Annotated in this window: 105 protein-coding genes, 1 pseudogene and 1 riboswitch (2 of these 107 running past the window's edge); of the genes and pseudogenes, 70 read left to right on the forward strand and 36 right to left on the reverse strand. The window is 42.1% G+C overall.

Annotation, left to right across the window (positions count from 1 at the left end; genetic code table 11):
* The 4 genes from SM122_RS08985 to SM122_RS09000 form a co-directional block, all read left to right on the forward strand.
* Window positions 1-53, forward strand: the 3' portion of a protein-coding gene (locus SM122_RS08985; RefSeq protein ID WP_003008843.1) for an LrgB family protein. Its footprint begins 643 nt before the window's first position; 53 of the gene's 696 nt are visible here — the last part of the coding sequence; the start codon falls outside the window, past its left edge; the stop codon is at window positions 51-53.
* A 505-nt stretch (window positions 54-558) separates the two neighbouring features.
* Window positions 559-1,497 (forward strand): cell wall-binding protein, encoded by a 939-nt coding sequence (locus SM122_RS08990; protein WP_324738264.1) that lies wholly within the window; start codon window positions 559-561, stop codon window positions 1,495-1,497.
* A 391-nt stretch (window positions 1,498-1,888) separates the two neighbouring features.
* Window positions 1,889-2,842 carry an N-acetylmuramoyl-L-alanine amidase family protein gene (locus tag SM122_RS08995; protein WP_195326994.1) on the forward strand — a complete coding sequence of 318 codons (954 nt, stop codon included), beginning with the start codon at window positions 1,889-1,891 and terminating at the stop codon, window positions 2,840-2,842.
* Window positions 2,843-3,292: 450 nt separating this feature from the next.
* Window positions 3,293-3,655 (forward strand): hypothetical protein, encoded by a 363-nt coding sequence (locus tag SM122_RS09000; RefSeq protein WP_324738265.1) that lies wholly within the window; start codon window positions 3,293-3,295, stop codon window positions 3,653-3,655.
* A gap of 445 nt (window positions 3,656-4,100) precedes the next feature.
* Here the strand turns inward: SM122_RS09000 and SM122_RS09005 are convergent, their stop codons facing one another.
* The 8 genes from SM122_RS09005 to SM122_RS09040 all read right to left on the reverse strand — a co-directional run bounded on the left by SM122_RS09005 (window position 4,101) and on the right by SM122_RS09040 (window position 10,812).
* Window positions 4,101-5,477, reverse strand: coding sequence for a DNA methyltransferase (locus SM122_RS09005; protein ID WP_324738266.1), 1,377 nt, complete (start codon window positions 5,475-5,477; stop codon window positions 4,101-4,103).
* A gap of 55 nt (window positions 5,478-5,532) precedes the next feature.
* Entirely contained in the window at window positions 5,533-6,369 is an 837-nt protein-coding gene (locus SM122_RS09010; protein ID WP_324738267.1) for a hypothetical protein, read from the reverse strand.
* Window positions 6,370-6,371: 2 nt separating this feature from the next.
* Window positions 6,372-6,545 carry a YlcI/YnfO family protein gene (locus SM122_RS09015; protein ID WP_324738268.1) on the reverse strand — a complete coding sequence of 58 codons (174 nt, stop codon included), beginning with the start codon at window positions 6,543-6,545 and terminating at the stop codon, window positions 6,372-6,374.
* Between the two features lie 245 nt (window positions 6,546-6,790).
* A complete protein-coding gene (locus tag SM122_RS09020; RefSeq protein WP_324738269.1) occupies window positions 6,791-7,477 on the reverse strand; it encodes a LexA family transcriptional regulator in 687 nt (228 codons plus the stop codon).
* An 8-nt stretch (window positions 7,478-7,485) separates the two neighbouring features.
* Window positions 7,486-8,346, reverse strand: a complete 861-nt coding sequence (locus SM122_RS09025) for an ImmA/IrrE family metallo-endopeptidase (protein ID WP_324738270.1) — start codon at window positions 8,344-8,346, stop codon at window positions 7,486-7,488.
* A gap of 98 nt (window positions 8,347-8,444) precedes the next feature.
* Window positions 8,445-9,881 carry an AbiH family protein gene (locus tag SM122_RS09030; protein ID WP_324738271.1) on the reverse strand — a complete coding sequence of 479 codons (1,437 nt, stop codon included), beginning with the start codon at window positions 9,879-9,881 and terminating at the stop codon, window positions 8,445-8,447.
* Between the two features lie 114 nt (window positions 9,882-9,995).
* Window positions 9,996-10,412, reverse strand: coding sequence for a pyridoxamine 5'-phosphate oxidase family protein (locus SM122_RS09035; protein WP_045759903.1), 417 nt, complete (start codon window positions 10,410-10,412; stop codon window positions 9,996-9,998).
* A gap of 58 nt (window positions 10,413-10,470) precedes the next feature.
* Window positions 10,471-10,812 carry a helix-turn-helix domain-containing protein gene (locus SM122_RS09040; RefSeq protein WP_045759902.1) on the reverse strand — a complete coding sequence of 114 codons (342 nt, stop codon included), beginning with the start codon at window positions 10,810-10,812 and terminating at the stop codon, window positions 10,471-10,473.
* 648 nt (window positions 10,813-11,460) lie between these two features.
* Between SM122_RS09040 and SM122_RS09045 the strand changes: the two genes are divergently transcribed.
* From SM122_RS09045 to SM122_RS09125, 17 genes are all read left to right on the forward strand, one after another.
* The gene (locus SM122_RS09045; RefSeq protein WP_247913749.1) at window positions 11,461-11,643 is read left to right on the forward strand and encodes a hypothetical protein; all 183 of its coding nucleotides are present in this window, start codon (window positions 11,461-11,463) and stop codon (window positions 11,641-11,643) included.
* 34 nt (window positions 11,644-11,677) lie between these two features.
* A complete protein-coding gene (locus SM122_RS09050; RefSeq protein ID WP_006149313.1) occupies window positions 11,678-11,974 on the forward strand; it encodes a hypothetical protein in 297 nt (98 codons plus the stop codon).
* A 21-nt stretch (window positions 11,975-11,995) separates the two neighbouring features.
* On the forward strand, window positions 11,996-12,457 hold the full coding sequence (locus tag SM122_RS09055; protein WP_324738272.1) for a conjugal transfer protein: 462 nt from the start codon (window positions 11,996-11,998) through the stop codon (window positions 12,455-12,457).
* 13 nt (window positions 12,458-12,470) lie between these two features.
* On the forward strand, window positions 12,471-14,159 hold the full coding sequence (locus tag SM122_RS09060) for an FtsK/SpoIIIE domain-containing protein (protein ID WP_324738273.1): 1,689 nt from the start codon (window positions 12,471-12,473) through the stop codon (window positions 14,157-14,159).
* A gap of 207 nt (window positions 14,160-14,366) precedes the next feature.
* Window positions 14,367-15,599: a replication initiation factor domain-containing protein gene (locus SM122_RS09065; RefSeq protein WP_195327458.1), complete on the forward strand. Its 1,233-nt coding sequence runs from the start codon at window positions 14,367-14,369 to the stop codon at window positions 15,597-15,599.
* Between the two features lie 14 nt (window positions 15,600-15,613).
* Window positions 15,614-15,847: a hypothetical protein gene (locus tag SM122_RS09070; protein ID WP_045759896.1), complete on the forward strand. Its 234-nt coding sequence runs from the start codon at window positions 15,614-15,616 to the stop codon at window positions 15,845-15,847.
* A gap of 1 nt (window position 15,848) precedes the next feature.
* A complete protein-coding gene (locus SM122_RS09075) occupies window positions 15,849-16,406 on the forward strand; it encodes a conjugal transfer protein (RefSeq protein ID WP_195327460.1) in 558 nt (185 codons plus the stop codon).
* A gap of 11 nt (window positions 16,407-16,417) precedes the next feature.
* The gene (locus SM122_RS09080) at window positions 16,418-17,413 is read left to right on the forward strand and encodes a conjugal transfer protein (RefSeq protein ID WP_324738274.1); all 996 of its coding nucleotides are present in this window, start codon (window positions 16,418-16,420) and stop codon (window positions 17,411-17,413) included.
* Between the two features lie 9 nt (window positions 17,414-17,422).
* Window positions 17,423-17,647 carry a TcpD family membrane protein gene (locus tag SM122_RS09085; protein WP_003005585.1) on the forward strand — a complete coding sequence of 75 codons (225 nt, stop codon included), beginning with the start codon at window positions 17,423-17,425 and terminating at the stop codon, window positions 17,645-17,647.
* A 2-nt stretch (window positions 17,648-17,649) separates the two neighbouring features.
* Entirely contained in the window at window positions 17,650-18,060 is a 411-nt protein-coding gene (locus SM122_RS09090; protein ID WP_195327462.1) for a conjugal transfer protein, read from the forward strand.
* 13 nt (window positions 18,061-18,073) lie between these two features.
* Window positions 18,074-20,578 (forward strand): ATP-binding protein, encoded by a 2,505-nt coding sequence (locus SM122_RS09095; protein WP_195327463.1) that lies wholly within the window; start codon window positions 18,074-18,076, stop codon window positions 20,576-20,578.
* 11 nt (window positions 20,579-20,589) lie between these two features.
* On the forward strand, window positions 20,590-22,473 hold the full coding sequence (locus tag SM122_RS09100) for a conjugal transfer protein (RefSeq protein WP_324738275.1): 1,884 nt from the start codon (window positions 20,590-20,592) through the stop codon (window positions 22,471-22,473).
* Window position 22,474: 1 nt separating this feature from the next.
* Complete coding sequence (locus SM122_RS09105; RefSeq protein WP_021153907.1) at window positions 22,475-22,699, forward strand: hypothetical protein; 225 nt, start codon at window positions 22,475-22,477, stop codon at window positions 22,697-22,699.
* A gap of 16 nt (window positions 22,700-22,715) precedes the next feature.
* Window positions 22,716-23,828: a CHAP domain-containing protein gene (locus SM122_RS09110; protein WP_324738276.1), complete on the forward strand. Its 1,113-nt coding sequence runs from the start codon at window positions 22,716-22,718 to the stop codon at window positions 23,826-23,828.
* Window positions 23,829-23,840: 12 nt separating this feature from the next.
* Complete coding sequence (locus tag SM122_RS09115) at window positions 23,841-24,089, forward strand: DUF3173 family protein (protein ID WP_003005186.1); 249 nt, start codon at window positions 23,841-23,843, stop codon at window positions 24,087-24,089.
* Between the two features lies 1 nt (window position 24,090).
* The gene (locus tag SM122_RS09120; protein WP_155200336.1) at window positions 24,091-25,242 is read left to right on the forward strand and encodes a site-specific integrase; all 1,152 of its coding nucleotides are present in this window, start codon (window positions 24,091-24,093) and stop codon (window positions 25,240-25,242) included.
* 78 nt (window positions 25,243-25,320) lie between these two features.
* On the forward strand, window positions 25,321-25,620 hold the full coding sequence (locus SM122_RS09125) for a YbaB/EbfC family nucleoid-associated protein (RefSeq protein WP_003005613.1): 300 nt from the start codon (window positions 25,321-25,323) through the stop codon (window positions 25,618-25,620).
* Between the two features lie 292 nt (window positions 25,621-25,912).
* On the opposite strand, the gene SM122_RS09130 is transcribed toward SM122_RS09125, so the two are convergent.
* The 4 genes from SM122_RS09130 to SM122_RS09145 all read right to left on the reverse strand — a co-directional run bounded on the left by SM122_RS09130 (window position 25,913) and on the right by SM122_RS09145 (window position 31,346).
* A complete protein-coding gene (locus SM122_RS09130) occupies window positions 25,913-27,487 on the reverse strand; it encodes an ATP-binding cassette domain-containing protein (protein WP_195326672.1) in 1,575 nt (524 codons plus the stop codon).
* 324 nt (window positions 27,488-27,811) lie between these two features.
* Window positions 27,812-28,405, reverse strand: coding sequence for a 3'-5' exonuclease (locus SM122_RS09135; RefSeq protein ID WP_013904187.1), 594 nt, complete (start codon window positions 28,403-28,405; stop codon window positions 27,812-27,814).
* Window positions 28,406-28,458: 53 nt separating this feature from the next.
* Window positions 28,459-28,953 carry a DUF536 domain-containing protein gene (locus SM122_RS09140; protein ID WP_003008835.1) on the reverse strand — a complete coding sequence of 165 codons (495 nt, stop codon included), beginning with the start codon at window positions 28,951-28,953 and terminating at the stop codon, window positions 28,459-28,461.
* A gap of 104 nt (window positions 28,954-29,057) precedes the next feature.
* The gene (locus SM122_RS09145; protein WP_155170257.1) at window positions 29,058-31,346 is read right to left on the reverse strand and encodes a Xaa-Pro dipeptidyl-peptidase; all 2,289 of its coding nucleotides are present in this window, start codon (window positions 31,344-31,346) and stop codon (window positions 29,058-29,060) included.
* 101 nt (window positions 31,347-31,447) lie between these two features.
* Between SM122_RS09145 and SM122_RS09150 the strand changes: the two genes are divergently transcribed.
* The 9 genes from SM122_RS09150 (at window position 31,448) to SM122_RS09190 (ending at window position 41,424) form a co-directional block, all read left to right on the forward strand.
* Complete coding sequence (locus tag SM122_RS09150) at window positions 31,448-32,725, forward strand: HdeD family acid-resistance protein (protein WP_023919173.1); 1,278 nt, start codon at window positions 31,448-31,450, stop codon at window positions 32,723-32,725.
* A 106-nt stretch (window positions 32,726-32,831) separates the two neighbouring features.
* Window positions 32,832-33,599 carry a CppA N-terminal domain-containing protein gene (locus SM122_RS09155; RefSeq protein ID WP_155170255.1) on the forward strand — a complete coding sequence of 256 codons (768 nt, stop codon included), beginning with the start codon at window positions 32,832-32,834 and terminating at the stop codon, window positions 33,597-33,599.
* A gap of 10 nt (window positions 33,600-33,609) precedes the next feature.
* Window positions 33,610-34,551, forward strand: coding sequence for a serine hydrolase domain-containing protein (locus tag SM122_RS09160; RefSeq protein ID WP_173018907.1), 942 nt, complete (start codon window positions 33,610-33,612; stop codon window positions 34,549-34,551).
* Between the two features lie 172 nt (window positions 34,552-34,723).
* On the forward strand, window positions 34,724-35,602 hold the full coding sequence (mvk, locus tag SM122_RS09165; RefSeq protein WP_173018906.1) for a mevalonate kinase: 879 nt from the start codon (window positions 34,724-34,726) through the stop codon (window positions 35,600-35,602).
* Window positions 35,584-36,534 (forward strand): diphosphomevalonate decarboxylase, encoded by a 951-nt coding sequence (gene mvaD / locus SM122_RS09170; protein ID WP_155170249.1) that lies wholly within the window; start codon window positions 35,584-35,586, stop codon window positions 36,532-36,534. The genes mvk and mvaD overlap by 19 nt, the downstream gene beginning before the upstream one ends.
* A complete protein-coding gene (locus SM122_RS09175; protein ID WP_155170247.1) occupies window positions 36,524-37,531 on the forward strand; it encodes a phosphomevalonate kinase in 1,008 nt (335 codons plus the stop codon). The genes mvaD and SM122_RS09175 overlap by 11 nt, the downstream gene beginning before the upstream one ends.
* Complete coding sequence (fni, locus tag SM122_RS09180) at window positions 37,528-38,532, forward strand: type 2 isopentenyl-diphosphate Delta-isomerase (protein WP_195326673.1); 1,005 nt, start codon at window positions 37,528-37,530, stop codon at window positions 38,530-38,532. Before SM122_RS09175 ends, fni begins: the two co-directional genes overlap by 4 nt.
* 410 nt (window positions 38,533-38,942) lie before the next feature.
* Entirely contained in the window at window positions 38,943-40,604 is a 1,662-nt protein-coding gene (locus SM122_RS09185; RefSeq protein ID WP_031576305.1) for a C69 family dipeptidase, read from the forward strand.
* The gene (locus tag SM122_RS09190) at window positions 40,597-41,424 is read left to right on the forward strand and encodes a PrsW family glutamic-type intramembrane protease (RefSeq protein WP_155170245.1); all 828 of its coding nucleotides are present in this window, start codon (window positions 40,597-40,599) and stop codon (window positions 41,422-41,424) included. The genes SM122_RS09185 and SM122_RS09190 overlap by 8 nt, the downstream gene beginning before the upstream one ends.
* A gap of 48 nt (window positions 41,425-41,472) precedes the next feature.
* Here the strand turns inward: SM122_RS09190 and SM122_RS09195 are convergent, their stop codons facing one another.
* The 6 genes from SM122_RS09195 to pflB form a co-directional block, all read right to left on the reverse strand.
* Window positions 41,473-42,735 carry a hydroxymethylglutaryl-CoA reductase, degradative gene (locus SM122_RS09195; protein WP_134974644.1) on the reverse strand — a complete coding sequence of 421 codons (1,263 nt, stop codon included), beginning with the start codon at window positions 42,733-42,735 and terminating at the stop codon, window positions 41,473-41,475.
* A complete protein-coding gene (locus SM122_RS09200) occupies window positions 42,735-43,907 on the reverse strand; it encodes a hydroxymethylglutaryl-CoA synthase (RefSeq protein WP_134974643.1) in 1,173 nt (390 codons plus the stop codon). Before SM122_RS09200 ends, SM122_RS09195 begins: the two co-directional genes overlap by 1 nt.
* A 187-nt stretch (window positions 43,908-44,094) precedes the next feature.
* Entirely contained in the window at window positions 44,095-44,325 is a 231-nt protein-coding gene (locus SM122_RS09205) for a hypothetical protein (RefSeq protein WP_155170243.1), read from the reverse strand.
* Between the two features lie 106 nt (window positions 44,326-44,431).
* Window positions 44,432-44,899: a threonine/serine exporter family protein gene (locus tag SM122_RS09210; protein WP_003005049.1), complete on the reverse strand. Its 468-nt coding sequence runs from the start codon at window positions 44,897-44,899 to the stop codon at window positions 44,432-44,434.
* 4 nt (window positions 44,900-44,903) lie between these two features.
* Entirely contained in the window at window positions 44,904-45,662 is a 759-nt protein-coding gene (locus SM122_RS09215; protein ID WP_070675391.1) for a threonine/serine exporter family protein, read from the reverse strand.
* A gap of 420 nt (window positions 45,663-46,082) precedes the next feature.
* Window positions 46,083-48,398, reverse strand: a complete 2,316-nt coding sequence (gene pflB / locus SM122_RS09220; RefSeq protein ID WP_031575567.1) for a formate C-acetyltransferase — start codon at window positions 48,396-48,398, stop codon at window positions 46,083-46,085.
* Window positions 48,399-48,658: 260 nt separating this feature from the next.
* Between pflB and dinB the strand changes: the two genes are divergently transcribed.
* Window positions 48,659-49,765: a DNA polymerase IV gene (dinB, locus tag SM122_RS09225; protein ID WP_031575564.1), complete on the forward strand. Its 1,107-nt coding sequence runs from the start codon at window positions 48,659-48,661 to the stop codon at window positions 49,763-49,765.
* An 8-nt stretch (window positions 49,766-49,773) separates the two neighbouring features.
* Here dinB and recD2 read toward each other — a convergent pair whose 3' ends face one another.
* From recD2 to rnhC, 3 genes are all read right to left on the reverse strand, one after another.
* Window positions 49,774-52,206, reverse strand: a complete 2,433-nt coding sequence (gene recD2 / locus SM122_RS09230; RefSeq protein WP_155170330.1) for an SF1B family DNA helicase RecD2 — start codon at window positions 52,204-52,206, stop codon at window positions 49,774-49,776.
* A gap of 67 nt (window positions 52,207-52,273) precedes the next feature.
* Entirely contained in the window at window positions 52,274-52,924 is a 651-nt protein-coding gene (lepB, locus tag SM122_RS09235; RefSeq protein ID WP_014713905.1) for a signal peptidase I, read from the reverse strand.
* 3 nt (window positions 52,925-52,927) lie between these two features.
* The gene (rnhC, locus tag SM122_RS09240; RefSeq protein ID WP_049506577.1) at window positions 52,928-53,824 is read right to left on the reverse strand and encodes a ribonuclease HIII; all 897 of its coding nucleotides are present in this window, start codon (window positions 53,822-53,824) and stop codon (window positions 52,928-52,930) included.
* A gap of 136 nt (window positions 53,825-53,960) precedes the next feature.
* On the opposite strand from rnhC, the gene SM122_RS09245 reads away from it, so the two are divergent.
* The 5 genes from SM122_RS09245 to SM122_RS09265 all read left to right on the forward strand — a co-directional run bounded on the left by SM122_RS09245 (window position 53,961) and on the right by SM122_RS09265 (window position 60,904).
* A complete protein-coding gene (locus SM122_RS09245) occupies window positions 53,961-54,251 on the forward strand; it encodes a hypothetical protein (RefSeq protein WP_049471900.1) in 291 nt (96 codons plus the stop codon).
* Between the two features lie 10 nt (window positions 54,252-54,261).
* Window positions 54,262-54,816, forward strand: a complete 555-nt coding sequence (locus SM122_RS09250; RefSeq protein WP_049506576.1) for a CvpA family protein — start codon at window positions 54,262-54,264, stop codon at window positions 54,814-54,816.
* A 73-nt stretch (window positions 54,817-54,889) separates the two neighbouring features.
* Complete coding sequence (locus SM122_RS09255) at window positions 54,890-57,229, forward strand: endonuclease MutS2 (protein ID WP_155170241.1); 2,340 nt, start codon at window positions 54,890-54,892, stop codon at window positions 57,227-57,229.
* A 598-nt stretch (window positions 57,230-57,827) separates the two neighbouring features.
* Window positions 57,828-59,246, forward strand: coding sequence for a C69 family dipeptidase (locus SM122_RS09260; RefSeq protein WP_155170239.1), 1,419 nt, complete (start codon window positions 57,828-57,830; stop codon window positions 59,244-59,246).
* 129 nt (window positions 59,247-59,375) lie between these two features.
* A riboswitch (glycine riboswitch) is annotated at window positions 59,376-59,470 on the forward strand.
* Between the two features lie 102 nt (window positions 59,471-59,572).
* The gene (locus SM122_RS09265) at window positions 59,573-60,904 is read left to right on the forward strand and encodes an alanine/glycine:cation symporter family protein (RefSeq protein WP_021153873.1); all 1,332 of its coding nucleotides are present in this window, start codon (window positions 59,573-59,575) and stop codon (window positions 60,902-60,904) included.
* A 53-nt stretch (window positions 60,905-60,957) separates the two neighbouring features.
* Here the strand turns inward: SM122_RS09265 and sstT are convergent, their stop codons facing one another.
* Entirely contained in the window at window positions 60,958-62,175 is a 1,218-nt protein-coding gene (sstT, locus tag SM122_RS09270; protein ID WP_049471896.1) for a serine/threonine transporter SstT, read from the reverse strand.
* A 137-nt stretch (window positions 62,176-62,312) separates the two neighbouring features.
* Here sstT and SM122_RS09275 point away from each other — a divergent pair, with 137 nt between their 5' ends.
* The gene (locus SM122_RS09275) at window positions 62,313-63,161 is read left to right on the forward strand and encodes a mechanosensitive ion channel family protein (protein ID WP_049471895.1); all 849 of its coding nucleotides are present in this window, start codon (window positions 62,313-62,315) and stop codon (window positions 63,159-63,161) included.
* 40 nt (window positions 63,162-63,201) lie between these two features.
* Here the strand turns inward: SM122_RS09275 and SM122_RS09280 are convergent, their stop codons facing one another.
* Both SM122_RS09280 and gdhA read right to left on the reverse strand, forming a co-directional pair.
* Window positions 63,202-63,522, reverse strand: coding sequence for a hypothetical protein (locus SM122_RS09280; protein ID WP_049471894.1), 321 nt, complete (start codon window positions 63,520-63,522; stop codon window positions 63,202-63,204).
* Between the two features lie 281 nt (window positions 63,523-63,803).
* Window positions 63,804-65,150 (reverse strand): NADP-specific glutamate dehydrogenase, encoded by a 1,347-nt coding sequence (gene gdhA / locus SM122_RS09285; protein WP_003004977.1) that lies wholly within the window; start codon window positions 65,148-65,150, stop codon window positions 63,804-63,806.
* Between the two features lie 299 nt (window positions 65,151-65,449).
* Between gdhA and SM122_RS09290 the strand changes: the two genes are divergently transcribed.
* From SM122_RS09290 to SM122_RS09370, 17 genes are all read left to right on the forward strand, one after another.
* Window positions 65,450-66,385: a dihydroorotate oxidase gene (locus SM122_RS09290; RefSeq protein WP_195326677.1), complete on the forward strand. Its 936-nt coding sequence runs from the start codon at window positions 65,450-65,452 to the stop codon at window positions 66,383-66,385.
* 276 nt (window positions 66,386-66,661) lie between these two features.
* Entirely contained in the window at window positions 66,662-67,018 is a 357-nt protein-coding gene (locus SM122_RS09295; protein WP_195326678.1) for a helicase BlpT, read from the forward strand.
* A 275-nt stretch (window positions 67,019-67,293) separates the two neighbouring features.
* A complete protein-coding gene (gene msrB / locus SM122_RS09300) occupies window positions 67,294-68,229 on the forward strand; it encodes a peptide-methionine (R)-S-oxide reductase MsrB (RefSeq protein WP_049497981.1) in 936 nt (311 codons plus the stop codon).
* 384 nt (window positions 68,230-68,613) lie between these two features.
* Window positions 68,614-69,501, forward strand: a complete 888-nt coding sequence (locus SM122_RS09305) for a helix-turn-helix domain-containing protein (protein ID WP_229042329.1) — start codon at window positions 68,614-68,616, stop codon at window positions 69,499-69,501.
* A gap of 196 nt (window positions 69,502-69,697) precedes the next feature.
* Window positions 69,698-69,901: a hypothetical protein gene (locus tag SM122_RS09310; protein WP_080976912.1), complete on the forward strand. Its 204-nt coding sequence runs from the start codon at window positions 69,698-69,700 to the stop codon at window positions 69,899-69,901.
* A 193-nt stretch (window positions 69,902-70,094) separates the two neighbouring features.
* Complete coding sequence (locus SM122_RS09315; RefSeq protein ID WP_195326679.1) at window positions 70,095-71,438, forward strand: CapA family protein; 1,344 nt, start codon at window positions 70,095-70,097, stop codon at window positions 71,436-71,438.
* Between the two features lie 3 nt (window positions 71,439-71,441).
* Window positions 71,442-73,106, forward strand: a complete 1,665-nt coding sequence (locus tag SM122_RS09320; RefSeq protein WP_195326680.1) for a MutS-related protein — start codon at window positions 71,442-71,444, stop codon at window positions 73,104-73,106.
* 23 nt (window positions 73,107-73,129) lie between these two features.
* Window positions 73,130-73,846, forward strand: a complete 717-nt coding sequence (locus tag SM122_RS09325; RefSeq protein WP_155170224.1) for a DUF554 domain-containing protein — start codon at window positions 73,130-73,132, stop codon at window positions 73,844-73,846.
* A 623-nt stretch (window positions 73,847-74,469) separates the two neighbouring features.
* Window positions 74,470-75,048 carry an HD domain-containing protein gene (locus SM122_RS09330; RefSeq protein ID WP_155170328.1) on the forward strand — a complete coding sequence of 193 codons (579 nt, stop codon included), beginning with the start codon at window positions 74,470-74,472 and terminating at the stop codon, window positions 75,046-75,048.
* A gap of 136 nt (window positions 75,049-75,184) precedes the next feature.
* Window positions 75,185-76,033, forward strand: a complete 849-nt coding sequence (locus SM122_RS09335; RefSeq protein ID WP_195326681.1) for a Cof-type HAD-IIB family hydrolase — start codon at window positions 75,185-75,187, stop codon at window positions 76,031-76,033.
* On the forward strand, window positions 76,034-76,666 hold the full coding sequence (locus SM122_RS09340; protein WP_195326682.1) for an SGNH/GDSL hydrolase family protein: 633 nt from the start codon (window positions 76,034-76,036) through the stop codon (window positions 76,664-76,666). It abuts the gene before it with no gap.
* A gap of 147 nt (window positions 76,667-76,813) precedes the next feature.
* The gene (locus SM122_RS09345) at window positions 76,814-77,209 is read left to right on the forward strand and encodes a CopY/TcrY family copper transport repressor (RefSeq protein ID WP_195326683.1); all 396 of its coding nucleotides are present in this window, start codon (window positions 76,814-76,816) and stop codon (window positions 77,207-77,209) included.
* Window positions 77,210-77,227: 18 nt separating this feature from the next.
* A complete protein-coding gene (locus SM122_RS09350) occupies window positions 77,228-77,599 on the forward strand; it encodes a cupredoxin domain-containing protein (protein ID WP_009731652.1) in 372 nt (123 codons plus the stop codon).
* 10 nt (window positions 77,600-77,609) lie between these two features.
* Complete coding sequence (locus SM122_RS09355; RefSeq protein WP_229042330.1) at window positions 77,610-79,832, forward strand: heavy metal translocating P-type ATPase; 2,223 nt, start codon at window positions 77,610-77,612, stop codon at window positions 79,830-79,832.
* Window positions 79,833-80,464: 632 nt separating this feature from the next.
* Window positions 80,465-82,240 carry a pyruvate oxidase gene (gene spxB, locus SM122_RS09360; RefSeq protein WP_129824934.1) on the forward strand — a complete coding sequence of 592 codons (1,776 nt, stop codon included), beginning with the start codon at window positions 80,465-80,467 and terminating at the stop codon, window positions 82,238-82,240.
* A gap of 154 nt (window positions 82,241-82,394) precedes the next feature.
* On the forward strand, window positions 82,395-82,742 hold the full coding sequence (locus SM122_RS09365; RefSeq protein WP_195326685.1) for a VOC family protein: 348 nt from the start codon (window positions 82,395-82,397) through the stop codon (window positions 82,740-82,742).
* Window positions 82,743-82,943: 201 nt separating this feature from the next.
* A complete protein-coding gene (locus tag SM122_RS09370; RefSeq protein ID WP_324738281.1) occupies window positions 82,944-84,383 on the forward strand; it encodes a 6-phospho-beta-glucosidase in 1,440 nt (479 codons plus the stop codon).
* 114 nt (window positions 84,384-84,497) lie between these two features.
* Here the strand turns inward: SM122_RS09370 and SM122_RS09375 are convergent, their stop codons facing one another.
* The gene (locus SM122_RS09375; protein ID WP_070586881.1) at window positions 84,498-85,031 is read right to left on the reverse strand and encodes a hypothetical protein; all 534 of its coding nucleotides are present in this window, start codon (window positions 85,029-85,031) and stop codon (window positions 84,498-84,500) included.
* Window positions 85,032-85,234: 203 nt separating this feature from the next.
* Between SM122_RS09375 and SM122_RS09380 the strand changes: the two genes are divergently transcribed.
* Window positions 85,235-85,924 (forward strand): response regulator transcription factor, encoded by a 690-nt coding sequence (locus SM122_RS09380; RefSeq protein WP_195326686.1) that lies wholly within the window; start codon window positions 85,235-85,237, stop codon window positions 85,922-85,924.
* Entirely contained in the window at window positions 85,924-86,811 is an 888-nt protein-coding gene (locus tag SM122_RS09385) for a sensor histidine kinase (protein ID WP_195326687.1), read from the forward strand. Before SM122_RS09380 ends, SM122_RS09385 begins: the two co-directional genes overlap by 1 nt.
* Window positions 86,812-87,103: 292 nt before the next feature.
* Here the strand turns inward: SM122_RS09385 and SM122_RS09390 are convergent, their stop codons facing one another.
* The 4 genes from SM122_RS09390 to pabB all read right to left on the reverse strand — a co-directional run bounded on the left by SM122_RS09390 (window position 87,104) and on the right by pabB (window position 91,556).
* On the reverse strand, window positions 87,104-87,856 hold the full coding sequence (locus SM122_RS09390) for an ABC transporter permease (RefSeq protein WP_125826594.1): 753 nt from the start codon (window positions 87,854-87,856) through the stop codon (window positions 87,104-87,106).
* A 54-nt stretch (window positions 87,857-87,910) separates the two neighbouring features.
* Entirely contained in the window at window positions 87,911-88,819 is a 909-nt protein-coding gene (locus tag SM122_RS09395) for an ABC transporter ATP-binding protein (RefSeq protein ID WP_049471876.1), read from the reverse strand.
* 395 nt (window positions 88,820-89,214) lie between these two features.
* On the reverse strand, window positions 89,215-89,829 hold the full coding sequence (locus tag SM122_RS09400; RefSeq protein ID WP_154358832.1) for an alpha/beta fold hydrolase: 615 nt from the start codon (window positions 89,827-89,829) through the stop codon (window positions 89,215-89,217).
* Complete coding sequence (gene pabB, locus SM122_RS09405; RefSeq protein ID WP_195326688.1) at window positions 89,829-91,556, reverse strand: aminodeoxychorismate synthase component I; 1,728 nt, start codon at window positions 91,554-91,556, stop codon at window positions 89,829-89,831. The genes SM122_RS09400 and pabB overlap by 1 nt, the downstream gene beginning before the upstream one ends.
* 118 nt (window positions 91,557-91,674) lie before the next feature.
* On the opposite strand from pabB, the gene SM122_RS09410 reads away from it, so the two are divergent.
* The 9 genes and pseudogenes from SM122_RS09410 to SM122_RS09450 all read left to right on the forward strand — a co-directional run bounded on the left by SM122_RS09410 (window position 91,675) and on the right by SM122_RS09450 (window position 103,629).
* A complete protein-coding gene (locus SM122_RS09410; protein WP_229042332.1) occupies window positions 91,675-92,331 on the forward strand; it encodes an acyltransferase family protein in 657 nt (218 codons plus the stop codon).
* 141 nt (window positions 92,332-92,472) lie between these two features.
* On the forward strand, window positions 92,473-92,730 hold the full coding sequence (locus tag SM122_RS09415; protein WP_324738284.1) for a hypothetical protein: 258 nt from the start codon (window positions 92,473-92,475) through the stop codon (window positions 92,728-92,730).
* A gap of 302 nt (window positions 92,731-93,032) precedes the next feature.
* A complete protein-coding gene (locus SM122_RS09420; protein ID WP_195326689.1) occupies window positions 93,033-98,432 on the forward strand; it encodes a Cna B-type domain-containing protein in 5,400 nt (1,799 codons plus the stop codon).
* Window positions 98,433-99,035: 603 nt separating this feature from the next.
* Window positions 99,036-99,638 (forward strand): hypothetical protein, encoded by a 603-nt coding sequence (locus SM122_RS09425; RefSeq protein ID WP_003008715.1) that lies wholly within the window; start codon window positions 99,036-99,038, stop codon window positions 99,636-99,638.
* Window positions 99,638-100,429: an energy-coupling factor transporter transmembrane component T gene (locus tag SM122_RS09430; RefSeq protein WP_171963570.1), complete on the forward strand. Its 792-nt coding sequence runs from the start codon at window positions 99,638-99,640 to the stop codon at window positions 100,427-100,429. The genes SM122_RS09425 and SM122_RS09430 overlap by 1 nt, the downstream gene beginning before the upstream one ends.
* Window positions 100,405-101,241: an ABC transporter ATP-binding protein gene (locus SM122_RS09435; protein WP_195326690.1), complete on the forward strand. Its 837-nt coding sequence runs from the start codon at window positions 100,405-100,407 to the stop codon at window positions 101,239-101,241. Before SM122_RS09430 ends, SM122_RS09435 begins: the two co-directional genes overlap by 25 nt.
* Window positions 101,228-102,028 (forward strand): energy-coupling factor ABC transporter ATP-binding protein, encoded by an 801-nt coding sequence (locus SM122_RS09440; protein WP_195326691.1) that lies wholly within the window; start codon window positions 101,228-101,230, stop codon window positions 102,026-102,028. The genes SM122_RS09435 and SM122_RS09440 overlap by 14 nt, the downstream gene beginning before the upstream one ends.
* A 167-nt stretch (window positions 102,029-102,195) precedes the next feature.
* A pseudogene (gene pnuC, locus SM122_RS09445) lies at window positions 102,196-102,561 on the forward strand (nicotinamide riboside transporter PnuC); the annotation flags it as partial.
* 129 nt (window positions 102,562-102,690) lie between these two features.
* The gene (locus tag SM122_RS09450; protein WP_195326692.1) at window positions 102,691-103,629 is read left to right on the forward strand and encodes an AEC family transporter; all 939 of its coding nucleotides are present in this window, start codon (window positions 102,691-102,693) and stop codon (window positions 103,627-103,629) included.
* A gap of 52 nt (window positions 103,630-103,681) precedes the next feature.
* On the opposite strand, the gene SM122_RS09455 is transcribed toward SM122_RS09450, so the two are convergent.
* From SM122_RS09455 to SM122_RS09465, 3 genes are all read right to left on the reverse strand, one after another.
* Entirely contained in the window at window positions 103,682-104,014 is a 333-nt protein-coding gene (locus tag SM122_RS09455) for a glucuronide permease (RefSeq protein WP_195326693.1), read from the reverse strand.
* A gap of 68 nt (window positions 104,015-104,082) precedes the next feature.
* The gene (locus SM122_RS09460; protein WP_195326694.1) at window positions 104,083-104,556 is read right to left on the reverse strand and encodes an HXXEE domain-containing protein; all 474 of its coding nucleotides are present in this window, start codon (window positions 104,554-104,556) and stop codon (window positions 104,083-104,085) included.
* Between the two features lie 15 nt (window positions 104,557-104,571).
* On the reverse strand, window positions 104,572-105,111 hold the full coding sequence (locus tag SM122_RS09465; protein ID WP_229042334.1) for a TetR/AcrR family transcriptional regulator: 540 nt from the start codon (window positions 105,109-105,111) through the stop codon (window positions 104,572-104,574).
* Window positions 105,112-105,243: 132 nt separating this feature from the next.
* On the opposite strand from SM122_RS09465, the gene SM122_RS09470 reads away from it, so the two are divergent.
* Window positions 105,244-106,149 carry a cation diffusion facilitator family transporter gene (locus SM122_RS09470; RefSeq protein WP_195326696.1) on the forward strand — a complete coding sequence of 302 codons (906 nt, stop codon included), beginning with the start codon at window positions 105,244-105,246 and terminating at the stop codon, window positions 106,147-106,149.
* Between the two features lie 78 nt (window positions 106,150-106,227).
* Window positions 106,228-107,265 carry a zinc-binding dehydrogenase gene (locus tag SM122_RS09475; protein WP_195326697.1) on the forward strand — a complete coding sequence of 346 codons (1,038 nt, stop codon included), beginning with the start codon at window positions 106,228-106,230 and terminating at the stop codon, window positions 107,263-107,265.
* Window positions 107,266-107,323: 58 nt separating this feature from the next.
* Here SM122_RS09475 and SM122_RS09480 read toward each other — a convergent pair whose 3' ends face one another.
* The 4 genes from SM122_RS09480 to SM122_RS09495 form a co-directional block, all read right to left on the reverse strand.
* Entirely contained in the window at window positions 107,324-110,038 is a 2,715-nt protein-coding gene (locus SM122_RS09480; protein ID WP_195326698.1) for a DEAD/DEAH box helicase family protein, read from the reverse strand.
* Between the two features lie 155 nt (window positions 110,039-110,193).
* Complete coding sequence (locus SM122_RS09485; RefSeq protein WP_229042335.1) at window positions 110,194-111,612, reverse strand: VWA domain-containing protein; 1,419 nt, start codon at window positions 111,610-111,612, stop codon at window positions 110,194-110,196.
* 271 nt (window positions 111,613-111,883) lie between these two features.
* Window positions 111,884-112,693: a Cof-type HAD-IIB family hydrolase gene (locus SM122_RS09490; RefSeq protein ID WP_195326700.1), complete on the reverse strand. Its 810-nt coding sequence runs from the start codon at window positions 112,691-112,693 to the stop codon at window positions 111,884-111,886.
* Between the two features lie 11 nt (window positions 112,694-112,704).
* Window positions 112,705-113,448, reverse strand: a complete 744-nt coding sequence (locus SM122_RS09495) for a DeoR/GlpR family DNA-binding transcription regulator (RefSeq protein WP_049490390.1) — start codon at window positions 113,446-113,448, stop codon at window positions 112,705-112,707.
* Between the two features lie 176 nt (window positions 113,449-113,624).
* On the opposite strand from SM122_RS09495, the gene SM122_RS09500 reads away from it, so the two are divergent.
* The 3 genes in view from SM122_RS09500 to SM122_RS09510 are tightly spaced (at most 31 nt apart) and all read left to right on the forward strand, a layout consistent with a single transcriptional unit that may run on beyond the window.
* The gene (locus SM122_RS09500) at window positions 113,625-114,194 is read left to right on the forward strand and encodes a sugar O-acetyltransferase (RefSeq protein WP_195326701.1); all 570 of its coding nucleotides are present in this window, start codon (window positions 113,625-113,627) and stop codon (window positions 114,192-114,194) included.
* Entirely contained in the window at window positions 114,191-114,955 is a 765-nt protein-coding gene (locus tag SM122_RS09505) for a nucleoside phosphorylase (protein WP_195326702.1), read from the forward strand. Before SM122_RS09500 ends, SM122_RS09505 begins: the two co-directional genes overlap by 4 nt.
* Window positions 114,956-114,986: 31 nt before the next feature.
* Window positions 114,987-115,343: the 5' end (the start) of a TrkH family potassium uptake protein gene (locus SM122_RS09510; protein ID WP_195326703.1), read on the forward strand. It continues 1,026 nt past the right edge of the window; 357 of the gene's 1,383 nt are visible here — the first part of the coding sequence; it begins with the start codon at window positions 114,987-114,989; its stop codon lies off the right edge, out of view.

Raw genomic sequence — 115,343 nt, forward strand, 5'->3', positions numbered from 1 at the left:
GAATTTTGTATGTATTCATTAGTCCAATTGTGGCTTCGATGATTTTATCCTAAAACAATTTATTATTTTTCTGAGAGAGGCTCAAAAAGGCTCTCTTTCATTTTGTAGTGAAAGCTTAAAAATCAATCCGGAGTGAAAGAAGCTTTTCATGATTACTATCCAAAGCTTTTCCAAGCGTCTAAAAAATGGTATAATGAACTGTAAATTTCAGAAGTTGGAAGGAATGTCATTACTATGATGAATATGCAAGACTTAATTTAAGATTCTTTAAGTCTTGTTATACATAGAAATATTGATTTTAAAGGATTTAGTCTTCGACATAATTAACAATTTTTAGATGTATTACACTATATTGGACAGTAAATGGACATTGACAGTGTTTTTGAAGAAAATAAATAGAGGCCTAAGCGTCTCTTTTATTATAAGCAAATTGTGCAAATTTTTTTGTTTCCCCTTGAATACATTGATAAAGTCCTCCTTATATTCACACATCATTTGATTTAGAGTAATAAACATGCTACAATGAAAGCGTATACAAAACGTAAGGAGGAAATGAAAATGAAAAAAACAACTAAGTTTTTGCTAGGTGGTGCATTAGTAATATTGTTTTTAACTCCAGTATCTCAAGTTAAGGCTGATTGGCATCAAGATAATGTTGGTTGGTGGTATTCACTAAATGATGGTTCTTATTATAAAAACACGGAAGCTAAGATTAACGAGAAGTGGTATAAATTTGATGAAAGAGGTTATATGATGACCGGCTGGCAGCTAATATGGGAGCGTAATGATAGTAATTATGGGATTATCAAAAACTGGTCTTATTTTGATCCAGTAAATGGTGATAAAAAACTGGGCTGGCAAAATATAGATGGAAAGTGGTATTACCTTACTAAAGACGGGGCACTTATGGGTAATCAAGACATAGATGGGAAATATTATTATTTTGATCCTGTTAATGGTGATATGAAAACGGGTTGGCTATCCGAACAACAAAATTCAAATACAATTTGGAATTATTTCGACCCTGAAAGTGGAGCCAAAGTAGAAGGTTGGCAAAACATAGATGGTAAATGGTATTACTTTCCTAAATATTATCATGCAGTAACTGGTTTCTGGAGTATAGATGGAAAAGATTATTATTTCGACCCGATTAATTGTGATATGCAAACAGGATGGGTATCTAAACAATACAATTATGGGACAGAAAAGTTGTATTTCGACCCTGTAAGTGGAGCCAAAGTAGAAGGTTGGCAAGAAATAGATGGGAAAAGGTATTACTTTGGTTGGAATGGGGCATTGAAACGGCATAAAAAAATAGATGGAAAAATGTATTATTTTGATCCAGATACTTATGAATTGAAGATAGGCTGGATTGAGGCGTTGGGAAACAAATATTATGCAGATCCTAACGATGGTGGGGCACTTGCAACAAATAAAACTTTAGTTATAGATGGTATTTCATACACATTCGATTACAATAGCATTCTTATCAAATAATGCGCCTTAACTGGTCAACACCTCAAAAGTCAATTTTTTCTAACTTTTGAGGTGTTTTTAACTATGAAAAAGAATTACATTATACAATCAGAGTGAGTTATTTGGTAGTTAAGAAGCTTCATTTAGATCCTTACTTATAGCTAGTCTTTGATAAAACTAGTTGCTAAACTTTTGATAATTTCTAAGTACGTAGGGAACGTTATTTTTAAAACTAGCTTTTGAGTTCTCTTCCAGATGACATTTTCTCTTATTTTATTTAAAAACGTACAGTGACAGACTTTATATTTTATTTGGTGATTACGACCTCACTCTATCCACACATTATTTGATTTAAAGTAATAAAGATGCTACAATGAAAGCGTATACATCTGGTGATATAAGGAGGAAAAAAATGAAAAAAATAACTAAGCTTTTGTTAGGTGGTGTATTAGTAATATTGCTTTTAGCTCTATCATCTCAAGTTAAGGCTGATTGGCATCAAGATAATATTGGCTGGTGGTATTCAACAAATAATGGATCTTATTATAAAGATACATTAGCTTATATTGACAAAAATGTTTATAGATTTGATGAAAGAGGTTATATGATAACCGGCTGGTATTTAGAGGAGTATAGGGAGCCTAATGGTAGACTATTCAAAGACTGGTCTTATTTTGATCCAGTGAGTGGAGCCCGATTAAAGGGGTGGCAACAGATAGATGGTAAATGGTATTACTTGTATTCATATTGGATAGCTAGAGGTAAGCAGATTATTGATGAAAAAAAATATTATTTTGATCCTGTTAATGGTGATATGAAAACAGGTTGGATATCTACACCAGGTCTTAATGGTACAGATTGGTCTTATTACGATCCAGTAAGTGGAGCCGCATTAAAGGGGTGGCAACAGATAGATGGTAAATGGTATTACTTTGCAGACTATTCTGTTCATAATCATGCATTAAAAGGATTCAATAATATAGGTGGAAAAGAATATTATTTCGATCCAGTTAATGCCGATATGAAAACAGGTTGGATATCCCGACAATCTGATGTTAAAAAATGGTATTATTATGACCCAGAAAGTGGAGAACGACTGTTAGGTTGGCAAGACATAGATGGGAAGAAGTATTACCTTACATCAGAAGGGGCATATTGTGGTTATACTTATACTATAGATGGGAAACTTTATAATTTTGATCCAGTTACTTGCGAATTGAAAACAGGCTGGCTTGATTTAAACGGATTAAGATCTTATGCAGATCCAAATGATGGTGGTGCATTTGCATCAAATAAAACTTTAATAATAGACGGTATTTCATACACATTTGATTCTGGAGGTTCTCTTATTAACAATATACCTTAATTGATCAGCACCTTGAAAGTTAGATTTTTTTCTAACTTTCAAGGTGTTTTTAACTATAAAGTAATGTTATAATCTATGATTTTAGGAAGTAAGTATATAGATTAAAAAACTTTTAAAGGTCACTGACAAATTAAGGTGAAACTAAATCTTTTAGAGTCGCTTTATATCAAGAAATATAGGATTTCAATTTCCTCTTTATTCTGGTAAATACTAGTAAGTTTTTAGTTGATACTGTCAATAATTTTGATTAACACTCCGTAACTCTACTTGAGTGTTTATACATAATTATTGACAGTATCGAAAAAACTTTTCGAAAAATTTATACTTCCCCTAAAGTTAATTATTTTCTGTTATAATAGACATTTCTTCATTTTTCCGTTATAACAGACAATGACATACTTTTGTAATATTATTTTGGTATAATTAAAATCACAGAAGGAGGTAAAGATTTTGAGAAAAATAATAGGCATACTACTACTTTCATTATCAATAATTACGTTAATTGCTTGCTCTAAAAACAACTACCAATCTTTAGATGGTGAGTATTATTGGATCTCAAGTGAAAGAAACGAGTTAGCGTTTATTATTAAAGGAAATAATGCTTCCATTGAGCATGGAGAAGCCGATGGCTTTACCATTAACAAACAAAAGAATACGATCGAATTAACTGGACAAAATATTGCAAGTCGAACAGAAGAATATTCATTTAAAGATGGGGTCTTTTCTGTTGATATTAGTGGAGTTAAGCACGACTACTATCTTAAAGGTAGCGAAGCATATAAAAATGCACTAAAACAATATGGATATAAATAACATCATTCACACCTATTTTACCGAATAGGTGTTTTTTTGTGCTGAATAGATTACTTCAAAAAACTTTTAAGCTTATTCTTAACCGAATAGTTTATATTTCATGCAAATTAGTTTAATCAAAGAGATTGATTATATTTTATTATATAATGTATTCATGAATAATTTAAAAGAAGAAAATATTAGAAGAGCGATCTGGCATATCAGACGTCACCTAAACGAACTATTGAATTCACAAGATGAAAAATATAGAAAACATGAAATGTTTCATCTAAGATCTAGTATTGATTGTTTAGAACGTGTAATGAACAACGAAAAACCCCTATCCGCCAATGGATAGGGATGAAGTATTTTAAAATTAAATTAACAAACTTGATGAAAGCTATAAATATTGTGATGTGAAAATAATCTTCTTTTCAAAGAGGCACTTCACTTCTTCAAGGTGCTACTATTTCGTTAAAATTAGAATATCTTCTCTGAGATCATATTTGTGAGAAGTGCTGTTTTTAAATTGCCATAGCAGTATCTCAGATTTTCTATAACCAATATCTAATCCCAGTTCACCTAATATCTTTGCAGTCTGAATATGAACCATTTTAAAAGCATGGGAATCACTAACCAATAACGCTATAGATCCACCAGGTTTCAAAACCTTATAAGCCTCCTCTAAAGTCTTATACATGCCACCAAAATATTCCCAAACTAATTTTGTATAGAGCTTTTCGAAACCACTGGTTGCACCATCATGATCAAGTCTCTTTTGAATTTCATCAGTTACTTGCCGAATGCTTTCAAATTTTGACACTTTTTGCCTATCATTATCATCCTTATAAATATTTGTTGTAGAACCTCGAATCATCCTTTTTTTTATCTCACGAAATTCTTGCAAATCTGTAGCAATTCCATCAAAAATTAACTCCAGTCGAGTATGTTTGGTATATTCATGATCCCCAGGATAGGGAGGGGATGTGATAATAAAAGAAATCGACTCTGGCTTGACAAATTTTGTCATTACTCTGGAATCACCTAAAAACAGCTGATGTCCTGTCTCTTTTTGTTTGTCAGATATATTATCTAAATCAGATATTATTCTTTGGATCTTCAAATCAAATAAGTTTACTACATCAACATCATCTTTAGGTTTCTTAATTCCAAATCCGGGACCATAACTTACATTTGAAATAGGAACCAAAATTGAAGTTAAAGCAAATTGAAATAGATCTCTATTAACTAACTTTAAATTATCAATTATTTGACGAATTAGGATAGCTTTTGCAAAAGGTTTATCACTGATATATCTTTCTGTCAACATATCTGGACGATATTTTTTTACAACATCTTTATATTTCTTTTTAAATACATCCTCTTCAAATAAGGATATTGAATTATCATTTTCAGCAATATCAAAATCATAATCACAAATCTGAGATTCAATTTCTTTCTTAAGTAAACTATACTCTTGTTTTATTTGTTGCACATCTCTGTCCCAATTAAGTTTTATTGTTCCAGCTTTGTACATGAAGTCATTTGCATCTATACCAATTGACTTAACACCTATTGATTTTGCATAAATAAGTGTAGTCCCAGATCCCATAAATGGATCTAAAATTACATCATTATGATCCACTCCTAGTTTTGAAAACATATATTTAGGAAATTCTGGTGTATAACCTAATACAAAATTATACCAATTATGAATGGGGAAATCATTTGCTTTTGAAGCTTTCCCATCATAAGTCGATATTATTGGTGTATGATCCAATTTATGTAAATCTTCACAAATCTCACAATGTTTCCTTGTTGGTGGATTATATTTAAATGCCAAAAAACTTCTCCTTAACACTACTAATAGTAAATTAGATTATATCAAATTATTCTAATTAATTCCATGATGGAATTGTAGGAGAAATATTCACTCTAACATATTTTTCTAAAACTAGAAAATTATTGGTTTGATTTGGAGCCATAATTCCGATATCTAAACCATAATTCCTCATCACAAGAGCAAGTGGCTTAATTGTTTTATTAGGTATCTTACTTAACACCGTTTTATACCCTCCCCACATTTGCTCTAAATTAATATCATCATTAGTGGTCAAAGCTTTTGCTTCACATGGGTAGAGTATATCATTATTAATGTCTATATAAAGCCCATCTATCTCATTAGGTTGCCATTTTTTAGGATTCTGTACTCTGATTACTTGATACTCTGTATCAATATCGTTTGAATAAATAACTTTTGTTAAAATATCACAATAATCCATTACTGAAAACAAGGCAGCCTCATCATTTGCTAGCAAATCCCCATGTTGAATTAAACTTGGTACCGTATTCGCAATGTCTAAAGTCTCATCAGGTACAGGTGGGAAAACAAGCCATGAATTTAATGCATTACCCAGTCCAACATAAACAAACTCTCCTGCAAGATTCCCACTATCCGATTTACCAGTTTTTTTCCGTATATCATACCCTAAATTGATTATACTTTGTGGCAACCTCTTTTGAATCCCTCGGTCTTTTCTAGTTAAATCGAGAATAGTATTTGAAATAGAGGCAGGTTTATCAATTCTACACTCATCGTAAGCTTCATTTACATCATTTAGAGTGAATACGATATTTTGATTAGGATTATTTTGATCATAATACTTGTTGAAAATGGCCTCTAATACTGGGAATTTTTTAGAACTATATACCGTACCATTATATGTGAAAGTCATTTTTACTCCTTTTCTCTATTATCTAAAGCATATTGACAAGCTTGAATTACAAAACTTGAAAATGTTTCATCTGTACCAACCAAAAACTCTTCAATCTCTGAAATTAGTTCCACTGGAAATCTAATTGTCTTGTTTTCTGTTTCTTTTTTCTTCTTTTGTAATACAAATTTTTCCATACCTACCTCCAAATACACTTTAATACAATTTTCATTTAATAGATGCATTGCAATTTGCATTGCAAAACCTGATAATTAAATCAAAAAAAAAGTAGTATAATAACTACTTTTTTAAATATAAGATAAAAGATTACAAATTGGGAATTATGAAAATTTAAAACTTTGTTAATCTTTTAATACTATTTTATCCGCTAATCATAGAAATGATCACACAAAAACAATATCTCAAAGCTCAAATTTTTAAACTACAGCTCCAACGGCATAAAATTCCCTACAATAATCCCTACAATTCTAGGATCTTCATCATACGAAAGAAAAATATCTCGATATTTTGGATTGATAGAAACTAATCGTAAACCCTGTTCTTCCTGGTAAACTCTTTTAATGTATGTCTGATTATTACAGACTACTGCATATACTGCACCATCATAATCAAACCCTGTTTCACGAATGAGAGCCACAGAACCATTTTGATATTTGGGTTCCATTGAGTCACCAGAAATCCATGAGGCGAAATCGTGGGCTAGTTCTTCATCAAAATAGACAGTATCATAGTTTTGATCGTTATACACCGATGAGCCGATACCAGCAGACATTTGTTCGTAAACATGGTATTCGTATAGTTTTTCCGATATCGAAACAACATTCTTACATTTTTCTTTTTGAACTAGGCCTCTGACATAACTAAGTGCATTATTCTTACCTTCATCCGATAAAGTATTATATAGTCGGACGATTTCGACCTCTGTAAAATAACCTTTTGGAACATTTAGAATCTGCTCCAAAAGCTTTATTTTTTCTCTAGATGGTTGTTTTATTCCGCGTTCCCATGCAGAATAGGCTTGGTAGGTAATACCCAATTGATCTGCAATATCTTTTTGAGTCATTTTTAGCTCTTTTCTACGAGCCCTTAGTTTTTCTGGTTGGTACATCGTTTCCCTCACATTAATAGTAATTTCAATTCAGCTTTTTGTTTTGCCTCTTTGTCCGTTAGCTTATTTTTATCCCAAACATAAGCTATAGATTTTCCTTTGTCATAAATGAGCCATATTTTTAAATTGTCACAGCTAGTCTTTATTGTTTTCCAATTCTCTTGATTCAGAAGTTCGGGATATTCTTGACTAGTCACGAAGCCTTTTTTGATTACTGATTGCTCAATCTTATTGATTAGAGAAGTCTGATAGTTGTTGAATTCCTTTATAATCTGATCTTTGACACCGTGAAACAAAAGGAGTAGTGGAGCATTTTGTCCATCAATATAATCATCGATAGCCTGCTTAATGGTACTTTCTTTTCCAGAATAATATTCTCTAAGAAGATCTAAAAGTCGAAAGAACAATGCCTGTTTTGAAACATTCAGGCTATTTTGAATATGTTGAAAGGTGTCACAACTATAATAAATCTTTGACAACAAAACAATGTCAGGCATTAATACAACAGCAGAGAAAATATTCGCTTCTCGCTCTAATAGGCTCTCCTGATTATCAATAGATTCTGCAAAATAATTACCTTCATGCTCTAGTATAAAATGTCCTAGCTCGTGACACAGAGTGAAATTTTGTTTCACAATGGGATTATCCTTTTCATAGGAAAAACTAATGCCTAAGTCATCGATAATAGTTAATCCTTCAATCTTATGATTTGAGAAATGGTGACTAATCACTTGAATCTGATATTCCTGAATACAATGTTGAAAGAAGTACTTGAAATTATAGTTTAATAATGAAATATCGTTGTCCTTCATGTACTGGTATAACACATGTTTTGTAGACTTACTTATTCTTGTATACAATTCATCCAAAGAATGATACCTCCTTTAAGTATTATTCACAAAACTAAATCAAATTGGTTGAGTTTATTGTATAAAAAAAGTGGACGAGTGTCCACTAGAAATCAGAGTTACAATTCTACAATCTTAATTCTATTGTTTTGAATAAGATCTCTGAATATATCTGTATTCGATTGCTTATTTATTGAATATTCTCCGAATAAGGACGAAATAGAGTGAATCAATTCCCTCCTTTTCTTATCAGTAGTTGTTCCCTTGTAGACATTATAAACAAAGATAAAATGTACTTCAGGATTGTCAACATAACTATCCAAAATTTTTCTAAAATAACCATAATCAGCTTTGGATAGAGAGTGTCCAAAGAAAATTATTTCTTTTATAGATGGACTAAGAATTTCAGACATACTACTGTTTCTAAACCATTCCTCAAACATTTCTTTTGTATATAAATCAAGAGTTCTTGATGTCTTTGTAAATATATACTCGTTTGATAATGGAGATAAAAACTCATCATCCACACCAAAAATAATCTCTTGAGTCTCCGAATCAAGACGACCATGTAAATTTAAAGTTTTGATGGGATTTCCTTTAAAAATTGGATGAAGGTATTCCGCTCTATCTCTGTTTTCAGACATATCCCAGGGCGTTGTATAGTTAAACGTTAAAACGTTATAAGTTGAATTTTCCGTGTCTTTTCTAATTTTTTTTAAAATAGATTCTATCAAATCCCCTGCATTTTTTTGATAGGCAAAGCTCATCTCGTAAATACTTAAAGTAAGATATTCTCTAAAATCCATCTCTAGCTCTTTTAATTCTGCTAAAAGAACTTGAGCAACCATCGGAAATAATTCTTTCTCTAATTTACTTTCAAACGTGTCTTCAAATTTTTCTCTATCGATTGTACTACCAATGTTTTTTTCATTATATTCATAATACTCTTTCCATAATTCATTCTCTTTTTTTCTAAATTCTATAAATAAATCTTTAGTGCCTTTAACTTTAAAAGAATCAAGCTTTTTATTCAGTAAATTATATGACAACAATTCATATATCTTTTCGATTTCTTTATTGTTCAGATGACTAATTCTTTGAGTACGTATCATAGATTCGCCATTTTGATAAATTGAAAGCAAACTATCACCGATGTTCTCCACAATATTCATACTATTATCGTTAGTAGTCAACTGATTTGCAATTTGATTTTCAACTTGAAACCAATCCGTATCGTTGGTCATTTTTCTATATAGAAAAATTATATACCATGAATTTAATTCAGGCACTATCTCGCTTTTTCTTATGCCTTCGTCATGCGCAAAGTTGATATCTTTTAAGTATCGCTCAATTTCAGAAAGAGTATATTCAAAAATATTACTATAACCATCTTTTTGAAGCTCTTCGTTATTATAATTGAGTTTATTTTCTAATATATACTCCAAAAACTTTTTATAATCAGAAGGAACTCCGCATGTTAAATCAAAGCCATTACCCAATACTAAAAGTGTTTTTGGTAAGTCCCCAATATTTAAAAATTCTGTTTTATAATCCAACTTCTGTACTCCCCTTTACTAACTCATCAATAGCAACTTTATAGAAATCCGCCAACTTAACTACCGTACTCAGATATATATCCTCACTTTAATCCCCATTTTTGGAACTTTAATTTAAAGTTTTATAGTTTGTATTGTTTCTAGATCTTTGGTAACGATCGCAGTATCAAATCGTATTTCAAATAAAACTAAAGATTCCCCTGCAAATTCAATAGTATTTTTGTAACCTGGTACTTTAGCAATAAATTGTTCCGCCACTTCAAAAATAGTTTTGGTACTTTTTTGAACTAAACCCTTAGCTTTTACGTGTTCATTCCCAGAGTGTGGAATTGTAGTAAATGCAATATGAGAGTTTGATTCCATTTCCTTAATCTTATCATTACCTTTGAATGATGAGAAGTAGAGTATATTATTGGTTGAATCATAAATAAAATTGACTATTCTTACATTTGGAATATTGTTTACAGATGTCGCTAAGGCTATTTCTTTTTGTTCAGACATTATTTTCAAAAATTCTTTTTTTACATCCATTCTTAAAACACTTCCTTTATTCAATGTAATTATCTAACAAAAAAGTCTAATTTTAAGTTTACTTGTTTTTTTCAAATGCTTCTTTTCTCTTTTCCATAAATTCAATCAGTTCTTTTTTGAAGATTTCTTTTTCTTTCTCAGTTAAACCCTTTGAATTCATACGGAAAAGCAATTCAATATTATCTAATTCATCTGATTTTTCTTCTGAATTTCCAACTAAATAATCAATTGATACATTTAAAACTTGTGCTATCTTAACAAGATTTTCTTGGGTTGGTTTTTTCTTGCCTCTCTCCCAGTCTGCATAGGAAGATTGTCCTATCCCTAATCGTTTAGCGAGTTCAACCTGAGTTAGGTGAGCTTGTTTTCGTAATTCTTTTAAACGTTCTGCAAACGCCATAGTTATTCCTCTTCAATTTTTTTCAAAAAAATTTTAAAAACCCTTGACATTTATCGCCAACAGCGATAAAATATAAATATAGCTGGTAGCGATATTAGAGATCAAAATAATAATCCCTACCAATTGAGATCATTGACAATTAAATAAAAAGTGCGTCTGACAACCAGATGACTGATCATCAGAACAACACATAAACTTCGTACCTTTATTGTAAATGTTTTGATAAGAAAAGTCAAGTCCGTTTTATGGTTGAAGCGAAGATATAAAACAAGTATTTGTGGGCTTCCACGCATTTCGGACTTTCGCACTTTTCCGAATAGTAAAGTGAACTGGCTTCGCCAAAGGGCGTAAGAGAATCTCTTGGGTATGATCAAGACTACCTAAAGAGATTGGCTGGGAAAGCGATGGTAATTCACGCAAAGCACCTTGCTAAACGTTGCCACCGTGGAAAGAGGGATCTTTCCAACCAAATAACTTTTCTTTACTGCTGTCTATCTACTAAGATAGACTTACTCTCAAGCTACTAAGTTCTTTCCTTTTTTCACTTAGTAGCTTTTTTACTTATTACAATAAAGGAGAATGATATGACAAACTTTTTTCGCACTACAGTGTAAACGACTCTATGATAACTATGAATTTACCTATGGTATGTTTAGTGAATCTGATAAACTACAGGCTAAACTTTATGCTCAAGCTCAAGTAGATCTAGATCATCTGGCTCAAGATGCTCGTAGGAATGGCTATGCTCATGGAGATATTCAATTCTATAGTCGCATGTTTAAACGAAAACTTTTTACACACTATTACTCAAGAGTGAAGCAACTAGCTTAACTCTTTTTATTTTACACTCAGAAAGGAAAATCTTATGATCTCAGAAACACTTAAAATGAAACCAGAATTTATTGGCCCTGCTTACTACGAACGTTTAGGAAATGCTCCTAAATTTATTTTTGGAAAAGAAGGCAAATACCAACGTCACATTCTAAACAGTGCAGAGCACGGTGCCTTTCATGTCATCACACCAGCCTCTACAACGGTCTTCCCAGAAGATGCTCTAGTAGAAACTGTTAACCCAATCTTTTTCCCAGATACTGCTCTAAATGGCAATACTGTTGCACCTTATCTCAATGTCTTTGCGGAAAAATTGGTAATTAAAAAATAAGAAATAAAAGGAGAAAATCACATGGCTAAAATTGGATTAAACTACGGAGAAAAATTACAAATTGCGGATAAAACTTATCGTGTTATTACAGACGGCTTAGATGTTCCAGCTGTCCTTGGAAAACTGACTTTCCGAGGCATTGAAGGTCCTGATATCATCTTTGAAGTGGATCGCTCACAACGTAATCCTGATGGATCATTTGTACAAGTCAATACAGGTGAGATCCGTGGAATTGTCGTAGGGATTCACTCTTCTGTACAGCATGAAACCCTCTTTTTCACCATCGCAGATATGTCTGAGTCTGAAATTGAAGACTTGGGCATTAAATACCGAGAAGAGGTTGAACTAGAAGATATTGTTATCACGCATACCCACGTCAATCGTAATGATATCTATAAGCTCTTTGCTTCTAAAATCAAGAAAAAAGCTGGTGGTACACCAACTAAAGAAAACAAACCGGTAGAAAATAAGAAGGACAACTAGGAGGTGATACACTATGAAACTCTTTACCTATCGCGGGAAAAGAGTTCACGCTTTTCATCGTAAACTAAAGGGAATCACATGGTTTATCTGGTGGTTTCCTTTTTTGTTGGCTATTAGTTACTACAGCTACTTACATCTAGAAGAATTAAAAGTCCATCCCTTACCCCAAGGATATTTTCTAGGAGCTGGGCTTCTCTTTTCTTTAATCTTCTCTTGGTTTATCAATCGGGTTTGCTACAGGAAGATGCTCTTTTTTCAAAAGCTCAACGGCCTTCGAATTCTATCTCGTTTCTTGCTAGAGAATAACCTCTATCTCGTTAAAAAGGTTAAACGTGAAAACAAGATCATTGAAAAAATCACCTTACCTCAAGTGTATGTCAAACAGTCTCGCTACAAGATTGAAGTGAGTCTCATCTTAGAAGGTAATAAATTTCAAGATCGTTTTCTAAATCTTGGGGCCACGCTTGAAGTCATGTTTAACGGGGACTTTCGCAATAAAACCTTTGATAATCGCTTTATCAAATATGAAATTGCTATCAACCGAATTGATAGCAGAATCACCATCGATGAAGTAAAAGTCAAAGGCTCAAAACTCCAGCTCATGAAAGATGTATCTTGGGATTATATTGAAGAACCTCATCTTCTCATTGGCGGTGGAACAGGTGGAGGAAAAACCGTTGTTCTCATGACCATTATCTATGCACTAGCTAAAATCGGCTTTGTCGATATCTGTGATCCAAAAAATTCGGATCTATCTGGATTAAAGAAGATTCCAGTTTTTCATGGTCGAGTCTATACAAGTAAGGAAGATATCATAAACTGTTTTAAAGACAATGTAGAGTTCATGGAAAAACGCTATGAACGGATGTCTACTTCCCCAAAATTCCAAGCTGGAAAGAACTTTACTCACTATGACATGAAACCAAAATTCATTTTAGTGGACGAGTGGGCAGCTCTCATGGCCAAGATTGATCGTGACTATAGCCAACAGTCAGAACTTATGGAATACCTCTCCCAGTTAGTTCTAGAAGGTCGTCAAGCTGGTGTCTTTATCATCTTTGCTATGCAACGGCCCGATGGGGAATTTATCAAAACTGCTCTTCGGGATAACTTTATGAAACGTCTCTCCGTCGGTCATTTAGAATCAACAGGATATGACATGATGTTTGGAGATGCTAATAAGACTAAAGAGTTTAAAAAGCTGGATGAAATCAATGGAGTAAAGGTCAAAGGACGGGGTTATATCGCAAATAATGGTGAGTTGGCTGGTGAGTTTTTCTCTCCTTATGTACCGCTCGATCAAGGTTTCTCCTTCTATGATGCCTACTCTAACATTCCGATCATGGAGTTTGAAGGAGAAGAATTCTCAGTATTTGAAGAATACAAACCACCAGTTGAAACAATTGACCCTATAGAGGAAGAGGAGACTATAGAAAACGAACCAAACAAGAGAACGCTCAAGGAATTTTCGGACGAACAAAATCTTAAAATGCCAACCTTGCGCAAGATTATCTATCTCTTAACAGAACAAGGGATCATCTTTGAACGGACTGTATCCGCTATTCTAGTGGATCCTTTTCAAGAAAAACTTCTTCTTGAAATCCTCGCTCAATTTGAAGAGGGAGGACGCAGATCTTATCCAAAAGCAGTTGAAGCGACGATAGTTCATCATGGGCTAGGACAAGGGCAAGGGCAAGCCTGACCGCAGGTCAGGCGCAGACCGTAGCCCGAAGTCTCTAGGCCATGATGAAACTTCAACCCCCGTTTTCTAATAGGGGGGTTACATTTGGCAAAAACGCCAAGTCCACCCCTCCTCATTCCTTATGGGAGTTGGGTTTTCAATTTTTATGAAGTGTGTCACTTTCGTCAAAAAAGTGTGTCACTTTGCTAGAAAGAGGTGTTGCGATGAATGGACAAAATTAGTCCTTTTCATATTAAGAATTTCAGAAAACAAACAGGACTTAGTCAAAAAGCATTTGCACAAGCTGTTGATCTACCTACAAGAACCTATCGCTCCTATGAAACAGGCGAAAGAGGACTGACGATTGATAAGTTTAGAGAACTTAAAGAAAAACTTGGTTACTATCAAGATTGCGATAAAAACAGTCTTCGAGCTCAGATCGACTATCTACGATTGACCTTTCCTAGATTAAAGGATTTAGACGCTTTCTGTGAAAACTTCCTTCACTGTCATCTAAGCGAATTTACAGACCAAGAAACTCGTCTCATGAATTATACCCACTTATGGCAACGAGGAAACATCTGGATTTTTGATTTCTTTGATAAGTCTGTGACCAACGACTACCAAACTTGTCTTCAGCTATCTGGTCAAGGATGCCGTGAGCTGGAATTGCTTCTAGAAGACAAGGGAATCACTTGGCAGATCTTTCTTCAAAACATTCTTTATTCCTATGAAGATGTTCGGGTGAAGCGTCTCGATATTGCTCTAGATGAACTCTATAAAGGCTATGGTCACGAGGACGAACAAATTCAAATTCCTAAATTGATTGATAAACTCTATTCCAAAGAGATTGTTCTAGATACGATCAAGAAATGGAATATCACAGGTGGTGGATCTTTCACTGATAATGAAGATATGGAAGCTAATCACGGCTTGTCCATTTATTTTGGGAGCCGTCAAAGTCAACTCTACTTCAACTTTTATGAAAAGCGCTATGAAATAGCTCGAATGGAAAACATCTCCTTGGACGAATCCTTGGAGATTTTTGGTATCTGGAATCGCTATGAATTGCGTTTTTCAGATCAGAAGGCTCAAGGTATTGTGGAGGAATATATCAACGGTGTAGACCTCGGAGAAATTGCACGAGGCATCATAAACAAAGAAATCCAAGTCTATGATGGTCTCACTCGCTTTGGAGCCTATAAACCCGATGAGAAATGGCAACAGCTCTTTGGAGGAGTCGAACCCTTAAAACTCTCAACCAACCCTCAACCTTACAGTATTGAGAGAACGATTCGCTGGCTGACCTACCAAGTTGCTAACTCCCTTGCACTAGTCACTGAAGCAGATAAAATCCTGCAAACAGAATACATGAAAATGATTCAAAACAGCGGAGAGATCACAGATCGAGGAAAAGCCATGTTACGACTTCTCAAAGCCAATAAACACTATGAACACTAGAAAGGAAAAACTATATGGAATACAAAGTTCAAATCAATTCACTAGACAACTTTAAAGCCTGGTCTGGGGGACTAACCACCTTGAACACTGTCCGTGAACGTGGTGGAGTAGATACTCTAACCGTCATTTGTGAAGATATCTTCTCTGGTGATACACCAACAGAAGGACAAATCAATGACTGGCTCTGGTTTGATTCAGATTTTATCTACCAAGCTTTAGGCTACGATGATCTGCTTGAGGCTTCTTGAGATGCTGAAGAAGATTTATCAAGCAGATTTTCTGCTTCTTCCAGAACAAGAATTCTGGCATATGTACGTTCTCTTACGAAAAGGAAAGGACTTCTACTATGAATGCGCTGGAAGATCTACCGAAAAACCACCAGATGCGAAAGGTTTCTATGACTATGAACATGCCTGTTTCACGCTAGATGGTCAAGTGTTGAGCGTAAATAAGAAAATGCGCGCCTCACTGATTGCTTATATTCAAAAGACCATCAAAGAAAACCAAGAAACATTTAGAAAGGAAATTGAAATGGCCACTAAAACTATTTTTGAAAAGAAAGTCTCTCAAGTTACGAATGAACTGGGAGAATTACTTAAAAAGAAAGATCACAGAGAGGCTTGGACCAAAGCTGGAGAATTAAATAGTCTTCTAAAAAAAGAAGAAGCCAAAGACCTAAAACCTGACTTGATCGAACAACTCCATACTGAGTTACGAGGCTACTATTACATTAATAGCGAGATCGAAAAAGCCAATAAGCGACTCTATGCAAAGGGCTCAAAGCTCATTGAACTTGCTAGTCTCTAAAAGGAGGATCTATGGATAAAGCCAAACGCTACTTGCTTCAAGCAAAAGAATATCTCTCACACTTCAAAAAGGTGGAGAAAAAAGGAGGCCCACCAAAACTAAAAGTCACCAATAAAAAGACCGTCAATATTGCAGTCATAGGAGGAATTTCTTTCCTCCTTTTTGTTGGTCTCTTGGGTTCTATTCGTGCTATCACACTCTCAAATAAGGTAGGTACACTACAAGCTCAAGTGGAGGCTACTAAAAAACAAAAGGCACAACCAATGGAGTCGAGTAGAAAATACGACTACAAACTCCAGTACTACTTGAACGACTATGTCTACGCTTATTTCACCCTTCCACAAGAAGGAGACAAACAACAAGCTCAAGTAGATTACCTAAATAGCTTTTACAACTTCATTCCTGATGTGAAAGCTCAAGGTCAAGTTCGAAATCCTAGTGAACTTCTCTATTCTCAGTTAGTCACTGTAGAAGGAAAAGTTGCGACCTATAAGATCAAATACAAGGAAACGATCCGCCGAGATAATAACACGGAAGAAAAAGAAATTGTGACAGGTTTCAATATTCCATTTGATGAAAAAGATGGAAAATACTATATCTCTGGTCTTCCTTGGTTCTCTGCTATTGAATCCTCACAAGCTGGACACTTTAGCGAAGACGATCAGCTCCAACTAACCGCGAATGATCACTTTTCAGATGGTCAGCGTAAGAAAGTTGAAAAGTTCCTCAAGGTCTTCTTTACCAACTATACTACTAACCAAGACAACCTCAATCTGATTGCTAAGGATGTGGATATTATAGCCAATACCACCTTCAAAACAATTGATTATACCTATCTTAAAAAAGATGGAAAAAACATCATCGCATATGTCCAAGCAACCTTTGAGGTCGGAGGAACCACTCACTCGGAAAACTTCACCTTTACCCTCTCAGAAAAAGAAAAGACCTACTATGTCACAAAACTAGAACACACCATTCCACTGAACTATGCAAATGATAAAGAATAGGAGAACTCTATGAATACAGACAATCTACGAACCTTCCTCCAGGGCGATGGAATTTGGATCCTGACAGCCATTGCCGTGCTCTTAGCGATCAAGGCATGGCGAAACAGTTCTTGGCTTCAACTCTTCTCTGTCGTTGGTTTCTATGCCGTTATTGTTTCAATTGCCAAAGGACAAGATATCCTAAAAGCAGTCGGCTGGTTCCTGCGACTCTTCGGTATTGAATCAGGACTTTAAGTATGAATGAAGAAAGACTTTATGACTACAGTAAGGGTTTAAATGCTCCTTATTGGATCCAAGAAATCAAGACAAAAAAGGGCACTCGACTATGGTACTTTGCGACACCGATGCAGTTGTCCTTTTTCATTGTCTTTATCATCGTCTTTGTGGCCATGTTACTCTTTGGAGGGTTTATCTTTGTGCCACTCGCAAAAATCACTCACTCAATTTCATTGCTGCTCTATTGGTATCTCCCTTACAAATTAGCTAAGTTCTATACTGAATACGAACCTCACGGTAAAAAGATGCATGTCTTTATTGTAGATTACCTGATTTACTTCTGGGATTTTAAGCTAAACAAAAAAGCTATCTACCATGAAGATCGAATAGAGCCTGTAGAAGAAATTGTCTTTGAAAAAACAAATCTATAGAAAAGGAGGACCTATGAGTATTACTTTAACCTATCCTATAAGGGAAACACATGAAAATCTAGCTCTCAAAAAAGATCAAACAGTCGTTGCTTATTATCGTATTCCAAACACTCCTATCACCATTACAGATGATGAAAAAAAGGGCAAACATAAAATCACTGTTGCTCAAATGATGAAGAAGCTCCAGAAAAACAAGTTCTTTGAAATATCTCTGATCCCTAAAGATTATCTCTTAGAAGAGAAAATGCGAGACTTCTCAGATGCTCTAGCAGATGACAGTCGTGAGCTAGGAGAAGAACTTCTTCTTTACACGGTGGATCGTCTAACAGATGAAATGGAAATCCCTTATCAGTTTGACTGGGTCGTGGGCGTGACCTTACGCAAACAAAATCATGGAGCTACCGTCAAAGACTTGGCCTATGAGAGCTTTAATGAGTTCACTGAAAAAATCGCAAAAGGCCTTGGCTATGAATATGAATTAAGTCCCACCTGGTATGAAGACTATAAAAGTGATGAATTCACCATTTTCCAAGCCTTCTCTGTCCTTCGGGCAAAACGTTTATCCAATGAAGAACTCTTTTATTACCAGCGAATGCAATACCTACGCTATATCCCTCACTACAAGAAGGAGGTACTGGCCAATCGTGCTCAATTCAATATCACTGATACCTTGATTAAAGTCTTAAAAGGTGGTTTCCTCAAGCTAGAAAGCCCTTATGGATCTTCTTTTGTGACGATTCTTCCGGTAGGTAAATTTCCTGTTCAATTCAACGGTTTTCATCTGGGCGAATTTATCCAACGTTTGAACTTTCCTGTTGAACTACGAATCAAAGCAGAATTCATTGATACTGGTAAAATCAAGGGGAGAATGGGACGATCAAATACACGTTATAGAAACATCATGGAAGAGGCAGAAAATACCGATACTGTCCAACAAGACGAGATCATCATGGGGTCCATCTCCTTAAAGGACTTAATGAAGAAAGTCGGAAACAAGGAAGATATCATCGAATATGGGGCCTATCTTATCGTCTCTGCTTCTAGTGTGAACCAACTACGACAAAGACGGCAAGTAGTTTTGAATTACTTTGATGATATGGGGGTTGAAATTAGTGAAGCCTCTCAAGACGGACCTTATCTCTTTCAAGCTCTACTCTATGGAGAAAATCTTCAAAAGAAAACTCGCACCTGGACACATATGGTCACAGCTCGTGGTTTTTCAGAACTTATGCCCTTCACCAATACCTCTTCTGGAAACCGTATCGGTTGGTATATCGGCCGAGTAGATAACTGGACAGGACGTTGGGATAATATTGCAAAAGCCATTGATTCCTCAAAGAACATTGTCCTCTACAATGCGACAGTCGGAAATAAAGAAGATATAGCTGGGAAGATCACTAAGAACCCACACATCATTATTACAGGGGCAACAGGTCAAGGAAAATCCTTTCTTGCTCAGATCATCTTTTTAAGTGTGGCTTTACAGAATGTTAAGACCCTCTACATTGACCCCAAACGTGAACTTAGAAATCACTACCAAGAAGTGATCAACTCACCTGAATTTGCACGTCTCTATCCTGAACGCAAGAAACAGATTGAGAACTTTAACTTTGTAACACTGGATAGCTCACTACCATCAAACCACGGAGTCTTAGATCCTATTGTCGTTCTAGATAAAGAACAAGCTGTAGAGGTCGCAAAAAACATGCTTGAGTTTCTGCTACAAGCCGTAGATGATGTCACAATGGATCAGAAAACAGCTATCACAGAAGCTATTAATGCGATTGTAGAAAAACGAGTCGCTGGTGAGAAAGTCGGCTTTAAACACGTCTTAAAAGTGCTGAGAGACTCTTCTTCCTCTGAAATTGCTTCAGTTGGTCGTTATTTGACATCAATTGTGACGAACTCTATCTTGGAACTAGCCTTTTCAGATGGGACCACTCAAGGCCTTAACTATGAATCACGAGTAACTATCCTAGAGGTCAATAACCTCAAACTACCCAAGGACGATTCCACAAAAATTTCAGATCATGAACGCAACTCTATTGCCCTCATGTTTGCGCTTGGTGCCTTCTGTACCCACTTTGGAGAACGAAATGAAAATGAAGATACCATTGAGTTCTTTGATGAAGCATGGATTCTTATGAAGTCCGCAGAAGGAAAAGCCGTTATCAAAAATATGCGTCGGATTGGACGCTCCAAAAATAATACCTTGGCACTGATTACTCAATCTGTACATGATGCAGAAAATGACGATGATACAACTGGGTTCGGAACCATCTTTGCTTTTTATGAAAAGTCTGAACGAGAAGATATCCTAAAACATGTCAATCTAGAAGTCACTGAAAGCAATCTCGAATGGATTGATAATATGATTTCTGGTCAATGCCTGTACTATGACGTGTATGGCAATCTCAATATGATTTCCGTACACAACATCTTTGAAGATATTGATATGCTTCTAAAACCAATGAAAGCTACAGTGTCATCAAGCCTTGAAAATAAATACGCTAGTTAGGAGGTGAATCCATGCAAGAAGCTTTTGACAAACTAAGGGGAGTCGATATATTTTCTCTTAAGTCCTACATGGAGCCTACTGGGTTTGCTTCCTTTAATGGGGCTTGGGTTCTGATTAATGAGCTTTTCGTCAACTTCTTCTTTTTCATTCTAAACGCAGTGGTGGGCTTCTTTTCTTTACTGATTCGAATTCTTGAAAAGATTGATCTCTACTCCAACTACAAGAACTATGTGTTTAATGGAGCGATGAATATCTGGAAAGGATTTATTGGTTCAAGTTCTGGCGGAGTCGCAAAACAATCACTCGTTTCAATGTTGCTTCTGATTCTAGCGTTCTATCTCTTTTTTCAGTTTTTCTTTTCTAAGGGAGCTTTTTCAAGAACTCTCCTTCACGTCTTTCTAGTTATCATCCTTGGCTTTGGTTACTTTGGAACAATCGCTGGAACATCAGGTGGTCTATATCTACTTGATACTATCAACCATGTCTCTCAAGATGTCACTAAAAATATCACGAATATCAAGGTAGAGTATGGCAATAATAAATCCATTAAAATTGGCGATTCCATGGCAGATAGCTATATTGCAGAAACCTCTTATAAAGCCTATGTATTTGTCAATACAGGACAAGAAAACGGGAAATATAAGAATAGCCAAGATGGGAAACAAGAAACTTTTGACGATAGTAAGGTATTAGGAACAGGCGATAAGAATGGAAACTTTAAAGCGGTTAAATCGAAAGATCGTAATAAATATCTAGATGAACTAGGAAATGGAGCCAATGATGATGGTGAAAAGAACCGATGGGTTTCAGCTATGCCTGATTTCATTTTCACTCGTATGTTTTATGTCATCTTCAAAATCTGTGAAGCTTTTGTATTAGCTATACCCGTTATCTTGATTCAGATGTTAAACGTCATTGCTCAGACACTCGTCCTGATGATGATCCTGCTCTTTCCAATTGTGCTATTGATGTCCTTCGTACCAAGAATGCAAGATTTGATTTTTGGAGTTCTGAAAGTCATGTTTGGAGGACTGCTTTTTCCAGCTATCACAAGTCTATTAACGCTTTTAGTCTTCTATATTGAAAAAATGATCGAAAACATTGTCATTACAGGTTTTGATGGCATCCTTAAAACACTTCCATCTTTGATTATCTTTGGCCTTGTCTTTAAACTACTCATTTCAGTTGTCTCAAAAGGACTCGTATATTTCCTTCTATGGAAATACAAAGCTGAACTGATCCAATTCATTCTTGGCTCTAAAGCACGAATGGTTGCGAATGACATTGGAAATAAAGTTGAAAAAGGGGTCACAAAGACCAGAGAGGTGGCTTCGCAAGTACCATCGAGAAGTCTTTCATCTGCTCAACACCTTGGGAACTTTGCCTTAGCAGGTGCTGGTTTCGGAGCTGGAATGGTGATGAATGCTAAGAGTCACTTCCAAAATGTTGGTTCTTTCTTTACTAATAAGGAATCAGAGCACCAACCTGATGAAGTGCTCCCAACGGAAACACTTGAGACGCCAACAAGTCTAGATACTCCTGAACCAAACATTCCGAAAACCAAGGCAATTTCTGAGAAGGTTAAACCAGTTGAAGAAAAAACACCAACTCCTTCAATAGAATCTCCAATCACAGTGGAGCCAACACCAAGTTCAAGCGAGGAATTCCAAACCCTTAAAGAAGAATGGATTTCTCCATTTAAACAACTCCGCATTAATAGTATTGAACGCAAATTAGAGGAATATAAAGATCCTCAAGCCATGTACAAAGCTCAAGGATCGAATGCTTTCACTCGTGCTTATAGAAAGACTATGACACGAGATGATAAATTAAGAGCCAATATTGAACGAAGAGACCGATTAACAGAACGCTTAAAACAACTCAGAGGAGAATGATATGAATACCAAAATACGCTCAAGAACTTCTTTTTCAAGAGTTCTTGAAGAAACTCTTTATCAGGCCTACCAAGAAGGAAAACGCTCAGTCGATTTCCTTCTTTTGTTTCCAGTCTCAGAACAAGAAAGAGACCAAATCATCCTACAAACTAAGTCCTATTCGGTCGTCTTAGATGCAAAATGGCGTTTTGGGACTGTTTTGTTCACTGCTTATATAAGACATTAACTAGAAAGGAGATTCGATGAAAAAACTAAAATGGTTTCTATTAGCTGGTCTCATTCCTCTCTTTCTACCGGTCCTCATTATCATTATCCTTATGGGAGCTGTCGGAGGTGGCGGAACAAATGGCTCACCACAATCCCAAAATGGAGTGACTTATGCGGATCACTGGTCAGATGGAGATCCCTATACTCACAATTTACTTGTTCATCGCTTCGGTATCACAGCAGAGCAATTAGACGGCTTTTTAGATACGTTAGGAATCTCCTATGATAAGAATCGAATTAATGGAAAGAAACTCCTCGAATGGGAAGCTAAGTCTAATCTTGATGTCCGTGGAATCGTTGCGATCGCACTAAATGAAAGCTCTCTTGGAACTGCTGGAGTAGCCACCAATCCTGGAGCTAATATGTTTGGTTTTGGAGCCTATGACTCCAACCCAGAATATGCCAATAACTTTAATGATGAGATTGCTGTTGTCGGCCTAACCCAGCAAACCATCATTGGGAATAAAAACCAAACCTTTAAAATACAAGATGATAAAGCTAAAAAGTTTGCGAATGGAACACTCAATCCAGCAACTGATGGTGGGGTCTATTTCACAGATACCACTGGATCAGGAAAAAGACGTGCAGAAACCATGCAAAAACTGGATGCCTTCATTGATGAACATGGAGGAACACCAAAAGCTCCTGAACAAACTACAGGAAAAACTAGAGATGGTGGTGGCATCACTTCAAATGATATACCTGTAGGCTATAGTTTAACAACAGCTATTGATACCACAGGATATATCACTAGTACCTATCCTTGGGGACAATGTACCTGGTATGTCTTCAACCGTGGAAAACAAGTTGGAGTCAACTTTGATCCATTTATGGGAAATGGTGGTCAATGGATGAATAAGCCAGGATTCACAACAACCCATACACCAACTGAGCACTCTGCACTATCATTTAGCCCTGGACAAGCTGGTGCTGATCCGATATACGGGCATATTTCATTTGTGGAACAAGTTAAATCAGACGGCTCAATTCTCGTCTCAGAATGTAATGTTAAAGGATTAGGAATCATTAGTTACCGCACATTTGATGCGGAAACTGCAAGACAATTTACCTATGTCATAGGACATTAGAAAGGAATATATATGATTCAAGTTGTAGATAAAAATGATTTAATGGAATTGATTGGATATTCTGAAACTCAAGCTAGTAAATTAATACGAAAGGCTAAGAGCCAGCTTGTACAAGAAGGATTTGAATGGTATAAGAATAAACGTATTGGACGAGTACCAATTATTACAGTTGAATCCATTCTTGGTTTTCAAATACAATTAAAAAATGATATAATTGAGGGGAACCTTCAAAGCGCTGTCATGACTGAAGGAGAAAAATAGCATGGCGGTAATTAAACAGGACGATGGACTGTGGCTAGTTGATATTAGTGATGGTAAAAGTTCCTTAACTGGCAAACGTATACGACACCGCAAATCTAATTTTTTAACGAAAAAAGAAGCAGAGGAATATGAGGCTTATTACCGTATCCATAAGTTAAATCAGATACAGAATACAAAAAAACTCACCATTTCCACTCTTTATGTAATGTTAAAAGGAGAAGATGAGCTTCGTGGAAATAAAAGAAGTACAGTAGATACCCAGGACTCATACTATACCCAATATGTATCGCGATTCTTTGAAAATGCTGATATGTCTTCAGTTACCATTCAAGATGTAAAAAAATATCGAGATTGGTTAATCGAACAGCCTAGTGTAAAAGGCGGCACACTTACAGCAACGCATATTAACCAACAAATGATTTTTGTTCATAAATTGTTTGATATCGCTATTTCAAAAGGTTTTAGACAGGACAATCCATGTAATGCTATTCGGAAACTTCCAGAAAAGCATAAAGAAATGTCTTATTATACTCCTGAACAATTCAAGGAGTTTGAGTCCTATTTCGAAGAAAGTGAATATCCTTTTAAACTTCTATATCGTGTACTCATGTTTACAGGAATTCGTATGGGAGAGGCACTTGCCTTAACTTGGAGAGATGTTTTTCTTGACGAGGGATATATTAAGATCCGTAAGTCAGCATATTATCGCAATGGGAAAACACATATTGGATCTGTAAAGACAACTCAATCAAATAGAGAAATCTACATCCATAAAGCTTTTGTGGATGAGTTGAGAACTTGGAAATCAGTTCAAAGTCAGAAGCTGTCTAAGCTAACTGATTCAACAGATGATTTGCAGATTTTCCAATTTTCAGGAGAGCCTATGACTGCTCCGAATGTCTCTAACTTTAGAGCATCATTCAAGAAACGATTGCCAAAAGATTTCAAATTGATTCGAAACCATGATTTTAGGCATTCACATGTAGCCTTTTTAATAAATCAGGGACTGAGGAGAGGAGAAGGAAAGGATTATATCTTTTTCACTCTAATGAAACGACTAGGACATAGTTCTATCAATACTACAATAAATATCTACTCACATTTGTTCCCATCACAACAAAAAGAAGTCGCTAACGCATTCGACGATTTTTAGAAAAATGGGCAGAAGTGGGCAGTAAAAATTAAGAAAAAGGGTCTAAACCCTTGATACGAAAGGAATCTAGAAAATATTATGATGAATATGCAAAATATGATGAAGCAAGCTCAAAAATTGCAAAAGCAAATGGAGCAAAGCCAAGCGGAATTAGCCGCAACTCAATTTGTAGGGAAATCTGCTCAGGATTTGGTTGTTGCAACTCTTACAGGTGATAAGAAGGTTGTTTCCATTGATTTCAATGCTGCAGTGGTCGACCCAGAAGATACAGAAACGCTTTCTGATATGACGGTGCAAGCCATCAATGCTGCCATTGAAGAAATTGATGCTGCAACCAAGAAAAAACTCGGTGCTTTCGCAGGGAAATTACCATTTTAAGCTAAGGAAGTTTTCATTAACTCAAAAGAGGCTCAGTTTTGAGCCTTTTTCAGATTGAAGACAAAGTCATATTAAAAACTTTCCTTGGGTGAGTACGGACGTTAGGTGAAATTATCCAGTGGATGATTTCAGCAATCCAGGAAGTTCCAAGACTAATTATTGAGCCTAAGGTCTCAATAATTCCGAGTGCCTGAAACGTTATTGTTTCAGGCACTTTTCTCACGGCGGAAAGTTTTAGTATTTTCTTTCTTTGAAACACTAACGATATATTTTTAGGTTTATGTCAGCAATTTTATTCTTTTCTTAGTTCAATGACTTGATCGTATCGACTTTCATTATCAATATGGTGAGCGATTTCTAACACCATCATCGGTAGTGAGAAAATCAAGTCTCGAACCATCTGGCTATTTTCTGCGTCAAGAGCTGCAGTTACCTCATCTGCTAATAAAATATCCTTTTTACGAAGTAGGAAGCGGGCTAGTTCAATCCGGACTCGTTGTCCGCCTGAAATATTTTCTCCGTTATTAGTGATTACAAAATCAAGTCCATCAGTGAGTTCATGGTCGAGTTTGACCTGTCTCAAAGCAGTCTCCAATTCTTGATCTGAAAACTCTTGTCCCAAACTGAGATTGTAGCGAATAGTATCATTAAAGAGGAAAGGATGCTGGCTGATAATGCCTACCTGACGAACAAAGTGACTTGTTTTAACTCCATCCCTTGTCCGACAAGTAATCGTTCCGGCATCCGGCTTTTCTTCTCCTGTGATCATTCGGAAGAGGGTTGATTTCCCACAGCCACTTGGCCCTTTGATGAGGACTTTTTCGCCTTGTCGAATGGATAGATTAAGATCGCGAATAATCTCTCTACCATTATAAGATTTACTTAAATGAGAAATTTCTAGTTCTTCTACTTGAGAGATCGAATGATTGTCCGTTTCACTATCATCTGCTCGATTTAAAATTCCGAAAATCTTTTCTGCCGTTGTTTTGGCTCCTTGTACTTCAACCACATCATACATAATATTTTGTATAGGACCTACCAGTTGACCAGCAGCAATATACATAGCAACCAGGCTAGCCACTGAAACATGATGACCCTGCATAGCAAGGAAGAACCCTAATACCAAGGGGAGTACTTGGCTCAGAAAGACCATAAAACCATTACAAAAGAAAACAATATTATGGGTAAAAGCAAACCTTTGAATAGCTCGTTGATAACGAAGATTGATATTCCAGACGCGCTGAGAATTTTCAGGCAAGGCTTGATTCATCCGCAAGGTCTGAGCTCCTCGAATACTATCAGAGATTTGGTTATGAACAGCTGTTCTTCCCTGAGACATTTCATCCCCTGAATTCTTTAGCTTATTATTCATCAAGAATTGTGGAATGGGACGTAAGATTGTGAAGAAAACAAAGATAGAACCCAATAAAACATTTTGGGCAATGATATAGATCGCCGTAATCAGTGCTCCAAATCCCCAACATGAAATAGACATATAGCGTTCAAAAAAGTTATCTCCTAGAAATTCCATATCCTGTGTCAGCATGGTAATCTTTTCATCTTCACTATATTCCCTGTCTTCCATTAACTTCTGAAAAAGGGCCGTTCGGATATTCATGTGAATTTCACGTCTAAAGACATTATTTGCATGATTACAAAATAACATTAGACTATACAAAGCGAAATAGACAGAAAAACCAAAGAGAGCAAATTTCCAAATAGAGGAATAGGTAAGGTTATTTTGATCTATCGATAGTGCTTTGGCAACAACCAAGGGTTGCCCTAATGCGAGACCCCCATTTGCCAGTGCTCCAATAATGGTTAGGTATTTTGTTTTTTTATCAAGATATTTAAAGATATTAATCATAAATCTCTCCTAGAAAATAGAACCCTATGGTTGAGAAATATCAGATGTAATCATTAAATCTTATTACATATTATTCTTTGTGATATATTTTACATGCTCATTATACATCTAAGAATAAGTCTGGTCAATGAATATTCAAAAAATTAGAAATGATTAAAACTTTAATAACTAATATTTTAAGATAAGCCTTTGAAAATGCTCTATTTGTCTGTCGGATGAAAATTTACTTTAGTCAATCTTTACAGAAATGAAATAAAAAGCACCCCCAAAGAAAGATATGAAAACATCTAACTCTAGGAGTACTGCTCAGTTTTGAGCCTTTTTTTATTCATCAAAGAATCCGGATAGGTCCAAGCCTCCGAAGGGGTTGGTGGAGAAGTTCTCTTGCTCTTCAAGGAGGGTACGGCCTTGATCGAATTCGAGGAATTGTTCGTAGACAAGGGCTGTCATGCGGGCATCCTCCAAGCTATCGTGTGATTTTCCTGCGACTCCCAAAAATTCTGCAACGGTGTGGAGTTGGAGATTTTTAATGCCGTGGAGGTCAGATGGACGACGTTCGAAAGCCTCGTCAAAGACATCGACAGCGTACTGGTCTTCTAAATCCAAGCCATTTTCAAGTAGGATGGGTAGGTCGCTCTTTTTGGCATTGTATCCGATCAAGGGCCGGTCTCCTACAAAGGCCTTGAATTCGCTGAGGACCTGTTCTAGTTGTGGGGCATTTTGGATCTTGTCCTGGGTAATGCCAGTGAGGCCGTTAATAAAGCTTTTTAGAGGCTTATCGGTGTAGACGTAGGAGTCGTAGTGGTCGACTTCTTTACCGTCCGTAAAACGTACGGCAGACACCTGGATGATCTGATAGGCGCCTTCGTATTGGTTAAATTCGAGGTCAAAGGCGATATAATCTTCTAATGCTTTCATGGGAAATCTCCTGTGGTAGAAAAGAAAAGGGACTGGTAGGATCCAGCCCCGGATTATCGACGGAAAACGCGTGCCCAGAAACCTTTGCTTTCTTGCTCTTGAACTTTTTCGTTGGCTTGTTCGAGTTCAAGTTTCAAGGTATCGCGGTCGTTCATTGCTTGTAAAGTCAATTGTTGTTGTTGGTCCAATTGCTTGTCTTTTTCAGCAATTTGAACGTCTTTCACGCGCAACTGTTCATCTTTCTTAGCGAGTTGCTCGTCTTTGGCTTTGAGTTGCTCGTAGAGACGGACGATTTCAGCATTTTTTTCATCTACCAAAATTTCCATCAATTCGCGTTGTTTCACATCATCGCTGACGGGCTCATCTTCAAAAATAGTTTTTTTGTAGATTTCTTCGAGCTTGATCAAGCCACTACGGGTTACAACGGTAACCCCTTTTTCGTTCTTTTGTGTATCTTCTGGAGCCAGCGCTTTGACACGGTTATTGACCGCCTGGCGGCTGACTCCTAAAATTTCAGCAATTTCGCTGACAGTTTTTTCAATCGCCATAACTTCCTCTAATATCTTTTTCTATGAAATACTCTATTAGATAGTAACATAAGTAGGCTAAGCTGTCAAATGAAGCCGAGTAAGGGCAAGCCTTGAGACCACGATTAGCGGGTCTCTGTCATTTCAGGAAGATGGAGGCTGGATTGTGCTAAATCAATGGTCAGTTGGTAATCGGTTTGATCGCGCACAGTGATTTCAAAGTCCGTTGTGTAAAGGACCAGGCGAAGGGTCGCTCCTTTTTCGAGCTTGTAGATGGTTGGTTGAAGATCAAAGTCAAATTCCATCCACTCGCCTGGCGTCACAGCCTCAACCTCTAAGAGGTCATGACGATTTTGGAGGTTGAGATAACCTTTAGAAATGACTCGTTGGCCAGCTTCTTTGAAAGGCAACTCAGTCAAATTGTCTAGCATATGGTAGCGACCGTTATCCAGCGTACGGACCGACAAGACAGCAGGATAGGGTTGGAGGTATTTCTTGCTTCCAAGCTCTAAGAGTTGGGCTGAAAGCAGGCCTTTATTGGTGCTGGAGTAAAGTCGCAGGTGAAGGCGAGCTTTCCCATTGAGGTGTAGGTCTTCTTCGATTGGAAGATCAATGGTCACCTGTTGCGCCTTATCCTGGTAGAGGTCCGTTAAGAAGGTCGGATAAGCCTTGCCATAGCGCTCGTAATCTTTTGTCTCGTAGCGGTTTTGGATGACTTTTTCGTCGTCTCCCAGGGAGAAGGTCCGCTGATTTGTTTGGTTGCCAAAATCATCCAAGGAAGTCCAACTTTGTTCTCCTGTATTGTCCTGCCAGATGACAGTAGGCAATTCATAGCTTGAATCGTAGCCCAGCAATTTTTTAGAGAGGAGGGCGTTCATGCTTTCGCGGAAGTCAATGGATTGCCAGTTGTTGAGATAGACATGGGCACCATTGTGATAGAAGAGGTGTTTCTTGATGCTTGTTGGAAGAGCCTGGAACATATTAAAGACGTGAAGAGGTTTCACGTTCCAGTCTTGCGAACCATGAGTGAAGACCACCTCAGCCTTCACCTGATCAGCATGTAAGAGATAATTGCGGTCGTGCCAGAATTGATTGTAGTCTCCAGAAGCGCGGTCCAGCTCTTTTTTCACGATGTCTAGATCGGCTTGGTGGGCTGCATTATGGTGCAAATAGTCTCCACCTAGAAGGTTGCGCGAGTAGGTCAATTCGGCAAGGGAATCGAAATCTTCACCTGGATAGCCACCAGGACTTGTCACGAGGCCGTTTTCGCGGTAGTAGTTGTACCAAGAAGAGATCCCAGCCTCTGCAATGATGACTTCAAGACCGTCCACACCTGTGGTCGCAAGGCCGTTAGACATGGTTCCAAGGTAAGAGATCCCGGTGGTTGCGACCTTTCCATTAGACCAATCAGCTTTGACTTGGCGTTTGCGTGTGTGATCTGTAAAGGCCCGGCAACGGCCATTGAGCCAGTCGATGACATTCTTATAGGCTTCGATTTGACGATAATCTCCATTGGTCATCAAGCCTTGGGAATCCTTGGTTCCAAGACCGGAGACGTAGAGATTGGCAAAGCCACGAGCGAGCAGGTAGTCATTGAGAGTATAACTGCTGTTGATATGAGTGAGGGTTTCTTCAGCTTCATCGACTAGCTCAGCTGAACCGACAGGATCCACCAATTCTAATTGAGGTACTTCTACTTGAATGGTATGAGGTTCTTTGACCTCGAGGTCGACATTCATATTGTAGAGGGCCTTGTCGCTGGCCTTATCGTTGGTCCCTTGGTGATAAGGACTTGCGGTCATAACAGCTGGAATCTTGCCTTCATAGCGAGGACGGATAATGCTGACCTTGACCAAGTCTGGCAGACCATCTTTGTCGGTATCGACCCGACTTTCCACATAGACGACCTCGCGGATGGCATCATGGCTCGTAAAGGTTGCGAGGCTCTTGCCGTTAAAATAGTGATACTGGTTATCTTCAGGAATCAAGCCATCGCTGACCAACTGATCGATGAGTAAATTTCCTTTTACTGTTCGAGTATTGAGAAGGTGATAGAGGTTTTCTACCAAGTTTCCATACTCAATCGGAAATTGGACTTCTTTCAAGAAGCTATCCGTATCTTCAAAATCAATAAAATAGCGGAAACCGAGTAATTGGAGGGCTACTGTGTAAAAAATGTTCGGAGACCATTCGCAGTCAGATTGGATATACGTTAAAAAGTCTGTTTTAGAATCCACCACTAGGTTAGAGAGGGGATAATCTGTATCTTTATAGGTGAAGTAAACCTTGCGGACAAACCATTCAAACAGTTCTTTTTCTGGGAGGTGGGTGGGAAGGTCAAACCCAATTTCTTTTAGTTCCTTAAGAATGTCTTTTTGGTCAACAGATAGATAGCTATATTGATTGTATTTCATAGACTGCTCCTTTTATCAGTTTCTTTTTTCTTTACTTCTTATATTATACTTGATAAAATAGTATTTGTCTAAAGACCTTTCGTCTATAAGGAGAAGGAATATTGAAAAAAATATCTTTTGAACAAGTTGCAAGAAGACGGACCTTATTGTTTGGGGTTCTTGCCGTCATTTTTGGGATTCTCATTTTTCGAAACGGCGTTGGTTTCACCAAATTTTCCTTGGATCTATTAGCCATTTACTTTTTAGTTGATGGACTAGGAAGCTTTCTTCTTCGCTTTTTGTTACGTAGCAAGTCTATTTCCTATAGCCACTCTATTTGGTTTATTTTTCTTTCACTTGCGTTGATCTGGTTGAATCGACTGAGTAGTCTGCCCGTAAACTTAGTTGTGATTTGTTTAGGGGCATATCAGTTGGGGAGTGCCATTGTCTATGGGATCACATTTTGGCTTTATAAGGCCAATCGGGTAAAAGGAGGCTGGCTCTATTTATGGGATGCGCTTTTAAACGGTGGGCTTGGTCTAGCAACTGTCTTGGAACCTGGTTCAGATGGGCACTTCCAATTTATCCTCTTGGGGGCTTATCTGGTCTTGTTGGGGATTTCTAATATTCGAGATGGTATTTTATTTGACAAAGACCAACAAGGCCAAGAGTTAAAACGTCGCTTTCGTATTAGCCTACCGGTTATCTTTGCAGCCTTTATCCCTGCTAAGGAGTTAAAACGGTTTAACCAGTTTCTTCAAAAAGGGAGCTCGGCGGGACACACAGGCCCTTATCGATTGGTGAAAAAAGAAGAAGAGGCAAGGGAATTAGAAATTTTGGTTCATACTTCTGACAGCAACTTATTTGGAGCGATTGGGCATGTAGATATTTGTTATCAGGGGAAGGTCATTTCTTACGGAAGTTACGATCCCTTTTCAGAGCGTCTATTTGGGACGATTGGGGATGGCGTACTGTTTAAAGTGGATAAGGAACCATACATCGAACTATGTAAAAAAGAGAGTCAAAAGACGCTGTTTGGCTACAGCCTATCCCTTACCGAAGAAGAGAATCAGGCAGTAGAGAAGCGTCTAGCTGAAATTGATCAGTTGTTAGAACCTTGGGATCCACCTAGGAGGTTACTGGAAGACGGTCAGCCGACCTACGCTTACAAATTGAAATATGATTTAGGGGCTGAGCTATATAAATTTACTTCTTCGCGTTTTAAATCTTACTTTGTTCTGTCTACTAATTGCTGCCTGTTAGCAGATTCCATTGTGGGACAGGCAGGAACGGCTGTATTAGATGTGCGTGGAGTGATTGCACCAGGGACCTATCAGGATTACTTAGAATACGAATTTGAAGCTCCAAACGGGCGGGTCCATACACGAACAGTATACTAAAAAAAGAAAGACAGATTTTTATTTTTGAAAAATCTGTCTTTTTTGCACAAGATTTCTTGTAAAAAGCCAGAAAATCTTTTACAATAAAAAGTGCTTGGAGGAAAGTATGACAGCAAATCAGATCGTAAGAGTGATCCCAGTCTTGAAAGTGAATAACCGAAATGTCAATCAACGCTTTTATGAAGAGACATTGGGAATGAAAGTATTAGTGGAAGAAGGAGCTCTCCTGTCTTTAGGAGATGCCTCAAAAGTAGAAAAAATCGTCTTAGAAGAGTCACCGAGTATGCGTTCGCGTAAGGTCGAAGGTCCAAAGAAATTGGGTCGCATCGTGGTGAAAGTGGCACAAGCTCAAGAAATTGATTATTTGTTGGCCCGCCAGCCAGAGACAAGCGCCCTTTACCAAGGAGCTAATGGTCGCGCCTTTGAAGTTGTGTCTCCTCAAGGAGATACCATTTTCGTGCATGCGGAAGAAAATCTTGAAAGCCTAGAACCTTTGGAGAAAGCGCCTCTTGTTGAGCTTCCAGAAGATTTCAAAGGTTTGACCAGCTTTGATGTGGACTTTCTTGAGGTCAATGTGGCCGATCTTGCTGAGGCTGAGAAGTTCTATAGCAACTTGCCAGCTTTGGCCCACTTTATCCATTTGCAGGAAGCTCAAGGAGAAGATCTCCAAGTGGAGAACAAGGTGACTTGGGATTTGAGCATGATCAAGGTCGAATTGGCATCTTTTGATGTGGAAGTCGTGAAAGAACGCTTGGGAGAAACTGTCGATTTTGTGCACCGTAAGGGAACTTTCTTGATTGCCAAGGATCCAAGCCAGATAGAACTCTGGTTTGAAGCCAATCAAGATCAGGTCCATATTTCTTATGAAGAATAAGAATGGAGTGATGAGCGTGAATGCAATCATCGAAAAAATTACCGAACAAATCCAAGAAGGCATCTATCCAGGTGCCTCTCTTGCGCTTTACCGCAAGGGTCAGTGGAGTGAGCACTATCTGGGACTAGCGGATCCTGAAAAAGGAGAGTCAGTAGTGGCTGACCTGGTCTATGATTTGGCCAGTGTCAGTAAGGTCGTCGGAGTCGCTACCATCTGTGCTTTTTTGTATGCGAAAGGGGAGCTTCCGCTCGATCGTCCCTTTAAAGAGTTTTACCCGCGTTTTGCTCATGAGAAGACGACCATCCGGGAACTGTTGACCCATACTTCTGGGCTGGATCCTTTTATCCCCAACCGGGATCAATTGGATGCGAGACAGTTGAAAACAGCTCTTGAAAATTTGCAGTTGAAAGAAGACAAGAGTTTTCATTACACCGACGTCAATTTTCTTCTGCTGGGCTTTTGGTTAGAAGACAGGTTTCACCAGCCCTTGGATCGTTTATTTGAAGAGCTGATCTTTACACCTTGGAAGATGACAGAGACACGGTTTGGACCGGTCGAAAAGGCGGTGCCAACGGTCCGTGGCCTTGCTTCTGGAAGTGTTCATGATCCCAAAGCGAGAGTATTGGGCTGTCATGCGGGAAGTGCTGGACTTTTTTCAACTGTTGCTGATCTAGAGCGCTTCTTAGAGCATTATCTGAAGGATGATTTTGCGCGTGACTTGTCTCAGAATTTTGCGCGTGAAGAGGGCAAGACCCGCGCTCTCGGATGGAATCTAGAGGGGGACTGGTTGGATCATACAGGCTATACAGGAACCTTTATCATGTACAATCGAAAGAAGCAGGAAGCTGTGATCTTTTTGTCCAACCGGACCTATGAGAAGGACGAACGGGCCCAATGGATCCTGGACCGCAACTCTTTGATGGACTTGATCAAACAAGAATGTGAGAAATAGAAATGGATGGCTGGGATGACGGATCCCGGCCTTTTCTTGTCTGTCCATAAGAAGGAGCTCTTCTGGGTGATCCATTTTTGGACTCCGTCTTAGGTTGGATTTCCTTCAAAAGCATCGCTTTTTTGGCTGATTTATATTAAAATAGTAATGACCTTAATAGAGCGAGATGAATATGCATAAAGAGATAGGCGTCGGAAGGGCGCATAGTAAAATTATCTTAATTGGAGAGCATGCGGTGGTCTATGGCTATCCAGCTATTGCCCTGCCTCTCCATCATATCGAAGTGACCTGCCAGATTATCCCAGCAGACAGTCCATGGATTTTGTTTGAAGACGACACCTTGTCCATGGCGGTTTTTGCGTCTCTTGAGCACCTCGGGATTAAAGAGGCCCGGATTCGCTGCCGGATTCAGTCTATGGTACCGGAAAAACGGGGGATGGGGTCCTCTGCGGCGGTCAGTATCGCAGCTATTCGTGCAGTTTTTGACTATTATCAAGAGGAGCTGGATGATGAGACCTTAGAAATCCTGGTCAATCGAGCAGAAACCATTGCCCATATGAATCCAAGCGGGCTCGATGCCAAGACTTGTTTGAGTGATCAAGCCATTAAATTCATCCGGAATGTCGGCTTTTACCCGCTAGAGCTGGGTATAAAAGCGAGCTTGGTGATTGCGGATACGGGAATTCACGGCAATACCCGTGAGGCGATTCAAAAGGTTGAAGCCAGGGGGCAGGAAGTTTTGTCCCATTTCCATGAGATTGGTCAGTTGACCCAGCAGGTGGAAGAGGCTCTGAAAATGAATGATCTAACGAACCTAGGACAGGCTTTGACTACTTGCCATGAGCACTTGAGAGCCGTCGGTGTCAGCTGTGAAAAAGCAGACCATCTGGTCGCCGTTGCCCTTGAAAATGGGGCCTTAGGCGCTAAAATGAGCGGAGGCGGTCTTGGTGGCTGTGTGATTGCCCTCGTCAAGGATTCTCGTGAAGCAGCAACCATTGCCCATGCATTAGAAAAAGAAGGAGCGCACCATACATGGATCGAAAACCTGTAAAGGCTAAGTCCTATGCCAATATCGCGATTATCAAATACTGGGGAAAAGAAGATGCCAAACAGATGGTCCCTTCGACCAGTTCGATTTCGTTGACCTTAGAAAATATGTATACAGAGACCAGTCTCTCTCCCTTACCAGCAGATGCGACTGCGCATGAATTTTACATCGATGGGGAATTCCAAAATCCAGCTGAGCAAGCCAAAATTGGAGCTGTGATTGATGGCTTGAAGCCAGCAAATGAAGCGGGATTTGTTCGAGTGGATACCAGCAACAACATGCCAACCGCAGCAGGCTTGTCCTCTAGCTCGAGTGGGCTCTCTGCTCTCGTCAAGGCTTGCAATCAGTACTATGATTTGGGCTTGAGCCAGGAGGAATTAGCTCAAAAAGCCAAGTTTGCTTCGGGTTCCTCTTCACGGTCTTTCTTTGGCCCTTTAGCGGCCTGGGACAAAGAAAGTGGAGAGATTTATAAGGTTAAAACAGACCTGAAACTGGCTATGATCATGCTGGTTCTCAATGACAAGCAAAAGCCCGTTTCCAGCCGGGAAGGGATGAAACGCTGCATGGAGACTTCGACTAATTTCAAAGAATGGATCGAAGAGTCTAGACAAGATTATAAGGATATGCTGGACTATCTAGCTGGCAATAATTTTGAACAGGTCGGTCAGCTGACAGAGCGCAATGCCCTTGCTATGCATGCGACGACTAGAACAGCCACTCCAGCCTTTAGCTACTTGACAGAAGAAAGCCACAAAGCTATGGACTTTGTCCGTGAGCTTCGCGCTGCAGGCCATGCTTGTTACTTCACCATGGATGCAGGGCCAAACGTTAAGGTTCTCTGTTTAGAAGAAGACTTGGATCAGCTGATGCCTTTATTTGACGACCGCTATCGGACCATCGTATCTAAAACAAAGGATCCTCAAGATGAAGACTAAGTATCAGGTACAGACCGGAGGCAAGCTCTATCTAGCTGGAGAATACGCGGTGCTAACGCCTGGCTATGGGGCAGTGATTCAGTTTATCCCCATTTATCTATCAGCTACCATCCAAGAAGCAACAGCCTACCAGCTAGCCTCAGACCTTTTTGGTTACAAGGTAGATTTGACCCCAAATAAGGACTACGCCTTGATTCAAGAGACTATTCAGCTTATGGAAGAGTGGCTGAAAGATCAGGGGATAGCCCCTAAACCCTTTGATCTTTACCTTAGAGGAACACTGGGCGAAGAGGGGAAAAAGTATGGGATTGGTTCCAGCGGAAGTGTGGTCTTGCTCGTGATCAAGGCCATGGCTGCTCTGTATGAGTTAGACTTAAATCCAGATCTGCTCTTTCGACTAGCAGCAGTGGTCTTGGTGCAAAGAGGGGACAATGGTTCCATGGGCGATTTGGCTTGTATCGCTTACGAGGACTTGATTTATTACCAATCCTTTGATCGGGCTTGGTTGCATGAAGTCTTGACTTCTCAGCCTCTTTCACAAGTTTTAGACCTGGATTGGGACTACCAGATCTGCTCGATCCAGCCAGCCATCTCTTATGATTTTCTGGTTGGTTGGACCAAGGAACCAGCGATTTCAAGTGATTTGATCCGCCAGGTCAAGGGAGCGATCAAGGAAGAATTTCTTCAGGAGAGCCAGAGCGCAGTGAAGAATCTTGAAAAAGGCCTCCGTGAAGGGAACCAAAAGGACATTGAGACCAGTATCAAACGCGCCGATAAGAACCTAAAGTCTTTGAACCATCTGATCTATACCCCGGCTCTGAAAGTTCTACAGCAAGCGACAGAGGGCCTTTTTGCCTGTGCCAAATCCAGTGGTGCTGGAGGAGGCGACTGTGGGATCGCCCTTAGTTTTGATCCAGTTGAGACTCAGATCTTGATAAAGCGCTGGAAGGAAAAGAATATTGAAGTCATTTACCAAGAAAGGATGGGAGATTCGTGAGCGAAAATCGAAAAGACCAGCATATTCGTTATGCCTTGGAGCAAAGCTCCTCCTATAATAGCTTTGATGAGATCGAGCTGATTCACCGATCCCTCCCCCTTGTGGATCTAGCGGAGATTGATTTGACAACCCATTTCGCAGGGCGTGATTGGGAGTTTCCTTTTTACATCAATGCCATGACAGGCGGGAGTAAACGAGCCAAAGAGATCAATCAAAAGTTGGCAGCAGTAGCCGAAGCCTGTGGGATTCTCTTTGTGACTGGCTCTTACAGCGCAGGGCTGAAGGATCCGAACGATCAATCGTATGCGGTCCAAAAAGACCATCCTCGTCTTCTTTTAGCGACCAATATTGGCATCGATAAAGAGCCAGATCTGGGCTTGCGAACAGTGGAGGAGCTACACCCTCTCTTTCTTCAAGTCCATGTAAATCTGATGCAAGAGTTGCTCATGCCCGAAGGGGAGCGGATTTTCCACACTTGGAAAGACCATCTAAAGAGCTATGGGCAGGGCTTTCCTGTACCTGTAGTCCTGAAGGAAGTTGGCTTTGGTATGGATCCCAAAACAGTTCAGGCAGCGTTAGAAGCTGGGATCAAAACCGTCGATATTTCTGGTCGTGGTGGCACTAGTTTTGCCTATATTGAGAATCGTCGTGGTGGCAATCGTGCTTATCTGGATGATTGGGGACAATCAACTGCGCAGTGTCTCTTACAGTTACAGGATCAGATGGATCAGATTGAGATCCTCGCAAGCGGGGGCATCCGTCATCCCCTTGATATGGTCAAGGCCTTAGTCCTTGGAGCGCGTGGCGTAGGACTATCCCGCGTTTTTCTTGAGATGGTAGAGACTAAGAGCATTGAAGAAGTGATCGCCATTGTCCAAGGCTGGAAAGAAGACCTCAGATTGCTCCTTTGTGCGCTCGGTTGTCAGAACCTGAAAGAGGTCCGTGAAGTCGACTATCTCCTTTATGGAAAGTTGTGGCAAGCTCAGCAACAGAAAAAATGAAGAAAAATCATTTTAGAAACTTTCCTTAGGTGAGTACGGACGTCAGCGAACTTCTACGAAGTTCCATGACTTAGTTTTGAACCTAAGGTTTCAAAACTCCCGAGTGCCTGAAACAAAAACGTTTCAGGCACTTTTCTCACGGCGGAAAGTTTTCGTATATTATGATTCATTTTGAAAATTAGAACTCTTTTATAGTTCTTTGAAGAATCACTTAACTTATTTTACTTAAAAATTAGTTCCTATTCGTTTAGGATTGGCAAAATAAGCCAATCCTTTCTTTTTTTAAAAAGTGTTCTCCTCAAAAATTCTGATAGTTTACGAATCGTTTACGGTTACTGGAATCGCTTGCAAAACAGGCTTGTAAAAGAGTATACTAAATAAGGAAAAACATTTTTAAAAAGGAGTTTAGGATGAAGAAGCACTATTTTCGATCAGCTGTAGCAGCCTTGCTTCCGCTTTTGTTGATTGCTCAACCTGTTGAGGCTTGTACGGGGTTCATCATCGGGAAGAAACTGACTGCCGACGGTTCGACCTTGGTAGGTCGTACCGAAGATTTAGAGCCCAACCATAATAAAAATTTTGTGGTCAGAGAGCGTGTCTACAATAAAAAGGGAGCCATCTTTGAGGATGCTGCCAACGGTTTTCAATATCCCTTGCCAGAAATTAGCTATAAGTACACAGCAGTCCCAGATGTCACTCCTGATCAGGGGATTTTTGACGAAGCAGGATTCAATGAATATGGGGTTTCCATTTCTGCCACTGTATCTGCTTCAGCAAATGACAAGATCCAAAAAGTGGATCCCTATGTCAAGGATGGCCTCGCAGAATCGGGCTTGACTAGTATCGTTCTCCCTAGTGTGAAAACCGCAAGAGAAGGGGTTGAACTCATTGCTAAAATCGTCGAAGAAAAAGGCGCTGCAGAAGGAAATATTGTGACCATTGCCGATAAAGAAGGCGTCTGGTATATGGAAATCCTATCTGGCCATCAATATGCAGCGATTCTCTTCCCAGAGGATCGATTTGCTGTCTTTCCAAATACCTTCTTCTTAGGGCATGTAGATCTGTCGGATACCGAACGCACGATCGCTTCAAAAGATCTTGAAAAAGTCGCCAAAGAAGCCAATAGCTATAAGGAAGTGGACGGAAAATTCCACGTTTCTCAATCCTATAATCCGCCTTTGCAAGAAGCAGATCGCTCTCGGGTTTGGTCGGGAATCAAATCGCTAGACCCAAGCTCTCCTGTTAAATATGACGATGCGTCCTTTGACCTTCTTCATACAACCGATCGGAAATTAACTCTCCGCGATGCTATGAATCTCCAACGCAATCGTTTGGAAGGAACCAAATATAAACCACAGGATCAAATGGAGCTGGATGGAAAAGGTATTCCGAAAAAAGGGGAGTTTGATGCGGTTTATAAATACCCTATTTCCAATCCAAATGTCATGGAGGCCCATATTTTCCAACTGAAAGACGATGTCCCAGCGAGTGCGGGTGGGGGCACCATGTGGCTGTCGATGGGTAGTCCACGAAATGCTCCATATCTACCCTACTATGGCAATATTCTCAACACCTATCAAGCCTACCAAGAATTAGGGGATCATTACAATGATCGCTCTTGGTATTGGACCATTTCAAGAATCAATGACCTTGTGGCCAAGTATCCAGATTTATTCGAAGATGGGGCGATTCGTACTGAAATGGAACGGTTGGAGTCTCAGTGGATGGTCGAACAAGATCTGAGTGATAAGGAACAAATTGCCCTTGCTTCTCAGCCTGAAGAAGCTAGTGAGAAGGCAACAGAGGAAAGCTTGGCAAGAGCTGAGAAAACCTTCGAACGCTTGCAAGAAATCAGAAAAGAAGCAGAACAAAAGGTAGCAGATGAACACGGAAAAAGTGCCCTGCAGGATCTAGATGACGAAGAAGATGCTGCTTATGAAGAGAAGATTGATCTCGTTGATTTTGACTATGATTACATTCTAGCAGCAGGCTTGTTCGGGGCAACCCTTCTAGCGATTGTGATCTACCTGATTCGCTCAAAGAAACAAAAGGGAGGAAAACAAGATGACTAAAATTCAAAGAGCCTCAATCTATCTTTTTCTACTGTTTGCAGGAATTGGCTTGGAGTTTGAACTCGGTCATCTTTCTCAACAAGAATTTAGCCAGTCTGCCGGCAGAGATTTGGTCTTAAACTTGTCGGTCTTAGCTGCTATTATTATCCCACTCTATCTCTTTTCAAAACGATTGACCAAGCAGTTGTCTGTACCGACCTACATCCTATGGATTGCCATGTTTGGAGGAGCCTTCGTAGCAGGCTGGTTGAGCTTTTCAGGCAATAGCTTGATTGATATTATGAATAGCCATGTGATCAAGGATGCCACTGTCTTTAACAAGTGGACCGATGCTTTGACGGCCCCGTTTTCAGAGGAATTCTTTAAGGCTCTGGTTGCCTTTTGGGTTGTCTTGATGGTTGGCAAGAAAGATCTAAAAGCGATTCTAATTGCAGGTTTGGGATCTGGCTTTGGTTTTCAAATCATTGAGGATTTAGGGTACGTTGCCCGCCAAACAAAATCCAGCCAATTAGCTGCCGTTACTGAGGCCATTAACCGGATTTCTGGTGGATTAGCTTCACATGCCCTCTATACAGCTGTTGTATCTGTTGGTATCTTCCTCTTGTTGTCTCAAGTAACCCAGCAAAAGGAAAAACTCTTTGGGCTTTGGTGTGTTCTCTCGACAGTAGCCAATCACTTCTTATGGAACTCTCCGTTTTATGAAACAGACCATCGGATTAATCTTCTCGTCGGACTGCTCTTTGCCGTCCAAGTAGGGACTTTTATCGAAGTGGTGCTCTATACCAAGAAAGAGCCCGATTTGCCATTTTTAAAACAATAAGGCAAATTTTTCAAACACAAAAGAACTAAGACGTGCGTCTTAGTTCTTTCATTTTCTCAATTCTTGTAAGAGTGTTTGTGCTTTTTCTAAATTGAAGGGTTTGTTTTCAAGGAGTTGGCTGACCAGACGGGGAACTTCCTCTTCCTTAGCTCCTGCTAGCAGGGCTAGAGAGCGTGCTTGGAGCTTCATGTGTCCTGCTTGGATCCCTGTAGTCACGAGGGCTTTCAAGGCGGCGAAATTCTGCGCTAAACCGAGCGACGCGATGACACCTGCTAATTCGATAGCAGAAGGTTCTCCTAGTAAACGGTGGCTGACTTGAACTGTAGGGTTGAGGCCAATGGAGCCTCCTTTTGTTGCAACTGGCATTGGTAGGGTGATCTCTCCATAGAGTTTTTTCTCTTCTGGCTGACTTGTCCAGCTACTCAAGCCTTTGTATGGGCCACTTTGTGCGGCATAGGCATGGGCTCCTGCTTCGATGGCCCGCCAGTCATTACCTGTCGCAAGGACCAGGGCATCAATCCCGTTAAAAATCCCCTTGTTATGAGTGGCTGCACGGTAAGGATCCACTTGAGCCAGTTGGCTAGCTAGCTCCATCCGGTGGGCAATCTCAATGGCTTCCTCAGGATTTCGACTCAGTGCTTTAAAATCGATGGCACACCGTGCACTCACCAAAGAGCGAGTGGCCAAGTTGGATAAAATTGCCATCAAGGCCTGACCACCAGAGAGTTCCTGGATACGATCAGTCAGAGCTTCCAGCATCGTGTTGAGCATATTGGCTCCCATGGCTTCTTTAGGATCGACAGCCAAGTAGACAATGAGAAAGTTCCCCTTGTTTTCGACCCAAAGATCCCTCGCTCCGCCTCCACGCTTGACGATAGAAGGATAGGCTTCATTAGCCAGCTGAAGAAGAGTTTCCTTGTCTTCTAGGATGCGCTTGCTAGCCATTTTCACATCCGTAACATCTGTCAGAGCAATCTCACCGATCATTTGGCGTTGGTGCACTTGGGTGGTGAAACCGCCCGAACGTTGGATGAGCTTGGCCGCAAAGCTGGCAGCTGCAACCACGGAAGGCTCTTCTGTGACCATAGGAAGGACATAGTCACGACCATTGATCAGAAAATAAGGAGCGAGACTAAAAGGCAAGTCAAAAGTCGACAAGACATTTTCCGTCAATTGATCTGCAATAGAAAGGGGAAGTCCCTTTTGTTCTTTTAAGATCTGTGCTTCATCCCAAGTTAAGAGGCCTTCCTTCAGTAAGGCCTCTATGCGTTCTGTGGGAGAAAGTTTTGCAAAACCTGGTAATCGTGCCATTATTTTTCTACTTTCTGGTAAGTGCGTTGGTGTTCCTTGATCTCTGTCAAAGCATAAGTTTGAAGCGTAGCAGGTTCAAACACTTGATTGCCACTAGAGTCTAGATCTACTTCCTCATAAAAGAGTCGTTCGTAGTCAGCAACACTAAGAACCGTCCGTTGATCTAGTTTGTCCATACGTTTGTGATCTAGGAGTTGCTCAAAACCAGGAACGAGATTGGCACTAAAGATCTCAGAAACTGCTCCACTTCCATAGCTAAAGAGGGCGATTCGGTCCCCGGCTTTGAGTTGGGGACGATTTTCCAGTAGTGATAGCAAGCCTAGGAAAAGAGATCCAGTGTAGATATTTCCCACGCGTTGGCTGTATAGAATCGATTGATCAAAGTTGTATTGTAATTGATCTTTTTTCTCTTCTGATACTGACTTATCCAAGATTTTTTTCAAGCCCTTGAGAGCTAATTTTGGATAAGGTAAATGGAAGCAGACGGACGCAAAGTCTGTCAAGGTAAGGCCAGTCCGTTTCTGGTATTCCGCCCAGGTTGTTTTCAGAGAATCTAGATATTGTTGCGTTGAATAAATCCCATTCACGAAGGGAGTTGTCGCATAATTTGGACGCCAAAAATCCATGACATCGCGTGTTTGGGCAACATTATCATCGTTAAAAGATAGAATACGAGGATTTTGGCTGATCAGCATAGCAACCGCTCCAGCCCCCTGTGTTGGTTCTCCAGGAGTTCCAATTCCGTATTTAGCAATGTCACTGGCAATGACCAAAACCTTACTCTGTGGAAATTTTTCAACATGGAGTTTAGCATAATCCAAGGCAGCAGTCGCAGCATAGCAGGCTTCTTTCATCTCAAAAGAGCGGGCGAAAGGCTGGATATCTAGTAAGCCATGGACAAACACAGCAGCAGCCTTACTCTGGTCAATTCCAGATTCTGTCGCAAGAATCACCATGTCGATCGCTTCTTTATCTTCGTCTGTTAAAATATCATCTGCTGCAGTAGCAGCCAATGTGACGATGTCTTCTGTGATCGGTGCAACACTTTGTTCTTTTAAGAGAAGACCCTTGCTCAGTTTTTCGGGATCAGTATCACGAGCAGCAGCCAAATCTTTTAAACGCAAGACATAAGGACTCGTCGCAAAACCAATCTTATCAATCCCAATTGTCATTCTTAACCTCTTTTTTATTTGATATCTACTAGTATATTTCGTTACTATTTTACCATATTTAAGGGTAAAACTCCCTTGAAAAAGCTAGATCAGCAAGGAAATCATTCTCGGGACCGATTTTGCAATGTTTCAAATAAAAAATAGAAAATCTATAAGAAAAAGCCATCCTCAGATGGCTTTTCAACTCTTATCCTTGCTTATCTTTTTTAGGATTGCTCATGATTCGTATGAAGAGTTCTTTGCATTTGTCTCTTAGAACATTTTCGTAGAAGACGATTAAAGCGATGTACACAATCAGAAAGTTCAAGGTCAGATAGAACAAGTCAAATGAATTACGGGCATAGATAGTTGCTGATTGATAGGAGGGGAGGGCTCCTAGGATCATCCAAGGAAGATACTTGATATACTTGTTTACCATCCTACAGCACCTCGCATCCTTTAAAGGATTTGTTATTTCACTATCATTGTACTCCTTTTAAACAAAAATACAAGCGATTACATAGATAAGTTTTGAAAAACCAATGCTAGTTGGCATTGGTCATTTTTCTTTTTTGATGGCGTTGATAAGAATGGTAGAGTTTCAAAACGACAGATCCACTAGCCATCCCGATGGAGATCACCAAGGCAAGAATAACCACCAGGGTCACGCTGGTTACTGCCTGGCGATATTGCCCACTGACAAAGAAGGAAGTGGTTCGATAGGAAATATATCCAGGAACCAATGGGGCTAGAATGGACAACATAAAGACCACGACAGGCGTCTTGAGAATAATACTTAAAATCTGACTGATACAGGAGCCGACAATGGCGGCGATAAAGGTTGCAACGATGACATTGGTAGGCCCTTTCAGGATATAGTAAAGTAGCCAGATGCCCATACCGAGGATTCCTCCAGGAATCAACATGGAGCGCTGCACATTTAGGACAATTAAAAAGGTGATGATGGCAATCAAACTGGCCACCGCTTGGATTAAAAATTCAGTTAGGTTCATGATTTTATTTCATAAGGACGAGGGCAACGGTTGTACCGGCACCAAGTGCAAGAGTAATGAGAAGAGTCTCAAAGAGTTTGCTCATCCCAGAGTTGAGGTGGTAATTCATCAGATCGCGGACGGCATTGGTCATAGCGATTCCAGGAACGAAGGGCATGACACAGCCTGCGATAATGAGATCGGTATTGGAAGGAAAACCACTATAGCGCGTCCAGATATGGGCCAAAAAACCAAAGACAAAGGCGGCCGCAAAGGCAGTGGCAAAAGAAATGCGAACGTATTTCTCAACGACAAGAGAAAAAGCAAAGGCAAAGACAGTCGCAATACCTGCTCCAATCGCATCATAGAAATTTCCTCCAAACATGATGGAGAAGAAAGGAGCACTGAGGGTTGCCGCAATGGTCAACTGGAGATTGGTATAAGGAACGCGCTTCATTTTCAACTCGCTCAGGGCCTGGTAGGCTTGCTCGAGATCGATCTCTCCAGAGACGAGTTGACGAGAGATCTGATTGACATCACAGACCTTTTCGATATTGTAATTGGTCCGCAAGATCCGTTTCATGCGCGTGACATTGGCATTCTCAATTGAAAAGAAAATAGCGACTGGCATCGCTAAAACATTGCAATCGACGATTCCCTGTGAATGGGCGATCCGGATCATGGTATCTTCGACCCGGTGAATCTCAGAACCGCTCTCTATCAGGAGGGTTCCAGCTAACATCAGGACGTCGATCACTTGGTTGATCTGTTTTGACTCTTCCATAATTTCCTTCTTACTAAATAATCTGTTTCTATTATAGCAAAAAAGGACGAGAGACAGAACTAAAATTTGACAATTCTAGTTTGTTTCTTATCCTTTCTGAATTCGTTTAGAATAGCTATTGTTTAGGCTTATCATTCGTTAACTCGGGTGGTGGTGCTGCACGGTGCTATCCTGGACGAGAAGGGTTGCTAAAAAGATCAGTGCAATCAGGATAAAGAGCCAAATAATAGCGAAAATAAATGTTAAAAACATAGGATCACCCCTTCTATCTTATTTACAGCTCTACTATAACACTCGGAGAAAGCGCTGTCAAACCCTATATAGTAAGCTCTTAAACTCTTTCAAAATTCAGAATACTCTTGCGATGGGGATGAAAAAAACCAGCCGTTTCCGACTGGTTTTTTAAGATCTATTTGAATCTTAGTTCAAGGCATCATCCATTGAAAGAACTTCGTGGAAGACACGTTGTGTCAATTCAGTTTTTTGTTCTGGAGTGAGGTATTTAGTGTTTACACAGTATCCAGAGATACGTACGATTACGTCTTCACCTGACATGATCTTTTCGTAAACATCGTTCAAGTCCATAACGTTCAAGTTAACGTGTTGTCCACCGTTTTCGAAGTATCCATCAAGGATGGTTACCAAGTTATCAACTTGTTCGTCACGAGTTTTACCAAGAGCACGTGGTGAAACTTGAGTAGTGAGTGAGATACCATCAGCTGCATAACCAAAGTCAAGGCTAGCAAGTGAGTTCAAGTTTTGCAGCCATCCACCTTTAGCTTTGTTAGATGGGTTAGCACCTGGTGAGAAGAATTCCAATTTAGACAAGTTCACAGAACCATCTTCGTTGAGGTATACCCCTTTGTGGACTGGTGAGTTACCAGTTTGTTTAGAGTAAGCAACGTTAGAAGTGATGGTAAGAAGTGAAACAGTTGCTTCAGCGTTCTTGTAAAGTTTGTGGCTGCGAAGACGAGTAGTGTAAGCTTCGATCAACCATTCTGCCAATTCGTTAGAACGTGGGTCATCTTCACCCCAACGTGGGTATTCACCGATTGTTTCGTAGTCGTAGATGTAGCCATCTTCGTCACGGATTGGTTTAACAGTAGCGTATTTGATTGCTGACAATGTATCAACAGTATTGGCAAATCCACAGATACCGAATCCCATGTTAGCGCGTTGGTGAGTTGGCAAGAAGGCCATTTGAACAGCTTCGTAGTTGTACTTATCAGTCATGTAGTGGATGATGTTCAAAGCATCTACGTAAGTGTCTGTCAACCAGTCAAGAGATTTTTCGAAGTTTGCTTTAACAGATTCGAATTCAAGAACTTCGTCACGGATTGGATCGATATCAAATACTTTGTAGTCTTTATGAACATCGTCGTAACCACCGTTCAAACCAGTAAGAAGAGCTTTAAGCACGTTAACACGAGCACCGAAGTATTGGATGTTGTGGCGTTGTTCTTCGTTTTCTGGGTCAAGTGGAGATACACAACATGAGATACAGCTCATTTCACCGTATCCGTCTTTCGCCATTGTTGTTACACCTTCGTATTGGATAGAAGAGTGTTTGTGGCTCATGTGCATACAGTAGCGACGGAAGCTATATGGCAATTTGTCAGTCCAAAGAACTGTCAAGTTTGGTTCTGGAGAGTTACCGATGTTGTCCAAAGTGTTCAAGAAACGGTAGTCCATCTTAGTAACACGGTGACGTCCGTCGTTACCCATACCAGCCATAGAAGTTGTGATGAAGGTTGGGTCACCTGAGTACAATTGGTCGTAAGCTTTTGTACGAGCAAATTTAACAGTACGCAATTTCATAACGAAATCGTCAACGAATTCTTGGATTTCTGATTCAGTAAATGTACCACGAGCCAAGTCACGTTCAGCGTAGATATCCAAAACGATTGGCACACGTCCAAGAGAAGTAGCAGCACCGTTGATCACACGGCAGACAGCCATGAAGGCGATGTTTGTCCATTGGATCGCTTCTTTTGTATCGAAGGCAGGACGACGTACGTCTACACCATAAAGGTCACCCAATTTAACAACTTCTTGAAGTGCTTGGTATTGAAGGTTTACTTCTTCACGAAGACGGATTGATTCTTCATCGATTTCAGTAATAGAGTTCCAGTCGTTTGCTTTTTCAGCCATCAAGTAGTCAGCACCATAAAGAGCCAAACGAGCATAAACCCCGATGATACGTCCACGAGAGTAAGCATCTGGAAGACCAGTTACAGTGTGAGCGTGACGAGCACGACGGATGTTAGAAGTGTAAGCGCGGAAGATACCGTCGTTTACAGTTGTAACGTATTTTGTGAAGATTTCATGAACTGCAGGATCTGGTTCGTATCCATTTTCTTTCAAAGTAGTTTCCGCCATACGGATACCACCACGAGGCATGAAGTTCAATTTGAACAATTCATCATTTTGGATACCGAAGATGACTTCGTTTTCTTTGTCGATATATCCAGCTGCGATATCAGCGATAGATGTTGGACGGTTATCGTATGGGAAACGAGTTTCTTCATAATGAGCTTTTGTTTCTTCAACAATTTTTTTGATGTGAAGAGAACGTTCAGTTGGACCAGCTAGGAAGCTTTCATCTCCATCATATGGTGTGTAGTTAGCTTGAACGAAGCGAGAAACGCTTGCTTTTTCTTTCCAATCTTCACCTTTGAAGCCTTCCCAGGCTTTGTCAAAAATATCTTGTGCTTCAACGACTGTTTTAACAACCATTTTTATTTTCCTCTATTGTCTTTCTAGCAACTATATCTGTTGCACTTACAATAGTAGTATACCATACAGAAATCGGTTACACAAAGGCGAATTGCGAAAAACAACAGATTCTTTTGTAATACAGTTTCAAATCCTCTGTGATACTGTACTATATTTTTGAAAACAAACACAGTTTTTCATCAATTTTCATGTTTTCTGGGGAGTCGATTTTTGCAATTCTGAAATTTTCTTCCTATAATAGAAAGAAAGGAGGGTGAAAAATGCTGATATTTCCATTAGTGAATGATACCAGTCGCAAGATTATTCATATTGATATGGATGCATTTTTTGCTGCCGTCGAAGAAAGAGACAACCCTAGTTTGAAGGGCAAGCCTGTCGTGATTGGCCAGGACCCTCGTCAGTCAGGAGGGAGAGGTGTGGTCTCGACTTGTAACTATGAAGCAAGGAAATATGGCATTCATTCAGCTATGAGCTCTAAAGAAGCGCTGGACCTTTGTCCTCAAGCCATTTTTATCTCTGGAAATTATGAGAAATACCGAGAAGTAGGTGAGCAGGTCCGTGAGATTTTCAAGCGTTATACAGATCTCATCGAGCCGATGAGTATTGATGAAGCCTATCTAGATGTGACGGAAAATAAAATCCAGAGCAAATCAGCTGTCAAAATCGCCCGCTTGATTCAGCATGCTATCTGGGAAGAGCTGCATCTCACAGCTTCAGCGGGTGTTTCTTATAATAAATTTTTGGCCAAGATGGCAAGTGACTACCAAAAACCCCGTGGCCTAACGGTGGTTTTACCGGAGGACGCTAAGGATTTCCTGAGCCAAATGGACATTGCCAAATTTCATGGAGTAGGAAAGAAGACAGTAGAGAGACTACATGAGATGGGTGTCTATACTGGCGCGGATCTTTTAGCCATCCCGGAGATGACTTTGATTGATCGGTTTGGGCGATTTGGCTATGATCTCTTTCGAAAGGCGCGAGGGATTCATAATAGCCCTGTCAAGAGCCATCGTATCCGCAAGTCGATCGGAAAAGAGCGGACCTATCGCAAGCTCCTCTATGCTGAAGATGATATTTTAGAAGAAATTGCCAATCTGTCCAGTAAGGTAGCCCAATCGCTGGAAAAACACGGCAAGCAAGGAAAAACTTTGGTCTTAAAAGTGCGCTATGGAGACTTTACCACCCTGACCAAGCGTATCACCTTGACGGAGCCAACGCGAGATGCTGAGCGCATCAATCGTTCAGCGCGTCACATTTTTCAAGAAATCGAATCGATAAATACAGGAATCCGCCTCTTGGGTGTCACCATGACCAACTTTGTTGATCATACTGAACTACCTCTGGTAGAGGAAGAAAAAGACAACTAGTCTGTTCACTAGTCGTCTTTTTTGATATCAAAGAAGGCTGCAATCTCTTCTTCTGTTAGTCCGATCATAGGCGAGATGGTGTGGAGATTGTCTTCTGTTAGTCGATAGATAGTAGGCTTAGACGTCTCTGCTTTCGTTTCAACAGTTTCTTCCTTGCTTCGTGCAGATTCGACTGTAGCAGAAGCCGTTGCAAGGGATGAAGAATAGTCTGTGGTTGCTTCGCCTCCGTCCAGGTCCTTGAAACGTTCAACCAAATAGGTCTTGCGCGCTGTACCTGTATTTTTAGTAGCGAAATCAAAGGCGCTGTATTCTCCTAAGAGAATCAGCTTGCTCTTTGAGCGCGTGATGGCGGTATAGATCAAATTACGCTGCAACATCCGGTGGCTTTGATTGGTAATGGGTAAAATCACCACAGGAAATTCGCTTCCTTGCGATTTGTGAATACTCATCGCATAGGCTAAGCGAATCTTGTACCATTCATTGCGCGGGTAGACGATTTCATTGCCATCAAATTGGATAGTCAATTCATCTTGCTTCGATTCTGTATATTTTCCGGGGAGAAGATCGGTAATGTAGCCAATATCTCCATTAAAGACATTGCTTTCTGCATCATTGACCAGATGGATAACCTTGTCTCCATCGCGGTATTGGCAGTCTGGCGTGTCAAAGACGACCTGATCTTTGATAGCTGGATTGAGAAGGTCTTGCATGAGTGTATTGATGTTGTCAATGCCAGCCTGGCCCTTGTACATAGGTGCCAAGACTTGGATATCTCGAGCCGGGATCTGACTGCGAAGGGCAGCTGAGGTGATCTGTTCGATCATCTTAGGGATGTGTTCGCTTCCGGCTTCGAAATAAGAGCGGTCGGCTTTTCGTTCTGTGAAATCTTGAGGAAGCTTGCCCTGGCGAATGTCTCCTGCAAGTGAGACAATGGTCGAATCTTCACTCTGACGGAAAATATGTTCGAGTTTGGTCTGAGGGATGCTTGGGATCTGCAAGAGATCAGCCAAGACCTGACCAGGGCTGACGGAAGGTAATTGGTCGGCATCTCCCACAATCAAGAGTTTGGTATCTGTTGCGATGTTGCTGAGTAATTGATTAGCCAGCCAGGTATCAACCATGGAAAATTCGTCCACAATGATGAAGTCTGCATCCAGATAGTCCTCTAAGTGGCTGGTGTCATCATCTCCTGTCATCCCCAAATGGCGGTGGATGGTGGCGCTCGGAAGTCCTGTCAGCTCATTCATGCGTCTAGCTGCCCGTCCTGTTGGGGCAGCCAAGAGGATCGGCAGGTCTTGTTTCTTCCGAAGATCCAGCTGGTGGAGTTGGGCATAGACACTGATCATCCCATTGATAACGGTAGTCTTTCCTGTCCCAGGACCCCCTGTGAGGATAAAGACCTTGTTTTGGATCGCTTGGTGAATCGCTTCTTTTTGAATCGCATCGTAGCGAATTCCCAGATCTTTTTCAACCGCCTCAATCGCCTGGTTGATTTTCTCAGGGTCAAATGAAGTCGACTTTCCTTTTTCCAATAATCGACCGATATGACTGCGAATCCCTTCCTCCGCAAAGAAGAGGCTGTTGTCAAAGATCTTGGTGTCCACGTTTTGGACCTTGTCTTCCTCGATGAGGCGTCCTAATTCTTGGGCGACAGTGGAAGGATCCAATTCTACTGGACGAGCGGATTCTAAAAGGTCAATGGTATAGCGCAGGAGGTCCTTGGCTTCGATGTAGGTATTTCCAGTCTCGATAGAGTAGCTAAAAAGGCTGTGGATCAGACCCGCGCGGAAACGCTCAGGGGCGTCACTTGCAATCCCCAATTCTTCGGCTAGTTGGTCCGCGATTTTAAAGCCCATACCTTGGATATCTTCCACCAATCGGTAGGGCTGTTGCTCCACGATCTGGAGGGTTTCTTCTTTATAAAAATCTTGGATCTGAAAGGCCAATTTATTGGGAATGCCATAGTTGGCTAGTTGGGCGAGAATGCGCTCCGTTCCGTAATTCTGACGGAGTTTTTCTACAAAAGCTAGGCGGTTTTTCTTGGAGAGACCTATGATTTCTTCTAATTTTTCAGGGGCCTCCAAAATTTTGTCAATGGTATCGTCCCCATAGAGGTCCACGATTTTTTGGGCTGTTTTGAGACCAATTCCTTTAAAGTGATCGCTGGAAAAATATTTCACCAATCCCTTGCTAGAGGGTCTGGCACGTTCATAACGACTGATTTTGAGCTGCTCTCCGTATTTAGGATGATGGACCAGCTCCCCCCAGAAGGTGTAGTCTTCGCCTTCCATGATATCTGCCATGGTGCCCGTCACAATAATCTCAAAATCATCAAAATCTTCGGCGTCTGTATCGCTAATGTCGAGCAAGAGGATTCGAAAAAAACTGCTAGGATTTTCAAAAATAATGCGCTCAATAGTACCAGAAAAATAATATTCCATCATTTCTTTCCTTTTTATAAAGCGAGGCTGGGACATACTTGTCTCAGCCTCAGTCTGTTAATCTATACTAATAAGTTTTGAAAGGGTAGATCGGCCATAGTCTAAAGACGGCTTGCCCTTTGATTTGTTCTTTCTTGAAAGCTCCGACCTGACGGCTATCTTTTGAAACGATCCGGTCATCTCCAAGTAGGAGGTATTCATCGTCGAGCAACTTCAAAGTAAATTTAGGATTGCCATCTTTGTCCACTGTAAAGGCTTGAGCTGTATTGGCCAATTGGCGGAAGAGTTCTCCGTTTTCTTCAAAGCCTTTTCCAGTGTAGGTCGATTGCAATTTATCTTTTTTGAAACGAGCGATATAGTTTTTCAAATAAGGCTCATTGGTCTTTTTCCCATTGATATAGAGGGTATCGTTATCATATTGGATGGTATCTCCAGGAAGACCGATGACCCGCTTGACGATGTCCTTGGTTTTGCCGTCGTCATCTTTTTCACTGGCAACAACAATGTCGAAACGATCGATTGAGAGGTGGTTGACCACAAGGAGGTACTCGCTATCGGCCAGAGTCGGATCCATCGAATGGCCATCTACCTTGACCGGAGCCCAGAGGTAAATGCGAGAGGCGATGATGAGACCAACAATGATACTGAAGAGGCCCCATTCTTTAAGGAATCTCACCACAGGTGAGCTCGATGTATGTTTTGAACTTCTTTTTGACATGACTTATCTTTCTAGTAATTTCTTTGCTTTTTCTGTGTTTTTAAAATGGAGTTTGGCACAATAATCCAGAGCTTTCATCCCGTAGGTCTGAAGCAATTTAGCGGCCACTTGGTCTGATTTAGCTCCTGCTCCACTAGGAAGATTAAAACCCAGTTCCTTGCCCAGATCTTCCAGATTTTGAAGGAAGAGATTGCGGGCGATGATGGAGCTAACTGCCACAGCTAGATACTTGCTTTCGGCTTTTTCTTCCAACTCAATGGCTTGCGTGACCTGATTTTTCTCAGCTTTTACGTATTTTTGGTAGTTTTTAGCAGTTGTAAAGGCATCGATCACAATTCGCTCTGCTTGGACTCCCTTATTTAACAGAAGGTAGATGGCCTGATTGTGCAGGGCTACTTTGACCGAAACAGCATTGTAACCAGAAGCGATGACTTCATTGTACTTCTTTGGAGACAATAAGAGTGCTTGGTGCTGGATATTTTCCTCAAGGAGAGGAGCCAATTGCTGAATTTTTCGATCATCCAAGGTCTTCGAATCACCAACACCAAGCTTTTTGAGCCAGTCGTGCTGGTCAGGTGTGACAAAGGATGCGACAACGGTGAGTCCACCAAAATAAGAGCCGTTTCCGACCTCATCGGTTCCGATCATGGCTAGATCTTGTCGTGCAGATGAAGTAGAACGCTTAAGGTTCCCAGCATCTTGTCCGAAAAAGTTCAGGTAAGGAGTGAGGTCATTGCCCTGGAGCAGGACCTTTCCAGACTTGTAGATCGAAACGGTCGCTCCCTCTAGTCGAAAGAAATAATCCATATGAGGGTTCTTGCTTTGAGTGAGAGAACTGCGATAGGTATGGACAAAATCAAGGATTTGCTCCTGTGTTGGAGTGAGTGTCATACTTTCCATAACCACTATTGTACCACAAATTCAGGGAGAGAGGGAGCAAAAAGAAAGAAAGAATCCACTGGAAAATCCCTGTGAAGAGGGGCTTTGCTACTGACAAAGCTAGCCTTTTTTGGTATAATACCGTGAGGTGATTTTTATGGCGAGCTTAAATAGATATAAATTTACATTTGGAAACAAAGCGCTCACTTTAACAACCAACCATGATAATTTGTTTATGGAAGAAGTCGAACGTGTTGCGAAAGAAAAATACCAAGCAATTAAGGAACAAATGCCAGAGGCTGACGATGAAACCATCGCGATCTTATTGGCAGTAAATAGTTTGTCCATGCAACTGAATCGAGAGATTGAGTTTGACGACAAGGAAACAGAACTAGATGATTTTCGTCGCAAAGCTTTAGACGACTTAAAGGATAAATCATCTAAATAAGAGGAGATACATGTTAACTTTCTTAATCTTATTGATTTTGGCATGGAGCTTTTATATTGGCTATGCAAGAGGCATCATCCTCCAGTCCTATTACTTTCTAGTGACCTTGGTGGCCCTCTTGATTGCAGGTGGTAGCTACAAGGGACTGGCTAAGGTTTTGTCTCTATGGGTTCCTTTTTCGAGTCCCACTCAGCAATCGGTGAATTATTTTTATGCCAACCGCTACCTGTTTCAATTAGATGACATCTTTTATGCAGGGTTAGCTTATGTGTTGATTTTTGTGCTGGTTTATTTGATCGGCCGCGTGATTGGAATCTTTATGCACTTGGTTCCCCAGCCAGAAAAATTAGAGGATCGCAAGTATCAAATTGGAGCGGGTGTGATCGCCGTCGTGATAACCCTCTTGGTGATCCAGATGGGCTTGACTATTCTCTCAACAGTTCCCATGGCTTCCATCCAAAATAGACTAAATGCAAGTGGATTGATCCGCTTTATCATCCTTCATACCCCGATCAGTTCCAGCCTGTTCCACAACTTGTGGGTGACTGCGATTATCGGAGCTTAAGGAGCAAAAATGAAGAAAGGAGTGAGACAAGTCCGATTCAAGGAAGGACGCTCACTTTTTTTGTAGGAGAAACATGAATAAAAAAATCTTAGATATTCTGGAGTTTGACAAGGTCAAGCAACTTTTTGAACCCTATCTACAGACAGAACAAGGGGAGATGGAGCTAGCAGTCCTTACTCCAACCGATAAAAAAGAAACCATCGAAACGGCCTTTATTGAGCTAGAAGATATGGAGCAGATCCTCTTGGAAGAGCCTCGCTTTGCCGTGTCGACCATTCAAGATGTCCGTCCAGTGGCCAAGCGTTTGGAGATGGAGGCGGCCCTCAATGTCGATGAATTACTAGCGCTAAAAGCAGTCCTTCGGGTAACACATGAGCTCAAGGATTTCTACGACAACTTGGAAAATGTTCGTCTGGAAAGGCTCCATCGCCTCTTTGACAACTTGGTGGATCTTCCTCGCCTACAAGGTGGGCTTCAAGCTATCAACGAAGGAGGCTTTGTCGAGTCTTTTGCCAGCGAAAAATTGGCTAAAATCCGTCGCCGCATCCAAGAGAATGAACACCAGGTCAGAGAGATTCTACAAGACCTGCTGAAAAGCAAGGCCGATATGTTGGCGGATGCTGTGATTGCTAGCCGGAATGGACGCAATGTTTTACCAGTAAAAAATACCTATCGCAACCGGATTGCAGGGGTGGTCCACGATATCTCAGCCAGTGGGAATACCGTTTATATCGAACCTCGTGCAGTGGTCAATCTCAATGAAGAAATCGCCAACCACCGAGCAGATGAACGGTATGAAATCATTCAGATTCTGGAGGAATTGTCTGACAGCCTGCGCCCCCATGCGGCAGAGATTGCAAATAATGCTTGGATTATCGGTCATTTGGACTTGATCAAGGGCAAGTATCGGTTTATGCGTGATTTCAAGGCAGTGGTACCAGAGGTTAGCAGTAATCGCTCTATTCAGCTCTTGCAACTACGTCATCCCTTGATTGAAAATGCCGTCGCGAATGACCTGCATTTTACCGAGGACTTGACTGAAATCGTGATTACCGGTCCCAATACAGGTGGGAAAACCATCATGCTAAAAACGCTGGGACTAGCGCAAATTATGGCCCAGTCTGGTCTTCCCATCCTAGCGGATCCAGGTAGTCGTGTGGGCATCTTCTCACAAGTCTTTGCAGATATTGGAGATGAACAATCGATCGAGCAGAGCTTGTCGACCTTCTCCAGTCATATGACCAATATCGTATCGATCTTACATCAAGTAGATACCGCCTCCTTGATCCTTCTGGATGAGTTAGGAGCTGGAACCGATCCTCAAGAAGGGGCTGGCATTGCTATTGCTATCCTAGAAGACCTGCGCTTACGCGGGATTAAGACCATGGCGACGACCCACTATCCAGAGCTCAAGGCCTACGGGATTGAGACTGCAGGGGTGCAAAATGCCAGCATGGAGTTTGACACAGCGAGTCTTCGTCCGACCTATCGCTTCATGCAAGGGGTGCCTGGTCGCTCCAATGCCTTTGAGATCGCCCGTCGTTTGGGCTTATCTGAGACCATTATCCAGGATGCCATGAAGATGACCAATACGGACAATGATGTCAATCAGATTATTGAAAAACTGGAGGCGCAGACCTTAGAGAGTCGCAAGCGCTTGGATACCATTCAAGAAGTGGAGCAAGAAAATCTCAAATTCAATCGCGCTCTTCGAAAACTCTATAATGAACTGACTCGGGAGAGGGAAACAGAGCTAAATAAGGCAAGAGAAGAAGCCAAGGAAATTGTGGACATGGCACTTTCAGAGAGTGACCGCATCCTTCAAGGTCTTCATGCTAAATCCCAGTTGAAACCACATGAGATCATTGAGGCCAAGGCTCAGTTGAAAAAACTAGCTCCTGAGACCGTCGATCTTTCTAAAAATAAGGTCTTGAAAAAAGCCAAGAAGGCGCGTGCTCCTAAGGTAGGAGATGAGATCCTGGTTATCAGCTATGGCCAACGTGGAACCCTAGTCAAGCAACTCAAAGATGGACGCTGGGAGGCGCAAGTCGGCTTGATCAAGATGACCTTGGAAGAAAAAGAATTCAACCTTATCAAGGTTGAAAAAGAGGCGGCTCAACCTAAGAAACGCCAGGTGAATGTCGTCAAGCGCTCAAACACGAGCGGTCCGAGAGCGCGTCTGGACCTCCGTGGGAAACGCTATGAAGAGGCCATGCAAGAGCTAGATGGTTTTATCGATCAGGCCCTGCTCAACAACATGGCCCAAGTCGATATCATCCACGGGATCGGGACAGGGGTCATCCGTGAAGGGGTGACCAAATACCTCCGCCGCAACAAGCACGTCAAGAGTTTTGAATATGCCCCACAAAATGCAGGTGGAAGCGGCGCAACCATTGTCACGTTTAAAGGCTAAGTTAAGCCCTAGCTTTTCATTAGCTAGGGTTTAGAACGTAGACTAAATTTTTAAAAAGAAAAATAAGTTAAGAAATTCTGCAAAAAAATATAAATCTGTCCCATTTTTAAAATGAATAAAGAAAATACCGAAACTTTCCGCCGTGAGAAAAGTGAGAGTGGGACAGAAATCGGTAATTCGTTAAAATTCGATTTCGTCGTCCCACCTCCGCAAAGTTAAGTAGGGCTGTAAAAGCTGATGAAATCAGCGTAGTAGAGCCCACTCAACCACTGCGTCTTGCTTGACAATCCAAAAACAATTAAGAGGCTAGGACTTTTGTCCCAGTCTCACTCGGAATTATTGAGACCTTAGGCTCAATAATTAGTCATGGAACTTCTTCGAAGTTCGCTGACGTCCGTGCTCACCTAAGGAAAGTTTCTAAGATAACTTTTTCTTCAATCTAAATCCTAGCTGTTTATCAGCTAGGTTTTTTTAAATTTTACATAATGAACCGGATTAAAAGAAATTGAAAACGATCCGTTTTCAAATCGGATTTTCAGTAGGTCCTTCCTTTTAAAAGTGCTATAATAGAGGCAATGAATGATTTGGGAGGATACGCATGCGTAAACGTGAAAGTGCAGATTCGTGTACAACGATTCTAGTCGGAAAAAATGCTAGCTATGATGGTTCGACCATTGTAGCACGAACAGAGGATTCTCAAAATGGCGTTTTTACGCCCAAGAAATTGATCGTGGTCAAACCGGAAGATCAACCGCGTCATTACAAGTCAGTTTTATCAACTTTTGAAATCGACTTGCCAGATAATCCAGTTCGCTATACAGCGGTTCCAGATGCGATTGCTAAAGACGGAATCTGGGGAGAAGCTGGGATCAATGTCTACAATGTAGCTATGAGTGAGACAGAGACCATTACGACCAATAGCCGTGTGCTAGGGGCAGATCCTCTTGTAGAGAGCGGCATCGGTGAGGAAGACATGCTGACCTTGGTCTTGCCTTATGTCAAGACAGCCCGTGAAGGGGTCTTGCGTCTCGGAAAGATCTTGGAAGATTATGGAACTTATGAGTCTAACGGGATCGCGATTTCAGATGTGAATGAAATCTGGTGGTTGGAAACCATCGGAGGTCACCACTGGATGGCGCGTCGTGTCCCTGACGATGCCTATGTGACCAACCCCAACCAACTGGGAAGTGATTATTTTGAATTTGGCAATCCCGATGAGTTTCTTTGTGACCCGGATCTTGAACGTTTTGTCACAGAGCACCATTTGATTTTAGATCAAGAAGGGAAAGGTTTTAATCCACGCTATGCTTTTGGTAGCCAAAAAGACAAGGACCGCCACTACAATACACCGCGGGCTTGGGCCATCCAGCGTTTCCTCAATCCTGAAATCGAGCAGGATCCACGGAGCTTTGAGATTCCTTGGTGTCAAAAATCTTATCGCAAGGTGACGATTGAAGATGTCAAATATGTCTTGAGCAACCACTACCAAGACACTATCTACGATCCTTATGGTCCTGAAGGAGATCACGTGAGTCAACGGACCTTCCGGACGATCGGGATCAACCGGACTAGCCAGACAGCGATTCTGCAATTGCGTCCCAATAAACCACAAGAAACGACAGGCATCCAATGGATTTCTTATGGCTCCATGCCTTACAATACAGCTGTTCCTTTCTTTACCCAAGTGGATACAACGCCAGACTACTTTGCCAATACGACGGCTAAGGTAACTACGGATTCCTTCTACTGGGCCAACCGGATTATTGCGGGACTAGCTGACCCTCACTATGCTCACCATGTTGGTGATTTGGACGATTACCAAGAAACGACAATGGCCTGGGGACATGCGCGCATCAATAAGGTCGATCGTGCACTTGCAGCAGGTGACACCGTTGATTTTGAGGCGGAAAACCAAGCTATGAGTGATCAAATCCAGGAAGCGACAGATCAACTCTTGGACAAGATTTTGCTCGATGCTAGCAACCTCATGACCAATCACTTCTCCTTGAGTGATTAAAAATTTTGTATTTTCAGGTAATTTACAAGATATTTTCAGAAACGATTGACAAACTTTTGAAAATCGATTAAAATAGAGAAAATTACATACGACCGAATGAAGTTTGCAGGAGCGTGAGTGACTGTGAATGGACGGAACTCTGGAGAGACCAGAAATGGCACCGAAGGGGCAAGGTAGAGGATGCATCTACTCAAACTCTCAGGTAAAAGGACAGAGCGAAAGATAGGGGAAGTCCCCTATTTTAAGCAGGACCAGAGTACATGTTTGACATGTGCTCTTTCTTTTTCTCTTTTCTGTCGAGCGGTCGATGAAAAAGGAGACAGAAAATGGATCATGTATTGCAGTTTTTTCAGCAGGTCGATAATTTAGTGTGGGGCGCCCCCTTATTGGTGCTCTTAGTAGGAACAGGGATCTACCTGACGCTTCGCTTGGGATTGCTTCAGATACGCTACCTTCCAAAAGCTTTTCGCTTGATCTTTACAGAAGATGAGGGACACGGGGATATCTCGAGCTTCGGAGCCCTTGCGACAGCTCTAGCGGCTACTGTAGGGACGGGGAATATTGTAGGGGTAGCTACAGCGATTCAGACAGGTGGCCCAGGTGCCCTCTTTTGGATGTGGATGGCAGCCTTTTTTGGAATGGCGACCAAGTATGCAGAAGGGCTCTTAGCCATTCGTTATCGGACCAAGGATGACAACGGTCATATCTCAGGTGGTCCTATGTATTACATTCTTCACGGGATGGGAGAGAAGTGGCGACCACTGGCTATTTTCTTTGCGGTTGCAGGAGTGTTGGTGGCCCTCTTTGGGATCGGAACCATGACCCAGGTTAATTCCATTACGGGATCCCTTCAAGCTAGTTTTGGAACGGCTCCAGAAGTGGCTAGTGTAGTGATTGCTCTAGTGGTTTCGACCATCATCTTTGGAGGGATTCACTGGATTTCCAAAGTCTCTGAAAAAGTGGTTCCTTTTATGGCTGCTGCCTATATCTTTGCGACTGTCATGATCATTGCCTTGCATCTAGACCAATTGCTTCCAGCCTTAAAATCGGTCTTTTCAGGTGCCTTCACAGGGACTGCAGCCATGGGAGGTTTTGCAGGAGCAACGGTCAAAATGGCCATCCAAAAAGGGGTGGCGCGTGGGGTTTTCTCCAATGAATCGGGTCTCGGATCGGCCCCCATTGCAGCAGCTGCTGCAAAGACCAATGAACCTGTCGAGCAGGGCTTGATCTCGATGACAGGAACCTTTATTGATACCATTATCATCTGTAGTTTGACAGGACTTTCGCTCTTGGTTTCAGATGAGTGGATGGCCAAGGGCAGCACGAGCACCTTGACCCAGGATACGTTTACAGGTGTCTTTGGCCCAGTTGGAGGCATTATCTTAACGCTGTGCTTGGTGCTGTTTGCGACAACGACCATTCTTGGATGGTCTTACTATGGAGAACGGTGTTTCGAATTCCTATTTGGTGTCAAACATATCAACCTCTACCGGACTTTCTTTGTCTTAATGGTTGGACTAGGTGGTTTCCTAAAATTAGATCTGGTCTGGGTCATTGCGGATATCGTTAATGGGCTTATGGCTCTACCCAACTTGATTGCCCTACTAGCTCTGTCACCTGTCATTATCAAAGAAAGCAAGCGCTACTTTAAGAAATAAGAAAACCCAGATCGCGAGGTCTAGGTTTTCTTGTCTATTTGAGATAAGATCTTTTAATAGCGTTTTTCTTTTGGCCAACTGCTCATTTCGGCGATGGCAGTGAAGAGCACATCTGTCGAAGAGTTGAGGGCTGTTTCACAAGAGTCTTGAATGACCCCGATGATAAAGCCGACACTGACGACTTGCATGGCCAAATCATTGGTGATGCCAAAGAGGCTACAAGCAACAGGGATGAGAAGGAGAGATCCTCCCGCAACTCCGGATGCCCCGCAGGCTGAGATGGCTGCCACAACACTGAGGATAAGCGCTGTTCCAAAGTCAACCTGAATCCCTAAAGTATTGGCTGCTGCAAGGGTTAAGGTATTGATAGTTACCGCTGCACCTGCCATGTTAATGGTCGATCCAAGAGGGATAGAAACAGAGTAGGTATCTGGATTCAGCCCCAATTCTTCACAGAGACGCATGTTGACAGGGATGTTGGCTGCAGAACTTCTGGTGAAGAAGGCTGTTACCCCACTGACACGGAGGCATTTAAAAACAAGGGGATAGGGATTTTTGCGGATCATGAAAAAGACGATCAATGGATTGATGACCAGAGCGACAAAAGCCATCGTTCCCACCAATACTACCAAGAGAATCCCGTAGTTACTAAGGGCACTGAGTCCTTGGCCAGCGATGGTCGTGAAGACCAAACCTAAGATCCCAAATGGAGCTAGGTTGATAATCCACTCGACAATTTTTGAAGTGATGTCTGCTAGGGTTTGTAGGAGGTCTTTACTATGTTCACTCGCCTCTCTCATGGCAATTCCAAACACAGTGGCCCAAGAAAGGATCCCAATGTAGTTGGCTTGCTGCAAGGCATTGACCGGGTTGTCGACGATCTTGAGTAAGAGGTTACTAATCACTTCGCCAATTCCATTTGGAGAGGATCCTTCAGCGGCCTTTCCAGTCAGGGTAATGGTGATTGGGAAGATGTAATTGATCAAAACAGCGACGAAGGCAGCTGCAAAGGTTCCTAGGAGATAGAGGACGATGACCTTTTTCATATTGGTCTCTGTTCCTTTTTGGTGTTGGGAGAGAGCATTTGCGACGAGTGCAAAGACCAGAAGGGGTGCGATGGCACGGAGCCCCCCGACAAAGAACTCTCCTAAGAGTCCAATCCCAGTTGCTTTAGGAAATACAAGTGCTAGAACGACACCAAGTACAATCCCGATTGCGATCCTTTTCATAAGGTTGGTTTTATTCCAAGTGGTAATCAGTCGATGAATCATGTAAGGCCTCCTTAAAAAATAATTAAGGAATATTATACGATAGTTAGGGGGTAATAGCAATGAAATTTTTAAAAAATAGCCTTATTTCCGAATATTTGATATAATCATACTATTCTTTGTTAGAAAGGCCCGAATAAATGAGTCAAGCTTTCCAACGTTATTTCAGTAAAATAGACTGGACAAAGATTTTTGATGACCTAATTTCAAAATGCATCTCTCTGATTTTTGTCTTTCTCTTATTTTTTATCGCTAAAAAGGTCATCCATAGCCTGGTCAAGCGGATATTAACCCCTTCTTTTAAGTATACGGTGCAGGATGAAGCCCGTAAAAAAACCATTCTCCGTTTAGTAGAGAGTCTCTTGAACTACTGCTTGTATTTTATCTTGATCTACTGGATCTTGTCGATCCTCGGTCTTCCAGTCTCTAGTTTATTGGCTGGTGCTGGGATTGCTGGGGTGGCGATCGGGATGGGAGCCCAGGGCTTCCTTTCCGATTTGGTCAATGGTTTCTTTATCCTTTTAGAACGCCAGCTGGATGTGGGGGACAATGTCCGACTTACCAATGGTTCTATTAATATTGCCGGCATCGTTAGCAGTGTGGGAATTCGGACAACTCAAGTACGTGATTTTGACGGGACTCTCCACTTTGTCCCAAACCGCAATATCACTGTCGTCAGCAACCTCTCGCGTGGAGATATGCGCGTGCTGGTAGATATCCCACTAGATGCGAATACCGATCTTGACAAGATCTACCAGGTCATCGCTCAGGTCAACCAGTCTCAACAAGACAAACACCCAGAAGTGTTGACAGGTCCTACCATTTTAGGCCCACAGATTGAAAAAAATGGTCGCTATTCCTTCCGTATTGCTATGACCGCTCAAAATGGAACCCAGGTTACTGTTTACCATACTTACTATAAACTCTATCATGATGCCTTGATGGAAGCAGGAATCAACCTTCCAACAGGAAATAACGGAATCATGTAAAAAAGCTCAGAAATATTTTTCTGAGCTTTTTTAATCGATGTTACGATCTTAAGTGGCAGTATTTGTCATCCAAATATTTAATCTGATCCCAAGTCTTTCGAGCCTCAGGTGGCAAGATCAATAATTGCTTGCGCAATAGGGCGGTGATTTCGAGATCCAATGATTCGATCGTGAGGGCTATGGCTACGGAACTTTTTGCCCTTTGGATCTTGTTAATGCAGTGTTGGATATGCTGGCAAGCAGTACAAGTCTGTGCTTGACGGCTTGCTGCAATCTCCTGACGCATATCAGAAAGCAGTTGCATCAATTCAGACTTAAGGAATTCAATGGTAGTTGACTTGTCTTGAGCAAAATGAAACATAAGCGCACCTCCTTTTGCTATAGTTTAATACTAATTTATTAAAAATGCAAGGGGGTAAAGTAAAAAAAATAAAATTTTTTTAGAAAAAGATACAGAAAAAGAGATGGCTCAAATCTCTCATCACTAATGATGGATAAGATTCCTTTCTTTAAAAATGACTGTCTTCCCTTGAGACCAATTGTCCTTAAAGAGATCAGTAGCTACAAAAAACTCCTGAAACACACTGATTTCAGGAGTTGAGAGGCTTTGACCCGAAGGTCTCAAAGAAAAATATCGATTGATTATACAAGACCTTGTGCAATCATCGCGTTTGCGACATTTTCAAAGGCAGCGATGTTGGCACCTGCAAGGTAATCTTTACCAAGTCCGTAAGTTTCTGCAGTTGTTTTAGCAGTGTTGAAGATGTTGGTCATGATGTCTTTCAAACGTCCGTCCACTTCTTCGCGTGTCCATGAAAGACGTTGGCTGTTTTGGCTCATTTCAAGAGCAGATACAGCAACTCCACCAGCATTGGCAGCTTTAGCAGGTCCGTAAAGGATACCATTTTCTTTGTATACGTTGATGGCATCGATGTTACTTGGCATGTTTGCTCCTTCAGAGACAACTTTCACACCTTGAGCGACCAAACGTTTAGCAGCATCGCCATCGATTTCATTTTGAGTTGCACATGGAAGAGCGATGTCATAGTTACCAGCGTAAGTCCATACAGAACCTTCGTAGTATGTAGCAGTTGGTTTTTCAGCAGCGTATTCAGTCAAACGAGCACGACGTTTTTCTTTCACGTCTGTAAGAAGGTCGAAGTCAATACCGTTCTCGTCGATCACGTAACCGTTTGAATCAGATACAGAGATAACAGTTGCACCAAGTTCAGTTGCTTTTTGAAGAGCGTATTGGGCAACGTTACCAGAACCTGAGATCACGACTTTCTTACCAGCAAAGCTGTCACCGTTGGCTTTGAGCATTTCTTCAGTATAGTAAACCAAACCATAACCAGTTGCTTCTGGACGGATCAAGCTACCACCAAAACCAAGAGGTTTACCAGTCAAGACACCAGCATCGAATTGGCGAAGGCGTTTGTATTGACCGTAAAGGTATCCGATTTCACGTCCACCAACCCCGATATCACCAGCTGGGACATCAAGAGAAGGACCGATGTGCTTTTGCAATTCAGTCATGAAGCTTTGGCAGAAACGCATCACTTCAGCGTCAGTTTTTCCTTTAGGATCGAAGTCAGATCCACCTTTACCACCACCGATAGGAAGACCAGTCAAGACGTTTTTGAAGATTTGTTCGAATCCGAGGAATTTCAAGATCCCTTGGTTAACAGTTGGATGGAAACGAAGACCACCTTTGTAAGGACCTACAGCAGAGTTGAATTGAACACGGTATCCACGGTTTACTTGGATGTTTCCTTCACGGTCAACCCAAGGAACACGGAAGGAAATCACTCGTTCAGGTTCTGTAATACGAGCTAAAATGTTTTCTTCAATGTATTCAGGGTGTTTTTCAAAAACAGGTTCCAAAGTGCTGAGGAACTCTTCAACAGCTTGAAGGAATTCAGCCTCATGGCCGTTACGAGCTTTTACAGTTTCGAAGGTGCTTTGGATATATTCTTTAGCAGTTGTCATGTTAATTCTCCTTTGTGAATGAAACGAAAACCAGCAAACCCGCTAGGGGATTGGCTTTGAGACAGTTGACAAACAATGTCACGTTTTATTACATGGATCATTATAGCAGACTTTTTTTGGCTTGTAAAGAAAAAAGTTGAATTTTCTGAAAATTTTATTGCGGCTAGGAAAGTCCGAATGTTTGCAAGAATTTTTAGCTTTGTTTGTCCGGAAGCTTCCAAGTGATGGTATAATGAAAGAAGAAAATAGAGAGCATCCCGAACGATTCTGTTGATGGGTGTTTCAAAAAGGAGTACAAGATGGTATCGACAAAAACGCAAATTGCTGGTTTTGAATTTGACAATTGCCTGATGAATGCGGCAGGAGTGGCCTGTATGACCAAGGAAGAGTTGGAAGAAGTGAAGAATTCGGCTGCTGGGACTTTTGTGACCAAGACAGCGACCTTAGAATTCCGTGCTGGAAATCCCGAACCACGCTATCATGATGTGCCACTTGGCTCGATCAATTCGATGGGCCTTCCCAACCAAGGCTTGGATTATTATTTGGATTACCTATTAGAGTTGCAAAAAACAGATCCTGACCGGACCTTCTTCTTATCTCTCGTCGGCATGTCTCCTGAAGAGACCCATACCATCTTGAAAAAGGTGCAAGACAGCGACTTTAAAGGCTTGACAGAACTGAACCTTTCTTGCCCTAATGTCCCTGGAAAACCTCAGATTGCTTATGACTTTGATACGACCGATCGGATCTTGTCCGAGGTCTTTGCCTATTTCACAAAACCGCTTGGTATTAAATTGCCACCTTACTTTGATATTGTTCACTTCGATCAAGCAGCAGCAATCTTTAACAAATACCCGCTTAAGTTTGTCAATTGTGTCAATTCCGTAGGGAATGGTCTCTACATTGAAGATGAATCCGTAGTAATTCGTCCGAAGAACGGCTTTGGTGGGATTGGTGGAGAGTATGTCAAACCAACTGCCCTTGCTAATGTCCATGCCTTTTATCAACGCCTGAATCCAGAAATTCAGATTGTGGGGACAGGTGGTGTCTTGACCGGTCGTGATGCCTTTGAACATATTCTATGTGGGGCTAGTATGGTGCAAATCGGAACCACGCTTCATAAAGAAGGAGTAGGAGCTTTTGAACGCATCACTGCGGAGCTCAAAGCCATCATGGAAGAAAAAGGCTACCAAAGCCTGGAAGACTTCCGTGGCAAATTGCGCTACATTGACTAATCTTTCGAAAAGAACTTCCTCAAGTAGAAACTTGGGGAAGTTTTTTATGAGAGTGGGACAGAAATCGGTAATTCGTTAGAATTCGATTTCGTCGTCCCACCTCCGCACAGTTGAGTAGGGCTGTAAAAGCTGATGAAATCAGCGTAGTAGACCCACTCAACCACTGCGTCTTGCTCGACAATCTAGAAACAATTGAGAGGCTAGGACTTTTGTCCCAGCCTCATTCTGTTCCTAGTTTTAGGAATTTTCCATTTTTATAGAGGAAAAGGGTGTACAATGGAGGTGAAAAGGAAGGTGATTTCGATGGAAGAAAGGGACGTGATTCAAGAGGCAAAAACAACGGTCAGCCTTCTTCAAACAGCCTTTTTGAAAGGATGCACCCCCAGTCCAGATGTCCTTCGATTTCGAGAAAATCTAGATCAGATGTTGAAAGGCTTACGAAAGGCTAGGCGGGTAGACAATCGTCTGTTGATTGAGTTGGAAAAGTTTTATCAGACCGCCAGTTTATTGATTGGTTTGGGTGGGCTAACATTGAACGAAGAAGCCTTTCAAGCTTGGCGAGCTTATGATCACTGGCATTACGAGGTTGTGAAGCCTCAGTTACAGGTCTATGGACCGACGGTGCTTTTGTAGTTGATACTAGCCTGGTGCTTGTTCACAGATATTCAGAGGAGGTGTTGGTCATGGTAGTCCTTCATGATTTTCTACATCAGTTAACCCTATCGTTTTGGAATTTCTATTACTCACTCTTTTTCTTATTTGAAAAATAAGAAGGATTGAATCCCTTTTACATGTAGTAGAAGGGATTTTTGATGCAGAATCCTTGAAAATATGAGGCTCTTGGATTATGATGGAGCTAATAGATAAGAAGTGTTCCTTTTAGGGAATGCGGAAAGCGAGGAAGAAAGATGGCAGAGATTTATCTAGCAGGTGGCTGTTTTTGGGGTTTAGAGGAATATTTTTCACGGATCCCCGGTGTAGAACAGACGACGGTAGGCTATGCCAATGGCCAGGTAGAAACGACCAATTACCAACTGATCAAGGAAACGGATCATGCAGAGACAGTTCAGGTTATCTACGATCCAGACAAGATCACTCTACGCGCAATTCTGCTCTACTATTTCCGTGTGATCGATCCCTTGTCCGTTAACAAACAGGGAAATGATCGAGGTCGCCAATATCGGACGGGTGTCTATTATACAGATGAAGGAGAACGTGAGGTGATCGCCCAAGTGTTTGCGGAAGAAGAGAAGCAACTGGGCAACAAAATAGCGGTTGAACTAGAACCTTTGCGCCACTACATCCTAGCTGAGGACTACCACCAAGACTACCTCAAGAAGAATCCTGGAGGCTATTGCCATATCGATGTGACAGATGCTGAGCAGCCCTTGATTGATCCAGCAGCTTATCAGAAGCCAGATCAAGAAATCCTAAAGGCGAAACTGACAGCAGAGCAGTACCAAGTCACTCAAGAAAGCGCGACAGAACGTCCTTTCCACAATGCCTATGATCTGACCTTTGAAGAGGGCATCTATGTGGATATTACGACGGGGGAACCTCTCTTTTTTGCCAAGGATAAGTTTGCTTCTGGTTGTGGCTGGCCAAGTTTCTCTCGTCCTATTACCAAAGACGTCGTCCACTATTACCAGGACCATAGCCACGGAATGGAGCGGATCGAAGTTCGTTCCCGCTCAGGCAATGCCCATCTCGGCCATGTCTTCACCGATGGACCAAAAGACCAAGGAGGTCTTCGCTATTGTATCAATTCGGCCTCTCTGCGCTTTATTCCAAAAGAGGAAATGGAGCAAGAAGGCTATGGTTATTTGTTAAAAGCTTTGAAATAATAGAAAAAGCATCTTAGAAACTTTCCTTAGGTGAGTACGGACGTCAGCGAACTTCATAGAAGTTCCATGACTTAGTTTTGGACCTAAGGTTCCAAAACTCCCGAGTGCCTGAAACATCATTGTTTCAGGCACTTTTCTCACATCGGAAAGTTTCAGTAGATGCTTGCATCAGTTGAAAATTGTGATGATGTTTTCTGCAATACCACTTGGGTTGCCTTAGGTAAGAAAAAAATCCACATTCTGAGAGACAGAAGCCACTTTTATAAATAAGGAGCATGATTTTCAAGTTAGGGTGCTTTTTAAGGAAAATATGAAAAGGTTTTCGTTATTCTAACAAAGTATGTGTTAAAATTAGTATAAGATGTAATTAGTAGAGATGTACTGATGATGAAAGATTTAAAAAAAGAGATTGGGAAAAAAATAAAATCTACACGACTAGATAGAAAATCTACACAAGCAGATATTTGCGATGATGAAACTGAATTGACTATTCGGCAATTAGCCCGAATTGAGAATGGTCAGGCTATGCCCACTGTACCCAAATTAATATATTTAGCGAAAAAACTGAATGTCGAAGTTCAGTATTTTGTTGATATTGACAAAATTGAAATACCAAAAGATTATCTAAGGTTAAAGAAAGAATTGGTAGATAGTCCGACCTATGCGGATCGAGAACGAATTGAGCGGAAACAAGCGATTTTAGAAGAAATTGGGGAATGTTACTACGATCTTCTTCCAGAGGATGAACAATTACTTATAGATGTGATTCAAGCGCGTCTAGATATTTATAATAGTTCTGATGTGAGATATGGTTTTGCTCTTTTAGAAGAATACTTTCAACAAATCTTAAAGAAAACAATTTATACGGTTAATGATTTGTTAATTATTGAACTCTACTTTTTTTGCTGTGCTGTAGGATTAGAAGATAAAAGGTATTTTCAGGAGTTGGCTGATAAAGTAATGCTTGACATAGATTATAGGGACAAGGAATACCTGACACAGTTGGAAAAAATATTGCTTGTTTTGCTAGCTCAGTTGGAAGAAAAATGTACGCTTAAATATATTCAAACTTTCGAAGATGTAATTGATAAGACGAGACATGTTTATTACAAACCTCTTATTTATATGTTTAAAGCAAAATATATGCTCCATGTGGAAAAGAGCAAGGAGAAATCTGAGGAGTTGTATGGAAAGGCAATTACATTTGCTGAATTATTGGATGATGAAGTGCTGGTACAAAGATTATTAGAAGAAAAAAAGAACGATTTTTAGCAACCCGACGTTTAAGTCATGTTGCTTTTTTCATTTTATGTTAGACTGAAATCATAAAAAAGGCAAAGATATCAGAAAACTTTATTTCCTACAGTAGGATATATAACTGTTTGTTGAATCGGTATATTTTGGATGTTGTAGGACGATCTTTTAGTTGATTCATTTCCCAAACATTCGTTTTAGAGAAAAGGAGTTTATGATGAAAAATAGAAATTTATGGCGAACGATTTTTGCGCTTTCGGCTATGGTAACTCTGATTGGATTAGGATTTATTGCCTATAATCATTTTGTATTTCATCAACCTTTTATGAATCGGACGACAAAAGGGTTGCTTTCGGCTTTTTTCCTAAGTCTTGTCATGGTTGCGATTAGCTTGTCCAAATCAAACGATAAGAAGTGATTTGTGACCATTTATATGAATCAATCAACTGTGCAAGAGCAGGACGATGAAGCGTTTCTAAACAATGGCGCTTCTGTCCTGCTCTCTTTTTTCTCTTCTTAAAAATTGTGATACAATGAAGAGAAAGTATTTCAATGACAGCTCAATTTGTTGGCGGATCATTGGAGAAACTGGATATGAAGAAGAGGTAGAAATGATAGAGAAGTGGGAGAATGTGAAAGGGACCATCAAAACGATGGGAAAAGAGTTGTCAGCGGCCTTTGATTGGGCTTTTGATCGTCTCTTTTCAAGGATTGAGCTGACCAATGAACAGTTTGTCTATGTGCTCTTGTCCATTGTTTTTATCGTGGCCAATGCCATCTTGTGGGTGCAAAAGTTCCAAGGCTTTCCGATCACCGCAACGGAACGGCCAGAGGTTGTGTACAAGGCCAAAACACCGGCTGATCAGATTCCTCATACAGCTCGGATCATGGCCAATGGAGATCAGCTCTATCATGATCTGGTCTATATGAGTGCACAAAAGGAAGACGGAAGCTATGATTTTCATGAAAATTATGAGTATGTCAAACCCTGGCTACAAAAAGCGGATCTAGCCTTGGGCGATTTTGAGGGAACCATTAACCCGGATTACTATTTGTCAGGTTATCCTCTCTTTAATGCGCCGAGCGAAGTCGTACCAGCCATCAAGGATGCTGGTTATGATGTCATGGATTTGGGACATAACCATATCTTGGATTCAGGCCTAGATGGGGTCTATTCGACAGCCAAGGCCTTTGAAGATGCAGGCATCACACCTGTCGGTGTCTACACGCATGAAAAGAGAGGCCAGGCTCCCTTGGTGATCAAGGAAGTGAATGGCATCAAGATTGCTATTCTAGCCTACGCTTATGGGTTTAATGGGATGGAAACGACCCTTACTCCAGAAGAGCAAGCAGATGTCTTGTCTGATCTGGATGAAGAGCGGATGAAGGCGGAGATCCAAAAGGCGGAGCAAGAGGCCGATATCACCATTGTCATGCCCCAGATGGGAATCGAGTACCAGTTGGAGCCGACAGAAGAGCAAAAAGAGCTCTACCACAAGATGGTTTCTTGGGGAGCTGATATCGTCTTTGGCGGGCATCCCCATGTTGTAGAGCCTGCTGAAGTGGTCAATAAAGATGGTCAAAACAAGCTTATCATCTACTCGATGGGGAATTTCCTGTCCAATCAGCGTCTGGAAACTATGGGAGATGTGGAGACTGCCCAATGGACAGAGCGAGGGGTCTTGATGGATGTGACCATCGAAAAGGTTGGTCGCAAGACAAAGATCAAGACAGCTACTGCTCATCCAACCTGGGTCAGTCGGACTCCGAAGGGCACCTATTCTCCTGAAGGCTATGACTTGTACAAGTACCAGACCTATATCTTGGAAGATTTTATCCAGGGTGGCAAATACCGCGACAAGCTGGATGAGGAGACCAAGGAGAGAGTGGACACGGCCTACCGAGAAATGAAGGAACATGTTCACTTGGACTGGCCTCAGAGTGGAAAGGAATAGAGCATGGAAGGAAATGTGAACTGGATCTCGCTTGGGATCCTAGGATTGATCGTGGTGATTTGGGCAACCAAATTTCTTACGGCCATCCGTCTCAAGCAAAAGCTGAAGAAGGCTTGGGATGGAGCGCCTTTCTTTCGCAAGAAAGATACAGAAGAAAGTTTGATAGACAGCCTGGCTTATCCGTCTAAGGGAAAGACGATCGATAGCCAAGTGGATGATCAGACCTGGCATGATTTGGCTTTGGAAGCGGTCTTTGATCAGCTCAACTATACCCAATCGAGCCTTGGGGCAGAAGCTCTCTATCAAAACATGCGCCTGCTGGAATTCCAGCTTCAGGACCAGCTTCATGACTTAGAAGCCTTCTTTGAAGAGCATCCGGATTTGCGCCTCAAGGTCCAGGTTATTTTCAACCAACTGGGCAAGAAGAACCACAACATGGCGCGTAGCATTGTCGCAAATCCAGGCAAGCATTATGCAGGTTTGCCCCTCTATCTAGCCTTGGCCTGTCTTCCAATCTTCTGTCTCTTTGCCATCCCCTTTGAGCCAGTCGGGGCCATTACCCTCTTGGTGATCAGTGTGGTCTTTAATATCGTCTTTTCGAGTTTGCGCAATTGGTCCAATAAAATCCGTCTGGACAATGTTAGCTATTTGGTCCGCATCTTTGCTTCGGCAGAACGCTTGAGCCATCTAGCCTTGCCACAACAAGAAGAACTAAAGCAAGCGGTCAAACCCTTTAAGAAAACGCGGATCCTTGCCAGTGTCTTGCAGAGTCCAACGGGGACTTCTGAGATGGAAATTATTCTCCTCTACCTAAACGTCCTCTTTTTACTCCCACAGATCGCTCAGGTTTATATTTACAATCAGGTGAAAGCTCATCAAAAAGAGGCCCAGAAGCTTCTGGATCTGCTAGGGGAGATGGAAGTCGCTATTAGCCTCTTGCGCCATAAGCGGGATCTAGAAGTGGTTTGCCAGCCAGTCTTTACGGAAACGGGTGGCATTGAGGGTGAGACGCTCTATCATCCCTTGCTATCCAATCCGATTGCGAATGATGTGCATTTTCAAAAAAATATGGTCATCAGTGGGGACAATGCGTCCGGGAAATCGACCTACCTGAAAACCGTCGCCATCAATGCCATTCTGGCTCAAGGATTAGGCTTTGCCTATGGAGAAAAATTAGCCCTTCCCTATGGTCATGTGCTAACGGCTATGGATGTGAGCGATGACATTGAAGTTGGAGATAGTTACTTCATCACTGAAAGTAAAGCTATTTTACGTATGATTCAGCATCTGAAGAAGTCTGGCTTTCACTACTTCTTTATTGACGAGCTCTTTAAGGGGACCAATACCATCGAGCGGATCGGATCAGGTCTTGGGATTGTCCGCTGGTTGGCTGCCCAAAACTGCCTCTACATGATTTCCAGTCACGATATTGAGCTGGTCGCAGCCTCCGGTGAAGTCAATGATAATTACCATTTTGACAGTCGCTATGTGGATGGCAAGATCGTCTTTGACTACCAGATCAAGCCAGGGTCAGCGGTGACCAAAAATGCGGTCAATACTCTAGAAAGCTTGCATTATCCAGAGGAGATTACGCAAACAGCCAAGGACTTGATTGACCAGTATGAAGAGACGGGACACTGGTCTTTAAAAGAAATTGAAAAAGAATGAAAAATGAACGAAGGAGTTTGTAAATGATCGGTTTAGGGACCTTTTATAATGCCTTAGGAGTTGTATTTGGTGGGCTTTTAGGACTGCTCATCGGTCAACGTTTATCAGAAGATTTTCATGAGACCCTTCTGAAAGTGACAGGAGTTGCTGTTTTTGTCTTGGGCATCGCAGGGACCTTGGAAAAGATGCTGGTGGTGCATGGAAGTCATGTGGAGAGTCACGGCAGTATGATGTTGATTCTGAGTCTAGTAATCGGGACCGTTATCGGGGAACTCTTGAAGATTGAGGAGGGTTTTGAGCGCCTGGGAAGCTGGCTGAAGGAAAAGACGGGCAACCAAGGCGATTCCAGCTTTGTTGATGCCTTTATGACCACGGCCTTGACCATTTGTATCGGGGCTATGGCGGTAGTCGGAGCTGTCCAGGATGGCCTGACAGGCGACACCTCGACTTTGTTGGCCAAGGCTATTCTGGATATGGTCATCGTTTTGGTTTTGACCGTTTCAAAAGGAAAGGGTGCGATCTTTGCGGTGGTTCCACTCGTGATCTTTCAGGGGGTGATTACGCTGTTGGCCCATTTGATCGCACCGATCATGACCCCACAAGCCCTGTCTAATCTCTCACTGGTTGGCTCCAGCCTCATTCTCTGTGTTGGGATCAACCTCATCTGGGGCAAACGAATCAAGGTCGCTAATCTCCTGCCTGCAGTGCTGATTGCCATTATTTGGGCCTTTGTTGGGTGAAAAATAGAAGCTAAGCAGTAGCTTCAGATTTAAGACAAAGTCATATTAAAAACTTTCCTTAGGTGAATACGGACGTCAGCGAACTTTCGTAGAAGTTCCATGACTAAATTAAGATACAGAGGGCGTCTGCGGATAAAGTCAAAATAGGAAGTTTGACGCAGAATCTTTCGATTCTAGGAGAACTTATCTTTTTGACACAATCCGCAGCCCTTGTTCAATTTGTATTGAGCCCCTTCGCTCTTTAATTTCTGGGCTCAGGCTAAAACAGTTTCCCAAACTGTTTTACTCTCAATAATTCCGAGTGCCTGAAACGTATTGTTTCAGGCACTTTTCTCACAGCGGAAAGTTTTTGTATTTTCTTGATTCATTCTAAAAATAGGAACTCGTTTTTACTTACTTTTAGAATCGATTGACTTATTTTACTTTAAAATAGTTTGTCTCATTCTAAAGCTAACCGGTAAAGAATGATTAGCTTTTTTGCTTGCCCATGTAGTCTTGTTAGAAAAATGAAGATGCTCCGAAAAGGAGGGACATTTTCTTTTTGCAAATATGGGAAGTAATTTATGGAAGCCCTGATTTTTGGTATGATAGTCATAATTTCGAATAGGGAGGTTGGAGTCGCCATGAGTGATTTGAATCATACAGTTGAATTTATTAAAGAAATCGAGAAATTAAAGTCGGTAACAAGGTTTAATAGAACCCTTGATGGACGGTTTGAAAATAGTGCCGAGCATTCCTGGCAGGGTGCGGTAGCTGCGATGGTTTTTCAAGATTATTATCCTGAAAAATTGAATATGGAAAAGGTCATGTTTCTGTTATTGATTCATGATTTAGGTGAGATTTATGCCGGAGATACTTGGGTGTTTGATGATGAAAAAAAGGTTCATGCTCATGATAGAGAGCTAGCATCTATAGAAAAAACAATGAGCCTCCTTCCAGAAGCAACCTATTTGAATATGAAAAATTCGTGGTTGGAGTTTGAAAAAGGGCAGAGTCCTGAGGCAAGATATGCAAGAGTGATTGACGCTTTGGTACCACTGATCAATCACTTGGAAGTGTCAGAAGTAAATTATAATCCTGATCATATCCGTTCAGAGATGGTATTAGAAAAGAAAAAATTTATAAAAAGTGAGTCCAAAGCGTTATGGAAACTGACGGAAGAGTTGGTTCAGGAAAGTGTAGAAAAGGGATTATATTTATGATATCACTTGGTCTTTAGTAGCAACTTTCAGACTAAAAGTAAACCACCTGTTTTCACGGGTGGTTTTGACTTGCTTGATCTGTGGTATAATGGGAACAGATAGTTTGCACCCTATGAAAGGGAAAAGGTTAGATTGTATGATTAAGTTGATTGCAACAGATATGGATGGAACCTTATTAGATGAACGAGGAGAGGTGGACCTTCCGCGTCTGGAAAGGCTTTTGGACCACTTGGATCAAAAAGGGATTCGCTTTGTCATTGCGACGGGAAATGAAATCCATCGCATGCGCCAGCTCTTGGGTCCCTTGGTCAAGCGGGTGACCCTGGTCGTCGCCAACGGAGCTCGGATTTTTGAGAATGACCAGATGGTTCTAGGAAAATTCTGGGATCGGGAATTGGTGGAGGCGGTCCTTGCTTATTTTAAGGGCCGGGAAATTTCAGATCAGTTGGTTGTATCAGCTGTCAATGGTGGCTTTGTCAAGGAAGGAACGGTCTTTACAGAAGTTGAAAAATTCATGCAGCCGGAAGTGATTGAAGCCTTGTACAAGCGAATGAAGTTTGTTCCGGAATTGACAGCCGATTTGTTTGACCAGGTGCTTAAAATGAGCTTGGTGGTTGGCTTGGATCGTCTTGATCAAGTGAGTCAGGAAGTCCAACAGGCTTTTGGAGATCAGCTCATGGCGGTTTCGAGCGGTTTCGGCAGCATGGATCTCTTACAAGCAGGTATTCACAAGGCTTGGGGACTGGCTCAATTAATGGAGAAATGGCGGCTTGATGCTAGTCAGGTCATGGCCTTTGGGGATAGTGGAAACGACATCGAAATGCTTGAAATGGCTGCTCACTCCTATGCGGTGGCCAATGCAGAAGAAGCTGTCAAGGCTGTTGCCAAACACCTAGCACCGAGCCATCAGGAAGGCGGTGTCTACCAGGTGATCGAAGAGTATCTAGGATTGACCCCCTGGGAACAAGTGAAGGGAGAGAAATAGATGGCGGTACAACTGTTAGAAGACTGGCTCTTAAAGGAGCAGGAGAAGATCGTAACAACCTATCGGGAGCTCAATCAAGCCCCTCTGAAGGAGCCTGGTTTGATCTTTATCGGAGACTCTATCGTGGAGTATTTCCCCATTCATGAACTATTACAAAGTCCCAAACACATGGTCAATCGAGGAGTGCGAGGCTATAAGACGGATCTCCTTCGTGAGCATCTAGACGCCCATGTCTTTGGAACGGCGGTGGATCAGATCTTTCTCTTGATCGGGACCAATGATATCGGAAAAGAAATTCCTCAAAAGGAAACCTTGGACAATCTAGAAGCGGTCTTACAAGCGATCATGCGGGACTTTCCGCTGACCCACATCAACCTGATCTCGGTTCTACCGGTGAGTCAAGAAGAGCGCTACAAGCAAAAGGTCTATGTGCGGACCAATGAAAAAATTCAAGCCCTCAATCAAGCCTATCAAGAATTGGCCCAGGCCTACCACCAGGTCAGCTATGTCGATGTGTATTCGTCTTTATTGGATGAAAAGGGGCAGTTGGCAGAAGCCTATACGACTGATGGCCTCCATTTAAGTGTAGCAGGTTACCGCATCCTAGCCCAAGCTCTGCAGGAGACATTATAGAGACAAAAATAGGAGCGAAAAAAGCCCAACCAGACAAATCTTCAAAGGAAGATTTGTTTTTTTAAAAACTTTTGGTTGACAAATGTAAATCTTAGGTGTAAAATAGCATCATAAGATTTACAAATGTAGATTCAGAAAGGAGAAGCCATGCAAATTTCCAATGCGGAATGGCGCGTCATGAAGATTATCTGGATGGAAGGCAAGCAGACCAGCACGGATTTGATCGCCGTCTTGTCCGAGCGCTTTGACTGGTCGAAGTCGACTATCAAGACCCTCTTGACCCGCTTGGTGGAGAAAGGCTGTCTGACCAGAGAAAAATCAGGCAAAGCCTTTGTCTACTCGGCTTTGTTGAAGCAGGACCAGAGTTTAGACTTGGTGGTTGAGGATGTGAAAGACAAGGTTTGCTCAAAAAGAATTGTCCAGGTGCTTGAAAAATTGATTCAGGAGAGTGACTTTACGCTTGCAGATCTTAATCAGCTGCAGCAGGTCCTGGAAGAAAAGAAAGCAGAGGCTGTCGAAACAGTCCCTTGCAATTGTATGTAATAGAAAGAAGGAAATTCCATGTTTGGATTGTTGATTAGTATTGTTTGTTTACTTTTGGTTGCTTTTATTGCTTGGTGGTTCTTTGCAGAGCATGAAAAGGTAAGCGGCCACGCTCGTCAGAAATCAGGTTATCAAGAAATTGAAGTCGAAGTCATGGGGGGCTATTCGCCTGAAACCATTGTCCTGAAAAAGAATGTTCCAGCCCGGATCATCTTTAATCGCAAGGATCCATCTTCATGTCTGGCTCAAGTGATCTTTCCAGATTTTGGCGTTCATGAAGATTTGCCTTTAGGTGAAAAACATGTCATTGAAATTACGCCAGAAAAAGCGGGCGAATATGGGTATTCATGTGGAATGAACATGATGCATGGTCACATGATTGTGGAATAAAGGAGTAGGTATGGTAGAAAAACAAAAAGCAGTTGTGGAAAACGGAGTGCAAAAGATCCGTATTACAGCAGAAAAAGGCTATAGTCCAAAGGAATTTCAACTTCAAAAAGGGATCCCTGCTGAAATCACCTTCCATCGGGTCAATCCTTCCGGCTGTTACAAGGAAATTTTATTTGAAGATCAGGGGATTTTAGAGCCTTTGGAAGTCGGTGTGGATAAGGTGATATCCTTTACCCCGACAGAAACAGGGGACTTCGAGTTTTCATGTGGAATGAAGATGCAAAAGGGTTCCTACACGGTTGTGGAAAAACGCCGTCGTGTCTTAGGTTTACTGGGTCGCTTTTGGATTACTAGTATCTTTACTCTTCCTTTATTGATCTTGATGATCGGGATGATGGCAGGATTTGTCTCCCATTCAGTCAGTCGCTGGGGGACTTTTCTAGCGACAACGCCGATCATGTTGGTAGCAGGAGTTCCTTTTATCAAGAGTGCCTGGGCCTCATTTAAGAAGCACCATTCCAATATGGATACCTTGGTAGCTCTTGGAACCCTGGTAGCCTATGTCTATAGTGTATTTGCCCTTTTTACTGGTCAACCGGTATACTTCGAGGCTGCGGGTTTTATCATCTTCTTTATCCTCTTAGGGCAAATCTTTGAAGAACGGATGCGTAACAATGCCTCCGAGGCTGTGGAAAAGTTGTTGGATTTGCAGGCAAAAACGGCTCAAGTTCTCCGTGATGGGAACTATGTCGAGGTGGCGGCAGAAGATATCCAAATTGGTGACTTGATTCGGGTCCGTCCTGGGGAAAAGATCGCGGTTGATGGGACGATTGTAGAAGGAAGTACGACCATTGATGAGTCGATGGTGACAGGTGAAAGCTTGCCTGTGGAAAAATCAGTTGGTGATGCAGTTATCGGCTCCACTATCAACAGCAATGGGACCATTCTCTTTAAGGCTGAAAAAGTCGGTAGTGAGACCCTCTTATCTCAAATTGTGGACTTTGTCAAAATGGCCCAATCCAGTCGTGCTCCTATTCAAGATTTGACGGATAAGATTTCAGGTATCTTTGTTCCAGTGGTGACGATTTTGGCCATTGCGACTTTCTGGGTTTGGTCCGTGCTTCTGGGCGCGTCGCTCCAAGAGGCCATGCTCTATGCAGTCTCTGTCCTCATTATTGCCTGTCCTTGTGCCCTTGGTTTAGCAACCCCAACAGCCCTGATGGTCGGAACCGGCCGTAGTGCCAAGATGGGGGTTCTGATTAAAAATGGAACAGTTCTTCAAGAAGTGCAAAAGATTCAAACCGTTGTGTTTGATAAGACAGGGACTATTACCATTGGCCAACCCCTTGTAACCGATGTTGTAGGAGATGAAGCGCGTGTCTTGACACTGGCTGCTAGTCTTGAAACTTTTTCAGAACATCCACTAGCCCAAGCGGTGTTATCCCAAGCAGAAGAAAAAGGTTTGGTGTTATCCCCTGTGGAAAACTTCCAAGCGATTGAAGGAAAAGGGGTCCAAGGTCAGATCGACCAGCAGTTGGTGACCTTGGGAAATGGCAAACTTCATGACGGGGCAGCGATGGATCCGGAGCTTGAAAAACGGATGGTAGACTTGCAAGAGCAGGCCAAAACAGTGATCAGTTTGTCTGTGGATGGGCAAGTGATTGGCTTGATTGCCATTCAAGATGCTCCGAAGGCCAGCTCAAAAGAAGCGATCAAAAAGCTCAAAGAACGGGGCTTGAAAACGGTCATGTTAACAGGGGATAATGAACGGGTGGCCCAAGCTATTGCTAAGCAAGTGGGAATTGACACCGTCATTGCTGATGTCCTTCCTCAAGAAAAAGCTAGCGCCATCCAAAAACTGCAAGAAAGTAGTAAGGTAGCCTTTGTTGGAGATGGGATCAATGATGCTCCAGCTCTCTCTATTGCAGATGTTGGAATTGCCATGGGATCTGGAACGGATATTGCGATCGAGTCCGGTGGCATCGTGCTCACGCAAAATGATTTGCTTGGCGTTGTGCGCGCCTTTGACATGAGTCAAAAGACCTTCCGTCGCATCTTACTCAATCTCTTCTGGGCCTCTATCTACAATATCCTTGGGATTCCAATTGCTGCTGGAGTCTTTGTAGGACTGGGATTGACCCTCAATCCAGAACTAGCAGGTCTTGCCATGGCCCTTAGTTCTTTGTCTGTTTTGACCAGCTCGCTGCTCCTCAATGTCGCAAAGATTGATTAATGAAAATAAGAAGTGATACAGTATGCAGTAGCGATTAGAACGTAGTCAAACTTTTTTAAGTAATATAAGTTAAGCGATTCAACGAATAAAGTAAAATAAGTTCCAATTTTTAGATTGAATCAAGAAAATACAGAAAACTTTCCGCCGTGAGAAAAGTGCTTGAAACATTATCATTTCAAGCACTCGGTAGTTTTGAGACCTTAGGCTCAAAACTAAGTCATGGAACTTCGAAGAAGTTCGCTGACGTCCGTACTCACCTAAGGAAAGTTTTTTTAAAAATACTTTGCCATCAATTTGAGTACTACAGCATGCTGTAGTACTTTTTTATCATTCCTTACAGCTCTAAGGGAAAATAGAGGGTAAGAAAATATAGTATAATACCCTATTGTAGGATAGTTTGTGAAAATTTCTCAAAAAGAGCATCTGTTATGGAATAGGGATTGAGCATCTCTGAGCAGATCCTTATACATGTGAATCTCTTTGTGATAAATTAATACTGTAATCGTTTTGTAAATCGTTTTCATGAGAAAAGTCAGAAAAAACTCATTTTCAAGGCGAGATGATCGCAAAGATGAAGTAGAAGCGCTATGCTGCATTTTAAAGGATCAAAATAGATTTAAAGGAGAGTTAGAATGACTCAAGGGAAAATTACTGCATCTGCAGCAATGCTTAACGTATTGAAAACATGGGGCGTAGATACCATCTACGGGATCCCATCAGGAACACTTAGCTCACTCATGGACGCTTTGGCTGAAGACAAAGATATCCGTTTCTTGCAAGTTCGCCACGAAGAAACAGGTGCTCTTGCAGCGGTTATGCAAGCTAAATTTGGTGGCTCTATCGGGGTTGCAGTTGGTTCAGGTGGACCTGGTGCGACTCACTTGATCAATGGTGTTTACGATGCAGCTATGGATAACACTCCATTCCTTGCTATCCTTGGATCACGTCCAGTTAACGAATTGAACTTGGATGCCTTCCAAGAATTGAACCAAAACCCAATGTACAACGGTATCGCTGTATACAACAAACGTGTAGCTTACGCAGAACAATTACCAAAAGTAATCGACGAAGCTTGCCGTGCTGCCGTTTCTAAAAAAGGTCCAGCCGTTGTTGAAATTCCAGTAAACTTTGGTTTCCAAGAAATTGACGAAAACTCTTACTACGGATCAGGTTCTTATGAACGTCACTTTATCGCTCCTGCCTTGAACGAAGTGGAAATCGATAAAGCTGTTGAAATCTTGAACAACGCTGAACGTCCAGTGATCTACGCTGGTTTCGGTGGAGTTGGTGCGGGTGATGTCATCACTGAATTGTCACGCAAGATTAAAGCACCAATCATTACAACTGGTAAAAACTTTGAAGCCTTCGAATGGAACTATGAAGGATTGACAGGTTCTGCTTACCGTGTTGGTTGGAAACCAGCCAACGAAGTGGTCTTTGAAGCAGACACAGTTCTTTTCCTTGGTTCAAACTTCCCATTTGCTGAAGTATACGAAGCATTTAAGAACACTGAAAAATTCATCCAAGTGGATATCGACCCTTACAAACTTGGTAAACGTCATGCCCTAGACGCTTCAATCCTTGGTGATGCAGGTCAAGCAGCCAAAGCAATCCTTGATAAAGTGAATCCAGTTGAGTCTACTCCATGGTGGCGTGCAAACGTGAAGAACAACCAAAACTGGCGTGATTATATGAACAAACTCGAAGGTAAAACTGAGGGTGAATTGCAATTGTATCAAGTTTACAATGCAATCAACAAACATGCTGATCAAGACGCTATCTACTCAATCGACGTAGGTGACACTACTCAAACATCTACTCGTCACCTTCACATGACACCTAAGAACATGTGGCGTACATCTCCACTCTTTGCGACAATGGGTATTGCCCTTCCTGGTGGTATTGCTGCTAAGAAAGACAATCCAGATCGCCAAGTATGGAACATCATGGGTGACGGAGCCTTCAACATGTGCTACCCAGACGTTATCACAAACGTTCAATACGACCTTCCAGTTATCAACGTTGTTTTCTCAAATGGTAAATATGCCTTCATCAAGGACAAATACGAAGACACAAACAAACACTTGTTTGGTTGTGACTTCCCTAATGCTGACTATGCGAAAATCGCTGAAGCTCAAGGAGCTATTGGATATACAGTTGACCGTATCGAAGATATTGATGCTGTTGTTGCAGAAGCTGTTAAATTGAACAAAGAAGGTAAGACAGTTGTCATCGATGCTCGCATCACTCCACATCGTCCACTTCCAGTAGAAGTTCTTGAGTTGGATCCAAAACAACACTCAGAAGAAGCTATCAAAGCCTTCAAGGAAAAATACGAAGCAGAAGAACTCGTACCATTCCGCCTCTTCTTGGAAGAAGAAGGGTTGCAATCACGCGCAATCAAATAATTCTTCTCGTCGAAAATCAAAGAATAAACTGCGTTATCTTCACCTTGCCGTACTCCAGTACTGCCTGCGGTTCGATGCCTTGTTTATTCATTGATTTTCATAGAGAGAAACTTGAAAGATCGGAGTAATCCGGTCTTTTTGTGGAGAATAAGAAATGAATTTAAATCAATTAGATATTATCGTTTCAAATGTTACCCAAGTTTGTGCTAGCTTGGAGCGTATTTTGGATAAAAAAGCCGATTATGTTGACGACAGTTTTGCTCAGTTCACGATTGGCAGTCACTGTCTCATGTTGTCCCAAAATCATTTGGTTCCTTTGGAAAACTTTCAGTCAGGAATCATTCTTCATATCGAGGTTGAAGATGTAGACCAGAACTACAAACGATTGAAAGAGCTAGGTATTCAGGTTTTAAACGGTCCTTGTGAAACGGATTGGGGAACAGAGTCCTTATTAGTTAAAGGCCCTGCTGGTCTAGTCATTGATTTTTATAGAATGAAATAAGGGCGCTTAGTCATTTGAAGTTAACCATAATTATTCTTAAAACAGAATATGAACTATTAAAAGATCGGAGTCATCCGGTCTTTTTGTGTTGCATGAAAGCGATCGTTACCTTAGAATAGGTTCGGTTTTTCCTAGGATCTTGTAAGACTTTTGGGTTAGAGAAGGGTATAATAGAACTATCAAATCAAGTGAGGTAGAGAGATGACCGACAAACTTCAATTTCCAGATGGTTTCCTTTGGGGTGGAGCGACGGCTGCAAACCAGTGTGAGGGAGCTTATAATGAAGATGGTCGTGGCTTGGCCAATGTGGATGTGGTACCGATTGGGCCTGATCGTCATGCGATTATTACGGGTCAGAAAAAGATGTTCGACTTTGAAGAGGGCTATTTTTACCCGGCTAAAGATGGCATTGATATGTACCATCGCTACAAGGAAGACATTGCCCTCTTTGGGGAAATGGGCTTTAAAACTTATCGCTTGTCCATTGCCTGGTCTCGGATCTTCCCAAAAGGGGATGAATTGGAGCCAAACGAAGCGGGTTTACAGTTCTATGAAGATCTCTTTAAGGAGTGCCACAAGTATGACATTGAACCCTTGGTGACCATTACCCACTTTGACTGCCCCATGCATTTGATTACTGAGTATGGTGGCTGGCGTAGTCGCAAGATGTTGAAATGTTATGAACGTCTCTGCCGAACCCTCTTCACTCGCTATAAGGGCTTGGTCAACTACTGGCTGACCTTTAATGAGATCAATATGATCCTTCATGCGCCTTTTATGGGAGCGGGCCTTTGCTTTGAAGAAGGGGAGAATGAAGAGCAAGTCAAATACCAAGCAGCTCACCATGAGTTGGTCGCTTCAGCCATTGCTACCAAGCTAGCCCATGAGATTGATCCGAACAATAAGGTGGGCTGTATGTTGGCAGCTGGGCAAAACTATCCGCATACCTGTGCTCCGCGAGATGTCTGGGCTGGTCTAGAAGAAGACCGCAAGAACTATTTCTTTATCGATGTGCAGGCGCGTGGGGAATACCCTAACTATGCCAAGAAAGAGTGGGAGCATCAGGGGATCACGGTCGAGATGACGGAACAGGACCTTCAATTGTTGAAAGACCATACAGTTGACTTTATTTCCTTCTCCTACTATGCCAGTCGGGTCGCTTCAGGGGATCCAGCTGAAAGGGAAAAAACAGCGGGCAATATCTTTGCCTCTCTGAAGAATCCCTACCTAGAAAGCTCAGAATGGGGTTGGCAGATTGACCCTCTTGGTCTCCGCATTACGCTGAACACCATCTGGGATCGTTATCAAAAACCTCTCTTTATCGTAGAAAATGGACTAGGTGCCGTTGATACCCCAAATGAAGCCGGGGAGATTGAGGATGACTACCGGATTGATTACCTGGCTGCCCACATCAAGGCCATGCGGGAGGCCATCCATGAAGATGGTGTTGTCCTCTGGGGCTATACGACTTGGGGCTGTATTGACCTGGTCTCTGCCGGGACAGGAGAAATGAAGAAGCGCTACGGTTTTATCTATGTCGACCGGGACAACGAAGGCAAGGGAAGCTTGGATCGCTCCCGTAAGAAATCCTTCTATTGGTACAAAGAAGTCATTGCGACCAATGGGGCTTCTGTTGAATAAAAGTTTTCGGTACTTGCTGGCCGACTCTCTCCTATAAACGAAAAAGCTTAGAATCCCAACCACAAGCTGGGGTCCTAAGCTTTTTGTATGTAGTTAAGCCAAGTCATTATGGATTTACTGGTCGTAATCTAAGACATTGTTCTCGATGACAAACTTAGATTCAGCGGAAATGTTGGCTGCTCCTAGTTGCAACTGAGAACTTCCGTCTGGCTTCATGATGTGCCACTGACCGTCCTTGTGGGCAAAGATAGCCTGAAATGTGACGTTATCACTCTTGTCTCGAATAGGTAGAACAAATGCTTGATCAGTATTCTCTAAGAGAATCTCTTCTTTTTTTTCAAAGTTATAGATATAAAATTGCCCAGTTCTTTGTCCCAAACCATGGAGTTCATCGACTTTTTGCCAATTCTCAAACTTATTCCGAACAAGGGATTCATTATAAATCTTGTTGAAGGTTTCGTTGCGTTTCTTCGTTTCTTCCTCGTCTAGTGTTTTCTGAAACTCTGCAACCTTTTTAGTCGTTTGAATGGTTTGTCTGTTTTGCTCCCTGATTTGCTGGCGGTGGATGACTCGCATCATTCTTGCAGCAACGCCCAGGATGACAAGGATGGATACAAGACTGATTTTAGTTTTAGCATTATTTTTCATAGATGAGTCTCCCTATTGTGTCATTGGTCCTATTATACCCTTTGAAAGAAAGGATCGTCAAGTTCATCTTGTGATGACCTAACATGCAGATCTACCTGGGGACAATAGAATTTTATCAGATTTTCATTGACGAAGGGGCTTTTATTTGATAGGCTAGGGGAATAGAAATGATTTGGAGTTCAAATGAAAAAGGAGTGAGGCAAGTGGCACGGGTTTTATTAATCGAGGACAATAATGATATCCAAGAAATTTTGTATAGTCTCTTAAGTGAAGACCATGAGGTGCTTCAAGCCTTTTCGGGTACAGAAGGGCTACGGCTCTTCCAGCAAGAAGCTGTTGATTTAGTCCTTCTGGATATCATGCTTCCAGGAAAAAATGGGGACCAGGTCCTGGAGGAGATCCGTTTGCACAGTCAGACACCGGTTATCATGATGACGGCTCTTGGAGACAAACACCTCATTAGCCAGTATCTCCTTGCAGGTGCCAATGATTATATTGTCAAGCCCTTTAATCTGGACGAAGTAGCCGCTCGGGTGACGGTGCAGTTGAGAAATCAAACGACGGTAGCACAGGAATCTCAAGCGTCGCAAAAGCTATCCTTTAAGAATTTGGTCTTAAATCCAGAAACCTTTGAACTGGAGTCCGGCGAACAGACGCTTCGCTTGGGCAAAAAAGAATTTCAAATTTTTGAGACCTTGCTGGCGCATCCAAAGAAGATTTTTACCAAGGAAGAATTGTATGAGGCGGTCTGGGAAGAAGTCTATCTGCCTGGTGACAATACCCTCAATGCCCAACTGAGCAATCTCCGAAAGAAAATTGCCCAGATTGATCCAGATGAGGACTATATTGAAACGGTCTGGGGCTTGGGTGTTCGCTTGAAAGGAGACAAGTAATGTGGGTTTTAGTTCTAATTCTTGTCGTCCTTGTCCTTCTCTTGGGACTGGCCTACCTTCGCCTACTCTCTGCTCTCAAAGATTTGCAGGAGCAGATTCAAAAGAAGCTCCAAAGCGGTAGTGGGGTACGGCTGACCTCTCAGGTCTCAAAAAAAGAATTGGTCACCTTGACCAAGCAGGTCAGTGATCTCTTTGATCAGATCGAGCGGACCAATCGGATTGCCTTTCAAGAGAAAAAGACCTTGGATATGGCCATCAGTAATATTGCTCATGATATTCGGACGCCTTTGACCATTGCATCTGGCTATACCCAACAAATCATCAAGGGTGGGACGCAGGAGGAGGAAAAGCTGAAGAAAATTGCTTCCAATCTTCAAGTCGTCTCAAAACGCCTGGAATCTCTCTTGGAATACAGACGCTTGATGGAGGGAGCCATTCAGCCTCGGATTTCAGACGTCGATCTCAGCCAAGTCCTGACCCAGCAGTTGTTCCAGTATTATGATAGCTTGTCTGAAGCGGGGATTGACTTAGAAGTGGAGATGGAGGAGCATCTTCATTATGCTACGGATCCAGAGCTCTGGGAGCGCCTCTTGCAAAATATGCTCAGCAATGTCCTCAAGCATGGAAAGGATCAGGCTCGCTTGACCTTGACCTCGGACGCGGACATGATTCGGGTCGAGCTGCGCAATATTGTGCAACAACCGATTCAGCACTTAGACCAACTGGCTAGTCGCTTCTACTCTGAAAATCTGTCGGATACAGAAGAGTCTTCTGGCTTAGGGCTCTACATCATTCAAAATTTTGTAGAGATCTTAGGGGGAGACTTGCAACTGGCAACGGAGGCAGACTGGTTTATCTTGACCATTACACTAAGAAAAAAGGCTTGAGCACTGCTCAAGCCTTTAGATGTAGACAAACTATTATTTTACATTAAAACAGCTAGATACTTTTCAAAAAAGAATTTTATTTATAGTCATTTAAGAAAATTTAAAACTTTCCGCTGTGAGAAAAGTGCCTGAAACACAATAGTTTCAGGCACTCGGGAGTTTTGAGGCCTTAGACTCAAAACTAAGTCATGGAACTTCTTTGAAGTTCGCTGACGTCCGTACTCACCTATGGAAAGTTTCTAAAATTACTTTGTCTTCAATATAAGGCCTGACCAATCGTCAAGCCTTATTGTTATAAATCTTTGTGTTTAAAGGTAGCGAGTCCTAGGAATCCGAAAATAAGGATGAAGCCAAGGGCGATCGAGAGGATGTTGGTCGTCGCTGTCGTACTTTGGACCATGGAATATTGGAATTCCAAGTTTAGATAGTGGAGAATATCAATATCTTTAAAGAAGAGCGCAGGAAGGCTTAAGAAGATATTTCCAATGAAGTAGCCAACGAAGGCCAAGGTGATGGATTGGCTGGCATAAAGGAGGAAGGAAATAATGCTGACCCAAGCCAGGGTGGAAAGGAACTGAATCAGCACGGTCAGTCCAAAATGAGCAAGGAAGTGCTCTGGCATGGTGCCAAGTCCATTGTAGAGGGTCGCGATCAAGAAGACGAGACCATAAGAAACGAGAAATTGGAAGAGCGCAATGGTCAGGACAACAGCACTTTTGGCAAAGTAGTAGCTGGTGCGAGAAACACCATAGGCTAGGCTGTTTTTATATAAGTTTTGCGTTAAGTCTGTCCCCAGGACTAATGTGATGACAATAATGGTAAAGAGGATGGTCACACTGATGCTGGAAGAGTAGTTGGTCAAGGCTTTAAAGCCTGTCCAAACTTCGGTCGCTTGGGGTAATTTGGATTCCGTATTGACGCCGACGTGGCCGGTAGCTCCAAAGATGACTCCAGACAGGATGTTGAGAACGAGAATGGCTTCTGTAATCCAAAAACCTTTGGAGCGAAAAAGTCTGTAAAAATCTGCTTGAATGGTATGCAACATGATAAATCTCCTAAATGAAATATGTGGGATAAGTAAAACAAGACGGTGGTTTGACTAGTCTACCAAGTCCGTAAAGAATTTTTCCAGATCTTGGCGGGCATAGTAGATTTCGTCCACGTCAATATCTGCTTGAACGAGGGCTTTGACAATGACTTTAATATCGTGAGTCTGTCCGAAGATATGGATTTCTCCATCCTTATCGATGACCTTGATGCGGTGATGGAGTTGATCCTGAATCAGTTGACTGGCAAGGGCTAGCTGGCTAGTCTTGAGGATGATGTAGTCTTCTCCTTGTTCTTCGAATTCGGCCTTGCTAATTTCTTTGATCAGGCGTCCTTGGTCGACAATGCCAAAGCGGTTGGCAACCAGATAAAGTTCGGAGAGGATGTGACTGGAAATGAGGATGGTCATGCCGAGTTCATCGTTGAGGCGCTTGATCATCTGACGGAATTCCTTGATTCCGACAGGATCGAGACCATTGATGGGTTCGTCTAGAATGAGGAAGTCGGGCTTGGCAATCAGCGCGATCGCAATTCCCAACCGTTGTTTCATCCCTAGTGAAAAATCACGGAATTTCTTCTTACCCGTATTATTCAGGCCAACATAGTTTAAGGTTTCTTTGATGACCTGGTCGGGATTGGGGATATGGCGAGCCTTGCAATAGTAGACCAGGTTTTGATAAGCGGTCATATGCTTGTGGGCCACGGGACTTTCAATGACGGATCCGACCCGTTTTAGGGCTTGCGTCCACTGGGAGCGATTCGTGGAAGCAAAGAGAGAGACGCTTCCGTCCGTTTCTTGAATCAGTTGGGTGATGACCTTGATGAGGGTGGTTTTCCCAGCCCCGTTCTTACCGATGAGTCCGTAGACGTCGCCTTTGCGAATGGTGAGATTCACATCATTTAAGGCGTATTGTTGACCGAACTTTTTACTCAAATGGGAAATTTCTAATACTTTTTCCATGGTTTTCTCCTTCGTCCAAATGACTAGTTGTTTTCTTTACACTCTTAGTATACAGCTTGCTTTTAAAATAACTATCAAGCAATTCTCAAATATTTCTAAAAAATTGCGGTAAAGACTTCTTATAAAATAAAAATGTTGAATAGGTGACTCTACAAAGAAATAAAAAGAATTTCTAATGTTGAAATTCAATCCAAAATATATTAAAACTTTCCGCTGTGAGAAAAGTGCTAGAAACAATCATGTTTCTAGCACTCGGGAGTTTTGGAACCTTGGGTCCAAAACTAAGTCATGGAACTTCTTTGAAGTTCGCTGACGTCCGTCCTCACCTAAGGAAAGTTTTAAAAATGACTTTATATATATTAAGAACAACTGTTCTAAAAGCTAGCCTCTTCATTTTAGAACCCAGCGACAAACTCCTTGATGGCTTGGGCCAGTTCATAGGGTTTCTCGGTATTGAGTAGATGGCCTCCGTCTGCGATTTCTTGATAGCGGCCTTTTGGCAGGAGCTTGGCCAATTTTTTAGAAGAAGATTGATTGGCCCAATCTCTGCTACCACAAATAACCAAGCTAGGGAGAGGGCAAGCTTTAACGGTATTGGTTAAATTGAGTCCTTTTAATTCGGTCAAGATTTGAAGCATCTGTTGTTTATTGGCATCTTGTTTTTCAAAGACATGCTTGGGAAGTAGACGAAAGAGAAGGATCTGGAGCCGATAGAGGGGGTTGGTGTTGAGTTTGTATTGAGTTCCTGCAAGGACCAAGCCCTTGAGTTGCGGGAAGTCTTGTCTGGAGAGATCAAGAGCGAGCACGCCACCTAGTGAGAGTCCTACCAGAATAAAGGGTTCGCTTTCTTGCTGGAGGCGCTCCATCAACCTTTCTTTAACTTCCTGATAGCTTTCTTTTGGATGGGAGAAAATATCAAAAGTTTTGGAGTGCAAGGGTGAAAGTGCAAATTGGACTCCTTGCCAAGAGAGGACATCCTGTCCTAGTCCATGTAAAAAAATCAGTTTCATCAGGAATCCTTTCTTTGAAAATCGAGTTCGTAGAGACCACGAAGAGCATTGCAGGCATAAATACGATCGGCGTCTATTAAATCGTTCAGAGTTAAGAGTTTTTCTTCAACCTGCTGGGTCTCAAGAAGATGGCGCCGATAAATGCCATCGAGTAAGGGGAGGTGAGCTGGTGGGGTATAGAGTTGTCCCTCTATCTCCAGCACCAGATTGCCAATCGTCGTCTCTAGCAAGCTTCCGTCTGGCAGATGAAAAATTTGCTCGTGATCTGACTGGCCTAGATGGTCTCTCTGACTCGTTTTGAAATAAGTAAATGGCGTCGCTAAATCAAGCTTCTGCTCGGTCAGTTGGGCCTGTAGATAGCTAGCTGGCAAGTCGGTCAGCTCCGTGATCTCTAGGTGGAAGGTCCCGTTTTTTTGCAAGGCAATCCGACAACGATAGTCAAGGTTGAGATCTAAATGAGCGAGTTCTTCTTGAAGTTCTTTCAGGAGCTTCGACTCATCATAAGGATATGCAAAGTAGCGACTAGCTTCTCTCAAGCGTGTTACATGTTGGTCGAGGAAAGTCAACTCTCCTTGGTGGATGCAGCCAGTCGTCAGGAGCTCAAAGCGAGGTTCTTGCCGGTAGAGGACAGCCGATTTTTGCTTGGTTTCCTGGTATTCACCTTCCCATTTGCTGTCCCAAGTGATGCCTCCTCCCACGCCATAGATGGCTTGATTCCCCTGCATTTGAAGGGTCCGGATGGCTACATTAAAAATCCGTTTCCCTTTTGGAAGAAGGATGCCGATCGTTCCACAGTAGACACCTCGAGGAGACTTCTCCGTCTTTTGGATGATTTCCATAGTGGAGATCTTCGGTGCTCCTGTAATCGAGCCACAAGGAAAGAGAGCTCGGAAGGTTTGGATCAGGTCGATTTCAGCTCGTAAGCGACTTTCAATGGTCGAGGTCATCTGCCAAACAGTGGAGTATTGCTCGACTTGGCAGAGATGGGTCACCTGCTCACTTCCAATCTCCGAAATCCGGTTCATGTCATTGCGGAGGAGGTCGACGATCATCATGTTTTCTGCTCGATTTTTCGGGTCGGCTTCTAGCCAAGCAGCCTCTTGAAGATCCTCTTGGTTGGTGAGACCACGGTGCGTCGTTCCCTTCATAGGACGCGTGGTCAGTAGCCGGTCGTCTTGCTCAAAAAAGAGCTCAGGGCTGATGGAGAGGATGGAGACATCATCGTGCTGGATGAAGGCATTGTAATGGGCTTTCTGCTCAACCACCAAGCGGTTGTAGATGGCCAAAGGGTCAGACTTTAGCTCTTGAGAAAGCTGGACGGTGTAGTTGACCTGGTAGGTATCACCCTGGCGAATATGGTGATGGATGGTCTCGATGGCTTCTTGATAAGCAGGCGCCTCTACCTCTTCCTTCCAATTGGCTGAAAGATCCACAGCTTCATAGTCCTCTGGAAAAGGAAGGGTTTCGACCTCCTCGTGGATCGTAAAATAGAGGAGATACTCTCCCATGAGAGGGGCTGGATGGACAGCAAACTTCTTCTCAAAAGCAGGAGCAGCCTCATAGCTGACATAGCCGACTGCATAAAAGCCTTTCTCTTGGTAGGCTTCGACTTCTTGAAGAAGAACCTCTACCTGGTCGAGGTTTCTAGTTTTTAATTCCTTTATGGGCTTGGTGAAAAGGTATCGCAATCCAAGCTCTTTAAAATCAATAATCGTTTGTTTATGCATGCTTTGAGTATATCAAAAATAGAGGAAAAAAGGTAGATAAGGATGTAAGATTCCTTGCTTGGCCTTCCCTTTCATGCTAAAATAACCATAGAAACTGCTTTGGGCAAGGAGTAGGACCATGCAAAAGAATCCCCTCTATAACACCTCTAGTATCAGCTTTTTTCAATATCTCTTTGCGATTGCAGTGATTTTGGTGCATAGTGGTCGCTTGACCTCTTATGAGCCACTGCATTTTGGTCTTAAGAGTATGCTCGGCCGACTAGCGGTGCCATTTTTTATCGTCAGTGCCAGCTTTTTCCTCAGACAATCACTAGGGAATTCTCAGAAAATGAAAGCCTATCTGGCCAAAATTGTAAAAACCTATTTGTTTTGGAGTTTTGTTTACCTCCCTTATGCCTGGCTCTTTTTCTCTAGTCTCCATCTTCCTGTTTATCTCTTTCCAGCAGGTGTTCTCATTGCACTGATCTATCTGGGAATGTGCTACCAACTCTGGTATATTCCGGCCTTTCTACTGGGCTTGTTTTTGGTCAATCAATTGGTCAAACGCCTAGGTATGGTTTGGACGGGGTTGATCACCTTTCTTCTTTACTGCTGGGGCTTGATCGAGACCTATTCGGCTTATCTGGACACCACAAGTCTTCTCAAGGGTTACCAGCTCTACAGCAACCTATTTTTCACAGCGCGAAATGGTCTCTTTTACACGCCCATTTTTATTTATATGGGGTACTATCTGTATGATCATTTTCATGCACAAACCTTTAAGGTTCACTGTTAGCAAAAAGTAGCTTTTGCATTTGGTTTGCTCTGTCTAGAAGGCATCATCATTTTTCAACACGAAGGAATTGATAAGAACTTTTTCTTTCTACTTCCCTTTGTGACCGTTTATTTGGTCAATGCCTGCCTGCGATCGTCCTTTTTGAAAAGCTATGATTTACAGTATTTAAAGCAAATGAGTATAGCCCTTTACTTTTCGCATCCGATCTTTATTGAGTTGGCTCGCTACGGGTTTAGAACTCTCCCTCTTTCCTATCCGGATAAGGGCAAGCTGATTTTTGTAACGGCTTTGTTTGGCAGCTACCTTTTTGGACTAGCTATGCTGTGGGTACGAGATAGAAGGGAAAAACAAAAGATTCCTTCAAATGGTGAAGAGTTAGATAAAATAACCAACCAGTAGTAGGGTGTACAAAACTCAAGCAGATGTGTTTGAGTTTTTTTGTATGAAGAAAATCAAGGAAGAATAAGAATTGGCAGACTGCTCCTCCTTGTTTATAAATGTTTTATTTTCTTGCCCTTGGATAGAAAAAAGGGGAAATCAGTACCAGATAGTGATTTATAATATAGACATCATTGCAAATAATGTCTATATTATTGAATAGTGATGATTTAATTTGAAAAGCAAAGGATATTTTAAAAAATAAATGATAAAATTAAAGGGAGGGCCTTTTGGAAGGCTAACAAAAGTAAAGGAGATAAGACATGAAAAAGCTTCGTTCATTATGGAAAGACTTTTTGAAAAAAGGTTTTGCCATTTTAACAATTTTCATGATGCTAGGCCAGCTTGGTCAAGGGGCGATCACAGCCTTTGCCAATGAGCTAGCAGTCGGGGATAATGGGGCCTTGGATGTTGCCCTTATGTATGGGGATAAACAAGATCATCCAGGTGGAATGTCCTATTATACAGGGGATACCATGTCTGGTTATATCCAGATCACCCCTAAGAATTTGACAACGGATATTAATGAAGTAACGGTGACCTTGAAGGTTCCTGGAAAGTACTTACGAGAAGTTAGTTTCCCTGACTTCAATAGTGCTTCAGAGCATGACAAACCAACGGTTACAAAAGTTGGAGATGATTATCAAGTCACACTTCACTTTAACAATTACCAAAAGTCTGAGGTCCTGACTTTACCATTTATTGGAAAATTTAAAGTCGGTTATGCACCGACCAATTATTCATTGGATATTACGGGTACCTTGAATATCAATGGTCAAGAAGCAAAACTCAATGATATCATTTGGAAACCCAAGTACAATGACTATCGCTTAACCAAGTATATCAACCAAAACTTGAACGAAGCCATGTCCAAGGACTATGCGGAAGCCATGCCTGGTGTTGTCAAAGGGGCTGACGGAAAAAATTATATTGAAACCCCATCATCTGTTCCATTTGCATTTCAATTGGAGGGAATGCAAGGACAGTATGGGGGACAATATCGTCAATTAGAATCAGTAACGCTTACCGATAAGTTGCCAACCTATACAGATAAAAATGGCAATACCCGGACAGCAGTTTTAGATACAGCTAAGTCTGAAGGCTGGGTAGATAATGGAGATGGCACCGTTTCTAAGACGTTTGCAGCAGATGCAAACGGTAATCCAGCAGCTTATCACCAAGAATTCATGGCAAAAATCAAGAATACAAGTTACCTTTACTTGAAGTTTCCTGATTTAGTTTTGGAAAAGGACCAGACTCTCAAAGACGTCCTTAGTAAGGATTTGACAAACTCAGGAAGTATTGTGGGAATTCCTGCCAATCGTGGAGAAGGAGAACCGGATATTACAGCTGAAGATTCCCTCATTTTCCGCTTGACCTCTCGTGACCTGGAAGGGGCTGGAAGTTTTGCCAAAAAAGCAGATGGTGATGTCTATGATTCAACTGAATACAAGGCAGCAAACTATAAATGGATCATCGCTTTTGATAATAAAACTCCTTCGACACAAAAGAATTTTGTTTTCTATGATGAGACAGTGGACTCTCGGTTAAAATTCACCAAGATTGATTACGCTCGTCTTATGCAAGGAAATTACGGTATTGGTGAGCATATCAGTAAATACGTAAAACGCTTGACCCTTACTTTAGAAGATGGTAGCCAAAAAGAAATTCAGCCGGAAACAGACAAAGATGGCAATGGCTTGATTGATTTAAGCAAGTATGGAACCGTTGTCGGTTGGCGGATGGAAATGAAGGATGATTTTGTCCTAAAATCTGGTCAAGGAATTCGCCTCAATACCTATACAAGCTTCAAAGATCCAGAAAAGACTCGTTACGATGAAAATGATGCGACCAAGAATGAATTCAAGAATACAGGTCGTGTCACTTATCAAACACAATCAAATATTGCTAAAGACCAAACATCAGATTGGACCTTTAAGCTGATTCCTTTGAAGGAAAGCTTTGAGATTTCAAAAACGACGGATTACAATGATGTTCGTTATACTGATGGACAAAATATTCGTTTTGGTTTGATGGCAACCAAAGTAGTTTTAGATCCTGATAAGGATTATGGAGACCTGCGAATCATTGATCTTTATGATCCAAATACCCTTAAAGTCGACTATAAAGATTTTGAGAGAAACCTTGCCTCTAATGAAAAAGGGATGAAATTCTTAAAGAGCTACGATGTCATTGAAAACTACCACAATTCTGGACGGACAGCTCTCATCATGCATTTGGACCAAAAAGAGTTTATTAAAGCTTCTCTTCAAGATATTAATCGCGTGCGTCTACCATTTATCGTGGCCGATCTGAAAGGGAAAGACGATGGTGGGACTTTCACCAATAAAGTTTATGTCGCTGGAAACGGCATCCACGATCTTGAAAATGCCAACCCTGATCGGGTCACGGAAGACGTTTACGATCTGAACGGGAATGGTTCAACAACAGATAAGATTCCATATGCCCAATCAAACTATACAATTGTGGCTGCTGAGGGAATCTATGCCCGCAAATACATCGCTAAAAATGATGACCTGTCAGACGCTTCGATTGTGACACGTACCTTCAAACCAGGTGAAACCTTTAACTACAAACTCACCATTAAAAATAATACGGATAAGGCAGTAGAAGACGGAGTCGTCTATGATGTCCTACCAAAAGTAAAAGACGTTAACACACTAGACGGATCTGGTCGGATGACAGAATACACGGTCAGCCTTCGTGGACCAGTGACAGCTCCAGAAGGATGGACGGTCTACTATACAACTGATACAGGCGTTACGACAGATACCATGGCGCAAGCTGCTGACAAGGATATCTGGACGACAGCTGTGGCTGATTACAGTCAAGTAACAGGAATCAAGTTAGTTGCAAATGCTGGGACTACGATTCCTGCGCGTGGAGAAGCAAGCTTTGGTGTCCCAGTTGTAAATCCAAGTGAATTGACTGATGAAGTCAAGGCCTTGATGCAAAAACGCACCAAAGATAATGAAGATAACGGCGGTCGTTCTGGTCTTGTTCAAGCCCATAACCAGTTTGGTTACAAGGCGAAAGGTCATGAAGGAAATCGTGAGTCTAATACCGTCACTGCACAAATCTTCTCGGCTGCTTTCCACGTCAAGAAGGTGGACAAGGATGATCCTAAGAAAGTTCTTGAAGGTGCTGAATTTACCTTAACTGATGCAAATGGCGCGGTTGTTGCGACGGCAACTTCTGATAAAAAAGGGGAACTTTCCTTTAACACCTTAACAGAAGGAACCTATACGCTCAAAGAAACCAAAGCACCTGAAAACTACAAGTTGGATGAAACAGAACATGCTGTGGTTGTCACCTATGATGCGGACAAACAAATCTACCACGTCACGGTGGATGGAAAAGCGGTTGGATCAAAAGCAGTCCCAGTTGAGATCGCTAATGAAGCAGATATCAAGTATCTCGATCTTGAAGCTTCAAAAGTTTGGGATGACCAAGACAACCAAGAAGGGCTTCGCCCAGAAAGTGTGGAATTCCAACTCTACAAGAATGGCAAAGCTCAAGGAAAACCAGTCACGGTTTCAGCCGCAACAGACTGGAAAGCCCACTTTACGAATCTTCCGGATAAAGACAGTGATGGCAAGCTCATTACCTACACTGTCAAAGAAGTGAAAGTACCGACTCATTATACGGTCGATACAGAAGAAGCTAGCTTCACAGATGGAAAAGCCACCATCACTAACAAGCGCACTCCTGAGACCACGACGGTTACAGTCAAGAAAGTCTGGGATGATGCACAAAACCAAGATGGTCTTCGCCCATCTACCATCAAAGTTCACCTCTTGGCAAATGGAACAGAGGTTCAAGCTCTTGATCTGACTGGTGAAGGAGATGAATGGACTCATACCTTCTCAGATCTACCAGTCTATAAAGATGGACAAAAAGTTGTCTACACAGTGACAGAAGACAAAGTGGACAATTACACCACTAAGATTGATGGCACTACAATTACCAATACTTACAAACCAGGTAAGACAAGCCTGACTGTTACGAAAAACTGGAAGGATGCCAATAACCAAGATGGCCTTCGTCCAAAAACAATCAAGGTTCAATTGTATGCTGGTGATCAAAAGGTTGGTAAGGCTGTTGAATTGTCAGCAGATAACAAATGGACCCATACCTTCTCAAACCTAGATGAGAAGAAAGCTGGCCAAGTTATCAACTATACAGTCAAAGAAATCGATGTTCCAGAAGGCTACACACAAGCCGTCGAAGCAAGCAATCCAGGTCAAGTAGTCGTGACCAACACGCACGAACCAGAAAAGACCAAAGTAGAAGTGAGCAAGAAGTGGGAAGATGGAGACGACCAAGATGGTCTCCGTCCAGCCAGCATTCAAGTTCAATTGTACAAAGATGGCCTTCCAACAGACCAAGTATTAGAACTTTCAGCCGCGAATGACTGGAAAGGTGCATTTGAAAACCTTGATGCCAAGGCAGCTGGAAAAGCAATTGCATATACAGTCAAAGAAGTAACTGTCCCAGATGGTTACAAAGTAACGGTAAATGATAAGGACAAGGCTAATGTTGTCTTGACCAACACGCATGAACCAGCTCTTACAGAGATGAAAGTCACTAAGAAATGGGAAGATGCCAACAACCAAGATGGTCTTCGTCCAAAATCCATTAAGGTTCAACTCTATGCTGGGGATGAAAAAGTAGGAGACCCAGTTGAATTGTCAGCGGACAATCAATGGACTCATACCTTTAGCAAATTAGCTGAAAAGAAAGCTGGTCAAGCTATCAGCTACCGTGTGGAAGAAGTCTCTGTTCCTGAAGGCTACCAAGTCACTGCCGATACCTCTGACGCTGCTCATACGATCTTGACCAATACGCATACGCCAGCGGTGATCGATATTCCAGTGACCAAGATTTGGAATGACCAAGACAATCAAGATGGTCTTCGTCCAGCAAGTATCGTTGTGAATCTTCTTGCCAATGGTGAAAAAGTTGCTCAAAAAGAACTCACGAATGCGACAGATTGGAAAGAAAGTTTCACAGGTCTACCAAAATTCAAGGATGGAAAAGAAATCGTCTATACTCTTCAAGAAGAGAAGGTAGCTGAATATACGACTACAATTGATCAGGCTGCTTATACCATTACCAATACCCATGCACCTGGTAAGACAAGCGTCACGGTCACTAAGAAGTGGGATGATGAGAATGACAAGGATGGAATTCGTCCGAAGAGTATTCGCATTCAACTCTATGCCAATGATCAAAAAGTCGGTCAAGAAGTAGAATTGTCAGCTGAAAACAAGTGGACCCATACCTTTGCAGATTTAGATGAAAAAGCAAATGGAAACACCATCACTTATACAGTGAGAGAAGTCAGTGTTCCAAAGGGCTATGAAGCTCGTAACGACGAGGATGGTAAAGGAAATGTTGTGATTACTAACAAGCATGTTCCAAAAGAAACTCCAAAACAACCAACTCCTCCAAGTTCATCTGAACCAAAGAAACCGGGTCAACCTGAACCTAAAAAACCAAGCCAACCAGAGCCGAAGAAACCAGGCAAGATCTTAGGATTCTTACCAAATACGGGTACGACCATCTCTATTATTAGCCTAGTTTTAGCCTTTTTCTTGGCAAGCATTGCAGCTTATATTTTGAAGAAAAAGAAAAAATAAGCTAGTGCTTCCTTTATAATATGAACAAACACCAGAGATGGTGTTTGTTCATATTAAAGACAAAGTCATCTTAGAAACTTTCCATAGGTGAGTGCGGACGTCAGCGAACTTCGAAGAAGTTCCATGACTAATTATTGAGCCTAAGGTCTCAATAATTCCGAGTGCTAGAAACATTATTGTTTCTAGCACTTTTCTCACAGAGGAAAGTTTCAGAAGATGGTCGAATAATACTAATAAATAAAACTTTATAGAAGTTATTAGATTTATATAAAAGAACAGTTTTTCTCTGTTCACAACAAACACCAGAAATGGTGTTTGTTTTTTTATAGTGGCCTCTTATAATTGTCTAGCGATCGTTCTCATGGGCGCTTGCTCTATTTTTTAATTCCCGAACGTTTTCAAAAAAAAATTCAGAAAATTCTTGACTTCTATGAAAATCGGAGTATGATTAGTTGTGAACTGTTGAACAATTATTTTCAAGAAAATCCCTGATGTCGACTAAGGGATCTGTGAAAGGAGAAGCGGTTCAAATCAAAAATCTATAGAGCGTTGCGTCCGAAAGTCTAAACAGACACGGCTCTTTAAAAACAAAAGGAGAAAATTATGAAAACAGAACCGATTCATCGTACCAGTATGTGGAAATTTAAGTTAAGTGCTGCCACCATGACTTTGATTCCCGCTGCCGTGGGGATTAACTATGTTGCCAAAGCCTTGGCGGAGGGGTTAAAGTTGCCCGTTTGGCTGGGGTCTTTGGGAACCTTTCTTGCCAGCATGTTGGCTGGGCCGGTTGCCGGTGCCATCAGTGGTTTCATCAACAACGTGATCTATGGGCTGACCTTATCGCCAATTTCAACCGTATATGCGATTACCAGCATCGGAATTGGGATTGCTGTCGGAGTTTTGCACGCCAATGGGTGGTTCTCGTCAGCGCGACGAGTATTTGTTTCTGCTATTATTATTGCCATCGTTTCAGCTGTCATTTCAACGCCACTCAACGTCATCTTTTGGGGTGGTCAGACCGGTATCGCTTGGGGTGACTCATTGTTTGCGGTAATGGTCGCCAATCATGCACCAGTGTGGCTGGCCTCATTTATCGATGAGTTTGTCTTGGATATTTTGGATAAAGTCTGCGTGGCCTACCTGGCATTCTTCATCTATCGTCAGTTGCCGAAGCGGATGGTGCACTTCTTTAGCGGTGATAAATGATGACTGATCAAACATTGATTTCTGGAGCGCCACGGGTCAAGCTCAAGTGGTACCAGGTGATCGATCCGATTACTAAGCTCTTGTTCATCTTGGACATGACGTTGTTGAGCTTTGCCAGTATGAATTTATTGCTTCAGGCCGGATTAATTCTTGTCGCAACACTGCTATTGTTATTTTCCAAATTGAGTTCTACCATCTTTAAGGCGCTGGGATTCAGCCTGTTTCTGATTTGCACCATGCTGATCATCCAAGGGTTATTTTACAGTCGGAATCAAACTGTGCTGTTTTCTGTGCTTGGGGTGTCGTTCTACAAAGAAGGCCTGATTTACGCCACCACTCTGGGTTGTCGAGTATTGGTGATTATTTTGACCAGTGGCTTTTTTATGGTGACCACGAGTATTTCAGAAAACGCGGCCTATTTGGAACTGTCCGGATTGTCTTATAAAACCGTCTACGTTCTGATGTCGGTGTGTTATATTTTGCCGGAAATGATGCGCAATATGCGGAAAATCCAGCAGGCACAAAAAGTTCGCGGAACCAATCCGCAAAAAACGTTGATTCAGAAATTAAAGTCAGTCCTGCCGGTTCTAATTCCATTGGTGATTAAGACCTTGGATCAATCGATGGCGCGGTCGATTTCTCTCCAACTGAGAGGTTTTGATAATCCCAACCGGACTGTCAGAACCTCCCAGCGCGTGTATCGCCTGTCGCGGACGCTGCACATTGGTCTGACTGGATTGGCAATTTTATTGATTGGGTGGAAGATATGGACGAAGATAAACGGATTGTAATTGAAAATTTGACCACCCGTTATCCGGGTACTGAGCAACCACAACTGCGTCAGATTAACGCGGAGGTTCATACCGGCCAGGTGGTTGGGATTATCGGGAATAGCCACTCCGGCAAATCGACTTTGTGCCGTGTGCTGGCAGGGGTCATTCCCAAAATTGTGTCTGCTGAGATTGAGGGCGACTGGCACATGTTTGGCCAGCGAGTGTCCGACAATTGGCCCGTTTATAATGCCATGAATGGAGTTGTACTGCAAAATCCAGCTGGCCAACTAAGCGGGTTGGCAGAAACGGTTGCCGATGAAATCGCCTTTGACTTGATTAATCAGGGAATGGCTGAAGGACTGATTCAAAAACGGGTTGAAGAAGTTGCCACGCAAATGGGGCTGATTGAACAGTTGAATTTGCGTCCCGAGAGCCTTTCCGGTGGTCAGGTCCAGCGGTTGGCAATTGCCACGGCGATTGTGGCTAATCCGGCTGTTTTGATTATGGATGATCCGACCAGTCAGATGGATCCCCTTGGCCGCCGGCAATTTTTCCAATGGCTGGCCCAAGTCAAAGAGACGACTGTCTTCATTGTCACCAGTGAAATTGACGATTTGTGCGAGGTCGCCGACGTTGTGTGGGTGCTGCACGAGGGTCAAATGGTAGCCCAGGGCAGGCCGGGTGAGGTGTTTAATCATTTGGCAGCTGACTGGCAGATTCCAGCCCCGACAATCCAGCAACTTGCTCAAAAAATGGATTGGCACTTGGCTGATGGCCGGTATCCGGTGAATGACGCTGATCTGAAGGAGGTTCGTTATGCCCACAATTGAACTGAACCACCTGACGTTCACTTATCCGGAACGGTCCTTTAGCTTGGATGTTGAAGACAAACACTTCGCCGATCCGATGGTGGCGATTGTCGGCCAAAATGGTGCCGGCAAATCAACGCTCTTCAAATTGTTGACGGGCTTGCTGACACCACAAACCGGTGTGATTAAGATCGATGGAGAAAATTTTAATGATCTTAAACCAGTCGAAAAGTTACTGAAGGTTGGGATTACTTTTCAGAATCCTGACGATCAGCTTTTCAACCCGACCGTTCAACGAGAGGTGGAGTGGAGTGTTGCGCAGGTCATGGATGACCACGACACGATTACGAGGCGGGCTTTAGAGGCTCTAAAAAGAGTTGGCTTGGATGATAAAACAGCTGAAAGTCCATATGACCTGTCATTGTCGGAACGCAAGCTGTTGAGCGTTGCCACAGTTTTGGCAGTGGATCCGGCGATTTATTTATTTGATGAGCCGATGATGTCGCTTGATTGGGAAAGCCGGCGCAAGTTGACCGCAATTTTCCATCAGTTGGCTGATTCGGGCCACCAAGTTGTGACCATCACCCATGACATGGATTGGGTCGCCGCCGAGTTTGAGTCGGTGTATGTTATGGAACACGGGAAGTTTGGCTTCGCCGGCAGTCCACGGGAATTGTTCAGCGATCACGAACTTGTCCAGCGAGTGGGATTACTACCACCGCGGATTATGGACATAGCGGAGTCGCTGGGTGATTCACAGACATATTTATCGGTTGATGATTATTGCCAGAAAAATCGAGATGTATAGAAAAAGTCACCTCTGCGGGTTTTCCAGGTTGAAGGATTAACTTCAGCTTCTGGCAAGAACTCACGGTTCTTTTCTACCATTTGTCAAGTCTATCAAGGCTTTAAGTAAAAAAAAGAGATAAGACAGTATCTATTCTGAGGTTACTGTCTTATTTTTAACACTTTTTGATCTACCAAGCCCAGTTCAAAAAGGAAGAGCAAGAGTTTGTTACTCGTAAGCTGGATGCGGTAGGCTGGACCAAGTACTTGTCGATCAGTGCCATTTGGTGGCTGGTATTTGGCTATATTTACCAATCAGTTGGAGCCAATCGGCCTTTCCGGGATTCCGTTACAGATGCGACCAATGGTGTCGGCCAACTCTTGATGACGGCTGTCTACCGCGAACAGTGGATTTTCTGGGCGGCTACTAATGTATTCTCCATCTATCTTTGGTGGGGAAAAAGCCTTCAAATTCAAGGGAAATACTTTATTTACTTGATCAATAGTCTGGTTGGTTGGTACCAATGGACGAAGGCGGCCAAGAAAGGCTACTAGTAACAATCAATAAAATACAAGAGGTTGGGCATTTTGCGCCACCTCTTTTTGTGATATACTAGAGTAGTTTTTGGGACTTGAAAATAATGGGTTTTCTAGTTCAAATTTATAAAAAGAAAAGGAGAGAACATGGATATCTTTCTTAAGAGCATATCGGGGATCCTGGTCATTCTGGGGATGATATTAGTGGGCTTTGTCATAGGTGAGAAAGGCTGGTTTGATGACAAGTCACGTGGCTTGATCGCAAAGCTAGTCACTCAAATTGCTCTTCCCTGCTATATGCTCTACACCATCACACAGCGTTTTACAGCGGCTGACCTCCTAAAAATGTTGCCAGCCTTGCGTTTTCCTGCCCTGTCTATGGTTGTTTTGCTTGGAATAGCGACAGCAGTAGCCAGGATCTTTGCAGTGAGACAGGACCGCCGTGGCCTCTTTATTTCTATGTTCTTTAACTCCAATACGATTTTCGTGGGACTCCCCATTAACCAAGCTCTCTTCGGGGATGATAGTATTCCTTATGTTTTGATCTATTACATGTGTAATACGACCTTTTTCTGGACTTTGGGGACCTACTTGATCCAGCGAGACGGTGAGGGAGAAGCTCAGTTTGATCTCAAAACGAGTGTGAAAAAAGTCTTTTCACCTCCTCTGATGGGCTTCATCTTGGGACTAGTCATGGTGATGCTGCAGATAAAGCTCCCTGCATTTCTAGCCAGTGATTTGCAGTATCTGGGCAATTTAACAACCCCCTTATCCATGATTTTCATCGGTTTGTCGGTATCTCATGTAGGCGTGAAGCAGTTGGTGCTTGGAAAAGATCAGCTCCTCATTCTACTAGGACGCTTCGTGGTTGCTCCACTCCTAATGGCGACCATTGTTTACTGGGCGCCTCTTCCAAGCTTGATGAAGCAAGTCTTTATCATCCAGTCCGCTATGCCAGTGATGACCAATGCCCCAGTCGTTGCCAGACTCTACGGAGCTGATAGTGATTACGCAGCGGTCATGGTGACAGAGACGACCCTTGCTACCATGGTGGTCATTCCGATACTCATGGTGTTGATGGCTTGATAAATAGAAAATACAAAAACTCAAGTTTTCATTGATAAAACTTGAGTTTTTCTTAGATGAGGGCTAACAAAATGGTAAGAATCAGAGCGATTCCCAATCGAATGACGTGGTGGGCTAGATGGAAGTTTTCTTTGTGCTTGCCATTCCAATAGGCTCCGTAGCAAATCAAGCTAACTCCGATCAGCCAAATGAATAAAGCAACAATCGGCAAAAGGAAGTAGAGGATGAGAGAGAAGGTCGCAAGGCTACTTCCTAGAAAAAGTAGGTAAATTCCAAGGGTCTTCTTGCTCTTTTTTAATTCGGAAAGGCTGACTAATAAATGAAGAAGAGCAAAAGCAAGGGCTAAGAAGGCTGTAATAATGTTAAAAATGTAATAAAGTGGCATATTTGTTTTCTTTCTAGGATAATTAAAGTAAATGTAATGTGATAGTGTTAAGAACTTAAGACTTTAACTTACCTTAGTTTGAGAGTCTTCTTATGAAGAAACATGAATGAAAGCACAAGATTAACAATGATAAGGATTAAAGTGATAAAAGAGTACCAATAAAGATTGATGGGTACGTTATTTTTGAGACAGAATAGAGAAAATAAACTCGTAAAAATGCCCGTTAACAAGCCAGGAACATATTTTAGAAGGACAATTGTCTGAATCAGATGTCCGAAAATATGGTAGATATAAGCAATTACAATGGTTGCGTAAATAGTATAGTTGCTAAACTGATAGCTAAGAAAAAGTGATAGAAGCAGGATCAGAAACTGCTCCAAGACAATGGCATTGAAAGTAAAAGGAGTGTAATAAGAAAGGAATCGAATATCTGGAAACTGTGCTGATAGTTTTTTGACAAAGGAGGGCATCCATATGATTTCCTCAAGTTCGTGAAGCATGAATAAGGCTGGAAAGAGAAAATAAAATTGAGTGAGGGTCATTAAAAAAACTTCTTTCTAGTTTGAACCAACTTTCAGTGTCTCCAAATAAAACTGAATCACTTCTTGTTCGGTGTAAGTCTTGCCTTTTTTCAACCACCAGCTGAGGGTTTCGATAAAGTGGCTGACAACTAGGTGCTTGAGATAGGAGTGAGGAATGTTGGGGTGTGCTTGAATCAGTTCGTCGGCTACCATTGGATAGACGTCATGTTCCAGTTCTTTTCGTAGCTGCCGGATAAAATAATCGTTTTTTGAAAGCAAGAGACTGGTCACATGGTCTTGATTTTTCTTGAAATGCTGAAAGATATGGGCTAGGTAGTCTTGTGGAGAGAGGTGTTGAGCACGTTCAAACAAATGGTGAAAGAGCTTTTGGCAGAGCTCATCCAGTAGTAACTCTTTGCTCTCATAATGACTGTAAAAGGTCGAACGTCCCACATCAGCCAAGTCAATAATCTCCTGAACGGTGATGGTCTCATAATCTTTTTGGTTAAGTAAGTGTAAAAAAGCATGATAGATAGCTTTTCTAGTTTTGGTAATACGACGATCCTGTGTTGTCATATGGACACTTTGAACAAATTGTTCAGTAACGTACATCCTAAACAGTTTGCCCCTATCCTTTCTTTTTAGAGTTAGAGATAATACTAGTGAGAAGATAATACTATTACTATTATACCAAAGGAAGGTAAAAAAATGAGTTCAAAACGTGCTGTTTGGCTGGCTTTTTTCTTGAATCTGAGTTTTGCCATTGTTGAGTTTATTGCAGGGGGAATCTTTGGTTCCAGTGCTGTTCTCGCTGATTCTGTCCATGACTTGGGGGATGCTCTAGCCATTGGCCTCTCGGCCTTTCTAGAAACGATCTCCAATCGTCAAGAGGATAGTCGCTATACCCTAGGCTACAAGCGTTTTAGCTTATTAGGGGCTTTAGTAACGGCAGTCATTCTGATGACCGGGTCTGGTATGGTGATTTTAGAAAATGTAAGCAAGCTTTTCCACCCTCAGCCCGTCAATGACGAAGGGCTTCTTTGGTTGGGAATGATTGCTATCAGTGTCAATGTGCTGGCGAGTCTGGTCATTCGCAAGGGGCAAACCAAGAATGAATCCATTCTCAGCCTGCATTTTTTGGAAGATACCTTAGGTTGGTTGGCTGTCATCCTGATGGCCATTGTCCTCCGATTTACCGACTGGTATATCCTAGATCCCCTCTTGTCTCTTGCTATTTCCTTCTTTATTCTGTCCAAAGCCATTCCACGTTTTTGGAGCACGCTCAAGATTTTCCTGGATGCTGTGCCAGAAGGGGTAGATATCAAGCAAGTTAAGAATGATTTAGAGCAGTTGGACAATGTCGCTAGTATCAATCAGCTTAATCTTTGGACCATGGATGGTTTGGAAAAAAACGCCATTGTCCATGTTTGTCTGGAGCATGTCAAGCATATGGAGGTCTGTAAAGAGTCTATCCGCACCTTGCTCAAAGAGAGTGGATTTCAAAATGTTACCATCGAAGTGGATGAAGACTTGGCGACCCACCGCGCCCACAAGCGAAATATCGAAGAACTGGAAGTGGATCAAGGTCATGGGCATGATCATCACCATCATTAATGACGAGTTGGTACGAGCAGAAGCCTAAGAAAAAGTGTATACTGTAGATAAGGAAGCAATAGAAAGTAGGTTGTTCCTATGAAGAAAACAGTTTATACAAAAGCTGGGCAAGTGGGTCTAGTAGAAGTTGAACGTCCGCAAATCGAAGCGCCGGATGATGTTATTCTCCGCATCGTCCGCACATGTGTCTGTGGATCCGATCTCTGGAGCTACCGTAATCCAGATATTGAAGCAGGGCATCAAAATAGTGGCCACGAAGCCATTGGGATTGTCGAAGAAATCGGAGAAGCTATTACAACGGTCAAACCAGGAGACTTTGTCATCGCACCTTTCACCCATGGTTGTGGGGAGTGTGATGCCTGTCGTGCTGGCTACGATGGGACGTGTGACCGTCATATCGGCACCAACTGGTCTGATGGGGTGCAAGCGGAGTACATGCGCTTCGAATACGCCAACTGGGCCCTTGTCAAAATTCCAGGGCAACCATCAGATTATACAGAAGCCATGCTCAAATCTTTCTTGACGCTGGCAGATGTCATGCCGACGGGCTACCATGCGGCGCGTGTAGCAGACGTGAAGCCTGGTGACAAAGTAGTGGTCATCGGGGACGGTGCCGTTGGTCAATGTGCAGTGATCGCAGCCAAAATGCGGGGAGCATCACAAATCGTCCTTATGAGCCGTCACCAAGACCGTCAACAGATGGCCTTGGAGTCAGGCGCGACAGCAGTTGTCGCTGAGCGTGGTGAAGAAGGCATTGCCAAGGTTCGTGAAATCCTCGGAGGTGGAGCAGATGCGGCCCTTGAATGTGTCGGTACCTCAGCAGCTGTCGATCAAGCCCTTGGGGTTCTTCACAATGGAGGACGTTTAGGTTTTGTCGGCGTGCCTCATTACAATAATCGTGCCCTTGGTTCGACCTTTGCTCAAAACATCTCGGTGGCAGGTGGAGCAGCCTCGGTCACTACCTACGACAAACAGTTCTTGCTTAAGGCTGTCCTTGATGGCGATATCAATCCAGGTCGCGTCTTCACTCATAGTTATAGCTTGGACGAGATTGATCAGGCATACAAAGATATGGATGAACGCAAGACTATTAAGGCTATGATTGTGCTTGAGTAATGAAAAAGTCTAGTAGAAATGAAACTACTAGACTTTTCTTTTATTGTGAAATAAATTCTTATTTCAAATTCGACATCACTTGTTTCTTGGTGAAGGTGCGCTCTTGTTTGTTGGCTAGGGCCTTAATGCGCGCATCTAGGAGAATGGCACGGCCTTCGGCACTTCGGGTATAGACGAGGTCATACTTGCCCAGACTCTTTCGAATTTGCGCCACAAAGGCTTGGGCATCCTCTTTCCGTTTGTCAAAGAGGCTTGGCACTGCGAAATATTCTGTCTGATCGGACACCTTTTCCTGTGCTTTCAGGATATAGCGCTGATTTTCAATCGGTGCGAAAAACTCGATCATAGTTTGCGAGAAGAGTTCCTTCTCCCGCATGGTTCCGCCCTTCAAATAGATCAGCGTGTTGATGGCATCCTTTCTGTCTCGTACGACTTGGATGCGGGTCTCCTGAGTTTGAATATGCCCAAAGAGGAGTAGGGCTTGGTGAATAGCCTGACCAAAGACTTCTAGCCGTTTATAAGGGCTCTTATAGAGATAGTAGCGGAGCCAAGCAAGGAGAGCGAGAACAGCTAAAACGACTAGAAGAATTAGAGACGCTTTATTCCCTCCTCCTCTATGTGAATAGTAAAAAAGGTTGGCGAAAGCATCGGTCAAAGTGGCGGCCGTCAGCCAACGAGCTAGCTTCCTAGCGTCAAAAAATAGGGCCAAGGGCAGGAAGTGTTTATCCACTTGGACCTCATTTGCAATCTCCATATTCTCCAGAATTGGCAGGGCTTTTTGCCAGCCGTCTCGGAGCTCTTGACGATGAGTGGAGCGCTCTAAGGTTTCTTCATTGAGTTTTTGCAACTGTTTTTTGGTATAGCGGATATTGTCAAAGGCTAGACGTTCGATACCGGATTCGATGAAGGGCTCCTTGTAATGGAGACCTAAAAATTGCTTCATCCGTCTTTCTAAGAGCTCCAGATCAGGACTGTATTCTTTCAACTGATCAGTGAGGGCTTCGATCTCTTCCTTTTCAAGATCGGACTTTTCATACCATTTCTTTAGGGAAAGATTGATGGAGACCAGGTGCCAGATGTTACTGGTCTTGTCTGGATCCTCAGGCCACACTCGGATGGCACGACCTCGCATTTGGTTGCTGAGCATAAAGCTGCCGACAAAGCTCGCTAGGATCAGGGAATTGACGCAGGGAGCATCCCAGCCTTCTCCTAGAAGAGACTTGGTTCCAATAACAACCTGGATGAGGCCCTCTTGAAAGAGCTGGGTCACAGCTGTCACCAAATCATGTTGAGAACCGACCAAACGAACCTTGAGAAAGTCATCAGGAGATAATTGGCCAACACTTTGATAAGTCAGTCTATTCCCTCCTAGCAGCTCCTCTAGTCTTGGCTTAGCGATCGTAGGGATGATGACAATGCTACCGGTCAATACAGCGATGGCAGGAGGAGTTGCTTGCTCTAAGCTTTCCCTGCGAATGGATTCAAAATACGAGAGTACTCCCAATTGAGTAAATTGGGCGTCCTTATCCCCGAGATGAACTTCAAAATCTTGGCGGATATAGTCTGTTAAGACCAGTTGGCGCAGTCGGTTTCCAAGAGCTTGGTATTCCGCCTTGAAAATCTCTCGAACCACATTGAGTTTTCCGAGGGATTGGTTGAGCAGTAGGTCTTGTTTTTTGTTGCGGATTAGTTTAACTTGTTTTCGATCGATCAAGCTGGCTGCTTTTAGTTCATGGAGGACTTGCTTCTCGTATTCCTCTGGTAGATTGTACCAATGAGGTACCTGAAAGAGCAGACCTTGCAGGAGAATTTCAAGCCAGTCCATGGTGAAAGCAGGTAGTTTCTTGGCTCCTAAAAGCTCCTGGAAACGTTTGGGAAAGGCGATTCCCTTGCTTCGAAGAAAGATCAGGGTAGCAGAGAGATACTTGGGATCATTGAGCAATTCATCATCGCTGATCTGACCCGATAAGGCTTGGCAGTTTTGGAGGTATTGGCAAAAGAGGGGATCGGAAGTCAGTTGCTGCAAGAAAGCATTCTTTTGTTGGCTAAAGGCGTCCAACTGCTCTTGCTCTTCCTTGGTTGGAAAGGCGAAGTAAACATAGTCCTGGTGGGGACAAAGGGTCTCTTCCTTGACCAATTCGGGAACCGTGATTTCCTCATCAATCTCCCCACACATGCGGATATAGCGATCCCAAAGGGCAGGATCCCCTTCATAGGGCGGGGTGGCGGTAAGGGAGATCATCTTTAAGTCTGGGAAGGCCTGACGAAAGGCTTCCAAACTCTTCCACCATTCATTGCGCAGGTGATGACACTCATCTAAACAAAGGGTCCCGAGTGAGATGGCTTTGAAAGTAGTAAAGATATCAAAGCCTTTGAAATCAAATGTTTCAATCTCTGCCTGGTCATCGGTATCCTCAGCTTGCGATTGACCGACGACTTGGTTCATGGCGCTGTGTAGGGCCTGATAGGTAGCCACTGTAATCAGCTTAGGATGTTTGAGGTCCTGAGAGATCAATTGCTCCGCTTGGCTTTCATTTTTCAAGAATGCTTGGATAATCCGGTCCACCCATTGCTGACGAATGGTGACCGTAGGAGCTAAGATCAGGGTTGGCTGACCAAAGCGTCTGATAAATTCAATTCCCAGGGTTGTTTTTCCAGAGCCAGGAGCTGCCACCAAATGCAGGTGGCCATCCGCCATAAAAGCGTCGCTCTTATCGAGAACGCGTTCTTGATAGTGTCTCCATTGGCCTGTAAAGGCTAGTTCTTGTAACATAGGTTTCCTCCCTTGTACTGTCCCCATTATATCATAGCGGAGGACAAGAATCCTTGGTTGAAGTTGAAGATTTTAACATTCCTGATGAAAATGGCAAACAGGAATCATTCGTACAGAGCTAAAAAGGCCTAATCATTTGATTAGGCTTTTTCATGTTAGTCTTTCTTTGTTTTACGAGAGAGGCCAAAGGCAGCACCCATGCTGAGAAGACCAAGACCTAGAGTCGTCAAAGCAATTGAGTTTTTGCTTCCTGTATTTGGAAGACTTGCTTCTTTTTGAGGAAGAGCTGCAGGTGCGATATAGACTGCGGTTTTGGCAGGCTCGTTTTTAGCAGGTGTGAATACAGTCGGTTTCGCAGGGGTTACAACAGCCGGTTTTTGAGGAGTAGGAGTCGGTGTTGCAGGCGTTTGGATGCTAGGAGTTTGTGGTTTTACTTTCGCCACACGATGAGTTTTTGAGATCAACTCATACTTGTCTGTTTGGACTTTGAAGACACGACCTTTTTGGACAGTTTCAACGACTTTATTGGCAAATTGAACGTTCAACAAGTTAGCAAAGTTTTTGTCGATATCTAAGTAGAGACCATTTGTTCCATTGACCAATGGATCAAAGTCTTTTTTTTCACGTGTTTCACCAACCACTGTCAAAGAGATACCAGCATCTTTAAGGGCTTTCAGTGTCGCTTCTTTTGTTGGTGTATCCTTTGTAAGATCAATGTCCTCATCTGTAATCAAGAAAGCAAAGCGATGGTTGTTTGCCCCAGTCCCCCAGTTGTAGTCTCCTGAAGTAGCGATATGATGCAATGGAACAGTAGCATTTTCATAGTAGCCTTTAGTTTTGATGGTTTTCAAAGCAGAAATGAAACTTTCTGTATCACTTGTGAACTTAGATCCATTGAAATCATGGTATTTAACTTCACTAGCTCTTTCGTATTCAACCAATCCTAAACGAGCTTGAATATTTTTTGCCGATAGATTGCGAACGAAGGTCTCGACATTCTTCATCGTATCCCTGATGTGAGAATCCATTGAAGTTGATTTGTCGATGACAAAGACGATGTCGGATGTTCCTTGAACTTCTTTTTTATTGACGATATCGGCTTCTTTTGTAACTTCGACCACAGTTGTTTTATTGACTGTTTCAGTTGTTGTCTCAGTGTAGTCCGCTGTTTCCTTGGTTGATGTAGCTGTCTTGGTAGAAGAGACTGGTTTTGAAGTGCCAACAGGTGTGTCTTGATCTGCTAAGCTAGTCGTTTTGATGGTTGCTGTTGAAGTAGTGGTTGTGTCTGCGCCGTCTGTTTTAGCAGATGGGCCAGTTTTTTTAACGTCCACAGCGATAATATCTCCAGTTTTTGCTTTATCAGCAGGAACAACTGGTGTATTGGCTTTGGCGTTGATTTCTTCTGTTGCAGCCGTGATAGGTGATTTTGCGGCTGTAGTAGCTGCAGGAGAAGCTTGGGTTGTGCTAGGAGCAACGTCATCAGCTGAAACAATAGTCGTTCCTGTGAAGACCGTTCCTAAAACAACGGAAGCTAAAGTTAAAGTTTGTTTACGTGAAATAGTATATTTTTTCAAAATACGTCCCCTTTTTAATAAACTTTTTTCTATCATACAGGTTTTTGAAAAGCTTGTCAACGGTATAATAATCAAGGGTTTCGTCGGCTTTTAAATCTCTAGTTATTAATAAAAAAACGAACAATAAAAATATACACAAAACAATTTAATTATACAATATATGTGAAAGAAAATAGGATTCCCACAAATTTGCAGGAATCCTTATTTTATCGGCATTTCTACTATATTTTTTAGTCGTAAAAAATACTAGCTAGTCACTTTATTTATGTTTCTAAATCAACACATAGTTTTCAACCGCTTGCCCAGCCCCGTTTTCATTGTTGGTCTTTGTCACGACTGCTGCTCCGTCTTTCACCTCTTGAGGAGCGTTGCCCATAGCGACACCGATGCCTGCTTTTTTGAGCATAGGAAGGTCATTGAAGTTGTCCCCCATGGTGAGGACTTCTTCTAAGCTCAAGTGGTAGTGGTTGGCGAGTTCAACCAGAGCATCCTCTTTAGAGACGTGCTTAGCAGTGACTTCTAGGTAGTTGGCTTTGGAGAGATAAAAGGCGGTAGAAGGGAAGTCATCGGCAGAAATAGCACGATAGAGGGCTTGGATCTCTTCTGCATCTCCAATTAAGAGCAATTTGTGGAGGGGCTTTGTCGTATCCAGCAAAGGATCCAATAGGGGGAGGATGAGAGGTTTTTCTCCTGTAATCCGGGCCTCCTCTTGGCTCCATTGGTCAAGATGATCGGTCATCCAGTCTTTTCCACTATAGAGGTTGATCGAAACTTGAGGGAAGTGTTGGTTGGCCCAGTCGATAAACTGACGAGCTTCATTCTTGTCTAAGGGATGCTCAAACAGAACCTGCTCGCCTTTTTGAATCAAGGCCCCGTTGTAGCAGGCCATGGGGCAGTCTTCTATACCGAGCTCTTTGGCAATAGGAGCCATCCCTTTTGGAGAACGAGCAGAGGCCAGAACGAAAGGAATCTCTTCGCGTTTCAAATCTGGGATGAGAGTCAGTAAATCAGAATCGATCTGGTGTAGATCATTTAAGATGGTGCCATCGATATCGCTGATGATGAGACGGATGTGAGACATAAAATTACCTCCTAGTAAAGAATAGTGGTTTCGTTGCCAACTTGTTTTAGGATTTCCGGGCTTGGTTTTTGGTCGGTAATCCAATAGTCAAATTGCTTGAGATGAGCGAGATAGTAGTTGGCATTTTGGGAGAACTTGATGCTTTCTGCCACCAGCACCTTGGTACGAGCTCGTTCAAAAACGAGAGACTTGACGGCAACGTCTTCGGCATCCTCAAAGGTGACTTCACCATTGGCTAAGCTACTCGCTCCAAAAAAAGCGAGATCAAAGCGAAGATTGTCCAGTATTTGTGCTTGATTCGCGTCATAGTAAAAGCGGTTTTTAGGGTAGAATTTTCCTCCTAAAAGATGAAAGTCAACCTGAGAATGGCTACTGAGCTGGATGGCATTGTCAAGGGAATGCGAATAGACTGTGACTTCCTTGTTAAGCAAGCCAGCAAGCAGGGTCATCGAGGTGGAAACGTCGAGAAAGATTACTTGGTCATCTTGTATCAATTGCAGGGCCTTTTGAGCCATAGCAGTCTTTTCCTTGTTGGCTTTCTGACTACGGTCTAGGTAAGAAGGGCCGGGTTCTTTGTTTAAGGGGAGGAGTCCACCATGGGTCCTACGAACCAGCTGGCGTTGGCTAAGGAGAGCAAAGTCTCTGCGAATAGTATCTTTTGAGACCTTGAAATAGTCGACCATTTCTTTAGCTGATAGCTGTTTTCGCTCTTCTAAAAGTTCTAGGATTTTTTCGAGCCGTTGTTCCTGGTACATGAATTCGCTCCTTATTTCTGTTCTTGTCTTTATTGTACATTATTTTGTAAGCGGATGCAAGTTTTGTTAAGTGTTTTTAAGTGTTTATGATCTTTTTTCTTACAAACCTTATTCTGACGTTTGTTTTAAAGGGGGAATTCTGCTATAATATGTCAAAATAACGTGGAGGTTTCCTTATGGCCAGTGAATATGAAAAAATGATTGCAGGTGATTTTTATAAACCTGCGGACCTTGAATTGCGGGCTTTGGCCCAAGCCTCTCGGGAGAAACAAGAAGCTTTTAACCAAGAGGTGGATCCTAAAAAAGGGGCAGCTATCATCAAAGAGTGGTTTGGATCAACCGGTGAAAACCTCTATCTCAATCGTCAGGTTCTTGTGGATTATGGGGTCAACATCCATCTGGGAGAAAATTTCTATGCCAATTACAATTTGACCATGTTGGACATTTGTCCCATTACGATCGGCAATAATGCCATGATTGGTCCCAATTGCCAATTTTTGACGCCCTTGCACCCACTGGATCCAGATGAGCGCAATTCTGGTCTCGAATACGGGGCGCCGATTACGATAGGAGACAACTTCTGGGCGGGAGGAGGGGTCACCATCCTTCCTGGTGTCACGCTGGGTGATAATGTGGTCGCTGGCGCTGGGGCAGTCGTGACCAAGTCCTTCGGTGACAATGTGGTCCTTGCAGGAAACCCAGCCCGTGTTATCAAAGAAATACCCGTCAAAAAGGAGAAGAGATGATCCATAAACATGAAATTCCGATTTTAGAGTTTGACGACAATCCGCAGGCAGTCCTGATGCCGACCCATGAGGGGTTAGACCTGCACCTGCCTGAAAAATGCGTTTATGCTTTCTTAGAGGATGAGATTGACCGCTTTGCCAAAACTGTTGGAGCTGAGCAAGTGGCTACCTTTGTCTCAGCGACCAAGGCTTATCCAGTCTATGTTCTGAAGCACCAAGGGGAGGAAGTCTGCTTGGCACAAGCGCCAGTTGGATCTGCACCTGCTGCCCAATTCATGGATTGGTTGATTGGCTATGGGGTGAAGAAGATCATTTCCTCGGGTAGCTGTGGCGTCTTGGTAGATATAGAAGAAAATGCCTTTTTGATCCCGACCAAGGCCTTGCGAGATGAGGGAGCTAGTTACCATTATGTAGCACCTTCTCGTTATATCGAAGTGGACAGTCGTGCACTGACCGCCATTGAAACAGTTCTAAAACAGCAGGCCATTCCTTATCAAGAGGTCATGACCTGGTCGACGGACGGTTTTTATAGAGAAACACCTGACAAGGTGGCCTATCGCATTGAAGAAGGGTGTCGTGTTGTGGAGATGGAGTGTGCCTCACTTGCAGCAGTCGCCCAGCTTCGTGATGCAGTTTGGGGCTTGCTCCTATTTACCGCGGATTCTCTTGCAGACCTGGAAAATTATGACCAGCGTGACTGGGGGGCTGAAGCTTTTGAGAAGGCCCTAGAATTGTGCCTAGAGATGGTTCATCACTTGTAAGTCTTTTCACTTTTTATGATACAATGAAGCTATGTTAGTCAAATTATTTTTTAAACAATGGCAGGCCAAAATTAAAAGCCTGTCTCCGGCAAGGCGAATATTTCTCAGCTTTGCCTTGGTTATCCTGGTGGGCTCGCTCTTATTGAGTCTGCCTTTTGTCCAGCAAGCGAGCTCAACAGCAGGCTATATCGACCACCTCTTTACAGCGGTCTCCATGGTCTGTGTGACGGGGCTCTTTACCCAGTCGGTGGCTTCGACCTATAATGGTTTGGGGCAATTGATCTGTATGCTCTTGATCCAGATCGGAGGCCTAGGGATCTTGACCTTTATCGGTCTCTTCTTTATGGAAGGTCGCCAAAAACTTAGTTACAAGGACCGGCAGACCATT

The sequence above is a fragment of the Streptococcus gingivalis genome (genome assembly GCF_035544715.1).
GTDB classification, from domain to species: domain Bacteria; phylum Bacillota; class Bacilli; order Lactobacillales; family Streptococcaceae; genus Streptococcus; species Streptococcus gingivalis.

Coding starts and splice junctions, on each gene's coding strand:
- SM122_RS09315 (WP_195326679.1), top strand. CDS start 70,095: ATGATAGAGAAGTGGGAGAATGTGAAAGGGACCATCAAAACGATGGGA.
- SM122_RS09385 (WP_195326687.1), top strand. CDS start 85,924: ATGTGGGTTTTAGTTCTAATTCTTGTCGTCCTTGTCCTTCTCTTGGGA.
- SM122_RS09085 (WP_003005585.1), top strand. CDS start 17,423: ATGAATACAGACAATCTACGAACCTTCCTCCAGGGCGATGGAATTTGG.
- dinB (WP_031575564.1), top strand. CDS start 48,659: ATGCTGATATTTCCATTAGTGAATGATACCAGTCGCAAGATTATTCAT.
- SM122_RS09355 (WP_229042330.1), top strand. CDS start 77,610: ATGGTAGAAAAACAAAAAGCAGTTGTGGAAAACGGAGTGCAAAAGATC.
- SM122_RS09040 (WP_045759902.1), bottom strand. CDS start 10,812: ATGGCGTTTGCAGAACGTTTAAAAGAATTACGAAAACAAGCTCACCTA.
- SM122_RS09095 (WP_195327463.1), top strand. CDS start 18,074: ATGAGTATTACTTTAACCTATCCTATAAGGGAAACACATGAAAATCTA.
- SM122_RS09290 (WP_195326677.1), top strand. CDS start 65,450: ATGGTATCGACAAAAACGCAAATTGCTGGTTTTGAATTTGACAATTGC.
- SM122_RS09345 (WP_195326683.1), top strand. CDS start 76,814: ATGCAAATTTCCAATGCGGAATGGCGCGTCATGAAGATTATCTGGATG.
- SM122_RS09480 (WP_195326698.1), bottom strand. CDS start 110,038: ATGTTACAAGAACTAGCCTTTACAGGCCAATGGAGACACTATCAAGAA.
- SM122_RS09130 (WP_195326672.1), bottom strand. CDS start 27,487: ATGATTAATATCTTTAAATATCTTGATAAAAAAACAAAATACCTAACC.
- mvaD (WP_155170249.1), top strand. CDS start 35,584: ATGGATCGAAAACCTGTAAAGGCTAAGTCCTATGCCAATATCGCGATT.
- SM122_RS09400 (WP_154358832.1), bottom strand. CDS start 89,829: ATGAAACTGATTTTTTTACATGGACTAGGACAGGATGTCCTCTCTTGG.
- pabB (WP_195326688.1), bottom strand. CDS start 91,556: ATGCATAAACAAACGATTATTGATTTTAAAGAGCTTGGATTGCGATAC.
- SM122_RS09110 (WP_324738276.1), top strand. CDS start 22,716: ATGAAAAAACTAAAATGGTTTCTATTAGCTGGTCTCATTCCTCTCTTT.
- SM122_RS09275 (WP_049471895.1), top strand. CDS start 62,313: ATGAGTCAAGCTTTCCAACGTTATTTCAGTAAAATAGACTGGACAAAG.
- SM122_RS09450 (WP_195326692.1), top strand. CDS start 102,691: ATGGATATCTTTCTTAAGAGCATATCGGGGATCCTGGTCATTCTGGGG.
- SM122_RS09190 (WP_155170245.1), top strand. CDS start 40,597: ATGACTAAAATTCAAAGAGCCTCAATCTATCTTTTTCTACTGTTTGCA.
- SM122_RS09215 (WP_070675391.1), bottom strand. CDS start 45,662: ATGGAAGAGTCAAAACAGATCAACCAAGTGATCGACGTCCTGATGTTA.
- SM122_RS09280 (WP_049471894.1), bottom strand. CDS start 63,522: ATGTTTCATTTTGCTCAAGACAAGTCAACTACCATTGAATTCCTTAAG.
- SM122_RS09390 (WP_125826594.1), bottom strand. CDS start 87,856: ATGTTGCATACCATTCAAGCAGATTTTTACAGACTTTTTCGCTCCAAA.
- SM122_RS09140 (WP_003008835.1), bottom strand. CDS start 28,953: ATGGCGATTGAAAAAACTGTCAGCGAAATTGCTGAAATTTTAGGAGTC.
- SM122_RS09350 (WP_009731652.1), top strand. CDS start 77,228: ATGTTTGGATTGTTGATTAGTATTGTTTGTTTACTTTTGGTTGCTTTT.
- SM122_RS09105 (WP_021153907.1), top strand. CDS start 22,475: ATGAATACCAAAATACGCTCAAGAACTTCTTTTTCAAGAGTTCTTGAA.
- SM122_RS09250 (WP_049506576.1), top strand. CDS start 54,262: ATGTTAACTTTCTTAATCTTATTGATTTTGGCATGGAGCTTTTATATT.
- SM122_RS08995 (WP_195326994.1), top strand. CDS start 1,889: ATGAAAAAAATAACTAAGCTTTTGTTAGGTGGTGTATTAGTAATATTG.
- SM122_RS09100 (WP_324738275.1), top strand. CDS start 20,590: ATGCAAGAAGCTTTTGACAAACTAAGGGGAGTCGATATATTTTCTCTT.
- SM122_RS09075 (WP_195327460.1), top strand. CDS start 15,849: ATGCTGAAGAAGATTTATCAAGCAGATTTTCTGCTTCTTCCAGAACAA.
- SM122_RS09265 (WP_021153873.1), top strand. CDS start 59,573: ATGGATCATGTATTGCAGTTTTTTCAGCAGGTCGATAATTTAGTGTGG.
- SM122_RS09115 (WP_003005186.1), top strand. CDS start 23,841: ATGATTCAAGTTGTAGATAAAAATGATTTAATGGAATTGATTGGATAT.
- msrB (WP_049497981.1), top strand. CDS start 67,294: ATGGCAGAGATTTATCTAGCAGGTGGCTGTTTTTGGGGTTTAGAGGAA.
- rnhC (WP_049506577.1), bottom strand. CDS start 53,824: ATGGAAAGTATGACACTCACTCCAACACAGGAGCAAATCCTTGATTTT.
- sstT (WP_049471896.1), bottom strand. CDS start 62,175: ATGATTCATCGACTGATTACCACTTGGAATAAAACCAACCTTATGAAA.
- SM122_RS09305 (WP_229042329.1), top strand. CDS start 68,614: ATGATGAAAGATTTAAAAAAAGAGATTGGGAAAAAAATAAAATCTACA.
- SM122_RS09135 (WP_013904187.1), bottom strand. CDS start 28,405: ATGAAAGCATTAGAAGATTATATCGCCTTTGACCTCGAATTTAACCAA.
- SM122_RS09335 (WP_195326681.1), top strand. CDS start 75,185: ATGATTAAGTTGATTGCAACAGATATGGATGGAACCTTATTAGATGAA.
- SM122_RS09475 (WP_195326697.1), top strand. CDS start 106,228: ATGAAGAAAACAGTTTATACAAAAGCTGGGCAAGTGGGTCTAGTAGAA.
- SM122_RS09050 (WP_006149313.1), top strand. CDS start 11,678: ATGATCTCAGAAACACTTAAAATGAAACCAGAATTTATTGGCCCTGCT.
- SM122_RS09500 (WP_195326701.1), top strand. CDS start 113,625: ATGGCCAGTGAATATGAAAAAATGATTGCAGGTGATTTTTATAAACCT.
- SM122_RS09330 (WP_155170328.1), top strand. CDS start 74,470: ATGAGTGATTTGAATCATACAGTTGAATTTATTAAAGAAATCGAGAAA.
- SM122_RS09155 (WP_155170255.1), top strand. CDS start 32,832: ATGACAGCAAATCAGATCGTAAGAGTGATCCCAGTCTTGAAAGTGAAT.
- SM122_RS09430 (WP_171963570.1), top strand. CDS start 99,638: ATGACTGATCAAACATTGATTTCTGGAGCGCCACGGGTCAAGCTCAAG.
- SM122_RS09070 (WP_045759896.1), top strand. CDS start 15,614: ATGGAATACAAAGTTCAAATCAATTCACTAGACAACTTTAAAGCCTGG.
- SM122_RS09255 (WP_155170241.1), top strand. CDS start 54,890: ATGAATAAAAAAATCTTAGATATTCTGGAGTTTGACAAGGTCAAGCAA.
- SM122_RS09090 (WP_195327462.1), top strand. CDS start 17,650: ATGAATGAAGAAAGACTTTATGACTACAGTAAGGGTTTAAATGCTCCT.
- SM122_RS09020 (WP_324738269.1), bottom strand. CDS start 7,477: ATGTACCAACCAGAAAAACTAAGGGCTCGTAGAAAAGAGCTAAAAATG.
- SM122_RS09015 (WP_324738268.1), bottom strand. CDS start 6,545: ATGGAAAAATTTGTATTACAAAAGAAGAAAAAAGAAACAGAAAACAAG.
- SM122_RS09010 (WP_324738267.1), bottom strand. CDS start 6,369: ATGACTTTCACATATAATGGTACGGTATATAGTTCTAAAAAATTCCCA.
- SM122_RS09495 (WP_049490390.1), bottom strand. CDS start 113,448: ATGTACCAGGAACAACGGCTCGAAAAAATCCTAGAACTTTTAGAAGAG.
- SM122_RS09375 (WP_070586881.1), bottom strand. CDS start 85,031: ATGAAAAATAATGCTAAAACTAAAATCAGTCTTGTATCCATCCTTGTC.
- SM122_RS09200 (WP_134974643.1), bottom strand. CDS start 43,907: ATGACAATTGGGATTGATAAGATTGGTTTTGCGACGAGTCCTTATGTC.
- SM122_RS09420 (WP_195326689.1), top strand. CDS start 93,033: ATGAAAAAGCTTCGTTCATTATGGAAAGACTTTTTGAAAAAAGGTTTT.
- SM122_RS09425 (WP_003008715.1), top strand. CDS start 99,036: ATGAAAACAGAACCGATTCATCGTACCAGTATGTGGAAATTTAAGTTA.
- SM122_RS09310 (WP_080976912.1), top strand. CDS start 69,698: ATGATGAAAAATAGAAATTTATGGCGAACGATTTTTGCGCTTTCGGCT.
- SM122_RS09080 (WP_324738274.1), top strand. CDS start 16,418: ATGGATAAAGCCAAACGCTACTTGCTTCAAGCAAAAGAATATCTCTCA.
- SM122_RS09055 (WP_324738272.1), top strand. CDS start 11,996: ATGGCTAAAATTGGATTAAACTACGGAGAAAAATTACAAATTGCGGAT.
- SM122_RS09125 (WP_003005613.1), top strand. CDS start 25,321: ATGATGAATATGCAAAATATGATGAAGCAAGCTCAAAAATTGCAAAAG.
- mvk (WP_173018906.1), top strand. CDS start 34,724: ATGCATAAAGAGATAGGCGTCGGAAGGGCGCATAGTAAAATTATCTTA.
- SM122_RS09160 (WP_173018907.1), top strand. CDS start 33,610: ATGAGCGTGAATGCAATCATCGAAAAAATTACCGAACAAATCCAAGAA.
- SM122_RS09370 (WP_324738281.1), top strand. CDS start 82,944: ATGACCGACAAACTTCAATTTCCAGATGGTTTCCTTTGGGGTGGAGCG.
- SM122_RS09060 (WP_324738273.1), top strand. CDS start 12,471: ATGAAACTCTTTACCTATCGCGGGAAAAGAGTTCACGCTTTTCATCGT.
- SM122_RS09325 (WP_155170224.1), top strand. CDS start 73,130: ATGATCGGTTTAGGGACCTTTTATAATGCCTTAGGAGTTGTATTTGGT.
- SM122_RS09340 (WP_195326682.1), top strand. CDS start 76,034: ATGGCGGTACAACTGTTAGAAGACTGGCTCTTAAAGGAGCAGGAGAAG.
- SM122_RS09260 (WP_155170239.1), top strand. CDS start 57,828: ATGCGTAAACGTGAAAGTGCAGATTCGTGTACAACGATTCTAGTCGGA.
- SM122_RS09440 (WP_195326691.1), top strand. CDS start 101,228: ATGCCCACAATTGAACTGAACCACCTGACGTTCACTTATCCGGAACGG.
- SM122_RS09320 (WP_195326680.1), top strand. CDS start 71,442: ATGGAAGGAAATGTGAACTGGATCTCGCTTGGGATCCTAGGATTGATC.
- SM122_RS09470 (WP_195326696.1), top strand. CDS start 105,244: ATGAGTTCAAAACGTGCTGTTTGGCTGGCTTTTTTCTTGAATCTGAGT.
- SM122_RS08990 (WP_324738264.1), top strand. CDS start 559: ATGAAAAAAACAACTAAGTTTTTGCTAGGTGGTGCATTAGTAATATTG.
- SM122_RS09145 (WP_155170257.1), bottom strand. CDS start 31,346: ATGAAATACAATCAATATAGCTATCTATCTGTTGACCAAAAAGACATT.
- SM122_RS09195 (WP_134974644.1), bottom strand. CDS start 42,735: ATGGCACGATTACCAGGTTTTGCAAAACTTTCTCCCACAGAACGCATA.
- SM122_RS09465 (WP_229042334.1), bottom strand. CDS start 105,111: ATGACAACACAGGATCGTCGTATTACCAAAACTAGAAAAGCTATCTAT.
- SM122_RS09460 (WP_195326694.1), bottom strand. CDS start 104,556: ATGACCCTCACTCAATTTTATTTTCTCTTTCCAGCCTTATTCATGCTT.
- SM122_RS09245 (WP_049471900.1), top strand. CDS start 53,961: ATGGCGAGCTTAAATAGATATAAATTTACATTTGGAAACAAAGCGCTC.
- SM122_RS09185 (WP_031576305.1), top strand. CDS start 38,943: ATGAAGAAGCACTATTTTCGATCAGCTGTAGCAGCCTTGCTTCCGCTT.
- gdhA (WP_003004977.1), bottom strand. CDS start 65,150: ATGACAACTGCTAAAGAATATATCCAAAGCACCTTCGAAACTGTAAAA.
- SM122_RS09205 (WP_155170243.1), bottom strand. CDS start 44,325: ATGGTAAACAAGTATATCAAGTATCTTCCTTGGATGATCCTAGGAGCC.
- SM122_RS09295 (WP_195326678.1), top strand. CDS start 66,662: ATGGAGGTGAAAAGGAAGGTGATTTCGATGGAAGAAAGGGACGTGATT.
- spxB (WP_129824934.1), top strand. CDS start 80,465: ATGACTCAAGGGAAAATTACTGCATCTGCAGCAATGCTTAACGTATTG.
- lepB (WP_014713905.1), bottom strand. CDS start 52,924: ATGTCAAAAAGAAGTTCAAAACATACATCGAGCTCACCTGTGGTGAGA.
- SM122_RS09210 (WP_003005049.1), bottom strand. CDS start 44,899: ATGAACCTAACTGAATTTTTAATCCAAGCGGTGGCCAGTTTGATTGCC.
- SM122_RS09120 (WP_155200336.1), top strand. CDS start 24,091: ATGGCGGTAATTAAACAGGACGATGGACTGTGGCTAGTTGATATTAGT.
- recD2 (WP_155170330.1), bottom strand. CDS start 52,206: ATGGAATATTATTTTTCTGGTACTATTGAGCGCATTATTTTTGAAAAT.
- pflB (WP_031575567.1), bottom strand. CDS start 48,398: ATGGTTGTTAAAACAGTCGTTGAAGCACAAGATATTTTTGACAAAGCC.
- SM122_RS09365 (WP_195326685.1), top strand. CDS start 82,395: ATGAATTTAAATCAATTAGATATTATCGTTTCAAATGTTACCCAAGTT.
- SM122_RS09045 (WP_247913749.1), top strand. CDS start 11,461: ATGTTTAGTGAATCTGATAAACTACAGGCTAAACTTTATGCTCAAGCT.
- SM122_RS09035 (WP_045759903.1), bottom strand. CDS start 10,412: ATGGATGTAAAAAAAGAATTTTTGAAAATAATGTCTGAACAAAAAGAA.
- SM122_RS09395 (WP_049471876.1), bottom strand. CDS start 88,819: ATGGAAAAAGTATTAGAAATTTCCCATTTGAGTAAAAAGTTCGGTCAA.
- SM122_RS09490 (WP_195326700.1), bottom strand. CDS start 112,693: ATGTCTCACATCCGTCTCATCATCAGCGATATCGATGGCACCATCTTA.
- SM122_RS09455 (WP_195326693.1), bottom strand. CDS start 104,014: ATGCCACTTTATTACATTTTTAACATTATTACAGCCTTCTTAGCCCTT.
- SM122_RS09435 (WP_195326690.1), top strand. CDS start 100,405: ATGGACGAAGATAAACGGATTGTAATTGAAAATTTGACCACCCGTTAT.
- SM122_RS09175 (WP_155170247.1), top strand. CDS start 36,524: ATGAAGACTAAGTATCAGGTACAGACCGGAGGCAAGCTCTATCTAGCT.
- SM122_RS09065 (WP_195327458.1), top strand. CDS start 14,367: ATGGACAAAATTAGTCCTTTTCATATTAAGAATTTCAGAAAACAAACA.
- SM122_RS09410 (WP_229042332.1), top strand. CDS start 91,675: ATGCAAAAGAATCCCCTCTATAACACCTCTAGTATCAGCTTTTTTCAA.
- SM122_RS09505 (WP_195326702.1), top strand. CDS start 114,191: ATGATCCATAAACATGAAATTCCGATTTTAGAGTTTGACGACAATCCG.